Origin of the sequence: Nostoc sp. 'Peltigera membranacea cyanobiont' 213 (assembly GCF_002245975.1) — a bacterium.
Lineage (GTDB): Bacteria > Cyanobacteriota > Cyanobacteriia > Cyanobacteriales > Nostocaceae > Nostoc.
This window is the reverse complement of the sequence record NZ_NOLI01000002.1, coordinates 1-113,852: the sequence shown is the minus strand read 5'-3', so window position 1 is coordinate 113,852 and position 113,852 is coordinate 1. Positions and strand designations below refer to the sequence as shown.

Here is a 113,852-nt window from a genome sequence, read left to right as displayed (position 1 = left end):
TTAGAGCGATTTTGACTCGGACTGGTGATATTCAATGCTTACAGAAAGTCTATCGAGGCTGGGGAATTCTACCTGCTGCACTTCAGGTTTTGGAAAGAGAACTAATCCTTAAAAACGGATGGGATTGGTTTAACTACAAAGTTGCAGGTAAAATTTTAGAGCAAAGTTTAGACAATAATACTATTCTGGGTGAGCTAAGTTTTGAACAACCTTCTGGTTCTCTCTACACTTACCAAGCTAAACTTGTGAAAGATGAAACAAGAACTCAACAATTGAAGAGTTCATGCAATGCTACAAAAGAATTGGTAGTTACTAAATATGCTGTAGGTAGTCTTTGGCTTACCTCTAATAAGGTAATGACTTATAGTACATAAAAGGCTGGGGTATACATCTATCTAATTGGTCAATCCCTGCATCCACGAAAACTATCAAATTTCTTTTTTCTTCCCCTACTTCCCCAGGCTTGTTTTTCCCTCAGTGTCGAATTAATAAGTCCAGTTTTGCTTAGTCTGTAAGCTATAGGTTCCATCTTGCACATTCACTCGCTCAGGAATCAGATTTAGATCCCTAAACACATTTGCTTGATGCTGTAGAGCAGTGAGTGATTGATCGTCAATGGGGATGATGGCACGTTCGGCACTACGTTGCTGTAAAGTTTCTACAATGGATGGATCGATTTCATGGTTTTGTGCCATTCGTTGAACCGCTTCCAATTCCTGTCTCTTAGCCCAAGCTCCAGCTTCGTTTACCTCTTCTAAAATTACCTTGAGCAGGTCGGGATAGTCGCGTACTATCTCTGGAATCGCGTAGTAATAAGTCGGAACTTCTATGGAAGCTTTGTCACCAAATATGCTCTCCAGATCGGCAATCGATCGCCCTGGGTAAGAGCTTCGGGTCTGAGTTGCTGTGTAGGGAACCCAAATCACCCAAGCATCAACCTCACCACGGCGGAATCGGGGTAGCGCCTCCGGCTGTGTGAGATAAACTGGCTCAATGTCACTAAAATCTAGACCTACTTTCGCCAGCGATCGCACAAGCACATAATGGGCGCTTGAACCTTTGTCAAAAGCTATCTTTTTACCCTTCAAGTCTGCTAGTGTCTGAATCGGCGAATCTTCCGGTACTAAAATCGCTTGACCTTTAGGAGCGGTATATTTTTCTTTTGCTACCCGCACAAATACATGATCTGCTGCTTGAGAAAAGATGCTGGCCGTGCCGCCACCGCCGCAGAAGTCAATTGTCCCGTTACTGAGTGCTTCTATTAAAGAAGAGGCTGATAAAAAGCTTGCCCAAGTGACACTCAGCCCATAAGGTTGCAAACGCGTTTCGAGCAAGCCTTGAGTCCTGAGAACTTCTAGATTTGTCATCCCCTCTGGATACCCAATTTTGAGTTGCTTGAGCCGCCGCGCTTGTTCAGCTAAGGGTGTGTTGCTAGATCCAACAGAACGGCTAGAAAACCAGCGATCCAAAGCTATACAAAAAATTATGCCTCCCACAAATAGCCCTACGGTTTCTAGTAACCGAGTTGTCGAATTTTTGGGTATTTGGAACTGATTTAGTAGAGAGGAGAGTGTATTAGTAGATTCAGAAGCGACAGCAGCATGACCGTCAAAAGCCAGAGTCAAGACCAAACTGGCAGCAAGACCGATGCAAAATAAGACTGCAAACCTGTATCTCCGAATGGCTGCTCTGAGCGACTGTAAGATGTTTTGACCTGTGCTTCTAGGCAGAAGGTTAATGAAACGGCTAATCATTATGAGTCCTTGGCTGAAATAACCATCTATTTGGTTAGGCGGATGATTTGAAGGGTTTGGGCTGAAACCCCTCTAGTAATTGATCCTGGTAATGAATGGCGCATTACATCCGAGAATGCAGCCAGAGTGTTATACTTTTTTGGGTCGTTTATCGAATCGCTGTAATACCCCTGCCTCAACGTCTCGTAGTTCGTTCGTGGATGTAAAGCGGTTAAAAACTTACCACTATGCAGACTCATATTGAGCGTCAGCGAAATGAAGTCTGTATAATAGCGAAGTTTTTAACAATCATAGTATACTATTTATGTCGATTTAGATTATATAAATGATAGTATTTGAGGCGAAACTTGAAGGACAAAACGAGCAGTATCGAGCGCTTGATGAAGCGATTAGAACTGCTCGTTTTGTGCGTAATAGTTGCCTGAGATACTGGATGGATAGCAAGGGTATTGGACGCTATGACCTGAATAAATTCTGCGCTGTGCTTGCTGCTAATATTGAGTTTCTTTGGGTATCAAAGCTCAACTCAATGGCAAGACAAGCCAGTGCTGAAAGAGCCTGGTCTGCCATTGCTCGATTTTTTGATAACTGCAATAAATCTTCACCGGGGAAAAAGGGATTTCCAAAGTTTAAGAAAGAGCAAACGCACGGTTCTGTTGAGTACAAAACCTGTGGGTGGAGACTTGACGATGACCGGAAATACATCACTTTCACCGACGGATTCAAGGCGGGAACCTTTAAACTTTGGGGAACCCGTGACCTGCATTTTTACCAACTTAAGCAGTTTAAAAGAGTGCGGGTTGTGCGTCGTGCAGACGGGTATTATGCCCAGTTTTGCATTGACCAAGAACGAGTAGAAAGGCATGAACCAACGGGTAAAACTATTGGCATTGATGTTGGCTTGAATCACTTTTACACCGATACTAATGGTGAAACTGTCGCCAATCCTAGACATCTCCGTAAAAGTGAAAAGTCTTTAAAACGGCTGCAACGTCGTTTGTCCAAGACTAAAAAGGGTTCTCAAAACAGAGTTAAGTTTAGAAATAAACTTGCGCGTCTTCACCTCAAAGTAAGTCGCCAGCGTAAAGACTTTGCTGTAAAAACAGCAAGGTGCGTGGTGAGGTCTAACGACCTCGTGGCATACGAGGATTTGCTCATTGCGAATATGGTCAAGAATCATCGCTTGGCTAAATCAATTAGTGATGCGTCGTGGTCGCTGTTCCGTGAATGGGTTGAGTATTTTGGTAAAGTGTTTGGCGTGGTGACAGTTGCTGTGCCGCCTCACTATACTTCGCAAAATTGCTCTAATTGTGGGCAAATTGTCAAGAAATCTCTGAGTACTAGAACCCATTCTTGTCCTCATTGTGGACATACCCAAGATAGAGATTGGAATGCAGCACGTAACATATTAGAAAAAGGTCTGAGTACGGTGGGTCACACCGGAACTAAGGCCTCTGGAGAGACCGATCAATACTTGAGTGAGGCAACTCATAAAAGCAAATCAACTCGTGGAAAGAGGAAACCCAAAGAGCGATCTTTGGAATCCCCACCCTCTACGGAGTAGGGTGGGGAGGATGTCAAATATTATTACTGAGGCTTACCCCATTTTTTTTTGAAGTTAGAGAAATTGGTAAATAACTTAGGTTTTTGGATGATGGCAGTGGAACCAACATCCAAGATTAATTCCCTCTGTTGGCGATCGCCTCCGGTAGAGTGTGACTTATGGAAATCTGAGATAAACAAACCCTATTTATCGATATCGTGGGGCTGATTGCTCAGGTTGAGCAATTGGTAATTTCGGTCATCAAACAGGTGTTGAGCGAGTGATGGTGATGGATTGGTTAATTGCAACAATTAAGATTGGGCTAGCTGCTGCTATAGCAACAACCTTTGACGACAATATTTATCTGACTGCTTTTTTTAGCTCAGTTAATCGGACTTTTCGGCCTCAGCACGTTGTAGTTGGTGAGCTTCTAGGGTTCACGGGATTAGTGATAGTAAGTTTGATTGGTTTCTTAGTGGGCCTAGCAATTCCGTCAACTTGGATTGGTCTATTAGGGATTCTGCCGATACTCATTGGTTTGAACAATTTACGCAACCTTAATCAGGATGACTCAAATGAAGATAAGTCAGCCAATCTGAAAATAAACTCTAAATATCGAGGATTTGATTCCAGAAAGCGATCGCTCTGGGACGTAATCCGCGATCCACAAACCTATCGTGTCTCTGCCGTCACGCTTGCCAACGGTGGTAACAATTTGGGGATCTATATTCCCCTATTTGCCACTAGCTCAATCCAAAATTTGTCCGTAATCATACCAGTTTGCTATGTCATTGTTTTATGCTGGCTATTGATGTCCTATAACCTAACTCGCCTACCTGGTATTGCTTTAGTCCTCAGTCGCTATGCTAGTAAGATATTTCCCTTTGTACTAATGTGGCTGGGCTATAGAATTTTGATGGATAGCGAATCTTATCGGCTTTTTCTACCGAAGAGTTGACAGTAAAGGGGACTGGGGAGAAATAATTGCTAACTCCTCACTTAGAACCCAAATTCTAAATCCAAAATCAAGATTGACCAACATTCAGCACTTTTCGTAACAGTATTTGGTCTTCTAATTTGGCTTTTAAACGACCATTTTCGATATCTCGAATCCAGCTTTGGCTTTTACCTGTGAGTTTTGCCAATTCTCTTTGGGAGAGATTCAAATTTTTTCGCGCTTGCAAAATCTGTTCGCCCAGTAAATCGTTTGTAGCTTTGGGTTTTCTTTTGGCTTTAGCAGTTCGCCGTTGCTTTTTTTCTGATTCGGAAATTTGCTGTTCCCATTCTGGTGGGAGTTCAAAAGCTAAAATCCGCGCATTCATGAGCAGATTCCACTTTCCACGGGGGCCTGTGTCTGTGAGGCGAGTTTCAGCACCACCGTCGTTTGTCCAAAATTCTAATGCTTCATCTGGATCTTCTGGAAGATCGATTAACTTCGCCCACAAAGGTTGAATTTCTGGTGGGTAAGTAATTGGATCGAAAAGTGGCTTCATTCCATAATGATTGAGAATTTCCAAATCGCTTTCAAAGGTTCGCAACAGACGTTTGCGTTCTTCGCGTTGTCTGGATGCAAGGGCAACTTTTTCTTCACCGTAGGCAATACGCAGCAAGGTAGGAATGGTAATGCGTTGTTCTTTGCCCATTTTGGTTTTAAACAGCAACCACAGCATTAATCGGACTGCGCCTTCGTGTTGCTGCCAAATGCTCATAACTGTGGTTAGTAGTGTTTTAGGGAGACTACCGTATTGATAGAATGCGGTTCGCTCTTTACACGCTTGTTTATTTAAGAAATATTGCGCCCATGCACCTGCTTTGACTTTAAAAGTTAGCCCAATAAGATATTTGCATCCAAGATTGTCTTCTTGAAAGTGGTGCTGAATATCTACTAAGTGCCATAAGCGGCAGTTTTTAACAGAGAATCCGTTAATTCGACCTTGTTGCGGCCAGTCAATGGAGATAATTAGGGAGCAAGCTTGCTGAACGAGATTTTTCATTAAAGCTAGCTTGGCAGCTTTGCTTAAATCTTTGCGTTTCTCCATCCCCAAATATTTCTCGATTTGCCGCTCATCGATCGCAAATTCTTGTTCCCAAGGTTGATCTAAGGCTGTAGCGTAAGCTGCAAAAATTAGATGTATGCAAGCGGCTCTAATGTCAAGCCCTTCAATTGCTGCTATATCTGTAGCCTTGTCGTTAACTTTCAATGGATCTTGGATGTGAAATGCGATCGCACCCTTACCTTGATTAACTTGTCGGCTGTAACTGATGTAGCCGTCTTCATCGGTTTCCCAATGTAGGGATGTGCGTTGTGCTAGTACATTACAAGCTTCCCAAATTGCGATCGCAGAAGCAAATGGATTATTCTTGCCGTTAGAAAACAAGTCTAAACTGCTAGCATCTCTCGGTTCAACTTTGCATCTCCCTTTTTTCGCCTGCCAAGGAATGGGAGACTTAGTTGGACAAGCTATTACACATTGTGGTTCTGAATAATAGCCTTCACAATTATTACAAAGACCAGGATCAACCCAATATTCATTGTCCTCTATTCTGATTGCACCCGTAGGACATTGGGGGCGGCAGTTGTCACATCCAACGCAACTGTTGTTAGGAATTGTATAAGGCATTTGGCTCTTTTCCCACTCTAATCGTTGAGATGTCTGTCTCAGTTCTCCCCTGGATGAGTCCTGTCTATTCATGACTCGCTACCACATAATCTTTCTGGCGAGAATAATTTTTCTCGCCCATTAACTCCCCACATCCATATTTTGACTTGGCATCCAATCGGAAGCTATTTAAGGCTTTTAAACCGAGCCGGACAAAACTTATTTATTAACTATACATTTCATGAAATAAATGATTAATTTGTTCGTACCAAGCTTAGGAAAATATCTTAATCTTCATTTAATTACGTATTTAATGAACATTTGGTATTTAACTATAAAGTGTTTCGAGAACATATTTAACCCTGACAGGATTGGACTTCCTCTGATTTATTAATAATTTTAATATTTAAGGCACGTTCAGATTCTGCCATAAAAATCACAGTTGCTTTATAAATTGATTATGTTTCCTTCATAAATTCATTATATTGATTTAAATGGAAAACCAATATTTATTTTGTCATCATTTATATAAATAGTTGAATCAGATCGAGTTGCAAATTGTTGCTTTGCAAAATACATATTGCATATATCAAAATGTAATTAACGAACATTTATTTTTGTATATATGTATACTGTTTATCTAGATTTATCTGTCTAAAACTAAAAGTATTTGAAAAACAATATCATCACTTTTATCGATATACTTGCGTTTACATCAGGCTTTACCGACGAGGGTAGGTTTCAAACCTGTAATTTATGCGTCTCTTTTTTCTATACTTTGCATGGAAATAGCTGATTAGCGGCTGCTGCCTCCAGTCAGAGATTGAGTCAGAGAGTCAATGAATGCGTTCTATAGGAACGAGGTAAACTTAAGCATTCATAATTACTATTGGCAATAATTTGCATTTATTTTTGATTTAAAAAATGATTTATCATTGTGTTCAAAGTTATCGATTTTTTATAAGGCAAAAGTGAGTTTTGAATACAACAAAAGAAAAGATTAGGATAATATGATGATTAATGCACAAACAGATTGATAGGCAAAATTGCCAAGGGATTATTAATGGCACAACTAACAGGTTTGACATTTGGCGGTAAAACTTGGACACCAAAATTCGCTCAAGAAATTGACAAAGATAAATGTATCGGCTGTGGCAGATGTGTTAAAGTCTGCGGGTACAATGTGCTAGGTTTGAAGGCACTCAATGAAGAAGGCGAATTTGTAGAAGACGAAGATGATGAAGAAGTTGAACGGAAAGTAATGGCAGTTACTTCTCCAGAAAACTGTATTGGTTGTGAAGCGTGTTCGCGGATTTGTCCGAAAAATTGCTACACCCATGTTGCAGGAAATAATTAGAGTTTTTAGAGTTAGTCCAAATTGTTGTTAATTCAAGGAGGCACTGTTTGTAAAAAGCGCAAATGCGCTAGGCAAGGTAACTTGAGGGGAATACTAAGTATTTACTGCAACTAAGAAATAGTTCACAGTAAACAAATGCGTAAATCGCAAAATGTCAGCTATTAACAAACTTAAACTTGCTGCTAATATAGCCTAATCAATATTAGGCCAACAGTGCCCTCTTGGAACAACGAGCTTTTTTGAAAGCGGGGGGCTAACTTTTTCATAGGAGTTGAAATATAATTTGTAATTTTCTGGGGGAAAGATATGGAAAAAATCTGGAATTTTCCCCCTTTTTTTATGGCTGCACGTTAGAAAGTTAATAAGTGAAAAGTGAAAAGGGAGTGGGGAGTGGGGACTGGGGACTGGGGACTAGGGACTGGGAAGACAAGGAATAGTTTTTCTAATACCTAATACCTAATCTCCAGTACCCAATACCCAATACCCGTGGGGACTAGGGACTGGGGACTAGGGACTGGGAAGACAAGGAATAGTTTTTCTAATACCTAATACCTAATCCCCAGTACCCAGTACCCAATACCCAGTACCTATAAAAGACTGTTTACAAAGCAGGTAGCATGTATGCAACAAGTTCCTGTTTCACTATGGACTCTGGTTGCTGGGATAGCAGTTACAGCAATCAGCATTTGGATCGGTCAAAACCACACTCTTATGCCGGTGCAGGCATCGCTACAAGCGCCTTTGGTAGACGGTTTTTTCAACGTCATGTTTACCATTGCGATCGCATTCTTCTTAGTAGTACAAGGAACTATTGTACTTTTTTTGATTCAGTTTCGTCGCCGCAAGGGTGACGATACCGATGGCGCACGAGTGGAAGGTAACGTTCCCTTAGAAATCTTTTGGACAGCAATTCCAACAGTGATTGTCCTCTGTTTGGGCATCTACAGTGTAGATGTTTTTAACCGAATGGGCGGTTTTGAGCCTGCGGGTCATCCTCATTCAGCCGCTCATGTTGCTCATAAGTCAGGAACCGCGATGCCTACGGCGGGCTACGCCTACGCTGCTACACTTAGCGATACCTCTGAAGCTACAGTTGCTCCAACAATCGGTATTGGCGCATCTCCTCAAACTCTAGGGAAACCAGCCGACTTAGTTGTTGATGTCAAAGGCATACAGTATGCCTGGATATTTAATTACCCTGATAGTGGCATTACCTCTGGGGAATTGCACATACCCGTCGGTGCTGATGTTCAACTCAACCTTTCAGCACAAGATGTAATTCATTCATTTTGGGTTCCAAACTTCCGCTTGAAACAAGATGCACTTCCCGGTATCCCTACCGAACTACGATTTGTCGCCACCAAACCAGGTACATATCCCGTAGTTTGTGCTGAATTGTGCGGTGGTTATCACGGTTCAATGCGGACACAGGTAATTGTCCACACACCGGAAGAATATAATAGCTGGCGGACAGAAAACCAGATTGCTCAACAGCAAAACCCCAATCAAGTTGTTGCAGTTAATCCAGCCGACTTATCAACATCAGAGTTTCTCGCGCCTCACACCCATGATATGGGAATCAGTGCAGCAACTCTAGAGTCAGTAGTTATTGGTCATTAGTCATTAGTCATTAGTCATTGGTCATTAGTCATTGGTCATTAGTTATTGGTAACTGACAAATGACAACGGACAAATGATAAAGGACAAACGATAAAAGGCAAATGACAAATGACAAACGACAAAGGACAAAAATATGACGCAGGTAGAATTTCCACGGAATAATCCACCAGAAGGAAATAAACCGGAAATGGTGGCTGGCCACGCTTCCCATCCAAAGGCGTGGAAATGGCAAGATTATTTTACTTTTAATGTTGACCACAAGGTTATTGGTATTCAATACCTGGTGACGGCGTTTGTCTTCTATCTCATCGGCGGACTGATGGCGATCGCGCTGCGGGTGGAATTAGCAACACCAGAATCAGACGTACTCGACCCCAATCTGTATAACGCTTTCATGACCAATCACGGGACGATTATGATCTTCCTGTGGATTGTTCCTAGCGCTATTGGCGGATTTGGTAACTATTTAGTGCCGTTGATGGTCGGTGCTAGGGATATGGCTTTCCCGAAGCTGAACGCGATCGCCTTTTGGTTAAATCCACCAGCCGGTGCGCTTATATTAGGTAGTTTCATTTTTGGCGGTTCGCAATCTGGCTGGACAGCTTATCCACCTTTGAGTTTGGTGACAGCGCCAATCGCTCAAACTATGTGGATACTTGCGATCGTTTTGGTGGGAACTTCCTCAATTTTGGGTTCGCTGAACTTCGTAATCACCATTTTGATGATGAAGGTTCCGAGCATGAAATGGGATCAAGTGCCCTTGTTTTGCTGGGCAATCTTGGCTACCTCACTGCTAGCACTTTTCTCCACACCTGTATTAGCAGCCGGTTTAGTTCTGCTGTTATTTGACCTCAACTTTGGTACATCCTTCTTTAAACCAGATGCGGGCGGTAATGTTGTAATTTATCAACACTTATTCTGGTTTTATTCTCACCCGGCAGTATATTTAATGATTCTGCCCATCTTCGGCATCATGTCGGAGGTAATTCCAGTTCACTCCCGCAAGCCAATTTTTGGTTATAAAGCGATCGCTTATTCTAGTGTAGCCATCTGCGTTGTGGGTTTGTTCGTTTGGGTACACCACATGTTTACCAGTGGTACACCCGGCTGGATGCGGATGTTCTTCACCATCTCCACTCTTATCGTTGCAGTTCCCACGGGCGTGAAGATTTTTGCCTGGGTTGCTACCCTTTGGGGTGGTAAAATCCGCTTCACAGGTGCGATGCTTTTCGCCATTGGCTTGTTGTCCATGTTTGTCATGGGCGGCTTAAGTGGTGTGACGATGGGAACAGCACCTTTTGATGTTCACGTCCACGACACATATTATGTTGTCGGACACTTCCATTACGTTCTGTTTGGCGGTTCTGTGTTTGGCATTTATGCCGGCATTTATCACTGGTTCCCCAAAATGACCGGACGAATGTTGAATGAAAACTTGGCACGCATTCACTTTGCCCTCACCTTCATCGGCACAAATCTCACTTTTTTACCGATGCACGAGTTGGGTTTGAAAGGAATGCCGCGAAGAGTGGCAATGTATGACCCCCAATTTATCGACCTCAATCAAATTTGCACCTTCGGTTCAATTGTTTTGGGGATATCGGTAATTCCTTTCACCATCAACATGATTTACAGTTGGTTGAAAGGGCCTTTGGCTGGTGATAATCCTTGGCAAGCTTTGACTTTAGAGTGGACAACTAGCTCACCACCTGCAATTGAAAACTGGGAAGTGTTGCCGGTTGTGACTCATGGCCCTTATGACTACGGTCACGATCGTAGTACTGAAATACAGCCATCTGCAACGCCGGAAGTTAGTGCTTAGTTGGTATATTCAGTATTGCGATCGCACTCAAAGCCACTGAAACTTCTAGTCATTAAATTTGAGAACTTGAAACTCCAAGCTTGGAACTCAAACTTTCAAGCTTGGAACATGAAAGGCCGAGTTCAGAACACAAACGACCGAGTTCCGAACACAAACGACCGAGTTCCGAACACAAACGATCGAGTTCCGAACACAAACGACCGAGTTCCGAACATGAACGACCGAGTTCCGAACACGAACGGTCGAGTTCAGAACACAAACGGCCGAGTTCAGAACACAAACGGCCGAGTTCAGAACACAAACGGCCGAGTTCAGAACACGAAACTCGGAATTTTTAAAATTCCTGAACAAGTCAAGAGTTTGGCTAAACAAGGATTTTGGATAAAGAATGGAAATTTTGCTGATTCAGACTTCATTCTTTATTTAAGCTTCCACAACAGACAGAGTAGATCGTATTGTCAAAAAATCTATGACTATAGCTACAACCACAAGCGAAGAACACAGTGCAGGACACGAAGAACATCCAGATTTAAGAGTTTGGGGATTGTTGACATTCCTTGCTTCTGAATCTCTGATGTTTGGGGGATTTTTTGCTACTTACTTGTTTTTTAGAGGTATTACACCCGTTTGGCCTCCAGAAGGGAGTGAAGTAGAACTACTTGTACCGACAATTAACACCATTATTCTGGTGTCTAGTAGTTTTGTGATTCACTTCGGTGATACGGCGATTAAAAAGAATAACGTCAAGGGAATGCAACTGTGGTATGCAATTACTGCAATCATGGGGGCAATTTTCTTGGCTGGTCAGGTTTATGAGTACTCAACATTGGGGTATGGTTTGACCACCAACGTCTTCGCCAACTGCTTTTATATCATGACAGGGTTCCACGGTTTGCACGTTTTTATTGGACTGTTATTGATATTACGTGCATTGTGGCGATCGCGTCTCCCTGGTGAATATTCTGCAACCAATCATACTTTCATCGAAATGACAGAGATTTACTGGCACTTCGTAGATATTATTTGGATTGTTTTATTCACCTTGGTGTACGTTCTTACTTTGTTTTAAATTGGGCATTGGGCAAAGCAAAGACGCGATAAATCGCCGTCTCTACAATAATCAATCTTTCGTCTTGATGGCGATTTATCATCTCTCTTGCTTTAACCGAACCGTATTGTCTCATATCTCCGGTCCTCTTTATCTCTATTCAGGAGTTAATTATGCAAGTCGATACAAATAAATTCTCCTGGTTTGAGGTTCCAGATGATATCAAAAACCTATTAATTCTCGCTGCACAAAACTGGGAGAATACATCAGAATCCGAAAAATATATTCAACAAGCTTTAGACCAGACTAGTGATAATACAGATGTCTTGGTAGCAGCATATAGATTTTTCTATTATAAAAATAATTATTCTCTTGCACTACAAACAACAGTCAAATTATTAGATAAAATTAAAGAACTAGAACAATTTCCTGATGACTGGGAGCAACTTCAGCCGATATTAGTCAATCGCAAAGAAGACCCACAAATTCGATTGTACTTAAATGCTTATGCTGCTTCTGGATTAGTGCTAGCAAAGTTAGGAGAAATTGAGCAAGCCAAAGAAATCAGCACCAGAGTCAAACAGATAGACGAAAAGAATGATTTTGGTTCTGGTATTCTGCTGGATATTTTGACACGTCCAGCAGAAGAAGACGATTAATTAGTCAGGAATGAAAAGTCAAGGTGAAATCATGAACAATTGGTTATCTACCAAATCCTATTCCCTATTAGGAGCAAGTACTGATAGTAACTCTATCATCCCTCCTATTAACATACCTACTAAACTTCCTGTAGGTAACATTCCTAATGTCTCACCGATCATTGTGTTCCAATCTTCTCCACTATCAATTTAAAAGTTATGAAAGGTAGGGATTGGCTGCTAACAGGGGACGGTCAGCATCAAGACTGTAAATCTGTAAGAGCATGGGATTTATTGAGAGAAAACTACCGCCTTTATCGGTTTTTAACTGAGGTGGAAGATGTTCTCAATAGCAGCGACAATGAAACCAATTGTCTGCCAGAAATTCGGATGCTCGTAAGGCGCTTGATGGTAAATTCCTACTGGGTGCAAAGTCAAAATTTAGAACCTTCACCCAAAACGGGAAGCTCTGTTTTACTCCTATATGATGAATTGGGTTTTCCGTTAACAGTGCAAACAGTAACATTTGCACCAGGAACCCGTTCAAACATTCATAATCATGGGACATGGGGAATCGTGGCGGTGCTAAGAGGCCAGGAAAAAAATACTTTTTGGCGACGCACCAATAGCCCAGAATTTCAGGACAAAATTGAAGCAACGGGAGAGATAACTCTCTTCCCAGGAGACATTATTAGCTTTACTCCCGATGCAATTCACAGTGTAGAAGCAGTGGGTGATGAACCAACTGTGACTTTTAATATTTATGGCGAAACCGATCCAAATCAGAGGTTTGAGTTTGACTCAGTTAGCCATAAAGCTAGGAATTTTTAAGAGGTTGTTTGAAAAATATTTTGTTGTGACTTTAGGCTTTTAGATCCCCCCTAACCCCCCCTTCAAAAGTGGGAAACCGGAATCAAAGTCTCCTTTTTTAAGGGAGATTTAGAGGGATCTAAAACTTTTGATACTGACAAGAGAACTTTTCAAACATCCTCTAATTTCATCGGTTCGTAGTTAGCGCTTTAGCGCGAAAGAGTAATTAGGAGATAGTTCAATGGCAAAGGTAATTTTCTATAGCAAACCAGGCTGTAAAGGTGGAGTTAAGCAAAAAGTTTTGCTAACAGCTGCCGGTCATGAGGTGATACCACAGAATTTGCTAAAAGAAGCTTGGACAGCTGAACGGTTGCGTTCATTTTTTGGCGATCGCCCCGTAGTCGAATGGTTTAATCTTTCCGCCCCCAAGGTAAAATCTGGTGAGGTGGTTCCTGAAAAGGTCGATGAACAAACCGCTTTGGCGCTGATGCTGAAAGAACCACTGTTAATTCGCCGTCCTTTGTTAGAAGTAGGCGATCGCCGCGAAGTAGGATTTGATGTCCAAAAGATTGATACTTGGATTGGCTTACAAGCTGTGGATGAATCCTTGCAAGAAATCAGCGACAAGCTTCTGAAGCAAGATTTGCAAAACTGTTCCCACGGTAAAGATCATAATCACGGTCAAGATTCTCAACAACACCAAAAGCAAGGCAACTGTAAACATTAGTACCGAACTTATGTAGCAAAGCAAAGACGCGATTTATCGCCGTCTCTACAAAAGATTGATTATTGTAGAGACGGCGATTTATCGCGTCTCTTGCTCTCAAGTATTAAAACTATGTATCATTTTGTCTCAGATGTTACACAGTTAATCTTGCATGGGCATATTAAGAATGCCAATTTTGCAAGAAAAAACAATGACAGCTACTTTATCCGGCTATCAACTCCTCGAAACTCTCCACTCCGGTAGTAAAACCGTCATTTATCGTGGACGGCGAGAAACCGATAACGTTGCTGTCATTGTCAAAACTCTCCTGTGCGAACATGCACCCCTAGAAGACATTGCCCGACTGCGCCACGAATATCAAATCATTGAGTCTTTGCAAATTCCTGGCATTGTTAAAGCCTACGAGTTAAAGAATTATCAGCATGGACTGGCTTTGGTTTTAGAAGACATTCCGGGTTGCTTGCTCCAAGAGGTGATTGCAACTCAAACAACCAGCTTGATTACTTTCCTCAAAGTGGGAATTAATCTGGCACAAATTTTAGGAGAACTGCACGCCCAACAAATTATTCATAAAGATATTAAACCGCACAATATTTTAATTGACCCTGATTCTGGTGAAGCCAAACTGATTGACTTCAGTATCTCCTCACGGCTTGATAAAGAAAATCCCACTTTGAGCAATCCAAATTTGCTCGAAGGTACGCTTGCTTATATGTCGCCTGAACAGACGGGTAGAATGAATCGGGCGGTTGACTATCGCACCGATTTTTACTCATTGGGTGTCACTTTATATGAAATGCTGACGGGTATTTTGCCCTTTCAAGCTGTTGATGCGATGGAGTTAATCCACTGTCACATTGCCAAAACACCAGCCGCACCCTGTAGCGAAACCGTGTGCCGTATCCTGGGAGATGTGCCAGAGGCGATTAGTGCAGTTATTTTAAAATTATTAGCGAAAACAGCAGAAGAGCGGTATCAAAGCGCCTGGGGATTGAAAGCTGATTTAGAGGAATGTTTGTTTCAACTGCAAACGACTGGAAAAATTGAAAACTTTGTACCGGGAAGACAAGATAAATCCGGGCATTTTTTGATTCCGCAAACACTATACGGACGCAAGGAAGAAGTAGCAAAATTGATGGCTGCATTTAAGCGTGTGGCGAGTGGTAGCAGCGAAATGATGCTCGTCTCTGGTTATTCGGGGATTGGAAAAACAAGTGTTGTCAATGAAGTTCATAAACCGATTGTAGGAGCAAGGGGTTATTTCATTGCAGGCAAGTTTGACCAGTTCAAGCGCAATATTCCCTATGCATCGTTGATTCAAGCGTTCCAATCGTTAATTCAGCAATTACTCACCGAAAACGAAGCCCAAATTCAAGTTTGGAAAGAGAAACTTCTAACTGCTTTGGGGGAGAATGGGCAAGTCATTATTAATGTTATTCCAGAAGTCGAACTAATTATTGGAACTCAGTCATCTGTGACACAACTGGGTGCGGCTGAATCTCAAAATCGTTTCAATCGCGTTTTTGGGCAATTTATTGGCGTATTCACAACCCAAGACCATCCTCTGGTTGTTTTCTTGGATGATTTGCAGTGGGCAGATTCGGCATCGCTGAACTTAATTGAGCTATTGATGACGGATAGCGATGCCTACGGCGGCAAGCCACGCAAATATCTATTTTTAATTGGAGCATATCGCGATAATGAAGTGTCGCCCACCCACTCGCTCATGCTCAGTTTAGACAAGATTCAATCCTCTGGTGCGGTGGTAGATAACATCGTCTTAGCACCGTTACAGCTAACGGATGTGGAAGCGTTAATTAGCGACACATTGAAGAATCATAGAGAATATAGCAACCCGTTGACAGAATTACTATTACACAAAACTGGTGGCAATCCGTTCTTCTTAACGCAACTGCTCAAAACCCTTTACCAAGAAGACTTGTTAACATACGAGTTCCATTCCGGCAAGTGGGAATGGAATATCCAACATATTCAAGCGATCGGCATCACTGACCTGAATGTGGTTGAACTGACGGCGAGAAATATTCGTAAACTGTCACCAGAAACGCAAAAAGTCCTCAAACTCGCTGCTTGTATTGGCAGCACGTTTAACTTAGAAGTATTGGCGATCGTTAATGAAGCATCTTCTTTAACAACTGCGGCGCAATTGTGGTCAGCCCTGCAAGCTGGGTTAATTCTGCCGTTAAATCAGGATTACAAAATTCCTTTAGTGTTTAGTCAGGAAGATTCAGGCGACGTTACCTTAACTGATGTCAAAGTTGACTACAAGTTTTTACACGATCGAGTACAGCAAGCGGCGTATTCTCTGATTCCCGATGAGCAGAAGAAAGCAACGCATCTGAAAATTGGTCAATTACTGCTGCAAAATATTACACCAGAAGAACGCAAAGAAAATATATTTGCTTTAGTTAATCAACTCAATTACGGTACTGATTTACTCATATCTGAAACAGAAAAATATCAACTTGCAGAACTCAATCTGATCGCAGGTCAGAGAGCCAAAGCCGCCACAGCGAATGATTCCGCGATCAAATATTTGCAAGTTGGTTTGGGATTATTAGTGGAAGAAAGCTGGAAATGTGAATATGAATTAACATTAGCATTGCACTCAGAAGCAGCAGAGGCAGCTTTTTTGAGCGGTGATTTTGCCGGAATGCAGAGATTTGTTGAGATAGTACAAAACTGCGCTAAAACGCTGCTCGACAAAATTAAAGTTTATGAAGTCCAGATTCAAGCTTACGTATCCCAGACCAAGCTATTAGAAGCAGTTAATACAGCGTTAGAAGTTTTAAAGCTGTTAGGGGTAGAGTTTCCCCAAGAGCCTAACCCGTCAGATATTAGGCAAGCATTAGGGGAAACTGCGGCAATTTTCAACGAGAAGCGAATTGAGGATTTAATTGAACTGCCTCAAATGAGCGATCCTTATAAATTAGCAGCTATCAGACTTTTATCAAGTATCTTTGCTGCTGTATATCTTGCGGTTCCACAACTATTGCCCTTGACGGTGTGCAAACAAGTACAATTATCCGTCCAATATGGTAATGCCTCGGTATCTCCCTTTGGTTATGCCAATTATGGTCTTCTGCTTTGTGGAGTTGTGGGAGATATTGATTCAGGTCATCAGCTTGGTCAATTAGCTTTAAATCTAGTGTCAAAGTTGAATGCTCAAGAAATCAAAGCCAAGACAGTTGTCATCGTAAATATATTTACCCGACATTGGAAAGAGCATCTCAAAGAAACATTAGAGCCTTTCATGTCAGCTTACGCTAGCGGAATGGAGACGGGAGATTTAGAATGGGCTGCTTTTGGTCTAATAGTATACTCATATTGCGCTTACTTTAGCGGCCAAGAATTGACTGGACTGGAAACAGAGATGGCAACTTACAGAGATGCTATTTATAAAATTAAGCAAGAAACAGCACTGAATTTTCAAGAAATTTATTTGCAGGCTGTCTTAAATTTACTCGGAAGAAGTGAAGATCCCTGTCGTCTCCAGGGTGAAGTCTACGACGAGGAAATCAGGTTGCCCCTGCACCTGCAAGCAAATGATAATTCGGGAATTTTCTACTCATATTTGAACAAACTTTTACTTTGTTATTTGTTTGAAAACTACTCTCAAGCAATTGAGCATACTGCTATAGCAGAGAAGTATTTAGGTGCAATGGTAGGATTGCCTGTTATTCCTATCTTCCATTTCTACGATTCTTTGGTGTGGTTAGCAGTATATTCTGATACTCCACAATCAGAGCAGCAGGGCATTCTTGACCGAATACAAGCTAATCAAGAAAAAATGCAAAAATGGGCGCATCATGCCCCAATGAATCATTTACACAAATTCTATTTAGTAGAAGCAGAACGGCATCGGGTTTTAGGCGAAAAAATTGAAGCGATCGAGATGTACGACAAAGCGATCGCACTTGCTAAAGAAAACGAGTATATCAACGAAGAAGCGATCGCTCACGAACTCGCGGCTAAATTCTATTTGTCGTGGGGTAAAAAAGCCATTGCCCAAACATACATGACCAATGCTTACTATGCTTATGGCCATTGGGGTGCTAAAGCTAAAGTCAAAGATTTAGAAGCACGCTATCCGCAATTAATTGTGCAATCAAACACAAAAAAACCAGAAACGAATTACCTGCCAACTATTCAAACAAGCTCCACGACTAGCGGAGGCGCTCAAATTCTCGACATGATGGCGGTGATGAAAGCTTCGCAAGTCTTGTCAGAAGAGATGGTGTTAAGTCGCTTGCTCGAAAGATTGATGAAAAATGTCATTGAAAATGCTGGCGCTCAACAAGGTTACTTTATTGTCAAGCACGAGGATCAATGGATGCGAGAAGCGGCGGGAATAGTTGAAGGTAAGAACGTTAATGTTGTTGTTAACGGGCAGGATGAGACTAATTCACCTTTACTCCCGATTGCCTTATTTAATTATGTGGAAAGAACCAGAGAGAACCTGGTTTTAAACGATGCTGTTAAAGACTCCCGTTTTGCGACTGATACTTATATCATCACTCACCAATCCAAATCGATTTTGTGTCTCCCACTGATTCACTCTGGCAAGTTTACTGGTCTTATTTACCTGGAAAATAATCTCATTCCTGGCGCTTTTATTTCAGAACGGGTGAATGTGCTGAGTCTATTGACAGCACAAATTTCGATTGCGATCGAGAACGCTCGTCTTTACACCAACCTACAAGTTTACTCGCAACAATTGGAAGCTAATAATGAAGCTTTGCAAGCATCTGAAATGCGAGAGCGAGAAAAAGCCGAACAACTCGAAAAATCTCTGTACAAATTGCAACAAACCCAAGCTCAACTTGTGCAGACCGAGAAAATGTCAAGCTTAGGGCAACTGGTAGCTGGTGTTGCTCACGAAATCAACAATCCAGTCAATTTTATCTTTGCCAACCTGACTCATGCCAACGCCTACACCCAAGAGGTGCTAAAGTTGCTGGAACTTTACCAAAAACATTACCCATCTCCCCATCCAGAAATTCAGTCAGAAGCTATAGCAATCGATCTGGAATTCCTGCTGTCAGACCTGCCTAAACTACTGTCTTCTATGCGGGTTGGAGCAGACCGAATTCGGCAAATTGTCGCTTCGCTACGAAGCTTCTCACGCATGGACGAAGCGGAAATTAAAGCCGTTGATATTCATGAGGGCATTGATAGTACCATAATGATTCTGCAACATCGCTTCACAGAAAAGTCAGATCGTGTAGGTATTGAGCTTGTTAAACACTACGGCAAGCTACCCCAAGTGGAATGCTATGCAGGGCAACTCAATCAAGTGTTTATAAATGTGTTGAGTAATGCGATCGATGCTTTGGAAGAGTCATTAGCGAAGAATCAAGGACAAATAACAACTCCAACCATTACTATTTACACTGAACAAATTAATGCTCATCAAGTCGAAATTCGGATTGCAGACAATGGTCTAGGTATGCCAGAATCTGTTCGGCAACGTCTGTTCGATCCTTTCTTTACCACAAAACCTGTAGGCAAAGGGACAGGTATGGGTTTATCGATTAGCTACCAAATTGTCGCTGAAAAACATGGTGGTTCGCTCTCTTGCACCTCAGAATTAGGCAAGGGAACGGAGTTTAAAATCAGCATTCCAATTTCCCAGGAAGTCATTAAGAAGGTTGCTGTTAGTGTGTAGAAGCTGAAATACCACTCTTTGGATGAATCAAAAATCCCACAGCTTAAGCCGTGGGATTTTTAATTTGTTTCCTTTTCTACTCTCTTTAACGGACACCAGCAGTTTCTAAGGACAAATCTTGAAACATCGGGGTGCTGAGGTAACGTTCGCCGAAGGAAGGCTGAATCATCACGATTAAACGTCCGGCATTTTCTGGGCGTTTACCGACTTGAATTGCAGCACACAAAGCTGCACCAGAGGATATCCCAGATAATAAGCCTTCTTCTTTTGCCAAACGTCGCCCATAAGCGATCGCTTGTTCGTCGCTGACTCTAATTACTTCATCAACTAATTCTAGGCGGAGAACGTCTGGGATAAATCCGGCACCAATGCCTTGAATCTTATGTGGCCCGGCTTCACCACCGGAGAGGACAGGGCTATTGCTGGGTTCAACTGCGATCGCTTTAAAAGTCTGCTTGCGACTCTTAAGTACCTCTGCAATGCCAGTAATCGTCCCACCAGTACCTACCCCAGCAATAACGATATCCACTTCTCCGTCTGTATCTGCCCAAATTTCCTCGGCGGTAGTTTCCTGGTGAACCTTGGGATTGGCTGGGTTACGGAACTGTTGCAGCATAAAAGCATTAGGAGTATTAGCCACAATCTCTTCGGCTTTGCGAATAGCTCCCCGCATTCCTTCTGCGCCTGGTGTCAACTCCAAAGCTGCGCCATAAGCTCTGAGCATAGCGCGTCGTTCTTGGCTCATCGTCTCTGGCATTGTCAAAATCAAACGGTAGCCACGCGCCGCAGCTACCATCGCTAGAGCAATTCCTGTGTTGCCCGAAGTAGGTTCAACTAAAATAGTCTTTCCAGGGGTAATTGAGCCAGCCGCTTCTGCTGAAAGTACCATACTTAACCCAATGCGGTCTTTAACCGAAGCTGCTGGGTTCATCCCTTCTAATTTGACAACTATCCTTGCTACTACTCCCTCAGCTTGAGGAATCTTGTTTAGTTGAACTAAAGGAGTTCGTCCAATTAATTCTGTTATGTCTTGAGCAATCCGCATTATTTAACTCCTATAATTCTAAATCTTAGTACAAAGTATTTACTTGTAACAATAAGCTCGTGTGTATTTAATTTACAGTTTAATGTCAATGAGTGCATATACTTTGTATTCTAACCAAACTACCAAATATGAAAGTTTAGGAAGAACTTTTATCAGACGCTCTCATTCTTATATTTTACCATTTGGAATTGCTGACTGTTGTCTCTCAGGCTAAGATTAATTTTTATAATTCTGTATATATGAATAATTTTTATTGTTATTTTCCATTTGTTATGGAAATACAATTTAATTTCAAAACATTTAATTGATTTTCTCAATTTATTAGTTTATCTTTATCAAGAGACATTCATATTTCCTTTTGAGTGCAGCTTTTGTTTAGCAAAACTAACATCAAAAACAGTTCTAAAGTATTGCCTACATTGCTTTTAGGTTGAGTACAAAAACACCAGAACCCCACTTCAAAAACACTAGCACCCTGTCTCAAAAACACTAGCACCCATACCCCAATAAATTTTTATAATGCTTATCAGATGAAGATTACAGGCTTTGAGTACTATTCTAATGAATTTAATAATCTTAACGGGGCTGGGGTAGACTGTTTTGTGGAGAGGGGCTGATATAAATCGTATAGGATTTACGCAGAGATTCCCCTCTACCCCCCAACATTCCTGAGCGAAAGCTGAGTGAACTAGGGGGGACTTCTTAATCTCCCTTTTGAGAGTAAGATGAAATGAGATTCCCGATCTAAGTGCGTTCTTTCTGATTGAATAATCCTACGTTTTGCGAAAAATTTGGTAACTTTTTATTGGTAAGTAGTCAGTGGTAATTAGAAAAAAAGCTGACAACTTATGATTGTGAAAATTACCGTTTACACATATTTTAATATCAAAACTGTTTGAGATAAACAGCAAAGGATATTTTCTTACTGGGTGCAGACTACCTAGCAAGGGAGAGCCAAGATGAAAGCAAAAGTTTTAAATGTCCTTACGGTTTGTGTAGTTACCTTAGTAATGCTTTCTCCAGGCGTAGTAGTATTTGGCATAATTTGGGAGCGACATCTGGACTTAGTAAAATCCCAGAATTTAGCTTACGAAGTTAACAAGACTACTAAAAATGCTCCCGCTTTGGCTCCCCAGACAGAGGTTACACATTCCCCTCAGACTAGCATCAAATCCTCTGATCGTAATGTGATTCATCAAATGCTGACTGTTGCTGAAAAATATAAATTTGCCGCTATTTTGCAATGGTTCTTCTTGTTAACCCCTATTTGTGTTGGGTTAGGCATTCTCTTTTATGACAGATATCTTGTACATCGTGCGGCTGTTTTAAAAGAACAAGTTGAAATGTTGGAAAGACTGTGGCGGCAAAGTATCGAACAGTAACCAATTCACTATTTACTTACTAAAATCAACAGAAAAACCATGTCAGAACAACGCCAACAATTGTATTTTAACCTGATTGATGAATTGCTCAAATGTCCTAATGGTCAAGAACCACAAGTTTTAGAATCTAAGCCAGAGTTGATTGATTCCGGTTTCGTACAAGCAATGTTACAAGTAGCAACTATGTTTGCCCATGAAGGCAATCAAGACGGTGCCAAGTTTTTATTTTTTGTGGCGCGTGAGCTAGCTAAAGAACTGGGTTTATACCCGGAAGTTCCGAATACCGATGTTGAAAATACTGAAGTCGCAAATAAGGAGTAAAAATGTTGTTGACTTCAACAGATGCGGGACAAATTGCTTTAGAACTGCTAATGGCAGATTGGAATATTTCAGAAGAGAATCGGGAGTGGTTCACAATCTTTAGCTCTCATTTGATTGGCGAGAGTTGGTACACTGTAGAATTAGGTGTAGAAGGATTTCCCGATAGGTGGTTTCTTCAAGTTTATGACAATGGAGTGTGCGATCCTAACTATACATTTATATCACCAATCCGTGGTGATGAAGGATTTGCAGACTTTGGAAATGTGCCGGATATCATCGCGGAGGTATTAGTTTGTGAGCGCAATGCTCGATAATAATTAAAAATTTAATATTTATAATTCAAATAAAATGTACTAATAAAATACATTTTATTTGAATTCATGATTTTGATATCAAATTTTTGTCAGCAAGGCTACTTTGATATCTGATTCAATATAAAGATGCTTTACGCAAATCGGAGGTGATACTAAATAAGGTACACCTCTTTTTTCTGTAATATTTAATATTTTATTTAAACCTAATAAGGCATTTTGTCATATTTAATTGATAAAATTATGTTATATTAAATAGCGTGATGGACGCTACAGAAATATCAGTTCCAATGATTGCTGAAGATATCTTAGCCAAAGAATTCACAAGAGTCCTCAACCACTACTACCCAAAAGTTGGGGAATTACTAGATGGGTGTCATGTGCAAGTCATCACCTGTTTTTGGGGGCGACCTGCTAGACGCTTGCAATATATAGGAATTTATTGCTCTGCCGAAATGATTTCCTGTGTGCAAGCCCACAAAGAAATACTCAGAGAAGTAGCATACAACATGGGTCTAGTGCAGGTAGTCTGCATGAATGCCAAGCGATTATTGCGCGATCCGATGTCGAAGCTCAAAGAAAACAATCCACGCTTATGGTTGGAGTTGCAGTGGGTTGCAACTTAGTCATTCAGCGCATTAATCGAGAGGGGGAATTTAAGCACTAAAGTGCTTAGTACGAACTTATCGACCACTCGAATAGCTAGCACAAAGTATCAACGCAAGTAATGAAAACTGGAATTTTCTGCAATTACGATAATCACCACCAAGATGCTCATCGTGCCATCTTTGAGCAAGTGACACTGATAAAACAGGCAGAAAGCTTAGGTTTTGAGTCAGCCTGGGTGAGTGAGCATCATTTTAGTGAATCCAATCTCAGCCCGTCTATGTTGCTGTTAATGGCACATTTGGCGGGACTGACTTCAACTATCCAATTGGCTACTGCGGCGGTGTTACTGCCATTCCACAACCCAATTCGGGTAGCGGAGGATATCGCCACTCTGGATAACCTGTGCAATGGAAGATTATTATTTGGAGTTGCCAAAGGCGGCCCCTTTCCGCAACAAAATAAGCATTTTGCGACACTCCCAAGTGAATCCCGTCCCAAGATGCTAGAGGCGATCGCACTGGTTCAAAAGCTTTTATATGAAACTGATGTATCATTTAATGGCAAGTATTATCAATGCGATCGCTTAACCATTTACCCAAAACCATTGCAGAGTCAAGTACCAGTGTATGTTGCCACTGGCGGCGATGATGGGATTGAGTTTGCTGCTAAACATTCCTTCAGCTTAATGGGCGGGCCGCCATTCTCCCTACCAAGATTGAAGGATACTGTTGCTAAATATCGAGCCTTAAATTCTAGTGGTGCAGAAAACTTCGTGCTGGCACGCTTTTTTTATGTTGGCAAAACATTTGATGAAGCAGTGAGTGAGGCATTGCCTTTCATCCGCCAATTTAGTCAGAAAATGAAGGCTAATACGGCTCAAGTATTGCAAAATAGTGCGAATTCCAACCAAAAACCATTCGATCGTACAAACATTTGTTTCGACGAAGATTATTTGATTGAAAATTCAATTATCGGTGATGTGGAGACTTGTCGAGACAAAATCAAGAAATTTCAAGACGAATTAAATTTAGGTACGCTAGCCCTCAAACCCTCGTCTTCGGATATGCAAAAAAACTTGGAGAGTTTGACGCGCTACAACCAAGAGGTGCGAAATTATGTCTTCTAAACTTTACCTGCTTCCTCCCGATGATTTACCTCCAACTGAGGTAACGAAACAGGATGCAATGCTGCAAATGGAGCTAGAACAGTCTACTGGCAGATGCTTTTTTCTAGCTTGCGATCGCATTACGCGAGTTTTGTTGTCTAATTGTCAGTGGTATCTCACAACAAATGCTAGCATCCTAACATTAATTATTGATTGCCCTGACTTAGTATCTTACTGGCATATAGTCAGCAATATTGCCCAGTTGGGTAATAGGTTAGAACGGTTTACTAGCAATGGCAAAATCCGCGTTTATCCGCCATTTGGTAAGGGGATGCCGTTTGAAATCAGCGTAAATGAAATATCTGCTTATCGAGATTGGCTGTGAGGTAAATAGGCACACTGGGAATCACAAAAAATATAGCTGATTCATCCTTATTACACCCTGTACTTCTAAAGTTTGGACAAAAAAGGCTTGTTCGCGTATATTTACGCGAACAAGTCTTTTGAAGAAGAATTCAGCTATAGCAGTCTTAAATGAGTCGTGAAAAATATAGATAATGAAACGAACCGCAAAGGACGCAAAGTACGCAAAGGTAAGAAAAAAGAAAGAGATATGTAATTTTCACCAATGATTTAGGATTGGTATATAGGAATCATATTTTATTTATGAAAAAACTAGAAGTAGGGCAGAGTAACTTCATCAGGAGTTGATTTTTGCTATGAATTAATCAAGGTCAAGAAAGTCTCTGGGAGTAATGATCTGGTTTTGATATTCGGCTAGGATATTGAGTGATAAAAGGTCTTGATCTCCTGTGAGCAGAAACTCGGCGTTGGAATCTTTAGCAAGTTCTAAAAATTTGTTGTCGTCTGCATCTCTACAGGTGTTGACTTGAGATTCTATTTCTATAAATTTACTGTATTTTTTGACTACATCTAAAAAATCTTGCCGTTCTTCATCTGAGATATATTTATCGAACTTAGGTTTGTAAATTCGTGTCTTTAATTCTTGATAAGTTTCATCGCTTTGAGCAATAAAGAATTCTTTATAGACTTTATCTAGGGCTTTCCGGGCTGTTCCATCAGGACTCAGGGCAGCACTAATTAAAACATTTGTGTCAATGACAATTAGTTTATGATTCATCGGTGAGTAATTCTTCTAGCATTTCTTCGGTTAGTCCTTTGGCTTGAGCATTTCTGCCGATTCTTTCAAAAACACTAAGTAAATCTTCATCTTTATTTTTTGGAGAATTTTTCTTTATTTCTTGAATGAGTTCTTCTTGTTCTTGTGCTGGTAATTGTAGGACAAGATTAAGAATTTGCTCGAAGGTTAGAGGAAGCTGATAGATTTTTTGATTCATGGTGGGTTCTGGGGTTAGTGCATAGGGACTTGGCGCACATCTATTTTACCTGTGACGAACTTCGGGAAATACTAGATGCTTATTCCTCTGCCAAAGACTTTTTATTTCCTGGTCGCTGGGGACGCGGACATATCCACCACGATTCTGCCGACAAGATTTTACGTTGATGAGCTTGATATCGAAGGTGCCAGCACCCATTCGTTTCGGCGAACGTGCCTCACCAAAATGCATTTATCAAACGTATGCACCAAAGTAATAAAAAAAATATCGGGACATAAAACGCTGGTAGCATTAGATAGGTATCTGGAAGTCACGGACGAGGATTTGGAGAATGGTGTTAATAAATTGATCTTTCGCTAAGTTGATTTTTTAAGGGTCGCTACATCACATCTTGACCCTCTGGTTACAATATTTAAAGTTGTTATTAGAAGTTAATTAGTAATGGTGCTAACGAAAGGTCAAGCGTTTCTAGTCCTCAGTACTTACAAGAATTTTTGTAAAGTTTTTCAGAGGGATGGAAATATAACAGATAAAAATTTTAATCGTATTTTGCAAATAAATAGTTACCTTAATGGGAAAAAAGATGATTATCGAGCAGGAATGGGCAACCTTTTTGATGAAATATATGCTCTTTTGGAAACACCTGAAATAAAGTTAAGACTTGAAAAAAAGAAGAAAATAGCTAAGATTATTGAAGTTAATAAAAAGCATAAGAAACAAAAATGTTCCTCCAAGCCAGCATCAAATGAAATTATATACATAATCAGTCAAGGATTGATTAAAAATGTTAATCCTGGTGGTATTCCAGTACCAGCAATAAAACCACATAAATATAAGGAACCTACAACTCGTGATTGGGTCATGAATGAACGAAAAGCAGAAGGACAAGGTTATGGCGGTGCAAAGTAGTCAAAAAATTTTTATAAAAATTTAGAAACGAGATATTTACTCATTCTTGGGGCAAAGCTTCTGGTAAAAGTTTATAAATTTAAACTAGGTTTTTACCCAAAACTTTGCCCAAATACTAATGTTTACTTACGCCAAAATCGCCATTCCTGAAGGAGGCAAATCAATTCGGACAGTTGCGCGACGGTCGTTATGATGTTGCACAGTTACAGTTTGATTTTGCCGTGAATCGCGTAAATCAGCATCTCTCCAATCACTTTTGTATAAAAAAGTCATGGTCGAGTCTTGAGGATGCATATAAGTATCTACTGTTACTTCTGCACCTCGATTTTCTAAGCCGTTGGTATTCAATACCATCAACACTTCTGTGTCAAATAGTACTTGTGACCAAGCAACTAATTCACCTTGTCCGGGAATCGAGAAGGGGTAGTTATAAAAGGATGTTTCGCGCAGGTAGTGATGTCCCTGACGCAATGCTTTACCAATTTTATCGTGACTGTTGCGGATACGCGCGATCGCAGCTATTCGCAAATAGGTAGGATGGTCAATATCAAAAAAATGACAGTCGGCTGTTTGAAATGCGCCAAAAGCACCGCCAAACATCGCTTCTTTGATATATCTATCTTCGGCAAACCTGCCACCTTCTATGCTGTAATCGTGATAATCTTCATTTCCATCAAAAGCCTGTTCTGTCCCATAATAAATAGCAGGGATTCCTGGGATGGTTAATTGCACGCCGACAGCATGAGCAACTTGCTCATAAAGATGAGATACATTACTGTATGCGGCAAATCTTTGCTTATTAGTATCGTCATCCAAGATGGAGACATGATATGTCCCAATTTGGCGATATTCTCCAGCGAGATGGTTTTCGCTATACAAATCGAAAAATTGTTTGGGATGTACTAACCCTTTTGCGAATGCAGCTAATTCATTCGGAGTTTGTACGTTGTCTAATACAGCACTAAGGTTCCGAGCAATAATGTCTATATAAGCACCAGCCATACTACCGGAGGTTATTTCCCCAGTTAGTAAAAAGTTGTCTTTACCGATAGATTCGGCGTATTCACGAATAGCTGTGCAAAATTTGCGGGAATCTTCTGGAGAAACGTGTTTGAGGCTATCTATTCGCAAACCATCGCAGTCAGAAAGAGCAATCCAATATTGATAAACTCTGGCTAAGGCTGCAATTACATCATTTCTGTTGAACCAGTTATCAGAATTCTGGTCGTATATTACATCTAGGATTACATACATCCTGCGATCGTGGGCAGCATCAATTAAATCTCTTAAATCTTGACGGGTTCCAAAGTGGGGGTCAATATTTAAGAAGTCTTGAGTGCGATCGCTATGGTAAGCTTCTAACTCAGAACATTGTCGCCAAGGTGGATTAATCCACAGCGTTGTTACTCCCAATCGCTGCAAGTAGTCTAATTTACTCTTAATTCCTTTAAGAGTACCACCTACAAACTTTGTCCCTGCTGCCATCCAGTCGGCTTTGTCTTTAACCTGGAATTTTGCAGGATTGGTGTGGTCAAAAAGTTCTCTTTGATTTTCATTATCATCACTGAATCTATCTACTATCAATTGGTACAAAAACTGGTCGCGCCAACTGATAGGACTCGGATAAACTCTCCCTCGTGGTTTCAGGTTTGTTTCAGAGAGTTGCTGGGGTGTCAATTCTTCAACTTTAGCCATGAGGATTTACACACTGATAGAAAAATGGAAGTATGCATTTTATATGTTATAAAAAATACTTCCATTTTTCATGAACCCACAGAGGGATTCAGTAAATCAATGACTTATCTTTTTGATGATAGGGTTTAAAATTACCTATCTCTTCCTTTGCGTCCTTTGCGTCCTTCGCGGTTCGTAAAAAAAAATAAAATATTCCTCAAGCGTAAAGAAATTAGCGTTGACAAATTTTTAAGTTTTCAATTAGCCACGCATACCACTTCTCCAACCCAGTACCAGTAGTTGCAGAAACTTGAAAAATCTGAATTTGAGGATTGATTTGCCTAGCATAATCTATGCACTTTTGAACATCAAAATCTACATAAGGCAGCAAATCAATTTTCGTGATAATCATGATGTTACTGGCACGGAACATGTGGGGATATTTTATCGGCTTATCTTCTCCCTCTGTAACCGAGAGAATCACTACTTTTGCATTTTCTCCCAAATCAAATAAGGCTGGACAAACCAAATTTCCCACATTTTCAATCATCACAACCGAGTTCAGAGGCGGATTCAGTTGTTGTAAACCCCTCTCTATCATTGATGCATCTAAATGACAGCCTGTTCCAGTATTTATTTGGATAACTTTAGAACCAGTTTCTTTAATTTTTTTGGCATCATTAGCAGTTTCTTGGTCGCCTTCAATGACACTGATAGATAATTGATTTTTTAAATCATTAATGGTTTTTGTCAACAGAGTTGTTTTGCCAGCGCCGGGAGAACTCATTAAATTTAAAGCGAGAATATTTCGACCTTTAAACCATCCCCGGTTTTGGGCAGCTAGCAGATTATTTTTCGCTAAAATCTCCTGTTCTAAAGATATTGTTGTGTTATGTATTTTGGCATGAATTTGAGGCGCTTCTATATGAGTATCATGGCTGTGGGAATGAGTTATAACAGTACCATCTGATAAAGTGTGAGTATGATGATGTTCAGCTTCATCTGTTTCTAAATTGATAATTTTAGTTTCGCCATCATCAGAACAACCGCAGGTTACACACATAATTCCTCTATTTCTATTTCTTTAATTTTCAGTTCTTCACCAGCAATCAAATCTAATTGCACGCTACCACAGCTACAAATACCAAATGGTTTATCTAAATAAATTTCTGCACCGCATTGGCGACATCGCCCTAAGCCTGGGATTTCCACAATTTCTAATGTCGCCCCTTCTAAAACTGTGCCTTGAGTACAAATATCAAAACAAAATCGGATAGCATCGGGCATAATGGCTGAAAGTTTACCGATTTCTAATAAAACTCGCTGTACTTTTGCACCTTTGGCGTGTTCAGTTACAATTGCCACAATATTTTGAGTAATTCCAAATTCGTGCATACTATAAAATCTATTAAAAATTAACAAATTCGTGGTAATTGGTCGCCTACCAAGATATCCACAATCCTTTCAGCACCAAAAACGGTTTTTAACAATACGATACCTGGAGGTGAAGAAATAACTTCGCCAATAATACAAGCATCTTTGCCTGCTGGGTGAGATTTCATAGCGGATAAAACATTTTCAGCATTCTCTTTTGGAACCACCACAACTAACTTCCCTTCATTAGCTAAATACAATGGGTCTAAACCGAGAATTTCGCAAACTCCGTTGACTTCTTCACGCACTGGGATAGATTCTTCAAAAATACGAATTCCCACATTGGAAGTGAGGGCAAATTCATTTAATACTGTAGCTAAACCACCGCGTGTAGCATCTCGCATAGCATGAACTTGTGGGCATACATGGAGAATAGTTTCTACTAAACTATGTAACGGCTGACAATCACTTTCAATATTAGTTTCTAAAGCTAATTCCCCACGGGCAATTAAAATTGCTGTTCCATGATTGCCTATTTCACCATTAATTATTATTACATCTCCAGGTTTAATGTTGTGGGCAGAAATATTAACTCCTCGTGGGATGATACCAATGCCAGCAGTATTAATAAAGAGTTTATCGGCAGCACCACGATGTACAACTTTTGTGTCACCAGTAACAATTTGAACACCAGCTTTTTCTGCGGCTGCTTTCATACTGTTTGCGACACGGCGTAAGGTTTCTACAGGTAATCCTTCTTCTAAAATTACGCTACAAGTTAGATATAAAGGTTTAGCACCACTGACAGCTAAATCATTAACTGTGCCGTTGACGGCTAATTCTCCTATATCACTACCTGGGAAAAATAAAGGGTCTACAACATAAGAATCTGTTGTAAATGCGAGTCTATCTCCTTGTTGGAGGAGAGGGGTTAGGTTGAAGCTGGCTTGGTCTTCTAATTGTGAGAGAATTGGGTTATCAAAATTGCTGATAAAGATATCATCTATTAAATCGCGCATGGCTTTACCACCGCTACCATGTGCGAGAGTTATATGACTATCTTGCACTTTCCTTTGGCGGCGGCGGGTTTGTTCTATTTTTTGGAATAGGGGATTTTTTATTGAGTTTGGGGGGGGAATATTCATACTTAAAGGATTTTTTTAACCGCAAATGTACGCAGAGTATTTGTGAGATGTATTAGTCTGAGGAGAAGCCGCAAGCAGGGAGAGGTTCTTGAGTTATGGTTACTTTTGGTATTGTTCTTTTGGCAATTGTGGAGAGTCGTCCGTATTTGTAATAGGCTGCACAAGCACCTTCGGAAGATACCATGCAAGTACCGATTGGTGTTTCTGGTGTGCAAGCTGTACCGAATACTTTGCACTCCCAAGGTTTTAAGACTCCTTTGAGAATTTCTCCACATTTACAAGCTTTATGGTCGGCTACTTTGAGATTAGGAATGGTAAATTTAAGTTCGGCATCAAATTGAGCATATTCAGGTTGAATTTTTAATCCTGAATAAGGGATATCTCCCAAGCCGCGCCAATCAAAACTATCTCGGATGGCGAAAACTTTATTTATGGCTTGTAGGGCTACTGTATTTCCAGATTTTTGGACAATTCGGTTATATTGATTTTCAACTTCGCAACGATTTTCTACTAATTGTTGCAATAGCATCCAAATGGATTGGAGAATATCTAAGGGTTCAAATCCTGAGACGACAATCGGCTTATTATATTGTTGGGAAATAAATTGGTATGGGTCACTGCCTATTACCATACTGACATGACCTGGCCCAACAAATCCATCTAGTTGCAAGTCGGGATTATCTAATAGTGCTTTGAGGGCGGGAATCACAAGGACGTGATTGGAAAACATACTAAAGTTATGAATTTCTTCGGCTGCTGCTTGCAGAATCGTGAAGGCGGTGCTGGGGGCTGTGGTTTCAAAGCCTAATGCGAAGAAAACTACTTCTTTGTCGGGGTTATCTCTGGCAATTTGCAGGCTATCTAGGGGAGAGTACACCATACGGATGTCTGCACCTTGCGCCCTGGCTTGCAGTAAAGTGGTTTTGGAACCGGGAACTCGCATGGCATCGCCAAAGGTGGCAAAAATGACGTTATGATTTTGAGAGATTGCGATCGCATCATCTAATCTCCCTTTTGGCATAACGCATACTGGACAACCAGGCCCATGAATTAGTTCGATGGTTTGGGGTAATATTTCTTCGATACCATATTTAAAAATGGAATGGGTATGTCCGCCGCATACTTCCATTATTTTGATGGGTTTTTCTAGCTGGCGGGATAATTTGGCGATTTCGCGGCGTAAGGCTTCTGCTTTTTCCGGTTCGCGGAATTCGTCAACATATTTCATAGGAAATCATCAGTTAATTTTGGTTTTGTGGTAAGAATTTTTTTAACGAACCGCAAAGGACGCAAAGGGCGCGAAGGAAGAAAGAAAAAGAAAGAAATGAGTTTTAAACTTTTCCTTTACGTGGTCTATTATTTAAGTACTAATCCCTGCTTGTGCTGCTGCTAATTCTTGAAAGAGTTGTAATGTTTCTGCCGCTTCTTGTTCGTTAATTCGATTCATGGCAAAGCCAACATGGACTAATACCCAATCACCAATACAAGCTTCGGGGGGATGTTGTTCATCTACGATACAAGCAATATTTACTTCGCGCTTAACACCACCAATGTTAACTAGGGCTAATTTATGCTTAACGTTGGTAATTTCGATAATTTGTCCGGGGATTCCTAAGCACATTTTTTTATTTTTAAGATAAACGAACCGCAGAGGCGCAGAGAGAATTATTTAGGAGAAAATTTTTTTCATCAGCACTCATGTATTAATTGTGCGGCTGCAATCACTGCTTGTCCTAAAGATAAGCCGCCGTCATTAGCTGGAACTAAGTTGTGAGTGAGTACTTTTATTCCTAATGCTTGTAATTGTTTGGTAACTTGCTCTAACAATATACAATTTTGAAACACTCCTCCCGTTAGGACAACCTGATTAATCAGATTTTTTTTAGAAAGATGCTGAACCATTTCCACAATTGCATTTGCTAAACCTTTGTGAAATTTTGCAGCGATAACTGGTTGGGGAATCTGCTGCTGTAAGTCATCAAGCAAAGCTTGCCACATTGGGCGCGGGTCTATACAATAAATACTATCTGAAAAGCTAAAACTAAAAGGATATATTAGCGTTTCTTTATCATTATTTAAGCTATTAACATCTACTATAGCTTCAAGTGCGATCGCAGCTTGTCCTTCATAGCTACATTCATCTCTATAAATACCGATAGCTGCCGCCACTGCATCGAACAACCGCCCCACTGAAGAAGCTGGAGGAGAATTAATTTTTTTCTCTATAAGTTGATTGAGTAGCTTTAGCGGTTTTTTATTCAGAAATTTTACGATGTCTAAATCAGCATACTGTTCTTGGCAATCATCCCAAAGTTTAGCAGCTATTAATTGGGCGTAGGTATTACGCCAAGGCTGATAAATGGCCTGTTCACCACCAACCATTGCTACTGGTTTAAATGTTGCTAGTCGCTGAAACTTCCGATAATCTGCTAAAAGAAATTCTCCACCCCAGAGTGTACCATCATCCCCGTAACCTAAACCATCTAAAGCGATACCTAATACTGGAGGTGAATCTAAAGGAATTCCATTTTCTGCCATACAAGCAGCAATATGGGCATGATGATGTTGGATTTGATGAATTGGAATTTGATTTGTATCCGCTAGTTCTTTACCAAGTTTACTTGAGAGATATTCAGGATGTTTATCAATGGCAATTATTTCTGGTTGATGCTCAAATAAATTTAAGTATAAATTTAAATTTTCTTGGTAAGTATTAAAAGTAGCAGCATTTTCTAAATCTCCCAGATGTTGAGAGAGAATTGCTTTTCCTTCACGCAATAGGCAAAAGGTATTTTTTAACTCGCTACCCATTGCTAAAATTTGCGGTATTTTGTTAAATCCTGGTGGTAAACTAATTGATGCTGGTGCATATCCTCTGGCACGGCGAATCGTTTGAACTTTATTACTAAGAACACGCACAACCGAATCATCCACCCGATTAATAATCTCTCGATTGTGAAATAGAAAATAATCAGCAATTGTTCCTAATTTTTCTCTCGCCTCGTCATTATCAATACATTGTGGTTCATCAGCAAGATTGCCACTTGTTAAAACAATTGGGCGATTCATCCGCCGCAGAATTAAATGATGCAGAGGCGTATAAGGAAGCATGAAACCAAGGGTACTTTGCCCTGATGCAACTGATGATGCTAATTGTTTTTTATCTGAAGCTTGTAATAAAACAATTGGTGCAGCAGAACTGGTTAATAATTCTTTTTCTTTGGCGTTGACAATACAATATTGTTCAATTATTTCAATATCCCGCGCCATTAAAGCAAAGGGTTTATGATAGCGCTTTTTACGCTGACGCAGTTTTTGTACAACGTTTTCCTGTGTTGCATCGCAAGCTAGATGAATACCACCTAAGCCTTTAATTGCCACAATCTCACCTTTTTGCAACAATGTACAAACGGCATCAACATCATCCAACATGGAGAACATGGAAGCAGTAACCGATTTCCCATCAGCGCGTTCTAACCAAGCAGTGGGGCCGCAAACATGGCAAGCTACAGGTTGGGCGTGAAAACGGCGATTTTCAACATCGTGATATTCCTTTGCACATTCGGGACACATGACAAACGCAGACATACTGGTATTGCATCTGTCATAAGGAATGGCACGAATAATACTCAGGCGGGGGCCGCAATGAGTGCAGTTAGTAAATGGATAGCGAAAAAAGCGGCTAAAAGGGTCGAATATTTCTTTTTGACACTGGGGACAAGTGGCTGCATCAGGGGTAATTTCTGTTTTAATGGCATTACTGATACTAGTAGAAATCACAAAATTATCAAATTTAAATTCACCTTTATAAATAACTCTTGTTAGTTGATTAATTATTGCCAACGGCGGACATTCTGTTTGCAATCTGGCAACAAATTCTGTTAATGCTTCTTCACTACCAGATACCCGAATTAATACACCTTCACCATCATTACAAACATCCCCACTCAAACCGCAAGCTTTAGCCAGACGATATACAGTAGGGCGAAATCCTACCCCCTGAACAGTACCGCGAACTCTAATTTCTTCAGCCGCCATATAAATCTGACTTTCCAAAATTACGAATTACGAATTACGAATTATTAAACTGCCACAGCAATATTCGGTTATTTCCAGAATCAGCTATTACTGCTGTATTGCCACAAATTTTTATCCCATAACACCAATTTAAACTATCTCGTTTAGGCAATCCAAAATTACGATTTTCACCTTTACTTTGAAAATTAATTTGTCCTGCTAACCCATCTGCTATTACACCTTGCAGTGATAAAATTGATTCTGGCTTTCTCCACCCTAATAAACGAGAATTAGCAGTATCTGCAACTACTAACCAATCTCCAGCCACCGCCACACCATAAGGCATACTCAAACTACTAGCGCTAGGATGATAAACTCCTTGATTCATTTCCACAAAATCAAAGCTTTTTTGTCCTAAAACAACCCCACAAGGGGTATTATTTTCTGTTGGTATTCCCTGCCAAATCATCACTCGATGATTACCTGCATCGCTGACAACCAAATTCTCTCCCCAAAAAGCAATGTCGTGACACCAACGCATACTCGCTGCGGTTGGAGAATCACCGCCGTTTTCATTGCGAGATATCATATCCGGTTGTCCCAGAACTAAATCAGCAGGTTGACCATTTTCTGTTGGTAACTGATGCCAAATTAATAGTCTTCGATTACCAGTGTCAGCAATAAATAGCCGTCCTTGATGATAGTAAACACCATAAGGCCAGTGCATTGTACTAGCAGATGCTTGTTGATTTCCTCGATTTGGTTCATTATCGGTAAAATTAACTTGCCCTAATACAAAATCTGCTGGAACATTGTTATCTTCTGGTAAACTTTTCCAAATCAAAACTCGATGATTCCAAGCATCGGCTACAGCTAAACCTTCGCCGCAAGCACAAATCCCTGTTGGTACACTTAAGGTTGCCCTTCCCGGTGTATTTTTAGCATTTTGTCCTTCATGATAAAAATCAGGTTGTCCAATTACCCAATCAGCCGGTTGACTATCTCTTGTGGGTAAATTTTGCCAACCTAATAATCGATGATGTCCGGTATCTGATACCCATAATGGGCCAGTTTCTGATAATAAACAAGCACTACGAGGCCCAAACATATTTGTAGCATTAGGCGCTACAGGTATGACTAATTGTTCGGGTTCAATAATGTTACCTAAAATTACCTCTGCACCTTGAGGTGATAAAGGTAATTGTTGAAAAATTTCTGTTGCTTCTAGCGGTAATTGTGATATGGGATTAATTATGATTGGGATATCCATGAACCACAGATAGACGCTGATAATTATTTAAAAACATTAATCTTGATTAGCGTGTAACAACAGTAACGGTTTTGCATTATACTTTTGTAAATTCAGTTAAAACCTTTATCAACTTCGATATTAATCAAGCTAAAAAAAATCAAGATAGCCTTTAGAGGATGTTTGAAAAGTCCTATTCTCTGTATTAAATAGTTTTAGTAACTTTTATTACATGGCGAATCTTTGGCATGAGTGCGCGATATACTTAAATTAGAAGGCAAACTGGGGTTTGAATAAGTAAAAGCTTCTTTTACTTGCGGAAAACACTAAAATGAGTAAGTAAAACCTACTTTTGCTTGCGGAAAACACCAAAATGAGTAAGCAAACTGGAGTTTGAATAAGTAAAACCTACTTTTGCTTGCGGAAAACACTAAAATGAGTAAGCAAACCGGGGTTTGAATAAGTCAAATGACCTTTTGAGAAAGTAATATGCCTTTTTACTTTCTCAAAACACTAAAATCGATACCTGAATTACATAAATAAGAATGAATTCAGAGATATTGAGAAAGCATTCAGGCATTTTGCTTTTACAAAATACTAAAACGAATGCGCGAACTACTCAAATGAAAAAGCAAATTACCTGTGATTGACTAATTGTCAAGTATATTTGCTGAAATGTTACCTTTGCATCATCATTTTTGCAGTTTTACAAAAACCTTATCGCCTTTAATCTTGACTGGATACGACTGAAGCGAAATATCAGGTGCAGTTAAACATTCACCTGTCTCTAATTTGTACTGGAATCCGTGGGAAGGACAGGTAATAATACCATTTTCAATTTTACCCTGTTCTAAAGGAGATCCTAGATGACTGCAAGCATTTCGGTAGCATTTTACTGTAGTACCTTGACGATGTAAAATTAGTGAAGTACCAGCAAGTTGTACTGCCACTACACTAAATTCAGGAACTTCATCAAGAGTCGCTACTTTCATCCAAGTACAAGTTATTTTTGCAGAGAATGGACTGATTAAACTAGAATTAGCGTTGTTCACAGTAGAACTGTTATTAACTGCCACTACTTTGGTAATTTCAGGGCAATGATTTTTTATTGCCTGTTCTACTCCCTGAGATAAAGTTAAAGTAGAAGTTGGACAAGTACTGCAAGTTCCAATTAATCTAACTTCTACTGTATCTGGTGACTTAATTGCTACTAATTCTACATCACCATTATGGCTTTTTAAACCTGGGCGAACTTCTTCAAGGGCTGTCTGAATGCGTTGTGAAAGCGGAGGTTTTGGTGGTTTGACGAGTTCGTGATACAGTAGCACTGCATACACTAATTCATCTGCAACAGCATGACGTAAAGCTGGCATTGATTCTTCTTTCAGGCTTTTAATCAAATTAGTCAATGCAGCTTTATGCAAAGCTTCAATTGCTCTTTTTAAACCAACTGCTACACACCGTTGGCTTTCATCCCACTCGGATATAATTGCCTCAAAACGGTTAATTTCCTGAATTAATTCTTCAAGATTTGTCATTTGTCATTGGTCATTGGGCATTGGGCATTGGTTGTTTATCAATGACAATTCACTTCGTTTTAAAATCTTTGAAGAGAAACGGCATAATCATGCCTGTCACTAAGCTAGATAATATGATTGGTAAGTAGAAGGGAATGGGGGCTTGTGCAAGTAACACTAACAGTAAGAAACCTACGGCAATACCAATAGTAGTTTGCTTGACAAAAAATATTGGATTGCGTATTAGCTTTCCTTTAAAAAATAACTTGGCAGATAACCATCCTAGCTCTAACATATTTTCTCCTAATAATTTGTCAAGAAATTTAAAGCAACAAGTCCTAAGAAGATGGCAGGAATTACACCCGCAGGGGCAAATAATGCACCAAGCATTGCTGAAAGTTGATATCCTATATCTTTACCAGCTAATATCATTCCACCAATTGCACCGCCAACCATGGCCAAGACTGTTGCTATGATTAACCACACTAATTCTGTTGCTATGTTCAAATCGCCATCTGCTAAACTTGTGAGAAAATTTATCAGATTTGGCGTTGTTAAAATGTCTCTCATGCTGTTTTTCCTCATTGTTTAAGTAAAGAGTTAAGAGTCAATTTAGATCCATAACCAATACGCTTGGGTTTTTGAGACGCGATAAATCGCCGTCTCTACAAGGGTTTTGGTCTTATCTGAACTGTATTGAACCCATAACCTAACCCTTCATTTCTGCTTCTACATCTTGTAATGCTTGAACTACTACTTCTGCTTGTGCAATTTGTTGGTGTTCCGTAAATATTTCTAATGCAGCTTGATAGTAAACACGCGCTTGCAAAAGATTTTGGGGATTACCAGCTTCTGGTTTTTCGTGGTCGTCTGGTAAGTTAAATAGGGCGTTGGCTTTGTTTGAAATTGTGTTAGCGTACTCTAGGGGTGTATCTTTGGCATTACGCACTTTTAACGCTTCGTCATAAGCTGCGATCGCACGTAAGTTATTCTCGACAGGATGGGAACTCACTAAATATTGCAAAGCGTTACCCAAGTTGTTTTGCAACATGGCATATTCTCTGGGATGGTCAATCAGATTAATATGCTTGAGTGCGACCTCAAATGATTGCACAGCTAAACCTTGACGCAAGTATTCCCGTTCCGACGCTAGGGGCATAGAAAGATATGCGATCGCAATATTGTTATACAAAATGGCGTATTCTTGAGGATAATCTTCCCAAGTAAAGACCCGCAAAGCCTCATGATAAGCCTGGATGCTGTCTGTTATCCGCGCCAAATTAAATGGCACTAGCGACTGCAACACCAGCCCAAAATTCATCTGTGTCTCTGCCACTTCCTCTGGCGTTGCTAATTGTTGTAAAATCGGTAATGCCTCTTCATAACCGACTTTAGCTTGCATCAACAGTTGGTAATCAGCATCCGGTATTGCCTGTAATGTCCCCGCCATGCCGACTTTGGCCCTAGCTTTCAATAGGGGATACTCCTCACCACACATCTCATAGGCCCGGTAATATAAACCAACTGCATTCCGCAAGTCTTGGGCAGCTTTGGGCTTTTTTTGAAAACCCTGTGCGATCTCAATCAGCATTTGGATTTTTTCTTCTGCTGAAGCTGACTCCGATGCAACAGCTGCGATCGCAGCCTTCACTGCTGAATCTGTAATGCTGGGGGTCATAACTCTGCCGTACTCTAGCCAATTGGGAATTGAATCTGTCAACGCCCACGAATGATTGAGATACGTAAACGCATCTAATCACGGGCCATACTGATTTACGCAGGCTTCGAGTCCTTTAGGCGGAATTCCCCTTTTTATTTGAGCTAGGATTAAAGACTAGAAACTAGGGAAAAAACTTAATCCCCTATAGCCAATGTCTTATGCCATGCTCAATACAATACTATAAAACACCCTATTTCTAAAATTCTAGGGGGAAATTGCTAATATTAATGTCAGTTTTAAACACCTAATATTTTTTAAATACTTTTTGTATCATCGTCTTATACAATTTAAATATTTTTTATTGAATTGCTGACATACATAATATTTATTGTACTCAAAATAGTCACCACGGGTTAGTCGTTGTGTAAAATATATTCATCAACTGTAAAACAAGCTCCCTTGAAAACAGACAGTATCTTTTATCGGATCTTTCAGAGTATCCCCAGTACTTTCTTTGAACTGATTAACCAACCACCCCAACTAGCTAGTGCTTACCAATTTTCTTCAGTAGAAGTTAAACAACTGGCATTTAGAATCGATGGTGTCTTTCTCCCAAATACGCCAGACTTACCGATTTATTTTGCCGAAGTACAATTTCAACCAGACAAAAAATTCTACTCTCGTTTATTTACTGAAATCTTTAACTATCTCGACAAAACCGAATTAACCAACAATTGGCGGGGTGTTGTCATCTTCCGCAACCGCAGCGTTGATACTGGAGATACCGAAAGATATACAGAATTACTCAACTCCCAACGAGTAACTCGCGTCTATCTCGACGAATTAAGCTCAATTGAGGCATCATCAATCGGTATAGAGACAGTTAAACTCATCATCGAACCAGAATCAACTGCGACAATAAAAGCTGTAGAGATAGTCAACATTGCCCGACAGCAAATTCCAGATGTCACTACTATTAGGGAAATTATACAATTAATAGAGACGATATTAGTATACAAGTTACCGCTATTGAGCCAGCAGGAGATAGGAAAAATGTTTGGATCAAATGAATTAAAGCAAACTAGATTTTACCAAGATGTTTTTGCAGAAGGTAGGCAAGAAGGGAAACAAGAAGGTATACAAGAAGGTAGACAAGAAGGTATACAAGAAGGTAGACAAGAAGGGAAACAAGAAGGTATACAAGAAACTAAGTTACAAACTATACCTCGATTATTAGGATTGGGTTTAAGTATTGAGCAGATAGCTCAAGCATTAGGTTTGGACGAACAAGCTGTTAGGCAAGCTATACAACCAAAATCCTAAAACAATAGGGTGCGCGAAGGATTAACAGTGCGTTTAATAGAGACGATATTAATCTACAAGTTGCCGCGATTGAGCCAGGAGGAGATAGGAAAATGTTTGAATTAAATGACTTGAGGCAAACTAGATTTTTCCAAGATGTTTTTGAAGAAGGGAAAAAAGAAGGTAAGCAAGAAGCTAAGTTAGAAGTAATACCGCACTTATTAGCGTTTGGTTGCAGTATTGAGCAGATAGCTCAAGCGTTAGACTTCGACGAACAAGTTGTTAGGCAAGCTGCACAACCAAAATCCTAAAACAACTGATATATAGTTGACGGGGCGCAAAATTTAGTGCCCCTATTTTTGGCTCATTTATTACATAAAAATCTGAGGATTGAAAATACTCATTACCTTATGCAAATTAACAGTTGACAGTAATTACTAATAATTCCAGGGTTTTGACAACGATAAATTAAGCATATTGAGTTTGTTGAACATCAAGGCTTAAAAACAAGATGCAGTGTTTATTTTTACTATTTTGCATTTAGAAAATGTGTTGTATATAACAGACAGAGCTATTGGAAATAATATTGAGATAATTTAATTTATTGTTAATGATTAATTCTTTTTTAATGAAAGTGAATTAGATAAAAAAATATCTTACTATTGAAAAACAAATATTGATAAACAGGTGAGACTTTACAAGCATTATCACCTACATCATGCATGGGAAACAATAGAAAAATACCTAGCCGATGACTAACGTACTATGGCTACAAGGTGGTGCTTGTTCCGGCAACACCATGTCATTTCTCAACGCTGAAGAACCGACAGTTTGCGATTTAATTGCCGACTTTGGTATCAATATACTTTGGCATCCTTCCTTGGGATTGGAATTAGGCAACGATTTGCAAACACTGCTACGAAATTGCATTTCTGGCAAAATTCCTTTAGATATTTTGGTATTTGAAGGCAGTGTTGTTAACGCCCCCAACGGTACTGGCGAATGGAATCGGTTTGCCGATCGCGCCATGAAAGATTGGTTATTAGACCTCGCCAAAGTTGCTCAATTTATCGTCGCTGTGGGAGACTGTGCAACCTGGGGAGGAATTCCCGCCATGTCACCTAACCCCAGCGAATCGGAAGGTTTGCAATTTCTCAAACGTCAAGAAGGCGGCTTTTTAGGGAAAGATTTCGTATCACAAGCTGGATTACCTGTAATTAATATACCTGGATGTCCCGCACATCCCGACTGGATTACGCAGATATTAGTTGCGATCGCTACTGGACGCATAGCAGACATTGCTTTCGATGAACTAAATCGTCCCCAAACCTTCTTTAACACCTATACCCAAACAGGTTGTACCCGCAACATCCACTTTGCCTACAAAGCCTCAACCGCCGAATTTGGTCAGCGCAAAGGCTGCTTATTCTACGACTTGGGTTGTCGTGGTCCCATGACTCATTCTTCCTGCAACCGCATCTTATGGAACCGCGTCTCATCTAAAACTCGCGCCGGAATGCCTTGTTTAGGTTGCACAGAACCAGAATTTCCCTTCTTTGACCTCAAACCGGGAACCGTATTTAAAACCCAAACAGTAATGGGAGTTCCCAAGGAATTACCGCCAGGGGTGAACAAAAAAGACTACGCCTTACTCACAATGGTGGCTAAAGACGCTGCACCACCTTGGGCAGAAGAAGACTTTTTTACTGTTTAGTCATTAGTCATTAGTCCTTTGTCATTTGTGAAAAAGCAATGACTAATGACCAATGACCAATGACAAATAACCAATGACAAAGGACAAATAAAAAATGGGAATTCAATCATTAGATATTTCGCCCGTTGGTAGAGTTGAGGGCGATTTGGATGTCCGAGTTGATATTGAGAATGGGCGGGTAGTTAACGCCTGGACACACGCCGAATTATTTCGTGGATTTGAAGTGATCCTACGCGGCAAAGATCCCCAAGCTGGATTAATTGTCACGCCTCGTATTTGCGGAATTTGCGGCGGTTCTCACTTAACTTGTGCATCTTGGGCATTAGATACAGCTTGGGAAACAGAAGTTCCTCGCAATGCAATTTTAGCGAGAAATCTTGGTCAAATTGTTGAGACAATTCAAAGTATCCCCCGCTATTTTTATGGACTCTTTGCCATTGATTTAACTAATAAAAAATACCGCCATAGTCGTTTTTATGACGAAGCTGTGAGACGCTTTGCTGCTTTCACTGGCAAATCTTATGAACTAGGCATAACAATTTCTGCTAAACCTGTAGAAATTTATGCACTATTGGGCGGACAATGGCCTCATTCCAGCTACATGGTTCCCGGCGGCGTGATGTGCGCTCCAACCTTAACAGACATTACCCGCGCTTGGGCAATTCTCGAATACTTCCGCACCAATTGGTTAGAACCAGTGTGGTTAGGTTGTTCTTTAGAACGCTACGAACAAATCCAAACTTATGATGACTTTAGAGATTGGTTAGATGAAGACCGCAATCATCGAGATTCCGACTTAGGTTTTTATTGGCGCATGGGTTTAGATATCGGTCTAGATAGATATGGTGCTGGTGTTGGTAAATATGTCACTTGGGGATATTTAGCCCATGAAGATAAATACCAAAAGCCGACTATCGAAGGACGAAATGCGGCGATGATTATGAAAAGTGGTGTGTACGATAGCTTCGCAGACACTCACGTTTTAATGGATCAGTCATTTACCCGCGAGAATACAACTCACTCCTGGTACGATGAAGGGACAGCAGATATTCACCCTAGCGATCGCACCACTAAACCCACTGCAATCAATACCAAAGACTTCGATAACGCCTACTCTTGGTCTAGTGCAGTCCTTCACAAAGACTTCGGACGCTTAGAAACTGGCCCCTTAGCGCGTCAATTAGTTGCTGGTGGTAAACATGGCGAATCTTGGCAACATTACGACCCCTTCATCCTCGATGTCTTCAAAAACATGGGTGGTGCTAGTATTCATGTGCGTCAGCTAGCACGAGTTCACGAACTTGTCAAGTTATATCGTCAAGCTGAACACTGTTTACGCGAATTCAAATTAAACGACCCTTGGTATATCAAACCCACAGAAAAAGATGGCAAGGGTTGGGGTGCAACAGAAGCCGCGCGGGGTTCCTTGTCTCACTGGGTGGAAATAGAGGGCGGTAAGATTAAGAACTACCAAGTGATTGCCCCTGGTACTTGGAATATCGGCCCTCGTGACGGTGAAGGTATTCGCGGCCCTATTGAAGAAGCTTTAATTGGCACACCCATTTACGATTCTAGCGATCCGGTGGAAGTTGGTCATGTGGCGCGATCGTTTGATTCTTGTTTAGTGTGTACAGTTCACGCCCATGATGCTAAGACGGGTGAAGAACTAGCGCGTTTTCGGACTGCTTAAAAGATGCTAATAGCTAATGATTTTTTAGTTAATCATTAGCTCATTATTATTAGATTTGCTGACATTAACTTTCCTATTACGCTGTGACTATATATACTGTTGAGCAAATCGATAAGCAGAATCTTGTGTAAATTACACTTATTTACTATACTTGCTAATACGCAGGAATTTGAAATTCATCCTTCTCATTTATTGTGATTAAATCACGAGCTTTATTGAACAAACTAGCTCCTATATTTGTTTCAGTATTATTGGCTAAATGAACAATATCTTCTTTATGAGAGTGTCGTAGAATTATCTTAACATCTCCTTTTTGCGAGATTGAACTCTCTGAAAGCCTTATCTCTAAAGGTTCAGTTACTAAATTCGTATTAAGACTATGTTTACTCAGGGCTTGAGAAAAAAGTGGTAACATAACTTTTTTGTAAAGAAGATCATACTTAATGAATCCAAATGAATTATTTTTTTCGATCCATATATTTGGCATTAGATCGCGCTCAGGATATACAAATCGGAATGCCTCAAAAATCTCTAATGCAATAATTGAAGCTTGAACAACGTCTACCTGATTAGCTAGATAAGGTATAGAAGAAAAACTTGTCTTGTCAAATTGAACTTCTGAATTAAAGAATCTATCGTGAAAAAGCTCATTTCTAAAAGTTTCAAATTCTTGCAATTTTTGGAATATTCCTGAGCGATAAAAAACTTGACTCTCAATTTCCAGTAGTTCAAAAACTGCTGTGAGACGACCGTTGATTTGTTTTCCTTTAAAGTTTTTGAAATCCTTATCTTTAAGAAAACAAGCAATTTTTAGCAATGTGCTTATAAACGCTTCAATAGCAAGAAACCAAAAACCAACTGCACTTATGGAAACATTTCCCTGATTGATTATGCCTTTTGATTGCTCCAGTTGCTCAAGATTCTGACATGAAAAGTAGAAAGCTTTAATTGAATAGTAAGGATAAGTGATTAGAAGCATAGAAGATTCATCATTTCCCTTTTTAGGGAACCAAGCATAAATCTGACCGATATTATCTTTTCTGAGGTCTTCCAGTTTCATATTAGTGATGGGCTTCCAAAGCCTAGTAATTGATAATTGAGCGTAGACGCGTAGGGCTGTGGCTAGATGCACTTACAGCTTACTGGATCGGTCATTCACCTGAGCGTAAGCCCAGATCCTCATCCTCTAAAAGCATCTCAATCACTTCATGCAAATTTTCCTGCAATTCATCCAAGGTTTCACCTTGAGAATGCGCTCTAGGAAAACCAGGGACATAGCCAACATAGAACTTAGTATCAGGATCTCTTTCAACGATCGCAGTAAAAGTTTTCATACTCATAATCATAGACAAGGCACACTTTACAGCTTACTAGATTGGTCATCAACCTGAGCGTAGGCGTAGCCCCTCGTAGACATCGCTCTTAATTTAGTCAGACCTAATCTTCCTGTTTCAAGGCTTGCATGAGAATTTCACCTGCACCAAACGAATTGTACGGTGTAGGCAAATCATAGGTTTTAAATGGTTCGAGAGGTAAAATATCTTTGTTGGTATCCAATTCTTCCGCCAAAATGCGGATTAGCTTAATTTTTTCTGATATATAGCGTTTTCTGACAGCAGGAAGTAGCTCATTGAGTGTCATGTTTCGCGCTCCATTTCTCCAACTAGGGTTATTTACAGCTTACTGGATTAACCATCTACCTAAGCGATTGCCCAAAAGATAAATTTGGGGAAAATCAAAGAAAAATAACCTATTCCCAATGCCCTATTCCCAATGTCTTATATTCAAAACTCGTAGCGTAACACACTAAAACTTATAGAAATAGTGGGTTAGGCTTGCGTTAATGCATTTGCATAAACAGCAATTTACACGGTAAGCTTGTGTCTGATTTAGCGCTACATAATTATCTCCCTCGCGTTCCCGATGCAGCATTGCAAGAATACATAGAATGGTGTGTTTTAGAGCAAGCTCAAGCCGCAGAATGTAACTTTACTCCTGATAGAAGTAAGTTAGATAATTTGCCACCAGAAGACTACGTTCCTAAACTTGTCGAGCAGTTCATGAAAGTAAAACCAGACCCAATTAAAGCCGGTTTGGTAGCTGCGATCGCTGGCAAAGAAGCTGACAAACACGCTTTATCTGGTTTAGCGATCGCAGCTGATTTTGTATCTCTTTATGTCAAGTATTTAATTCCTAAAGAGGGAACTACTAAAGAACAGGCTGAAGAGATATTAACTCAAGCATCACAACATCAGTATGATAAACTGACTGAAGTTGCCAAGAAACATGGTGTAGAGTTCTAATTTACTGCTGATGAATTATTTTCAGAGGCTTTGTCTATATTATTAGTCAAAGCCTCTGTTTTAGTCACTACTTATTTGCCTGAATTACAAACTTTACTTACCGTTAATTGTTGAATTATAATTGCTTTATCCTCCAAGCGATGCCTACGGCGGTAAACTACGCGCTTTGACTAAATTTGCAACCGCTTAAACAATTAAATCTTATTCTATGCTAACTATTATTGGTTGCGGCAATCTCAATCGCAATGACGACGCAGTAGGCGTAATCATTGCCCAACGCTTACAAAAATATCTAGCCGAAAACCCTCATCCTCATGTGCGAGTATATGACTGTGGAACCGCAGGGATGGAAGTAATGTTTCAAGCTAGAGGTAGTAAACAATTAATAATTATTGATGCAAGTTCAACTGGTTCAGAACCGGGTGCTGTGTTTAAAGTTCCAGGAAAAGAACTGGAAGCAATGCCCGAACCTAGTTATAACTTGCACGATTTTCGTTGGGATAATGCTTTAGCCGCCGGACGGAAAATCTTTCAAAATGACTTTCCCGAAGATATAACAGTTTATTTAATTGAGGCGGCAAATCTTAGTTTGGGACTAGAGTTAAGTCCTGTTGTCAAACATTCTGCTGATTTGGTTTTTGAAGAGGTAGCTGCACTTATCAGCCAGAATATCAACTTTTAATTAACAATCCAAAATCCCAAATCTAAAATCCAAAATCGAATCACGCCCAATCTCGATAAACAGAAAGTTCATCTACCCTCATTTCAAAAGGTATACCTTGACTTTCTGGCGGACAAACCCGGATTTTAGCACTGTTAACAATTCCATATAGCAATGTCCCCATTGGCACAATTTTTTGTAAAACACGCCAATTAATAACTTGATCGGGACATTCAATTACTAATGTCAGAGCATTGGCGTGAGTTGTGACATACCACCGACAATCAGACAGAAGATTTTGAATGGTGCGATCGCACGCTTCATAAAAGTATCTGCTAATAGAATCCTCTAGCTGTTGCCGCAGTATAATATCCGCAGATGTCGGTTGTATAGGATGTGAGTCATCACCATTAAAGTAATACATATTTCTAGCCATCTCTCTTTAGCTTCCTGCTTATATTCCAATCACCATTCCATAAAGTACATCTTTATTTGTTTCTAATAATTCTTGGGTTTCGTCATCATAATAAGCACCAATTCCACTACACTGAATTCCCAAATAATTACTAGTTAAATAAAGTCTTTGTCCGAGAAAACCAGCTATTTGCATAGCCGTTTGATAATTTAAATAATCTGACACAAAAAATAAAGTTACAGCGCCATCTCTAGCAATAGCCTGATTAATACATAAGTAACCTGTCTTTTCACTAAAATTACCCGTTTTAACCAGATGTGTACCTCTATATAACCCAGGTGTCATTCCCCCTACTCGATGCACCACTGAGTAAATTTCTATTTCCTCATAGTTTTCTGTCGGTATTGACTGTTGAAGTTGTTGCACTACATATAAATAATCTTCTTGAGAAATAGCCTCTTTCCGGAAACGTCTAATAGAACGTCTATCCCAAACAGTTTGATAAAATTTATCCCGATCGAAATCAAATTGAGGATACTCTAATTTCTGCTGACGACTCTTTTGTTGAGTAGTTGCTTGATAGGCATCTTCAATAAATTGATTGGATTCAAAATAATCAGTACCAGAGACAAAAGGAATTTTCAGCCTTAAGTGTCTGATTTTCTTGTCTTGTATTTCTCCTGACACCGCACAAGCAGTAATAAACTCTTTATTCTCAAATCCCAAATCAGAATTGAGCGTAAGTTTATCAAAGTCAAAAATTAGTTGTATATCTCGGTTGTAGACATAAGCTGAAGCTGCGATCGCACCTAAATGGTGTCCGCTATCTAATAGGCAATATCTCATGCTTCTATTTTGATATTTCCAGCTAGACCTATAATAAACACAACTAATTAAAAAGATGAATCCGTTGATACTTTTACCCGGTATAATATAATTCTCTAAGCCATCATCAATTAATTCATAGATGAGAGTTAGACAATTATTCTCAACTTCTAAATGATATATACCATCGATTATTCCCTCAACACCGCGAACCTGTACGTAAACTTCCGTAGGATACAGAGCGCCTGCTGATGGATTCACCCGCAGTTTATAAGGGCCATCTTTATATACTTTTTCCAGTGTTATCGCACTGGTTAAGGAGATAAAAGAATGAACAGGATTATTGAGATTTAATTTCACTCTCCGATAAAACTTAGGATAAACTTTAAATGAAGATGGCTGTGTTGAAGCATCTACATAATTTGGATCGAGTTGTACCGATAAGTAAGAATGCTTGGTAGCGTCATGATAGGCTTTGCCCGATATCTGACTTGATGGCATTTTTAATTATCCTTAAGACTTCTACGTTGCTAGCAAAATCTATGGCTTTATAATCGTCTAAGTTCTTTAAATATAAATTAGGATGATGTTGTAAAAGTAACTTGACGACTTCTGTCTTTCCGGCTGATGCTGCGTACATTAAAACAGTTGCACCATTATCATTTTGGTTGTTAATGTCAATGTTGTCAGCCAAGAGTAAATTAATTAAATCGTAGTGATTACCAAAACAAGCAAACCACAAAGCATTGTTGCGATCGCTATTTTGAGCATTGATATCCGCACCAGCATCAATTAGTTCTTTGACGACTGTATAAACTCCTTCTCTTGTCGCTTTCATTAAAGCTGTATCACCATTTTCACCTGGCTGATTTAAATCGCTAGGATTATAGCTTTTTGCTATTAGCCATTGGGTTGTTACTTCACTCAATTTTTGACTGTTGGTTCGATTCATAACTACTCCTCAGTTAACTTTTTTACTAATATAAATTTGCTTGGCAAATAGAATGGTGAGCAATGCTCACCAGTTTTGCAAAAATGTTATTTAAATCCTTTTAACTTACATATATGCTATCAACTTTATAAGTTGAAATTATGAATCATTTATAAAGAACAGCAAACATTCATCTTAAAAAAGCTTGAAAAATAATGGAAAAGCAGTAATTTTTACAGTTTTCTTACATAAGATAGATTAATAGCAGATATGGGTGGATTTAGATCCCCAACTTCTTCAAGAAGTCGGGGATCTGCACTTGGACAGTAAGTGCGTATATTTTCAAATTTACTGACAATGATAAGAATATAAAATATTATCTACATCTTCGATGGTAAGACTTTGGTTATCAGCTAAAGCTTTCAATCTATGGGTAATATCTTTAAGCTGGGATAAATTAAAGGAAAGTCCTAATTCATTAGCTCGGTGATTAACCGCCTGTTTTCCAGCCAATTTATGATTAATTAAAATTGAGCGCGTTACACCAAAACTCCGGGGATTAATAGCTTCATAAGTCTCAGAGTTATTGAGCATAGCCTTAGTATGAATGCCAGCTTTATGACTAAAAGCACTCTCACCAAAAACACAGTGATTAAAAGGAATAGAAATCCCAACTTTTCTCGCAACTAATTCATGCAAGGAACCAAGTTCATCCAAGCGATATTTAGACTTAATCTGCTCTGGATTTGTAGCATATAATCTCGCAATGAATGCAGCTAGTGAAGTAATACCATTTCGCTCACCAATTCCCAAAACACAAGTGTCAATATGAGTTGCTCCCGCTTCCAGTGCTGTATAACTGTTAGCATTTGCACATTCTGTATCATTATGACCGTGAAACTCAATATCTAAATTAGTGAACTGGCGCAAAGTCTTCACTAATTCAAATACTTGCATTGGCGTAATAATTCCTACTGTATCGGCAATTCCTATGCGTTTGACAACTCCTAACTTTTCAATCTCAGAATAAATTGCAATTAAATCTTCTATGGGAGTGCGTGACGAATCCTCAGCCGAAAACCGTAACTCAATATCGGGGGCTTGTTGATGAATAAAAGTTAAAACTTCAGATGCTAAATCAATAATTTGATTAATATTTTTACCATGACTGAACTGGCGCATCAAAGAAGAACTACCAATAGTTAAATTAATCCCAGCGACACCTGTGGCTAAAGCGACTTTAGCATCTTCTAAGTGACAGCGAATGTGAGTTAATATTTTGGATGGCAAGCCTAAGCGAGACAATCTTTCACAGTCTTGTCTAGACTGAGGTGAAGCGATTGGTGACGTTAACTCTATATATTCCACTCCAAATGCAGCAAGGGCCTCAGCGATTTCGACTTTATCATCTGAAGAGAAATTGGCTTTGACGAATTGTTCACCTTCACGGAGAGTACTTTCTACAATTGCAAATTCAGATAGCGACATTGAGCAATCCCTATACTAATTCTTACTAAGGAGATTCACTTATTAGTTTTTATATTAACAGATTTGCATAATTGAGAAATAATTACTTTGGCTGATTCTTGGGGACTAGTTATAGTATCAATTATAAGAGAGCGATCGCTTGTATCCATCGCTTCTAAAATATGTTTTGTCGGAACCGAATCATAGTTTTGACTCTCTTCCACAAATATTTTTAGTTTTTCTCGCAATTCTACACCTGTAACAACTTGTTTGCTTACAAGTTCTAAGATTTGTTGTTCTTCTTTAGGAGTAAAATAAGCAGAAGCCTCTGGTACGCCCAAACTAGCAAAATTGCTCAGTACTTCTGGGATAATTTGCATACGATCGTCTAATTCTTGATCGGCAATTCGATCAAAAGAATCATGACGTTTTAGAAGCCTTTCTAAACGCACCGTATTTGGTGCGGTCAACATTACAAATTTAGCATTTTTTAAAGCTGTAGCTGCATAGCGAACCTCATTTTCACCACGCAAACTATCGAAAACTAACATAGAGTTGACTTCTTGTGGATTGATGTGTAGAGAAGCTAAAATGTGACCCATTCCACCAGGAAAGTATTCTCGATAAAGGCGAGTATAAGTTAAACGTTTAATCCGGCAATGTGGTTGCACGAGTTTCTCTTGCATTTTTAACATTGGTGCAATTATCACGCGTTCGGTTAAAACACGACGATTAGGTAAAAGTGTAAAATCCAAGCCTTCTTCAGCCAAAGCTTTTGTGATTGTGCTTTTTCCCACTCCAGTCATACCTACTAGAATAAGTAAGGGAAAACTTGTTATTGGCAACCAGTCTTTAGGAATAGGAAATCCTACACCTATAACTGGACTTAAATGTTCAAAAAATAGATTTGACCTTGTTGTATTAACTTGATGCTGCACAATATAAACCTCTTTTTAGTCTAGTTATTATAAATATAGAACTATTAAAAATCTCAGTACTTATACATAATTAAAATAACTGTGTTAAATTGATGATAATATCCATCAATAGTTAGTTTTTTTTATTTTTTATCTTACTTTTTGCAGCAAATGACTGCCCCAACCATTTTTGTAATTCTTGTCAAGCAGAGATACTACTGTTAAGTAAATGAGGATTATTTCAAAATTATTAAGATATCTTAAAGAAAGCTAGTTTTAAAATCAAAACTTGCTAACTTACTAAAGTATAAATAGTTTAAATTAGCGAAGTAAAACATGGAAATTAGCGCTCGTAATTCTCTTAAGGGTACTGTCAAAAAAGTTGTGCATGGTTCAGTTAATACCGAGATAACTTTAGAACTAGCGCCAGGAGTAGAGCTAGTGTCAATAATCACAAAATCATCAGCAGAAAAGCTAGGACTTGCAGAAGGTAAGCAGGCTTATGCCGTGATTAAATCATCAGATGTGATAGTTGCTGTTGATTAAAAAATAGAGTTGGCTTCTTTTGCAAGCCACTCTATTTTTCAGATCAAATTGCATTTATATAATTTAGTGACCAAAAGAATGCAATAGCTTAGTTTAGTGTAATTACAGCAATCATATTAGATTTTTAATAATTGAAAATCATAGATCCCTGACTTATTTAAAAAGTCGGGGATTTTATTTCTCATAAATAATTAAGTAAGGCTATACATAAATGCTAATTAATGGAATTATCAATAACGCGAACATAAATCGCTCGGACACTTTCTAAATCTAGTACAAAATCTTTGTTATTGATATTGAGGATAAAAGAGGGAAAATCTTGCTTGAAAATGATATGAGTTCCTGTTATTATTCCCATTGATATAAGTTTTTTCAAGATTGTTTCATCCTGAGTTTTGCAGAAAATTACGATTCCTCGCTCTCCTGTTCTCAATAACTCTAATGAACAGCCAGTAACACTAAAGCTGGTAAACATTTTAATTATAAATTAGGAATTGTGAAAGGAAGAAGGAAGTATATTTTCATCCTTCATCCTTCATGTTTTATTTGGTCGCTAAAGGCAGCAACCAAAGTAGTAACTTAGACCAGATATGCTTCTTGATGAGTCTTAATTGTGCAATTAGAACGAGGATAAGTTACACAAAGTAGAGCGTATCCTTTAGAAACCTGATCGTCATCTAAAAAGTTTTGATCGTCTTGATTCACTTCACCTTCGACAACTTTACCAACACAGCTAGAGCAGGAACCTGCATGACATGAAAAGGGCAACTCAATACCATTTTCTTCTGCTGCTTCTAAGATGGTGGTCTCTTCGTCAACTTCAATTGTGGTGTCGATGTCTTCTTTTTTGTTGATTAATCTAACTTGGTAGGAAGCCATTTTCCGATTCTCCTCAAACGTTATACAGTTGGTCTAATTTCTGAAGTTTTTGAGCAACCTATCCTACTTTTTGCTTCCCTTCTTCTTACAGAGATGCTAAGTTTAGTCAGCTTCTCTATAGGGGTAAGGGATGCAACACGAACTAGAATCTACCTCAAGGGCATTGAAATTCTGCGGAGTGCTTCTAAAATTGACTTAGCGCTAACGGAATGATGTTAGCTGCAAGGTACACCAGTAGGCGTACCGTCGTCTGTTTTGAAGGACTTTCCACAACCGCAGGTATCAGTTGCATTGGGGTTGATGAATTTGAAACCGCTTTCCATCACTCCCTCAACGAAGTCAACGATAACTCCGTCTAATAACGGCGCACTTTTGGCATCGACGTAAACTAGTACTTTGCCTTGCTGACTTACTAGATCATCTGGTTGGGGCTTGCTGGTGATATCAATTGCATATTCATAGCCACTGCAACCACCATCTTTTACCGAGATGCGAACACCTTTAGTTGCGCCATTAGCATCGGGTGCGGAACCTTTGAGGAATGCCCGCAGATGAAATTCTGCTTTTTCTGATAAAATAACGGCCATCAGTTCTCCTGATTTGTAGCGATTGGTTGTTCTGATTTCAGGTGTGGGTTGTCAGTTGTCCTTCGTCATTTGTCCTTTGTCCTTTGTTATTCACTAATGACCAATGACTAATGACCAATGACAAAATTAAGTATTTTGTGCAATCCCTGTAGGTTCCATAGAATTGGATTGCGCGTGTCTCCAAGGCGCACTATTGCCGCATACTGGACAAGAGCGATCGCGGTGAGAACGGCGTTTAGCAAATTCCATCCGATTGAGGTCGATTGTCAGCAATTGCGATAATAGAGGCTGACTAAACCCGGTGATCAACTTGATAGCTTCCAGTGCTGTTAAACAAGCTAGTGTTCCAGAAACAGCGCCTAGAACTGAAAAGCCACGCTGATCCCAATCAGGCTTTTCTGGAAACAGACAAGATAAACAAGGAGTCACACCAGGAATAATCGTCGTTAGGTAAGCCTCCATGCCATTCATTGCGGCTTCTACCATTGGCTTACGCGATCGCACACAGGCTTCATTTAACAAATTGCGCTCTGTAAAATTGTGGGCGCAATCAAGAGCCATATCAGCAGATTGCACTAACGAATCTACATTTTCCGGGGTGATGTAATCATGAACAGCTTCCACTTGGACATCAGGATTAATCGCATCCAGAGTTTCTTTAGCTTTGAATACCCTTGGCTTACCTACCCAATCATCAGTCATGAGAACCTGACGATTCATATCATCTTGCCGCAAGTCACCACCCCGGACTAGGATTAGCCGCCCAACGCCCGCTACTGCTAAGTAAAGCGCCGCCGTACCGCCTAATCCCCCCACACCTGTAACCAAAACTGTCGCTGACTTCAAGCGTTTCTGTGCTGCTTCGCCAAAATTCGGAAGCATCATTTGGCGACGATAGCGTTCTAATTCGGTAGGCGTTAGGTTAACCAATTTATACCTCCTAATCAGAAGTGATTTCTGTCAGTGTGACTACATTTTTCGGCTTGTCGTTAAACACTTTGAACAGCTTTTGTTCGTGAGGTGTTGATTCGATAAATACCTGATAAGCTTTTTGCAAAGCTAAAGAATATTGATTGAGTTTCTCTTCTTGGCTCAAGTCAGGAGAATTATTATCAATTTCCTGTATGTATTGAGAAAACTTTTTCAGAATATGTAGACGATTGACATTCACAACTTCTACATCGTAGGACATATTAAAGAATTGAAAAAATTCTTCTGCATCTACGAGCTTCTTTAATTCATCAATTGTTCCAGTCATTTCGCATTCTCCAATTGTTTCAGATGTTGCTTAAGTTCATCTAACTGGCGATAGATTTCATAAGTTGCAGCGGCAACATCCATAAGTTGTGTGTAATCTGTTGGCAGTCCTTCGGCTAAATCATGCAGATCCATTTTCATTTGACCTGCTTTGCTGTTGAGCCGTCTGATTTTTCCTTGTATTTCCTCAATACTCGTTTCTTCTGCTTGCACAATCAGCCACTCCACATTGGATTTTAGATTTTAGATTTTAAATTTTGGATTGGATAATATTGTTTTAATCAAATGGTGATGAAACTAGTGATTAAGACTTAAATCCAAAATCCAAAATCTAAAATTGTTACAGGTTGCCAACTTCAGGAAAGCGTTTCGCTAAATCAAGACCTTTTTTGACGTAGTTTTCTCCCTCTTCTGCTAATTTCTCTACTGAGTCAAAGCCAAAGCGTTGAGCATCTCGCAAAGTTTTTACAGCTAGCAAGAGACGACCAGAAAAAACTAGCGCCCAGCCAAATCCTTCATGGCTTAAATCAACCACAACCTGGGATATTAAACCTGTTTCTTGTTCAATCCCAGCCGCTACAGCTCGAAAAAATGCCATAATTCGTGCTTGTGTGATCGGATCGACTTCACCCTCAACGGAGATTTCCCGTTTCTTTTGTTTGGTGACAATAAAGGGTTTGAGAATCAATTCATCCGACCAAGTACGATAAACTCCATAACTGTCTTGACCACGGATTTGTTTGATTAATACCTTCAGGAAAGGTGAGTTCAAGACTTCTGTTGTAGCAGTTCCGTTAACACTATTATTTGTGGTCATACTTTTGCTTCGTCTTCAATTTCATCAGCAAAGTTTGTGGTTTTTGGCTGTAAAGCTTTACGCAACCAAGGTGGAGGATTACCTTTGAGGGTTTTCACTAGCTTATTTAGCACTTCACTAATTTCTTCTTCTTCCGATCGCGCCTTGACTGGGGTGACACCTTTTTTGATTAACCGAGCGGCGGCGCTACCACCAATTGCTGTTACATAAATAATCGTACAGTCGCCTATTGCCTCAAGTTTTGGGTTGATTTTGTCTTCATTCCCATCTTCTTTGAGTTCGCCTTCAAAGTTGAGGGTTTCTACGAAGTGATATCCCTCATCGGAAATTTCGTAAACATCAATCATTTTTGCCCATCCGAAGTGGGCGTTAATATGAACTCGGTCACTTGTGGTGAAGGCAATTTTCATCGTAATTCTCCTAAGTTTTGAATTTTGAAGCAATCCGGTTCAGTTAGTAATATTTAGCCTCGGAAGATCCCCCCAACCCCCCTTAAAAAGGGGGGCTTAAGATTGGCTTCATTCCCTCTTTTTGAGGAGGGTTAGGGAGGATCGACTTTTAACTGAACTGTTTTGAATTTCAAGTGTGAATTCAAAACTCAGCGCTCACAATTCCGAACTCTTGGAATTGTTTAACTCTCGCTTCTTCTGCCTCTAAAAATAGGTTGCCGATGCCAAATAAAAGCTCCATCGTGCCTCGATAACCAACTTTGGTAAATTGTCCATTACCTAAGCGGTCATAAATGGGCAATCCTAGACGATAAAGAGGAATTGAGAGCTGTTTAGCGATCGCACCCACATTCGAGTTACCAATCAGCAAATCAGAACCGCCCGCTAAACTCTCAAAGTCTTCCAAGTCGCCGATGGTAATGCTTTTAACCGGGAGTTTTTCTAAGAGGTGCGATCGCGTGGTTGTCACCACTGCATGAATTTGCGCTCCCATCGATTGCAGGAAATGCACGGTTGACCACAGCAAATCTGGTTCCAGTGCTAAGGAAACTCTTTTTGCACCGAAGTAAAAGTGGGTGTCCAGCATTGCATCTTGCAACTGACGACGTTGGCGGCGGTATTTTTCGGGTACGCTGTTACCGCTCAGAATCGCCAATGCTTGGATAAATTCATCTACTGGTTCTAATCCAGTCAGTTCGCTAAACACTTCGTAAGGCGTGCCAAAGCGTTCTTCCAGAATCTTCGCAGCCCCCCGCATACTTTCACCCAATGCCAGGGTAAAGGCAGAACTACCGACTTCTCGTAGCTGTTTTAAGGTAGTCCCACTGACTGTAACCGCACTGTAACTATCCTCTAAATGTCCATCTAGAGAAGCGCCAAGGTCAGGTACAAAGATCGGCACTAGTCCAAAAGACGTGACCATCTCTTTGATTTCCTGTACATCCCCAGGTGTGAAAGCAGAACCCGCCAAAATCGTGACTTGTTCAGTCCTGAGTCCACCCGCGCGAGGAATTTCCTTAACTATGCTTTCGACAGCGACAGCAAAGCCATCTTGTAACGCACCTTTAAAATCTGGGGTGGGGGCAAAAACGATCGCTAAATCATTCAATTCGGGATGGCGATCGCGGATTTCCTTAAGAAAACCTTCAATATCATCGCCTCTAGTTTCCGTTAACCCAGTACTACATAAACCAATAATTTCTGGGTTAGCCTTTTCCACCAGAGTCAGAATTGCTTGCTCCACATTCTCTTCACCACCCAAGATAGTAGTGACTTCCGTCATCGCCGTCGTAGCTAGGGGAATCGCTTCCCGGAAATGCCGCACTAGGACAACTTTAGCGAAAGCAGTACAACCTTGAGAACCGTGGAATAAGGGCATTGTCCCTTTCAATCCCAAAAAGGCTAAGGTTGCGCCCAAAGCTTGACTTTGCTTGAGGGGATTAACTGTCAGTGCTTTGTTAGAAGTGGTAACGATCGCCATTAAACTTCTTCCTCTTCTTCCCAAGGAGCGGGTTTGCGTATTTGTTCCCAAATCGGGCTATACAGAGCTTCGTACAATTCCCGCGCCATCTCAATCATTCCCACATAACCTGCATAAGGATGGTGACGTTCTTGGTTGATGTCAAGGAAAGGAATTCGAGCTTTCAAAGCGGTGTATTGGTTACGTCCACCAGCAATCAGCATATCTGCGCGAGTGTTTTTAACCACTTGTAGCAATTCTTGAGCGTTGCCCTTCTCCAACATGATGCCATCGTTGCCGAGCAACTTCTTGATTTTGGCTTTATCTTCTTCAGTACTTTTCCGAGTACTAGTAGCAACAACTTCAATGCCTAAGTCTCTAGCAGCCGAGATAATCGACCAACTCTTAACACCACCTGTATACAACACAACCCGCTTACCTTTGAGTCGAGCGCGATAAGGAGCCAGTGCCAAATCTAAAGCAGCCGTTTCTTCTGCAATAAGCTTTTCTGTCCGCTCCTGTAAATCAGCGTCACCTAATTTAGCAGCGATATTTCGCAGACAGCGATTCATATCATCGATGCCGTAGAAAGACTCTTCAATGTAAGGGATGTTGTAACGCTCCTCCATCTTTCTCGCCATATTCAGCAGCGCTCGCGAGCAGATCATGACGTTGAGCTTGGCGCGGTGGGCGTAGCGAATTTCATCGTAGCGAGCATCGCCCGTAATTTTAGACAGAATACGGATGCCTAACTTTTCTAACAGTGGTGTTACTCCCCACATTTCACCGGCGATGTTGTATTCACCGATTAAGTTAATATCATAGGGCGTTGTATGTTCCGGTTCTGCTGTTCCGACAACATATTCTAACAAAGCTTCACCGCCAAAACGGTTGCCCAGATTTTTACTGCCAATGAATCCTGGGGCAATGACGGGAACAACAGGAATACCAATTTTCTCAGCCGCAGCTTTGCAGACAGCATCCATATCATCGCCAATTAAGGCTGTAACGCAAGTGGCATAGACAAATACTGCTGCGGGTTGGTAGCGCTCTTTGAGTTCCAGAATCGCTTTGTAGAGTTTCTTTTCGCCGCCAAAGATGACATCATTTTCACCCAAGTCAGTCGTAAAGCCCATTTTGTAGAGTAGAGGGCCAGACGAGAGACTACCACGACTGCCCCAGGAATTACCAGCACAGGCGATCGGCCCGTGGACTAGATGCGCTGCATCTGCGATCGGTACTAGAGAAATCATTGCACCATCAAAGGCACAGCCCCCTTGAGCCGCGCCTGGTTGTGCCTGTTGGGCGCATGATTTATTTTTCTTTTCCGCTTGTTTGTGCTGATTATGCTCGCATCCTGTCTCAGTCAGCAGTTCGTTGATTTTACCTTGGGTGCTTTTCATCTCTCTTCTCTTAATTGTTAATTGTCCTTTGTCATTTGTCATTTGTCCTTTGAATAACTAACAACTAATGACCAATAACTAATGACCAATGACTAATGACCAATGACCAATGACTAACAAATGTATTTAGTGACATCCTCTCCACATACATCGGCAAGGTAAGATAGAGCGCGGAAACGCAATCCTACAAATTCGTCATATAAAGGATTGAGTTTACATAGTGGTGGGATATCAATAGACTTCCCAAATAATTTAATTTGTCGCTCAAAGGGACAACAACAAGGAATTGTTTGGCAAATTAGATGAGCGATGCGATTATTTTTAACCTGAATTCCATCCACTACACGCCGCAACGGATTAAGAAGATTGTGGAACCACCCTGGTTTTTTCTGATTAGGTGGATGGTAATTAGGATGAGGATGAGTGTGAGTGTGTTCGTGAGTGTGATTGATGGTTTCCATGTATAAATCCCTTGGGTAAATGCTATCAAGAAAAAGGGGAGTTGGGGATTGGGAATTAGGTCTTGGGCAGGGGTATTGGGTATTGGGCGTTTTCCCAATCCCCAGTCCCCAGTCCCCAGTCCCCAATCCCTATTCCCCTTCTTTACCCTTTAATTAACACGTTGTGTTTCTACGCAATTTCTAACGAATCAAGTCGTAGGAAATATCTGTCTTAGAAGGAATATTGGTGTTGCGATCGATTTCTTCAAACAGGGTATTTACAACCCAGTTAAGGAGGTTGATTATACCTTGATAACCGATGGTGGTGTAGCGGTGTAAGTGGTGACGATCTATGATAGGATAGCCAATTCTCACTAAGGGAGTCTTGGTGTCGCGCCACAGGTACTTACCGTAGCTGTTACCGATGAGCAAGTCTACGGGTTCGGTGAACATCAAAGAACGCATGTGCCACAGGTCTTTACCAGGCCAAACAGTTGCATTGCTACCAAAGGGGCTAGAAGCAAGCAGTTCTTTCATTTCTGCTTCAAATACTTCGTTGCTGTTGTGAACCAAGATATGCACAGGTTCAGCACCCATTTCTAGCATAAAGCCAACTACGCAGTATACTAAATCTGGTTCGCCGTAGATAGCGAAGCGCTTGCCGTGAAGCCATGAGTGGGAGTCAGTCATGGCATCAACTGCCTGACCGCGTTCAATTTCCAATTGTTCGGGAATTGGGATACCACTCAATTCGCTGAGTTTCATCAAGAACTCATCAGTACCCTTAATGCCCCAAGGACGGGAAACTGAGGTTGGTTGCTTCCACTCTTTTTCGATATACTCGCGGGTTTTGAGGGTGGAGTGTGCTTGCAGAGCGATCGTAGTTTTCGCATTGATTGAATCTGCTGCATCTTCTAGCTTTGTACCACCTGGGTACATATTGAATTCACCTGTGTTTGGTGAATCGAGGTAGTCGCTGTTGTCGGCTAGAATTGTGTAGTCAAAGCCGAACAAAGAAGCAATCCGCTTGATTTCGCGGTTGTTACCTACGTAGGTGTCAAAACCTGGAATGAAGTTGATTTTACCATTGCTGGTTTCTTTCTTATGACCTGCGGTCAAGTTAGAAAGAATTCCCTTCATCATGTTGTCGTAACCAGTGATGTGGGAGCCGACAAAGCTAGGAGTGTGAGCGTAAGGTACTGGGAAATCTTGAGGAACTGAACCAGCTTCCTTAGCGTTGTTGATGAAAGACTGTAAGTCATCACCAATTACTTCTGCCATACAGGTGGTGCAGACAGCGATCATCTTAGGCTTGTAGAGAGTGTAAGAGTTCGCCAAGCCGTCAATCATGTTTTGCAGACCACCAAACACGGCTGCATCTTCAGTCATTGAAGAAGATACACCAGAGAATGGCTCTTTGTAGTGACGGGTTAAGTGGGTGCGGAAGTAAGCAACGCAACCTTGAGAACCTTGAACGAAAGGTAGAGTACCTTCAAAACCAACAGCAGCAAAGATTGCTCCCAATGGTTGACAACCTTTAGCAGGGTTAACGGTTAAAGCTTCACGAGCGAAGTTCTTTTCACGATAATCCCAACCCTTTGTCCACTCTGCAACCCGTTGGACTTCTTCGGCTTCGTGACCGTTTTCAAACTGCTTTTTGTTTTCAAATAGCTCTTGGTACTCTGGTTGGTGGAATAACTCGACGTGATCTTGAATTTTTTCTGGATTCTGAGGCATTTCTGGATCTCCAAGGTTACTGAATTCTTTACTGATTGAGGAATGAAGATTTAAGGCGGGAGTGGGAATATGATTCAAAATTCAAAATGCAAAAATCAAAACGAATTTTTAATCTTTCAATTTTGAAATTTGGATTCCCAACTCCCCCCTGGGGTTTTAGCCCCAGGTTATCCTTACTTATCTCACTCTCCCATTTCCCTAAACGGCAGCCTTAGCCTTAGCTTCAGCCTTCTTAGCGTTAGCTTTTTCATTCCAAGGAGCGCCAATTAATCCCCAGGTTGGGCTGTTGAGTGCCAAGTCCATGTCACGTGCGAAGATGGCGAAGCCGTCATAACCGTGATAAGGGCCGGAGTAATCCTTTTGGTGGTTTAATTATTTTCAACAGCCTAATGTTTGCAGTAAGCAATGTGAGCGATAAACATTGTTCGCTAATAGCACATTTATTTTTAGACTAAATATAGGCTAAAAACACAGCATAATTAGGTTCAGGACTCATATCATGTCCGCTAAATTACCCATAATAAAAGAACCCCTCCCCGCTTGCGGGGAACTCGGGGCCCCCTCTGGGGATTAGGGGCAGGGAGGCAAAGATAGGCTTTGGCAGGGTGGGCTTCTTCGGGTTTAATAAGCAATGAAGCGGACATGATATCACGCATCATCTAAATGTTGTCCTGAGCCAAGGTGATTAAAAAATCGCCCGTTTTTTTGCTCATCTCTGCAAGCACAGCAGCAAAAAGAACACATGAGAACGAAAGTAGTACTAGAATTAGAGAAAGTTAATCTGCGTTTGAAGTCTGCAAAGGCAAAGGTGACAATTAGAGAATCGAATGGAAGTCTGCAATTACGGGCGACGTTACCAATTAAGCCGGGAGATAAAGATAGCAATGGTACTGGTAGAAAGCAATACAATATCAGTTTAAATATTCCCTCTAACTTGGATGGACTGAAAACGGCTGAGGAAGAAGCTTATGAATTAGGGAAGTTAATCGCTCGTAAAACTTTTGAGTGGAATGATAAATATTTAGGTAATGAGGCAATTAAAAAAGAATTTAAGACTATAGGAGAATTACTCGAAGAATTTGAAGCCGAGTATTTTAAGACTCATAAAAGAACTACTAAAAGCGAACATACTTTTTTTTATTACTTTTCCCGAACTAAACGATTTACGAATCCTAAAGATTTAGCGATCGCAGAAAATTTGATAAGCTCAATTGAGCACATCGATAAGGAATGGGCTAAGTATAATGCAGCTAGAGCTATATCGGCATTTTGCATGACATTTAAAATCGAAATCGATTTATCTAAATATTCCAAAATGCCTGAGAATAACTCCCGCACTATCCCTACAGATGCGGAAATAGCTGATGGAATTATCAAATTTGAAGATTATTTGAATAATAGAGGTAATCAAGTAAATCAAAATGTTCAAGATAGCTGGCAACTTTGGCGCTGGACGTATGGAATGTTAGCAGTTTTTGGTTTACGTCCACGAGAACTTTTTATTAATCCTAATATCGATTGGTGGTTGAGTAAAGAAAATACAGATTTAACCTGGAAAGTTCATAAAGATTGTAAGACTGGGGAAAGAGAAGCATTACCATTATATAGACAATGGATTGATGACTTTGATTTGAGAAATCCTAAATTTTTGGAGATGTTGGGGAGTGCGATCGCTAAAAAAGATAACACTAATCATGCAGATATAACGGCGTTAACACAGCGAGTTAGCTGGTGGTTCCGCAAAATAGGATTGGATTTTAAACCCTATGATTTACGCCACGCTTGGGCAATTCGGGCGCATATTTTGGGAATACCAATTAAAGCGGCGGCTGATAATTTGGGACATAGTGTGCAAGTTCATACGCAAACTTATCAGCGTTGGTTTTCTCTAGATATGCGAAAGTTGGCGATTAATCAGGCTTTGAGTAAGAGAAATGAAGTTGAGTTGATTAGAGAAGAGAATGCTAAGTTGAGGATGGAGAATGACAAGTTGAGATTGGAGATTGAGAAGTTGAAAATGGAAATGGTTTATAAACAAAGTTAAACTTGCCCAAATATTGATAATATAATAAGCTAGGAGGTCAGTTATGGAAAGCATTAAGATTAGAACATATATTGGTGATGATGGAATTCTGCAAATCCAGCTTCCACCGGAAATTACCAACCAAGAATTAGATGTAGTGATTGTCTTTCAACCTGTTATACCAAAATCTTCACAGTCTCCAACCAAAACGCCGGAAGAACTAGGATACTCTCGTAAATTTGTTGAAGAAGTAATAGGTAGTTGGGAAGGCGATCCGCTTGAACGTCCAGAACAACTTCCCTTTGAGGAACGGGAGGAGATTCAATGGCCTACCTCCTAGATACAAATGCGTGTATCCAAATTCTGAATTCACCAAATTCACCTGTCGCCCAAAAAACTTTATTAATTCCTTCTAGAGAAATTTACATTTGTACAGTTGTTTATAGCGAATTGTATTACGGAGCCTACAAAAGCGCAAACGTTGATAGAAACCTCACTCATCTAGAAAATTTATTTGCTGAGTTTGCTGATTTATCACTGGATCGTCAAGCTGCAAAAATAGCTGGAAATATTCGCGCTCGTCTTAATGCTTTGGGAACTCCAATTGGAGCAAATGATTTATTAATTGCTGCGATCGCCTTAGCAAATGATCTCACACTTGTCACCCACAACACCCGCGAATTCAGCCGTATTGATGGTTTGAAGTACGAAGACTGGGAATGCCAATGAATTCAGCATTTGCTAAAGCCTTACGGCAAGCTATTGCTGCCGCTATTCGGTAAGAAATTTGTCTGGAATCAACCTCGTGATGACTTCCATTGTACACGATAATTTTCATAGATGTTAGGGCAATATTTGTCTTATGAAAATATTCAATTATGGCATCGATAATTCCTTCAAAAATTACCGGAATATAATCAACTGGAATAATTTTTTCATCGTTAATCTGCCAGATAATTTGAATAGTCTAGTCTTCAATTTTCGGCTCAATATGGAATACTACATGGCCATAATGTGCTGGACTGGAAGTAGTGCGAATAAATTTACCTTCTGCTATTAATGGTTTGGCGATAGAATAAAGTTTAGGTTCAACTTCTTTCCATAAATTTAATTCGATCATTCCCTCAAAATCATCCCAGATATTTGCGACCCAATGCCACTCTTCAACATATTTACAAATGTCATCCCAATCGTAATTACGCACACCTTTGTAAAATTTAAGTAAATTGTATAATTCGCTTATATCTTTTGATATTGGTTTTTCTATCTCCATTAATTTAATTAACTTTTTTCCTACTCCTATCGTCTCATTTGTAAATAGCTCTCCTGCTTCTTCTGATTCATATTTTCCCCGTTCCGGGTGTTGATGCAACAACTCAATAGTACGATGTAACCATCGCATATCTTTTCTTGCCTCGTAAGTATAATATTGGGCATAGCCTAGTTTTTTGTCATTCATATAGATTAATCCGAACTTCTCTCTTAAGCTTAATACAATGAATATGTTTTGCTGAAAGTGCGTAGGCACTATGCACTTTTCCCTTAGATCCCATTCCCCAATGTAGGGTGCGTTGTCGCAAAGCGCAACGCACGCTATCTCAAAGCCGCTTAATTCCCACGCAGCCTGATAAAATTTGTGTAAAGATAGAAATTTTGATTCATCTCCAGCATGACAATTATGAACGCCGTAGAGCTATTTCCTACCCTGCGAAATTTAACTCGTGCAGACAAACTGAAAGTGATGCAGTTTCTAGTTTCAGAATTATCTAGGGATGAGGAGCCATCATTAGAGCAAGGAGCAACTTACCCTATTTGGTCGCCACTTAATTCTCACGCAGCTGCACATCAACTTGCTCAACTGCTAGAGTCAGACGAGTAAATGCACAACTGGTATTTTATGAAAAGTCTGTTTGCGGGTAACGATCGCAAACAGGCTTGACTTTTTCTATACTTCTAATTAAGCTTGCTCCCAAAGCTGACGGACATAATCAGGTAGCCAGCTAGCAATTTCCTGAATCCGCTCTTGGGAAAGTTCGTCTTTTGTGGCAGAAAACACTGCTTTAACCGCTTGCTCTCGTTCGACCGATCGCGGCATTCCACTTTCATTAGCAACTCGGAACAGGAAGCGATCGGAATCGATATTGAAGATACCTGGCCCTTTCCAAGGTGGACGAACCCGGCTTAAAAATCCCACAATTGGATTGGTGTCTTTCCAGAGATCGGACACTTCAAACTGGAGCGCTTTCTCATCTGTAGGCACTGCCTCTGTATGCAGTTCTGCTGCGACGCGATCGCTAGCTTCTGTTGTCATTAAGTCGCGCATGACGCGAAACACAACTTCGGTAAAGTCTCTTGCATCATAGGGATCTGCAAATCCGGCTTTAACCTGGACTTTTTCTAAAAATGAGCGATGTTCGTCAGCGATCGCAGTTCGATTATCTTCAATCTCTGTTGGGTCAATTTCGGGAATATTTGTTCTAAAACTTTGATCTGGCATTGTTTTTCTTGTGGTTATTAATTTTGAGTCTTTCTGCTTGCTCTATGTAAGGTCGCACAAATCAAAAACCCTTAGTATCATCCAGAAGTTTGAGATGCCATTTATTCAAAAGTTAGAAATTCATCTGATTTGCATAGATATGGGTAATAGAACTACCTCTCTAAAAAGGTTCTGGCTAACACATACTTAAATTTCTGGAAATATCATATCTATTGAGTAGAGCAATACCCTTGGTGTTTTTGCTCGTTGTAGACATCACCCATTGGTATCAAAAAACAGTCAAAATAGATGAGTTAGTATAAAAGCAGCCGAAACAAAGATGGTAGAAACAACAAACATCGAAATTCACACTTCTTATGTCAAAGTACCTAACAATGGCTTAGAAATCGATGCTTACTTAGCTCAACCAGCACAAAATGGAACCTTTGGCGCAGTTATAGTTTTTCCAGAAATTTTTGGAATCAATCGTAATATTCGAGATATTACCGAATTAATCGCTAAACAAGGTTATGTAGCGATCGCTCCGGCGATGTATCAACGTACTGCTCCCGGTTTTGAGGCTGACTTTAGCCCAAAAGATGCTGGCTATAGCCCAGAAGCATATCGGCTAGGCTTGGAATATTATCAACAAGTTAAGTATCAAGAGATTTTCAGCGATATTCAAGCTGCGATCGCTTACCTCAAAACTTTATCTAATGTCAAAGATGATGCGATCGGTGTGATTGGTTTCTGTTTTGGCGGTCATGTTGCTTATATGGCTGCAACTTTACCCGATATCAAAGCAACAGCTTCTTTCTATGGTGGTGGGATTACTACTTCTAGTTATGGCGAAGAGATTCCAACTATTAATCGCACCTCGGAAATTCAAGGTACTATTTATGCTTTTTTTGGTACAAGAGATGCATTAGTTTCGCAAGAAGAAAACGAGCAAATTGAGGCAGAATTAAAGAAACATCAAATCAATCATCGTGTATTCCGATACAATGCTGGACATGGATTCTTTGCCGGATTTTTTAAAGACCAATATCCATTCATCACCCAGAACCCAATTTATAATCCCGAAGCTGCTCCTGATGCTTGGCAACATGTTCTAGAACTGTTTCAAAATCACTTGTAAAATGTAAGAATTCAGAATTAAAAAGTCATAATCATTATCCAATCAAGGCTGCTATAGCTTCTTAATTATTCAGCTTTAGTCTCAAAATCTTCTTAATTTTGATTTCTGCATTCTGAATTCTTACTGTCAACCTAAATGATGTAGATGGTGGTGTCTTGTTGCCAAGTGCAGCGCACCTTACTATGCTTATTTTTGGATGACAGTCTATTTTATAAAATAAATATTAAGTAAGATGCGCTATGGCTATACAAAAATTTGAGATTTTGAGAAAGTTAGGATTAGCCGTAACGCACCAGAGACTATATTATTGCCTTTAAATTTTTGAATTTTTCAGCAGTAATTGACAACCACACAAAAACGGGTTTGGATTTTCTATCCGATTGTCCGCAAGCACTTCAATGGGAAGCTTGCTGTTGTAAATCAATTCGTCATAATCCATCAATGCATCCCACTTGATTTTGCCAGTGGGGAAGCCTAGCTGTGAAGCTGCATCAGCTATTAACTCTTGCCATTTCTGAATCTCTGGATCTTGGGATTTGCAGTAATCGAGAATGGCAATAAATGCACCAGGTTTGGTAACTCGGAGGATTTCTTTAAGAGCAAGAACTGGATCTTTAACGACACAGAAGGTAAATCCTGACGCTGCTGCATCAAAACTATTATCAGGAAAATCTAGATTGCACATATCCGATACCTTAAAGGTGATGTCTGCGGATACGTTCTTTTGACGTGCTTCATCCATCATTTTATGAGAAAGATCGACACCAACGACATGCACACCTTCAGGATAGGCTGGAAGATTAAGACCTGTTCCTACCGCAGCATCTAGTACGGTTTGTCCTGGCTGAAGCTGCAAAGAAGCAATTAACGGTTCGCGCTCAATGTGCCAATAACGCTTCATAATTGCATCATAATCTACCGCCCCGCGATCGTAGGTTTCTATCAACCGATCAATCTTCATAGGTTTTTTAACAAATAGGACTACTGATTTAAGTATCTGTTCAACTGTATAATATGTTGATGCCCAAACCTTGTAGATTATACTACTACTTAGATAACTTGACAATTCCAAATCAGTATCAAGTTAAACCACTTCATGAAGCTTTAGCTGGAGAGGAATTTGAATGATAAACTCGGTTCCTTTTCCAGGAGTTGAGAAGCACTCTAGTTTGCCGCCATGTTTTTCTGTGATGATTTGGTAGCTGATAGACATACCCATTCCAGTCCCTTTGCCAACGGGTTTGGTGGTGAAAAAAGGATCGAATATGCGTTGCTGAAATTCTTTAGATATACCAACTCCGTTATCAGCGATCGCAATTTCTAACCATTTTGAATCAACTACAGATGTGCGAATCTTAATTTGACTGGGATTTTCCTCGATCTCCTTATAGGTACGCTTAGTATTATTTTCTTCTAACGCATCAATCGCATTAACTAAGATATTCATAAATACCTGGTTGAGTTGTCCGGCATAGCATTCTACAAGGGGTAGAGTGCCATAGTCTTTAATTACCTCAATTTCAGGTTGTTCTGGTTTTGCTTTGAGGCGGTGCTGCAAAATCATCAAGGTACTGTGGATGCCCTCATGGATATCAACGCTTTTAAATTCTGCTTCGTCGATGCGGGAGAAGTTTCGTAGCGACAGTACAATTTGGCAAATGCGCTCAGTGCCTACTTTCATAGAAGACAATATTTTTGGTAAGTCTGACTGCAAAAACTCCAGATCGATATCTTCAGCAAGAGTTTGAATTTCAGCCGTAGGGTTGGGATTATACTGCTGATACAACTGCACAAACGCTAATAAATCCTGGGTATATTGCTGTACATGAACGAGATTGCCATGAATAAAGTTGACTGGATTATTAATTTCGTGTGCGACTCCAGCAACTAGTTGTCCGAGACTAGACATTTTTTCACTTTGAATCACTTGAGATTGAGTGCGCTGCAATTCTTCTAATGCATTTTTGAGTTCGGTGGTGCGTTCTTCTACTCGATCTTCAAGTTCTTCCTTGCTTTTCTCTAAGGCAGTAAACGATTCGTGCAATTGCCCTGCCATCTGGTTGAAGGAGTTAGACAGAGTATTAAGTTCTTGAATAATGCTAGTTTCTACTTGCTGATCTAAATTGCCAGATGCCATTGCCTTACTTGCCCAATTTAGCCGCAGAATCGGGCGGACAATCCAATGAGAGGTAAACACGCTCATCACTGAGGCAATGACTAATGCACCAAAACAAAGTGCGATCGTGGTGCGCGTGTTGGCGTTAATTTGCGCCATAAATGTGTCTTCGGGCACACTCACTACCACCAACCAATCCAAGCCATATTTGTCACGCCAAGGTATGGCATCCACAAAATGCCGTTTTCCTTGCACCTCAAGCTTAAAATCTGTGTCTTGAGTGATGGACTTAAACCCGTTGAAGGTTTGGAGGTGTCTGGCAATGTTTTGTATCATTGGATCGGAACTGTCGATCGCTTTCAATCGCCGGATCTGCTCATTGACAAGAACAAAAGGCTTCTCTGTAACAGAACTGGCGATTAATGTGCCATCTCGTTCCAGCAGAAATACCTTCCCAGACTGACTAATATTCAAACTATGTAAAAAATCGCTGAGTTTCGACAGGTGAATATCCGTAGCAATCATTCCTAGCAAGCGATTTTGCGAATCATAGATAGGACGACTAGCAGAAGCGCTGATGTAGGGGCCCGTTGGAAGATTTGCAGTTACAATCTTTCCCCAAATAGGTTTACCAGCAGCGATGGGTTGGGTATACCAAGATTCACTGAAATTGTTCCAATCCCACCGAGCATTAACCTGAGTTCGATTACCTTGATTATCTGTGGCATAAGTGAAAGTATTATTAGGAGGCTTGGCAGTCCAATCATCAATGACGATCGTCTTGCCATCATAACGAGCGGCTCCCAGCCCTTCACCCGTTATTAGTCCAATACCAATATAAGTCAGGTCATAGACCTGCATCTGATCCCAGAAATACTTGCCAAGGGTTTGGCGATCGCGCACATCTAATATTCCCCTGTGGATGGCATCTGCGTTAATCTGATTAAGGCTTTGCGGAATGGAAAGATAAGACTTTAAGTGTTCATCTACTACCTCAGTGGTGCGATCTATAAACTTTTCTGCTAGGTAGTTAACTGCTCTTTCTCCGTTTTTAAAGGACAAATAACCCACTAAACTGACTGCTGCAAAAATTTGGATAAGGAAGGGAACAACAAGGACAATCTGTAAAGGAAAAGCTTTACCTTTGCTGGGGTAGTGAGTCTTCATAGCTGGAAGCTGGAAGTTGATGCTAACTTGATTTACTTCTATAGTTCCCAATATGTCTAGAGACTCATCTTTGTTTAAATTTTTTTGTCCAGGTGTCAGGTGCATTGTCGCAAAGTGCAATGCACTATCAAATATCCCCAATATCCAATAATATCATGTCCGCTTGATTACTTATCAAACCTGAAGAACCCCACCCCGCCAAAGCTGCGCTTTGTCTCCCCTCCCCGCTTGCGGGGAGGGGATTAAGGGGTGGGGTGCAATGACTGTGGGAATCATAACTAATTATGCGGACATGATATAAAAGCTGAATTTCACCACTACTACCCAATCTTACGGGTAAATATTTTGCTGGATAAGGTCAAATTTGATTAGCGATCGCAGGTTTCGTCCCCGCAAAGCTGCATCTATGCAATTATTTGGGCTTGACAAAATTTAGTGCGATCGCACACATCCTAAGTTGTCGCTACTGGTTTCTTTCCATTCTTGCTCTCCACAGTAGCAACAAATGACGATTGCTCATCAGTGGGACTTGGCGACTCGCCTCGTAATCCCTTACGACGCTGGTTTTTAGGAACTCCTCCCGCCATACCGTACTCTACACTGCTTTTGCCATATCGAGTTGCAACTGCCATGAGCATGTGTTCTGTCATATCTGCCAGCTTGTCTTCTGTTTCCAGCATTTCTCGGTACAATTTATCCAAGGTGGAAAGGGCAGTGTTATAGGCATTTTCTCTACTTCGCATTGTTTCGATTAGAGTTGAGAAGGCAGGTAAGTTTAGTCCATTGTCTAAATCTAAATTCGGATCGATAGAGTTTATGCTAGCCGCACGACGCACTGCTCTTTCTAATATTAAAGAGGTTCTTTTTCTCCGAGCCATAAGCTACACCTGGGAATATAGTACAGTTAATATTCTTTACCTTAAATAATTTCCGTATGAATTAGCCTGAGAGAATTTCAGCAAATCTGCAATAGTTTTTGCTACAAATGCGATCGCTGTCATAAATGCGCGAAATACTGAAATGAGAAAGTCAAAGCTGCTTTTGAGAAAGTCAAAGCTGCTTTTGCTTGCGGAAAACACCAAAATGAGAAAGTCAAAGCTGCTTTTACTTGCGGAAAACACCAAAATGAGAAAGCAAAAGCTGCTTTTGAGAAAGTCAAAGCTTGTTTTACTTGCGGAAAACACCAAAATGAATAAGTCAAAGCTGCTTTTGAATAAGTCAAAGCTGCTTTTGCTAACTAAAGGCGAGCGCTAAGTAAGCGTAAGTCTTTGATGTAGCTTGAGATCGCGATTGAATTACTGCTGCGAAAAACTTCGTAGGGGGTGCAATATGTATGTTATTGGGAATACACTGAAGCTCGGTTCTAAGTGAACCGAGCATTGATTGAGATTTTATTTGATGAGCATCATGGCGCTTAGAGGATGTTTTAAAAGTCCCGAAAGTTATAATTTTGCAGTTCTACACTGGGTTAAGTACAACGCCAAATTAAATTTTGGCTATGGACTAAGATGCAATCCTTTACTAACGATGGGAGCAAAAAAACCTTTTAAAACATCATCTTAGAGAAGGGCGATTTTAAGAAATAAATAAATTTTACTTGCGAGTTAGGTTAAGCAGTTCTTTGGGAGAAGCAAGTAAATCAATAGCCACGAAGTAAATTTGACCTTGAGGATCGAGTAAAAATCGCCAAGCAATGTTCATGCCAACATTACCTCCAAACCAGGGAGTTTCTACCGTACCAGTAATTTTATGCTGTGTATAACCATCTTCTATAGTTTCCGAAACGCCTTTAGTTGGCTTCATCACTAACCCTTGTCCCTCATCTCGGAGATAAGAAGTAATCGCTTCTCGACCAACAATTGGTTTTTGGAAGGGTGGTTGCAGCGCACCATTGGTAGCAAATAAAGCAACAGCCGCTTCCAAGTTATCTGCATTCATAGCTTCAATGTATTTCAGCACCGTTGGTTCTGTAACTCCCTCAATAGTAAATTGGGGACTTAGGGATGAACGTGGGAACTTAAAGTTTATGACTTCTGCCTGTTTTTTATCAGCCAGAGACGGATCAAATCCCATATTTACTACAGTATTGCGTAGTACAGTAATTTGTTGACTCTGATCGATTCTCTGAACAGCTTCTAGCACTGCTTTAACTTGGGTTGACATTTGATAGCCAACTGGCATAGGAGCGACAATACCCTGTTTCATCCACTCTCCTAACTGCCACCAGAATCCCAACTTAGCGTTGACACCAAAGTATGCATAAGAACGGCTGATGGGAGTGTCAGCATTACTCGCTAAATCTCTCATTAATTGCGTTTGTTCTTCATGAGACATCTGCTTAATTTCGTTGAATATACCCTCCATTAATTGCAGATTTGCTTTTCCGGGAGCAGCTGGAGTAATTGTACGACCTAGTTCAGCGTAGGCATACCAGAGAAATGCCAATTGATCGTCAATGTTGAGTTCAGCAAACTTTGCTGTAGTGGCTGGAACAGCATCTGCCACTTGAGTGCTAGAGAAAATATTGCGTGCGGACTCGATAGTATAACTCATGGTTATTCCCTTAAAGATTTACCTATTTAGTAGTTGGTTTCGGCTAAATTTTGCAGCTTGGGTATAAATCTAGGGCATTTTTCCTGGATGACACAATTATCCCTAGATATTCAAATCCGAATTTTTATTCACTACTCTGGCAGTATAACTAGTAAACATTAACAAAAGACTAAGATTTTTAATATTTATCTGATGAATATCATTGAATCAAATGTATATCTACTATTTCTTGTCAACCTATGGTCTAATAAAAGTAACTTCTTAAAAAAAACATCCTTCTCAAGGAATATATTTAACTATATGGTAGATAAATACATCTAAATTTTTAACTTTTTCGGCAATAAAATAAAATTTAGTAATTGCTTAAATTAGTTTTTTTAATTACTGTATGTGTTGCAGTAGATTTATCTTTAGGAGTAGGTTGGGCTAAATAAAGTGAAATCTGTCTAATGCAAGCTGAACATCACCATTTGCCATCTTAATAACCGTAAATTCTCTGTTGATGCATAGCAGAGATTGTATAAAATAGTGCTTACTTGCACTAAGAACGCGCTGCCTTGTCTCTGTGGTTCGTCTATTGGATAATTTATTTCTTGGAAATCCCTTATTCAAAACCCTTGCAATTTGATAAAATTAACAAAAAGGGCAATGTCTACGATGAGCTATTTCGCGTCGCCCTCTCTAGCAGAAAATGCAGAAACACTATGGCAAAGCGTAAAAAAAGCAATCTCCAGTGGATCAAAGAAACCCTTGAATTAAAACCCGATCATCGTTGGGAATCTCCATCAGGTTACAAAATATTTGTAGCAGATCGAGGCGCTGTTCGCTTCAATGTTCCCCAAGATTGGATTCTTGAGCCACAAGAAAAATCTTTCAAGTTCCTCGATAAAAAACCGCCCAACGATGATTGCTGCCTAGAAGTATCTTTTAATCGCCTGCCACCCAACGACTGGAGCCAGTTTCCGCTAAAATCTACATTGAAGAAAATACTGGAAGACGACAGTCGCAACGTCATTGCTAGGGGAGAAATTATTACCATAAAACGCCAAACCGCCAGAATTGTCTGGACAGAGATGAAGTTCATTGATGTTCAAGAAGAACCACGGGAAGCATTTTCACGAACTTGCATTGGTTTGGGGTCAAATGTTCAGTGCTTGATTACATTCGATTATTGGGTAGATCAAGCAGAACAATTAATACCCGTTTGGGATGAAGCGATGCGTAGTCTCACATTAGGATTATATATCCGCGACCCTATGACTGGTCTAGCTTTCCCAGACTAAACCACAAGGTAGCAGGGATAATTGATGTAGGCAATAACAGGTGTAGGCGTACCCCATTGCAGACATTGTATTTGAGGTAATTATTTTTTGCGGAGTTGGAGCAAATTGATAATACTCCTACTTTCAATATAAAGAATGAGTCTAGATCCACTAACACAGCTAATTTCAGAACGAGGTTTTGACCGATTTCAATCAGGATTAAGATCGCGTTTTGCTGCTTATCGACTGGAATATACACTGACTTATTGTGAACTTAGTGATAATTCAGCTATGCGTCTTGACTTTGAGAGTTCATTACATCTCGGTAGAGTGACGGTTTGGGAGTCAGGAGCTTGTGAGATGGATATTCTTGAAATATCAACTGGGAACAATGTCTTTTATGAAAGTCACCAGTTCAACAACGAAAAGCAATTTTATCAAACTTATCCAAGATTGGTGATTTTTATGCGTGATATGTTGCGACTTCAGTCAGATGATATTTAGACGTTGCTTTGTTGGGTTGCGCTTCCCTATGCGAACGCTTAACTCCAACTACGTTTTTAGTTTAAAAACATGCCTTAGCAGGTCGTTGCCCACACCTAAACTGTAAACACCTGCACCGGCAGAGTAAAAAAAATTTGTAGTATATATATAGCATTTCTGCTTTTCTGAGCTTATTTGCTCGCCATCATAGCCATTTTTATCTTCCCTTCAGTAGTACATGGCATTGACAGAATAAGGTTCATTCATGATTCAAAACTGAGAATCCTGACATCAGAGATTACTTAAGTCATAATCCAATTAGTTACTTTTATCACTAGTTCATAGCTGTTTTAACTCTTATGCTTATAAACATGAGATATCAACCAGATTAAAGTTTATTGAACTTTAATCATGCAGTTTACCAAAGGAGACTTAGTGATGAATATCAAACAAATTCTTGCCGGTGTAGCACTTCTTGTACCATTTGCTGTTACTTCTATTCCTTCACAAGCATCAGCATTACAAGTTATTGTGAAGCCCCACGCTATTAATAGACCCGCTCAAATAATAGCAAAAAAACCACCACAAATTAAGCGTTATACACCACCAGTCAAAAAGAAAGTATTGGTTCCTGCACATTGGGAAAAAACAAATCATGGTCGCAAGTGGGTTGCGGCTCATTATATATACAAGTAAAAACGTCTAAAATCCCAAGCAATTGGGATATAAGAAGTTAAATCTTCCGATCATCTCCCTACTAAATGAAGTAGGAAGAGTTCCAAATACAAGGCAAATAAAAACTTTTTACTCAACATTTGAGAGATACTCATGAAATTGGCATCATTGACAAATGTTTTGGTTGCAGGTGGAATTGCCCTCAGCGCGACTGCAACTATCAATCAGCCAAGTCAAGCTGAAAGTAGGCGAGGATTTTATTGTGACACTTCAGGAAACAAACCCGTGACAGTGTACACAAATTCTAGAGGTGTTAGTGAACCTTGGATTCGCTGGACTTCCAATTACTTCAGAGATGCTGGCTACAATAAAGTAACGCGCTGTCAAGACGTAAGCCAACGTTTGGACAATTACCGTCGCAACAGAGACTTGAGATTTATTACTGTCGGCAAAATGAACGGACAAAATGTGATTTGTACCGCCAATCAAGTCAATGGACGCTGTGAAAAGTTGATATTGACTCTCAAACCTAATGAAGATGGCGTTCAAGCGCTAAATAATCTCCTGGCTTGGCGGCAACCTTTAAGTAAAAGTAATAGAGCGCCTTACGTTGATTTGAGGGATCATCTAGGAATTCCCAAAGAATAAATGACAGCTATTTACCTGTGCTAAATTTGAACTGGTATAGTAACAAAGTTACAAAGCTATGGTTTAGGTTCCATAAGCCTAACTGGTGCGCTAATCTCTGATACAAGCGTATACCGCCGAGTAATTTAAACTATATCCTTTGATTAGCTCAGTTGGTAGAGCGATCGACTCTTAATCGATGCGTCACAGGTTCGACTCCTGTATCAAACCCCAGGAAGTTAGCTCACTGGTAGAGCAATCGACTCATAATCGATGTGTTGTAGGTTCGATTCCTATACTTTCACCCAACCCTGTCCGGGTTAAAAGACAATACCCTTCCAAGGTAGCCAATATGGTACGGATCTTAACAGATTCGAGACCCCTCATTTTCTCAACTCTGCGGTGTAAGTGTTCTGCTGTCGGTTCATTGCTCGTAAGGGTGATGTTCGGTAGCCTCAGTCAAGGAGTAAGCGCAACTGCATTTTTCCCTAACTTGAGTATGTCCCTTCGTTTGCTACATCTAGTTTTCCGTCGGGGATTCTAGATTGGTAAATTGAACGGTATATTTGAGCGCGGTTCTTTTTTCTAAATTGCCATTGAGCAGTTTGGGAAAAGGAATAGCAATCTTAATCCAGTTTTGGAGAAGCTTTTGCCCACACCTAAACTGTAAACACTTGCACTGGCAGAGTCAAAAAATCTTTTGTAGTATGCACAGCAAAAATCTAATCACTACCCCGTTAGCGGCTGCAAGTAATCTAGAAAGGTTGGGAACTGATAATTTAGTTCTTTTGCGATCGCATGGTTTAGCTGAATATAATAGTGCTGAAGGAATAGCCTTTGCAATGGGAATAAGTCTAGAGAAACTGCGCTTTTTAACAACTAGTACATCCATAACTAGACATTACCTCCCTTTCAAAATCTCAAAAAAGACAGGTGGAGAAAGAATTATTTCTGCACCAAAGCCCGAACTAAAAGCTGCTCAAAGGTGGATTCTAGAGAATATTTTAGAGAAATTAGAAGTTCACAATGCAGCACATGGCTTTTGTAAAAATCGTTCCATAGTCACCAATGCTAAACCCCATGTTGGTGCAAATGTAATAATTAATCTTGATTTACAGAATTTTTTTCAGTCAATTGATTACAACCGCGTTAAAGAATTATTTTGCGGGTTTGGTTATTCAGAACCTACGGCGACAATTTTCGGGTTGATTTGTACAACTGCTGAAATAGCAATAGATGGAAAAATTAACTATATAGCTTCAGAAAACCGCCACTTACCTCAAGGTTCACCTTCAAGTCCTGCTATTTCTAATCTAATTTGCCGTAATCTCGATAGTCGTCTCGCTACAATCTCTGAAAATCTTGGGTTTTCCTATACGCGGTATGCTGACGATTTAACATTTTCTGCCTCTGGTGACGCATCGCACCAAATATCTAATTTGATTAAAAACGCTAAAATTATCATTACTAATGAAAGTTTTACTGTTAATGATAATAAAACTAAGATTTCCAGTAAATCAGTGCAGCAAGAAGTAACAGGTGTTATTGTAAATACACAATTAAATATATCTAAAAAGACATTAAAAGCCTTTCGTGCCACTCTATATCAAATTGAACAAGAAGGTTTATCAGGAAAAACTTGGGGAAATTCAACTAATTTAATTGCCGCAATTACCGGGTTTGCAAATTATGTAGCAATGATTAACCCGAACAAAGGTGCAGAGTTCAAATCAAGTGTGGAACGCATCAAGCAGAAATATGGCAACTCCCAACCTGATGAAGTACGTTTTTAAAGCTGCTTATTTTCTTGTGCTAGATTTGAACCGGGATAGTAACAAAGTCACAAAGCTGTAGTTTGGGTTCTGTATCCCGACTGGTACGCTAACCTCTGGTAAGAGCGTATACCGCCCAGTACTTTCAACTATTTCACCATGAAAGTTAGCTCATTTGGTAGAGCGGTCGGTGTATCGCCGATTGGTTATAGGTTCGATTCCTATACTTTCAACCAAAACCCTCGCCCTGGGTACGGGCACCTTGTTAGGGACAAGGCAGCCTTATGGCTACACAAATGTATTGGGTGTTCAAAAAACCCCAATCAAAAAAACTTCTTGTTTTTTCTACTCTGTCATGCAGGTATTTATAACAGTAAAAGAGCTAGCGCAACTGTATCTCTCCCTAACTTGAGTATGTCCCTTCCTTTTCCTACATCTGGTTTTCCTTTGGGGATTCTGGATTGGCAAAGCGAACGGCATATTTGAGCGCGGTTCTATTTTTTTAGATTGCCATTGAGCAGTTTGAGAAAAGTAACAGCAATCTTAATCCAGCTTTGGAGAAGCTTTTGCCCGCACCGGAACTGTAAAAACCTGCACTGGCAGAGTAAATAAATCTTTTGTAGTATATAGTAGTACAAAGAGATGAAACCAATCCTTTAGCCTTTGTCTACAGGGTTCTAAAGCCTAAGAGCCTCTAAATGAATTCTGTGTACTCCAGTACTTAAGCTGTGAGACACAGGTGCTATTTGAGTTCAAGTAAGGTTATAAATGTGTTGATCGAATCTTCTTAGCTGGTTGCGATCGCCTAGCTTACTTAAACTATCGCGCAAATTATTTATGCAAATTACTATGTGGCAAACATTTTATATCAAACCTAACGAAATTGGTATCTTATATCACCGTAGTGATTTTAAAAAAATTTTGCAACCCGGCACACATACATATTTTGGTCGGCATTGGCAAGTAAAAATTTGTGACCTCAATCAGCCACTAGCTCAGATTGAAAACCTAGAACTGTTGTTGCGAAATCACGAAGCCGAACTACAAGAACATTTATTGATTATCAGAACCGCATTCAATCAAGTTGCGTTAGTCCGCTACGGTCAGAATTGGGTAAGCGTTGCACCAAATAAATTGATTGCTTTTTGGCGTGGTTTTATTGAAGTAGAGTCTCATATATTCAACTTGGAAGAAAGCTTAGAATTGCCTAGTTCCTTTGTGCAGCAATTGCGCTCAGTTACGTTGAATGGATTGAAGAAATTCCAAATCTCGGAGTCTGAAATTGGTTTACTATATCTGCAAAACAATTTTGTCCGACCTCTAGAAGCAGGAGAGTATGCTTTTTGGTCGGTAGATAGAGATGTAACAGTCCGAATTCTCAGCCGGATTATTCCTAATCCAGATTTTCCCCTCGAAGATGTACTCATTGAAAAACATCCCGACTTTATAGCTGCTTACTGTGAAGTCGTGCAATTACAGACTTCGCAAGTTGCAATTGTGCGATATCGGGGGAAAGTGATTTCTATTTTGCCACCCACCAGCCGCAAACTATTTTGGCAAGGTGTTGCAGTGGAAATTATCGACATCAGCGCTGATGCTCAGTTACAGCTTAACTTAGTGTCTGAGTTGGTTGAGGGTTCAACAGAAGTAAAACTGCTCAGTCGCAACTGTTTGCATATTTGCCAAGTTCCCGCCCAGCATGTGGGACTAGTATACATTAATCAAGAGTTTCAAGGATTGCGATCGCCAGGGGTACATGCTTGGTGGTTATTTGGCCGCTCCTTTCAAACCGAAGCGATCGACCTGCGACTACAAAACATGGAAGTATCCGGTCAAGATATCCTCTCCAAAGATAAAGTACCTCTGCGCTTGAATTTAACTGCTGGCTTCCGCATACTCGACCCATTGAGGGCAAAAAACGGTTTATCAGATATTTCTGGTTATTTGTACAAAGAATTACAGTTTGCTTTACGTGGTGCAGTCGGCGAACGTAACTTAGATGCTTTATTAGAAGATAAAGGTGCAATTGATAGAAGTATCTCTGAATACATCCGCCAGAAAGCCGCAGACTATGGAATTGAAGTAGATTCTGTAGGTGTCAAAGATATTATTTTACCTGGTGAGATTAAGGCTATCTTGAGCAAAGTAGTGGAGGCAGAAAAAACCGCTCAAGCCAACGTAGTCAGACGTAGAGAAGAAACTGCTGCTACTCGCAGTATGTTAAACACTGCCAAAGTTATGGAGGATAACCCCGTTGCATTGCGTCTGAAGGAACTGGAAGTATTAGAGCGGATTGCAGAGAAGATCGATCGCATTCAAGTTAATGGTAGCTTAGATAGTATTTTAACAGACTTGATTCGGATGAATCCGCAGTGATGACATCAATTATGTAGCGACTGTCTTAAAAGTCAAGCGATCGCACCATATACTACTTAGGTATCTATTGAGATTAGAGGATTTATTTCAATGAATAACGTTCAAAAGCAGCACTTCGTACCTCAATGCTATTTAAAAAACTTTGCTAATAAAGATACATTATTTGTGTTGGATAAGATAGAAAAATCTATCTATCAATCTCATGTTAAAAACGTTGCCCAACAGAGATATTTCAATGATTTTCCTGATTCATTTTTACCTGAAGAATTGAGGGATAAAACAAAATCTCAATTCATTGAACATGATCTTGCTAAAGAAGAATCAAGATTTAGAGATTTTCTAAAGCTGGTCATAGATTGTCTTGAAGAAATTGAAAAAAATAACTTATTTGATTCTCTTGGAGTTCTGGATGAAGAAGAAAAGAAAAATTTTTCTGGCTTTTTAGCACTTCAGTTAGTCAGGACATCTATGCTTAGAGGGCAATTTAAAGAAATATTTCAATCTTTAGATGATCTTAAGAAAAGAATGGATCAGGCACTATTCAATAATAAGATAAATATTCAAAAAAATAGCTTTCCTTCTCCAAAACCTTCCAGTAATTCAATTTATTTTGATGATTTATTAAAGGTAAGTATAGAAGAAGACTCAATAGCACAGCATTTATTTTATATCTCTAATATTCTCGATCAAGGTTCTGATTCAGAGATATCAAAAATATTATCAAGTCATATCTGGTTCTTTGGTGTAAACTCAACTTCCATTCCACTATGGACTTCAGATAATCCAATAGCAATCAAACCACATGAGGATTTTGGAACTGGTGTGGCTTCACATGGTGTCCAAGTAGTTTATCCAATTAGTTCTAAACATCTTCTAATTATGTTTGAATCAAACTTTTGGAATAAGCTAAAGAATTATGACGGAATGAGCATTCCCCTGTCAGAAAACGATGTAAAATTGTATAATAAGATACAAGCTAATCAATGTTATAGACAAACTTACTCCAGCGAGAAAAATTTTGAGCTTTTGCTAACCTGAATTCTAGCGATCGCTCCATAATCTCAAATATCCCAAAATTTTAGGTATTTATCAACCATTTTGAAGCATCCAAACTAAAAATCCCAAAATTTGTTCCGCAGGTGGAAGGGGATAATCCATCAAATCAATAGTGACAGTATTATCTTCCAGTTTCAGGAATCGCCATTGCGTACCACTGCTAATCGAACCATATATTACCGGAACTAGACGATTTTTTGTGGCGTTGAATCTTTGTGCTGCAACCATTTCGGCAATACATTGTCCAAACCCAGTTCTTAAATCAGCTTTTTTTGCTTCCACAATTACAATGCATGGCGCTTCAATTTCTAGCACTTCCGGCGAACGACTCAAAAGGAAATCACACATTCCATTAAGTCCAACTGCCTCATCAACTGTAAAATCTTCCCCAGAGAATAAGCTAATTTGCCGATTTAATATCCGTCTAACTTCCAATAATATTGGGTAAATAATTCCTTCTGAACGTGCTTTTTCACTTGCTGAAGAAACAAGTGGTAGACTTTCTTCAAGATATGCCGTCAGTGTGGCAGATGCTTCGATGGGTTCGGTGACAGGAAGAAATCGTCCACCCTCCTGTGTTTTTAACCCGAAAGCTTCTTTAACTTTACTGATATTTGTAAACTGACTATAAGGCATAATTTCTAATTATTTTACAAGTTCATATTCAGTCTAGCGATTAAGGCGATGTCTATGACTGCTTCTTATATATCGCTACAATCATCCTCCCAGAGCATCTGTGTATATTGACACTCAGTCCACATTAAAATATATACTTGATAGATAAACTCTAATTATGCCGACTCAATGGCATGGGGTAACAGCAATGTCAATTGATGAAGTTGAAAACCAGCAAAATAACGATCTAGTTAAAACCGCTACAGACTTAGTAGAAAAGCTAGTAAAGGCAAAAGACAAGAAAAAATCTAAAAAATCCAAACGTATTTTTGATGGTAGCACAGAAGTTTTTGCCAAGAAAATTCCCAAAAAGACTTTTGAAATTGAACTAGAGCAACTCCAGATTGAGCTAGTCAAAATGCAATACTGGATTAAGCACGTCGGCTATCGGGTTGTCGTCATATTTGAAGGGCGCGATGCTGCCGGCAAAGGAGGAGTAATTAAACGCATTGCCGATCCACTCAATCCTCGTGGTTGTCGTGTAGTTGCCCTGGGAACCCCTTCAGATCGCGAGAAAACTCAGTGGTATTTTCAGCGTTACGTGCAACATCTGCCGGCAGCAGGCGAAATTATCCTCTTCGATCGCAGTTGGTACAACCGAGCCGGAGTTGAACGGGTGATGGGCTTTTGTACTGAAGCAGAATATCAAGAATTCATGCAATCTTGCCCGGAATTTGAACGAATGCTGGTGCGATCGGGCATTGTTTTAATTAAGTACTGGTTCTCCGTCAGCGATGAAGAACAAGAGCAACGCTTTCTTTCTCGCAGTCACGATCCAGCAAGGCGCTGGAAACTCAGCCCAATGGATTTAGAATCACGCGATCGCTGGGTAGAATATTCTAAAGCCAAAGATACGATGTTTGCTAACACAAATATTCCAGAAGCCCCCTGGTTTACCATTGAAGCAGATAATAAAAGACGGGCGCGGCTCAACTGCATTCATCATTTGTTGAGTAAAGTTCCTTACGAAGACATGACACCTCCTCCCTTAGAGCTTCCATCTAGACCTGCGGCAGAGGATTATGTTCGCGCTCCCCGCAATGAGCAGTTCTTTGTGCCTCAAGTGTATTAAGCAATATTCCTGAGTCAAAACTATGGCGTACAGCGACTTTACTCTAGAAAAAGTTTCGGCTGTTTTGGGAATCACTACCCAAGAAGCCGATCTATTTCCCAAGCTTGTACCTCTTTCTATTCCTTCGTGGTTAGATGAAACTTTAGGAAAGCGAACCCAATTAGCTCTGATTAGTGAAAAAGCTCGGAGCGAATTTATTATTGTACCAATTTTACTAGCCTGCCGCGATCTCAGCCAAGATAGCTTGGCTATTTTCTCTGGACAAAGACTTGACGTTGATCCTGCACAGGGCTTGATTGGGGAATGTGATTTTATTTTAGCAATCGCTCCACCTTTACCACCGTTGCGTAGCCCAATTATCACTGTTGTGGAAGCGAAGAAAAATGATGTTGAAGCTGGGTTAGGACAGTGCATCGCCCAAATGGTGGCGGCGGATTTATTCAATCGTTCATCTGGACAAGCAGAAATACCTGTGTATGGATGCGTGACAACAGGAGAAGTTTGGCAGTTTCTTCAACTTTCGCAAAAAGTGGCTTTGCTTGATAAGCAAAGATATTACTTGGATAATGTCGGAGCTATTTTGGCAATTGTGCAGACAATTGTTCAGAAATTCAGTAGTTAATTTGTGTAATACTTTGTTCTCGCAAGTGGATGAATCTACTTTGGAGTTGGGGCGTTGGCGTAGCCTGCCATAGGCGATCGCACTATCTCGTAAATTAGTTTTATTAACACGCAATCATCGGGATTTCGGCAAATTACCGGGATTGTTAATAGAGGTAGTAACAGTTTAATGCGTAGGCGCAGCCCGTCGTAGACATCGCCTAGTTTTTTATCGAGCGAGGGCGATCGCAACAACAGTCTACTTTTTTTGCTGCGATGTCTACGACAGGCTATTCGGCGATCACACTATCTTGTAAATTAGTTTTATTAACACGCAATCATCGGGATTTGGGCAAAGTACCCGGATTGTTAGTTGAGGATTGGACGGTTTAATGCGATCGCCTAGTTTATTATCGAGTAAAGGCGATTACTACAACTGTCTACTTCTGATGCATCTCACACACCATCTCTAAATATGCAGTGGCGTATTATGGAGTTGGGACGATCACCCATGAAAGCAATTAAATCACCTTTCTTAGCTTAGTTTGCTACGATATTGCGAATTCCACGATTCATCTTGAAATCTGCGGTTCTTTCACTGCTCACATAAGAAGTTTTCTATGGGCGGAGTAAGGTAGGCTACCTCAACCGTTAACTATCTTAATTTCTACATTTGTATTGTGTATACTTAATGAGTGCTGTTCAATCATTCAAATATGAAGCCATTCTTTAGAGGTATTTCTAAAAAGTTAAAGGTACATATTGAAGATATTTCTAGTAATTTTGGGCATTTTGGAGAGCAAGGAGCTAGTAATGAGCGTATATTTGAACAATTTCTTCGAGATTACCTGCCTGGGCGTTACTCAGTAGGCAGAGGAAAAATTTTAGCTCATAACGATAGCGATACGGATCAAATAGATGTTATCATCTATGACCGAGAGCGTAATTCTTGTCTTTACACAGAAGAAGGGTTTTTAGCTGCTGGTGTTGAGTCTGTTTACGGTGTAGTTGAGGTCAAAACTACTCTCAATAAAGATGAATTATATGATGCTAACAAAAAAGCTCGTTCTGTCCTCACAAAACCTAGATTGCCATCAATAATCGAGCAGCATACTCCCTCTGGCTGGTCTAGACAAACAGGTTTAACCAAACCTCCCATAGCTGCTTGTTTTTCATTTCGATCACAAACATCAATTGAGTCAATTTATAATAATTTAGTGGAATTGGGCCATCTAAATGACAACTTTTTATGTTTGGTTGGCATTTTAGATCAGGGCGTTATTTATTTAACAACCGAGGGATGGATTGTACATAAAGATGAGGATGGTGCATTGCTCCAATTCTTAATTATTCTGATTGAATTTCTAGAGAAGGTTCCCAATAGACAATTCAAACTGTCTCATTATTTATAATGTGTTGTTTGTGATAGTTGTACCAGAATTTCTCAGTTGTGAGAAATTCTGGTACAGCCTACAAGAGGCTACTTCTTATGTATTTTACACAAATTCATGGTAGTAGGTTGGATAGAGCGATCACTTGATTTTCAAGACAGTCGCTACAATTTTTATTAGCTACCTTCATTTCAAGCAAAAGCGATCGCACCATTTAATCTAAAAAATCGCTATTTAAAACAGTCTTTTATTTTACAGTTTTTCTTAAAGCAAAATGCAAGCAAAATCTAAAAAGCAGACTCCATAAGAGTTATACTATCTAAAGCATCAAAACAGATTGTTCCTAAATAACCCTGCAACCTGCATTTAGGCTAGAAATAGGCTCTTTTTTCTCTCACCGCGAAAAAACCTTGCATTATATGATGTTGAGGAGCGATCGCTCTTAACATTATTCCTACAAATCCTCTGGCATAATCACAGAAATTAATTGATTACGATTCTTCCGATAAATTCTAAAATCGCTATCAAATGTTAGCAACTCACTATCAGGATACAGTTGTGTCATTCTCACCAAACACGCATCTGCTAATGACATTGGAACTGATTGATATTGTCGTAGCAATTCTTTAATTACTGCCGCTTCTTCACTCAAACACATCGAAATTAATATCTTTCCCTCGTCCAGTAAAGACATCACCGTATCCTGACCACCGTAGATATTTCGCAATAAAAAACAAGTCTCTACAATCACAGGCTCACAAGTGAGTAAAGGCTGCTCAATTGTAGCTAAGGTATTAATTACCCAAGTATGAAGATGCTCTCTGCGATTAATAAAGGCTACTAATGGCCCGGTATCGATGATGACTCGTTGCTTCATTCAGTTCCTAAACCTTCCAGATATTGTTTGTTAGTCGCCAAATCACCGGGGCCACCATCAACACAACCAGCAAATTTTTGAGATGCTTCCAAAAATGAAATAGGCTCAACTTGTTCAATGCTTGTATTTTTTTGTGCTAGCTGACTTTGCAGAAACTCAATAAAATCTAAGACTTCTTGTTGCTTCTCTGGCGGGAGCGATCGCATTTTTTCAGTAGCAGCTTGTATAATACTCAAGGAAACCTCCAGAAGTTATTGCTCCGTCTTTTTTGCGTCCAATCACTTCAGTCTAGCAGGCTAACACTTTGTGGATCAAATGGATAAAAGCTCCTGGGGTGGATGCAACCTTTATCTGGTGTTGCTCAATTTAGCTGCTACGCTATTTTTAATCTAAAAAATCGTCATTTAGAATAGTCTTTCATTTTACAGTTTTTCTTTAAGCAAAATGCAAGCAAAATCTAAAAACGAGACTCCATAAGAGTTATACTATCTAAAGCATCAAAACAGATTGTTCCTAAATAACCTTGCAACTTGAATTTAGGCTAGAAATAGGCTCTTTTTTCTCCCGCCGCGAAAAAACCTTGCATTATATGATGTTGAGGAGCGATCGCTAGGTTCGGAGTAATCCCAAGAGTGCATTTGACGGAAAGGTAAACCCATCTTTTGGAAGACGTACTTCTCTTTCACACCAGAAGCAACTAGATCAGGCTTCAGCGCTTTGATAAATTCCTCGAATTCGTAAGCGGTAACGTCGTCATAAACGATGGTACCGTTTTCGATGTAGCCAGCGGTACGTTTGTAGTCATCGTTATGAGCGAACTCATAACCTGTACCAATCATCTTCATGCCCAAGTCTAGGAAGGCTGGGACAACGTGGCGAGGACGTAGACCACCAACCATGATGGCAACAGTCTTACCATCCAAACGGGGGCGATACTTAGCAATTACCGCATCCATTGTGGGTTGATACTTGGCGATAACCTTCTCAGCGTTTGCTTGGATTGTTTCGTCAAACTTAGAAGCAATTTCCCGTAAAGATTCAGCAATCTTGGTGGGGCCGAAGAAGTTGTATTCCAACCAGGGTATACCGTAAGCTTCTTCCATGTGACGGCTGATGTAGTTCATCGACCGGTAACAGTGGATGAGGTTCATCTTCACATTGGGGGTCATCAACATTTCGTTGATGGTGCCATCACCTGACCACTGAGCGACTACGCGCAAGCCGATTTCTTCTAACAGGATGCGGCTAGCCCAAGCATCACCACCGATGTTGTAGTCACCGATAACGGCTACATCATAAGGAGTACCTTCAAAATTGAGTGTACCGTCTTTCTTAGCTTGGTCGGATTTGGTGAAAACCCAGTCACGAATCATGTCGTTAGCAATGTGGTGTCCCAAAGATTGGGAAACACCCCGGAAGCCTTCGCAACGCACAGGTACAACTGGCTTGCCAATTTCTTTCGATGTCTTCCGAGCAACAGCTTCGATGTCATCCCCAATTAGACCGATGGGACATTCAGATTGAATGGAAACACCACGGTTGAGTGGGAAAAGTACATCAAGTTCTTGGATGAGCTTGGTAAGTTTCTTGTCTCCACCAAAGACGATATCTCTTTCTTGGAAGTCAGAGGTGAAGTTCATGGTACCAAAGGAGTCAATCCCTGTAGTACCGATGTAGTAGTTACGACGACCAGACCAAGAATAATAACCGCAACCAACAGGCCCGTGGCTGATGTGGATCATGTCCTTAATAGGACCCCAAACCACACCTTTAGAACCGGCGTAAGCACAACCACGAGCGGTCATGACACCAGGAAGGGATTTAACGTTAGACTTAACGCCGCAGTCGGCCTTACCTTCTTCGTATACGCCTAAGTGCTTTTCCCGTTTTTTCTTAGCTTTATCGGGGTAAGCCTCTAGAACTTCTTTAATTAGTTCTTTTCTTTCTTCGATGATGTTTTGATTTTCTGGAGGTGTCATATTTAGCCTCTGTGACTCGTAAGGATCGGGGCATAGGGGGACTAGCAGTCCCCTCTAAGGTTAGGGGGGAGATGCAAGGGAGAGGGGAAAAGGTAAGATATGGAACTCTTCCTTTTCCTGGTGCTAAAGCATTATTTATTAGCAGCGATTTATACTACAGGAGCTTCAGCAGCACTCTTACCAACTAGCATTGCAGTATTTTCGTCGCTTTCGAGGATACCGAATTCAATCAACAATTCTTCTAGTTCTTCCATTTCGATGGGTGTAGGAATAGCTAGATTTTTGTTGTCGATGATCTTGGTAGCCAATGTCCGGTATTCGTTAGCTTGGTTGCTTTCTGGTGCGTACTCGTTAACTGTCATCCGGCGCAATTCTGCGTGTTGAACGATGTTGTCACGGGGTACGAAGTGAATCATTTGGGTGTTCAACCGTTTTGCCAAGGTTTCGATTAGTTCGATTTCCCGGTCTGTGTTACGGCTGTTACAAATCAAACCACCCAAACGCACGCCACCAGTGTGAGCATACTTAAGAACACCACGAGCGATGTTGTTAGCAGCGTACATCGCCATCATTTCACCTGATGTCACGATGTAGATTTCTTGTGCCTTGCCTTCACGGATAGGCATTGCGAAACCACCGCACACAACGTCACCTAATACGTCGTAAGATACGAAGTCTAGGTTTTGGTAAGCACCATTTTCTTCTAAGAAGTTGATGGCGGTGATGATACCACGACCGGCGCAACCTACACCGGGTTCTGGCCCACCAGATTCTACGCAACGAACGTCACGGAAACCGGTTAGCATTACTTCTTCGAGTTCGATATCTTCTACTGCACCACGTTCTGCGGCGAGGTGAAGAACGGTTGTTTGAGCTTTGCTGTGCAGCATCAAACGGGTGGAGTCAGCTTTAGGGTCGCAACCGACGATGAGGATGCGTTGACCCATTTCTGCCATAGCTGCCAAGGTGTTTTGGGAGGTGGTAGATTTACCGATACCGCCTTTACCGTAGAAAGCTATCTGTCTAATCTTTTCGTCTGTCATTGTTCCTGTTTCCCTGCAATTGGTTGGTTGGTGGGTCTGTGCGTTTGTCAGTTGCGTTCACGCCAGTTGAGCGACAGTAGTGAGCGCGTGTAGAGCATCGTTGGTACAGTTGGCATAAATGCCTGCTGGGGGCGATCGCTCCACAGCCATAATGATTGAGAGTAGGTACATATATTTCGTGGTTAAATTGTTTTCTTTTTGTTGTTTGTCCTTTGTCCTTTGTCATTTTGTTGACAAAGAACAAAGAAAAATACGCAATTTACAAATACGTCATAATGTGTTTCAGCTTGCAAGATTCGATAGGACTTGATGTTGTTATTTGTCAACAATCAATGCACAAGTCCTATTACTTGTTCAAAATAGCGCCTTTCATATTTGTGACGCGATCTAGTGCAGCTTTGGTGTCTTCTGCTGACACTCCACGCACAGCCATTGCTTCACCGAGATGCTTGGCGATCGCATCGAAGTGTGGTTGCTGTAGGTTCATTCCAGCGTGGGTTTTGTCCATTGGACGACCGCCGTATTGCTTTGGCCCCTCAAATATTTGACCTAAGAAAGCAACTAGATGATTGCGTTGCTTCGCCATGTCTGTACCAGCAAAAATGGGGCTGAGGAGGCTGTCTGCGGCAATGCGTTTGTGGAGTTCATCTACTACTTGTTCAATAGCTGGTTGTCCGCCAATGTTGTCGTACAATGTGCTCATATCCTGTTCCTTTGAAGCGAGTTGGATGATGAAATTTGCAAGTAGGCGCTTAATCTTTTTGCCTATATGCTGTTAGCCGTCATAATGGTAGGAGTACCAATTCGTAATTCGTAATTCGTAATTCGTAATTAAGAAAGAATTGGTATGAAGCATTGATGTGGAGACAATTATATGTTTCAAATCCTACTTTCTGTTCCTGGCTGAATGCATATTAGAGCGTATTTGTAGATTACGTTGAGTCCTACAGCAATTCCTAAACTGCTTCGACTACAAGGCTCTTGCTGACACGATCTTGTAATCTGGCTTCGATCGCAATTTTCAGAGTTGCTGTACTACTAGAACAGGAACCGCAAGCACCTTGCAGGACAACTTTAACGCGATCGCCTTCGACATCATAGAGTTCTACATCTCCCCCATCTGCAATGAGTACGGGTCTGACTTCTTCATCGAGAACCTTTTGAATTAGAGCAATCTTTTGGACGTTTGTTAGCGATCGCTCTTTAGACGTAACAATTTCTGTGGCAACTTGTACGCCGTAATTGTTGAGAGCAGGTGTGGCGTATTCCTGTTGAACTGATCTTATTATATCATCGATGTTCGCCAGACAGGAACCGCATCCGCCACCAGCTTTTACATAATTTGTTACTTGTTCGGCATCCGTGAGATGATTTTCTAGAATCACGCGACGGATTTTAGATTCGCTGATGCCAAAGCAACTGCAAACTAATGCACCTTCATCATCATCATCGTGGGTAGCTAGAGGTATGCCACGATAATTATAGATAGCGGCTTCTAGGGCTTCTTGTCCCATGACAGAGCAATGCATCTTTGCTTCTGGTAAACCACCCAGGTAATCTGCAATGTCTTTATTGGACACTTTCAAAGCTTCATCTAAGGTCAAACCTTTAACCATTTCGGTTAATGCACTAGAAGATGCGATCGCACTAGTACAACCAAAGGTTTGAAAGCGAGCATCTAGAATCTTATCAGATTCTACTTCCACTTTCAGGTGCAATCTCAGAGCATCACCGCAAGCAATGCTACCGATTTCGCCCGTTGCAACCTTAACTCCAACTTCGCCCGTTTCTTCAATTTCTCCCTGATTTTTGGGATCGTAAAACAGTTCTAATACTTTATCGGTGTAGTCCCACATAATGAATTTTAGATTTTAGATTTTGGATTTTAGATTGGGGGATTGGGTACTGGGTATTGGGTACTGGGTACTGGGTATTGGGTATTGGGTATTGGGAAAATTCTCCCCTAGTCCCCAGTCCCTAATCCCAGTCCCTAGTCCCTACCGATGCGCTAGTGCTTGTTCTTGTCCCTGCAACCAACCTGCTTCATCATTTTTGAAGGGTGAGAGGGCGCGTAAACGTTCTACAATACTGGGCATTACCTCAATCACTCGATCGATTTCGGCTTCGGTGGTGTAGCGACAAAGACTGAAGCGGATAGAACCGTGCAAAGTTGTGTAGGGTAAGCCCATTGCCCGCAGGACGTGGGAAGGTTCCAGAGAACCAGAGGTGCAAGCAGAACCGGATGATGCACAGATACCGTATTTGTTCAATAACAGTAGAATTGCTTCACCTTCGATGTACTTGAAGCCGATATTGGTGGTGTTTGGCAATCTCTGCGTAACGTCACCATTGACTACACAATTGGGAATTGTAGCTAGTAAAGTTTGTTCGAGGCGATCGCGCAGCTTTCTTTCTCTTGTGGTAGCTTCTTCTAAGTGTAACAGTTCTAGTTCCGCAGCTTTGCCCAAGGCGATAATTGCTGGAACATTCTCTGTTCCCGCTCTACGTCCGCGTTCTTGGTGTCCGCCAAGAATAAAGGGACGGAACCGAACCCCACGGCGGATATATAAAGCACCAATTCCTTTCGGCCCGTGCAGCTTGTGACCAGACAGGGTTAACATATCCACGGTGCTAGTCTTCATATTCAACGGGATTTTTCCCACTGCTTGCACCGCATCTACATGGAAGATAGCGCCATACTCTTTTACACGCAACCCAATTTGCTCAATCGGGAAAATCGTTCCGGTTTCATTATTAGCATACATAATTGTCACCAAGGCGGTGTTACCCGTCAAGGAAGCTTCTAGTTCATCTAGATCCAGCTGCCCTTGATGATTTACTGATAGATAGGTAACAGTGTAACCTTGGGTTTCTAATTGTTTGCAGACATTGAGGACTGCTGGATGTTCTACTTGGGTGGTGATGATGTGTCGCTTTTCAGGTTGCGCTAACAGTGCGGCTCGAATCGCGGCGTTATCTCCCTCAGTACCGCAACTTGTGTAGACAATTTCTGATTCATCGGCTCCCAGCATAGCTGCAAGTTGTTCTCTTGCGGTTCTCACTGCTTTACCGACTTGTCCACCAAAGGTATGCATACTGGAGGGATTGCCGTAATAATCCGTCAGGTAAGGTAGCATTACCTCTATAACTTCTGGGTCTACCCTAGTGGTGGCATTATTATCGAGATAGATGCAGTTATTTTGCATTGTTGTCTTCAATTACAAATTAAGAATTACGAATTATTTAAGCTTCTGCACCCATTGTTTGGGGTTGGCGCTTTTGCAACTGTTCAGAGTATTTCTGGGAATAGCAGTTAAACCAACGTTCCCAGTAATCTTGTTTATTTGTTAATTTAGCAACTACGCGGTTGTAATCGGCGAACCAGCCTTCCCAATAATCGCTAGGCTGCTTGACGCAACCGTTGCAGGTGGGACAACCAGCTTTACACTGAGGCATGGTATGAATACTACCAATACAGTTTGTACAAAGTTCAGGGTCAATCCAGTGCTGTCCGTCAACCACTTTGACTGCATTTGTCGGACATACCGTTAGACACAGATTGCAGGAAATACACTGGCTAGTAAGAATTTTGTAAGCCATGATTTATTCTCCTTTTGGGAATGGGTACTGGGGATTGGGTACTGGGTACTGGGTACTGGGTACTGGGTATTGATTGGGAAAATTCTTCCTTAATTCCCAGTCCCTAATCCCCAGTCCCTAATCCCTAATTACCTAATTCCTTAACGTATTGCTCGTAAAACTCTAAAGCAACCTTCTCAATCACGTCGTAAGCTTCAACAGACTGTATTCCAGCTTGTTGCAATTTTTCTTGAGGACTGTTACCAATCTTGGAGACTAAAACTGCTTTGCAATCTGCGATCGCTTTCATAATATGCTCAAAGGAAGCTTCTTCGCCGTATCCACCTTGGCAGTATTGGTCAATTTTGCGATGGCTGACAAAGCGAGCATCGTTTCCATCCACTTCGTAAATTTGGAATTCTTTGGCATGACCGAAGTGTTGGTTAACCAATCCGCCGCCTTTAGTTGCTACTGCAACGAGGATTTTTGGACTGTTGGCAAATTTCTTGCCGGCAAGCGCCTTGTTTTTGGCTACTTTAAGTTCTTCTTTAAACTTCTCAATCCCGTCATGAACTTCTTGACGTTTCTCCATGTCATATTCTGGAGTCATTTCCAAGAATTTCTCTTTGGAAAATTCCTGGCTGCGATCTTCTCCCAACAATCCTACTGCATCGGCGCGGCACTGGCGACAGTGGCGCATCATTTTCATGTTACCAGAGCAGTTGTCTTGAACTTCTTTGAGTTCTTTGGGTGTAGGGCCGCGTTGACCGATTAAACCGAAGTGTGTGCCATGTTCTGGTGCAGAAATCAATGGCATGATGTTGTGCAAGAATGCACCTTTCTCACGAATGACTCGATTCACTTCAACTAAGTGATGGTCATTAATTCCGGGAATCATCACGGAGTTAACTTTGCACAAGATGTCAGCATCTTTCAGGGCTTGCAATCCTTCCATCTGTCTTTCGTGGAGGATTTTTGCACCTTCAAGACCTCTATAACGCTTGCGTCTGTAGTGAACCCAAGGATAAATCAATGCACCGATCTCTGGATCTACCATGTTAATGGTGATCGTCACGTGATCTATATTTAATTGTTTAATGCGATCGATGTAGTCTGGCAGCATTAAACCATTGGTTGATAAGCACAGCTTAATGTCTGGTGCTTGGGCTGCAATCAACTCAAATGTGCGGAAAGTCTTTTCTGGGTTCGCCAGAGGGTCGCCAGGGCCGGCAATTCCCACAACTGTCATTTGGGGAATCTTGCCACCAATGACCAAAGCTTTGTGTGCTGCTTGTTCTGGTGTTAGCAATTCGCTAACTACTCCAGGACGGCTTTCGTTAGCGCAATCATATTTGCGGTTGCAATAGTTGCATTGGATGTTGCAAGCTGGTGCAACTGCAACGTGCAACCGGGCATAGTGGTGATGAGCGTCTTCGCTGTAGCAGGGATGTTTAGCAATGCGTTCTTCGAGCTTTTGATCCCTTTCCACGGTGGCGCTGCTGGGGCTGTCGCAGCCGCAACCACCGGATTTTGCTTGGGTTGTCGATTCCGTAGCGTTGGAGTTGAGGAGTCGTGTAGACGGTGATGTCATTGAGTTTCGCAAAAAGGTCGGTGGACTTGGCTGCCACTGTGGGAGATGCCGTTGCTACTCTTTCATGCCCAGAATTGAAGTCGCGTCTTCCACACTGCCTGCAAACCCTTGGGTGAGGGCGACTTGTTTTCAAGTCAGGCAGACGATAGATATCTGATGTTCGGCTGGTGTGTGTCAACGTTCGGTTCTTGGGTAGAATTTGTGCTTACAGCCGCGACTTCTCTTCACTTCAGGCATGGTGCTATGTCATCCCTCCACTCATCCTTCGCTTCGTTTTGTTTCGGAGCGTTGGGTGATTGGCGATATAAGATTTATAGCAGCCGTCTCCCAGCCAGATGTTGCGTCTCTCTAGGATAGAATTTATTGGATTTATTACTTTTGTACTCAAATACTAAAAACCCTAATTCTTCAAGCATTACAAGAATTAAAAAAGTTTTTTTCAGGTAGGGGTTCTAGTCTTTTTTGGTTGGGGTTCTAGTGTTTATAGATAGGGGTTCAGGATTTCTTTGTACTCAGCTAAAACTCAATCTCAGCAAGGAATTTAATCTAATTCTAACTGGATTTGAGTTATTTAAATGTGTACTCAGATTGCCCTCAGATTCCGTCAAAAGCAAGATATGCCAAGGGTTTGAGGGTGAAAAACTGGAGCAGTTTATATCGTTCTACTCCAGAAACGTGCGAAATTCAATTCTGTATCTAACATATCATTTTTTTCAGGGTAAAAATGCAATTCATATTTATTTAATTTTTGCTTTGACAATGATATTCAATTGGGGTTGTAAGTCTTATCTGGTAAGCCATATAAGCTAGTGGAAATAGATGTGTTACTGCACATAATTTTCAAAAAACTTAACTTTCGACTCCTTTTTTTCATTCCCACAATAAGGTGATGGGTAGAAAATTCTCGAATTTTGTGTTTAAGAGAAACAACAAACTATAATCTAACATGATTGAGCGATCGCAATGAATTTTCTGAATTGCTTATTACAAACCTTAGCAAAAAACCTAACTCCCTAAGCGGCTACAATTAAACTAAGAAATTGTAGGGTGCGTTAAAGAAGCGCGTAACGCACCATATTTTTAGGTGCGTTACGGCTAAATTAGACTTTCTCTAACCCTCAAATTCCTACACAGCCGTAACACAATTCAGTCAAACAGGGTAGCAGGAGGAATTCGATGAAAGCAATGGTTATCCGTCGGTATGGCGCGGCTGAGGTGTTGCAGTATGAAGATGTGGAACAGCCGAAAATTGAGCCAACGCAGTTACTTGTGAAAGTCCGTGCTAGTAGCGTTAATCCCATTGATTGGAAAATTCGCCAAGGGATGTTGAGCTTGATTGTCGGCAACAAATTTCCGAAGATTCTGGGGTTTGATGTGGCGGGAGAAGTCGTAGCCGTTGGCTCTGGTGTCACCCGTTTTAAACCAGGAGATGCTATTTATGGCAGTACTAGCTTCCCTGGAGGAGGTTATGCCGAATTTGCAGCTGTTCCAGAAAGTGTGGTGGTTCTCAAACCAACGAACTTATCTTATGAAGAAGCTGCGGCTGTGCCTTTAGCAGCACTCACGGCTCTGCAAGCACTGCGAGATCAAGGAAATATTCAAACAGGACAAAGTGTCTTGATTAATGGTGCTGCGGGCGGTGTAGGGATTTTTGCGGTGCAAATTGCTAAGGCTTTAGGGGCAGTGGTGACGGGAGTTAGCAGTACCAAAAATTTGGATTTGGTGAAATCTCTAGGAGCAGACCGCGTGATTGATTATACGCAGCAAGATTTTGCCGAAGATACAGCGCAGTATGACATTATCTTTGATGCAGTGGGTAAGCGATCGCTCTCAGAAACCAAAAAAGTCCTCAAACCCAACGGTGTTTACATCACCACCGTACCCAGCCCTCAAGTCTTTTTAGAGAGCGTTTTAACAGCGTTGCTTCCCGGTCAAAAAGCGAAATTTCTCTTTGAGAAGCCTAACGCCAAAGACTTGCTTTTTCTCAAAGAATTGATTGAAGGGGGTAAAATTCGTGCAGTAATCGATCGCACATATCCCTTACAAGAACTAGCGGCGGCTCATAGTTATAGCGAAACTGGGCGGGCAGTGGGGAAAATTGCGATCGCAGTTTCTAGTTGATTGGAGGACAATGGGGGAAACCCTTATCTACGAGAGGGTTTGCCAACGCAGAGCATCTCGTAGATAAGGCGCTAGCTTCTTTCTTGGGGAGAAGACCAGCTAGCTGCTTCACTAAAATCAAAAATTTAAAATCTAAAATTCAGCGAGTGGTGCTACTTCACCTCTATAAACGAGATGATGTTATCCACGTCTCCCAGGGATTGATAATCACCAGCACCGAACTCACGGCATCGACCACCAGTTTCATTTTGGCATACACGTACTACCGTACCTGGTGGTACGCTTAATGAGCTAATAGTGTCATTGCCCACAACACTTAAGTCACCTTCATTGGCTTTGTATACTCCTGGAGTTGTCGGAAAAGTCTGGGAAACTCCAGCAAAATTAGGTTCTGTGTAGACCTTAACCCCTGATGACGGATTAACTTCTATCAACGAGATGATGTTATCCACGTCTCCCAGGGATTTATAATCACCAGCACCGAACTCACGGCATAGACCACCAGTTTCATTTTGGCATACACGTACCACTGTACCTGGTGGTACACTTAATGAGCTAATAGTGTCATTCCCCACAACATTTAAGTCACCTTTATTGGCTTTGTATACTCCTGGAGTTGTCGGAAAAGACTGGGAAACTCCAGCAAAATTAGGTTCTGTGTAGACCTTAACTTCTGATGACGGTGTAGAGGGGGCATTGTAAGCGAGCTTGTAGATAGTGCCACTGTAGTCATCTGAAATTAACAAATTACCTTGCCGATCGACTACCATATCCACAGGTCGCCCCCAGACTTCTTGTGTTGCTGGAACTAGCCAACCACTGACTAAATCTATCTCCTCTTCTAGTGTCTTTGTTGTACTGTTCCACGGAAAGTAAGCTATTTTGTAGCCCGTTTTCTTCTCCCGATTCCATGAACCATGCAGCCCCACTACTGCCCCACTTGAGTATAGGCTGGGAAAGTTGGTATTTTGTAAGAATGATAGTCCCAAGGGAGCCGAATGGGCTGGGATACCCTTGTCAATCCTGTCTATTGCATTGCAATTAACATCTCCATTAGCATTGAACTGATAGTCGCGGTCAAAGGGCATGTTGTTGAAGCCATTTAATGTATCAGGATTGGGGTTACAGAATGGCCAACCGTAGTTACCGCCATCTCGGACTCTTGTGAACTCCTCTGGTGGGTGGTTGTCTACGTAGGAAGGGATAACTTTCCCGTAATTACCAGTGCTATCGTTGAAGGGATAGGCGATGTTATCTCGATTATTAACAACTACCCAAAGGTCATTTGTGCCGGGTAAGAATGCTAACCCTTCGGCGTTACGTAAACCTTGGGCAAAAAGTCGCTGATTGGTTCCATTAGCGTCGTACTGGTAAATTGCACCACGTTTTGGGTTACTGACAGTATCTTCCTTGCAGGCATTGCATGTGGAAGCGATGGACACATACAGTTTGTGATTGCCATCAAGGGCAATATTTTTCAGTTCGTGACCATAAGCGCCTTTGAGTTCTGATGTGCTGCTATCTGGTAAGCCAGTTATAATGATTTGACGATTTTTTGCGGTTAAGTCTCCAGAGTTGTAGATGAAGCGGTTAATTTGATTAGTCTCGGAGATATAAACGTATGTGGTGTTATCAATCTGATGAAACACAATGTCGTGTGGCCTGCGTAGACCCGTCGCAAAGTCGGAAATAATCGGGTCTTTGCTGCCATTTGGCCGGACAATTAACACTTTACCCGTATTGGGCTGTGACACTAGAAGATCCCCATTGGGAGCAATTGCCATAAAGCGAGCATTCTGAATGCGAGCATAAACAGATATGGAGAAGTTGGGGGGCACTTTTAAGTAACGGTTAGCATTAAAAGGCGAAGAGGTCATTGTACTAGGCACTTTTATCTGGGTGTCAACAGACGCAGCAGGCGGACTGGCAAAGGCTGCGGTGGGAACAAATTCTAAGGACATGAGACTAACTAATGATGCGGATAGTATGCGTCCGAGCATCTGTGTTGGGTTTAAAGCAAACATAATTATTTTCAACTTCCCTCTAGCGTGGCCGTGATGTATATTACACCTAATTCTCGGTTAGCCGATTTTTCCGAGAGCTAGAACAAACCTTACTAAGGGCTGCAAGTTTTTGAGAATACTTCGTTAGATATATTTATATACTCGTATTTTTTTTTCCTCATCAAAAAATGAGTGAACCGAGAGTTACAAATAAAGGCAGAGCGATCGCTCTTTCAAATCAAAACAATCCTCAAACTTAAGGGGGTTATCATACCATACTTAGCCTCAAAACCATTGTATAGATTGGATTAACAGCATTTATTCCTTGTCAAAAAGCTAGGTTGGAGTTTAAAAAAGTGTAAGTGTTAAGACTTGGTTTTTCTCAGGGAATTGATTGAACCCGATAAAATTTTTGTAGTGATTTATTCCACATATCTTTTAGTAGAATTAGCGGTGGCTCATGGTTATAGCGAGAGGGAAGTGAATGTGCAGTGGGGAAAATTGCGATACCTGCGGCGAACTTTCTTACGGAACGGTGCGCGATCGCTAACGCAGTTTCTAGTAGTCTGTCAATAAATAATTGATGGATAAATTTCCTGTAGAGACGGCGATTTATCGCGTCTCTCTAACCGTCAAAATGAATTTGACAGACTACTAGTTGATTGCAAGTCCCAACAACCGCCAGAGAATGAATTCCCCGGTTCATAGCTCAAGTCTTCTTTAGAAGACTGAACAAAGGTTTTAGTCCACTGAGGTGGATAGCCAAAGAATAAATTCTCTGGCGGGATGTGGGGTTAAGTGCGATCGCGCCAGATGTTTCTGCGATCGCCCTGAAATCTGGAAACATTACTCCAGCTAGTGGATATACTCGTAATCAAACTCTCAACAGAAGCGAGTATTATGCTGGAATGGTTAGCTCTTTGGGGTGTAACTCAGGCCGCCGGGTTGATTTTTAAACCAATTCTGGAAGACTTAGCCAAGGATGCTACTAAAGATTGGGCTAAAGATTTATTAAAAGGCATCCCTGGCAAGATTGTCCAGAAACTTAAGAAGGAAGACATAGAAATTGCTGCTGGTAAAGCCTTAAAGGAATTTTTGCAACTCATGCAGCAGCAGTTAAAGGTTCGTTGCAAACTGGCTGAAACCGAGATTAAAGAGTACACCACAGACATCCAGAAATTTATCAGCGATAAGTCGGTTATAGAAATTCTTGGTCAGGCTTTTGATATTAATTGTGAATCTCTAGACGCTAAAACCCAAGAAGATAGTTGGAACAGGCTGCAATTAAAACCTCTGCCATCTAAGTTTAACTGGCAATCAATTACAGAACAGTATTTAACACAAGTCCAAGAAATTCTTTTAGATTCAAAAGATTTACACCATATCCTAGAATTACAAAAATTATCTGATATTGAAATAAATACCAAAGAAATTGCTGGTGTTATTGTAGATTTTAACTTAGTTAAATATCAAGAAGGAATCCGCGAACGCTATGGCAATCTCAAGTTAGATAGCTTAGATACTAGCGGTTATGCCTATAACGAACTTAAATTATGGCAAATTTTTACTGCTCAAAATGTCCGGGAAGCTCATCAAGTTTTACCACAAGTTCACGAACTGCCTAAAGAACATCTGAGACGGCTGCGAGAAACTGAGCAATTAGAAGCAGAAGTTGAATTAGAAGAATTAGAACGCCACAAACGGGTTTATTTTGAACAGCCGATCCGTTCAGTTTTAGATGTTGTCAATAAAAAGCAAGATTATAAATATATTGTGATTTTGGGCGATCCTGGTTCAGGTAAGTCTACATTGTTGCAATTTCTGGCTTTGAATTGGGCTGAGTCTCCACTGGATAATGTTATATCATTACCAATTCCGTTGCTAATTGAATTACGCACTTATATGCGGCGACGGGAAGATAAAGAGTGCAATAATTTTCTAGAATTTTTTCATCAATGTAGTGGTGCTGTTCATCATCTCAATCAGCTTGAACTCGATAAACAATTAAAAGCTGGTAATGCCTTAGTGATGTTTGATGGTTTGGATGAGGTATTTGACCCTGGTAAGCGAGAGGATGTAATTACTGATATTCATCGCTTTACTAATGACTATCCTGATGTGCAGGTAATTGTCACCTCTCGGATTATTGGCTATAAACCGCAACGATTGCTGAATGCTGAGTTTCGCCACTTTATATTACAAGATTTAGACTCGGAACAAATTCAGGATTTTATCAACCGTTGGCATGAGTTAACTTTTACCGATGCAGTAGATAAAGTGAGAAAACGGGAACGGCTACAAAGAGGAATTGCAGCTTCCAAATCTATTGCAGAATTGGCAGGAAATCCTCTGCTGTTGACGATGATGGCAATTCTTAATCGGAATCAAGAGCTACCAAGAGATAGAGCTACACTTTACGATCAAGCATCGCGGGTACTGCTACATCAATGGGATGTGGAACGCGCTTTGATGGAAGATAAGAGGTTAGATCCTAAGACGATTGATTATAAAGATAAGCAAGCGATGTTGCGTCAGGTTGCTTATCTTATGCAAACTGGTGAGAAAGGTTTGGCAGGTAATTTGATTAATGAAAATGATTTAGTCAAAGTTCTGACTGATTATCTGAAAACCATAGAATTTGATAAACCCAGAGAAGTGGCGCGGGTGATAATTAATCAACTGCGGACTCGCAATTTTATGTTATGTTTCCTGGGTGCGGATTATTATGCTTTTATGCATCGGACATTTTTAGAATATTTCTGTGCTTGGGAGTTTGTCTGGCAGTTTAAAGAAACGCAAACTCTGACTATTGAGGAACTTAAGAAGGAAGTTTTTGGCAAACACTGGCAAGATGAAAGTTGGCATGAAGTCTTGCTGCTAATTGCGGGAATGATTGAACCAAGATTTGTTGGGGAGATTCTTGATTATTTAATGGCGCAAGATGGCGAAGAGGAAAAGTTTGTCAATCTTTTTTTAGCAGCTAAGTGTCTTGTAGAGGTGAGAAACCGCTTGGCGATTGTGTTAGCAGCTACTAAATTACTTAACCAATTAAAAGATTTAACTAGATATGACCTCTGCTACTATTACGATATCGTGCGAGATAGAGAAGAAATTAAGCTAGTTAAGGAAATTCGCACTCAAGCTGTAACAGCAATTGCAATGGCCTGGCAAGAATCTCTTGACACCAAAACCTGGCTCAAAGAACGCGCTACCCAGGATGATAACTACGATGTGAGATGTGTAGCAGTTAAAGAATTAGCGAAGAACTTCAAAGATGACGCCGACACTAAAACCTGGCTCAAAGAACGCGCTACCCAGGATGATAACCAGATTGTGCGACATACAGCAATCGAAGAATTAGCGAAGAACTTCAAAGATGACCCCGACACCAAAACTTGGCTCAAGGAACGCGCTATCCAGGATGATTACTACTTTGTGCGAGGTGAAGCAGTTCAAGAATTAGCGAAGAACTTCAAAGATGACCCCGATACGAAAACCTGGCTCAGAGAACGCGCTACCCAGGATGATCATCAGTATGTGTCACGTACAGTAGTTCAAGAATTAGCGAAGAACTTCAAAGATGACCCCGACACTAAATCTATCCTCAAAGAACGCGCTACCCAGGATAATAGCTACTTTGTGCGACGTACAGCAATCGAAGAATTAGTGAAGAATTTCAAAGATGACCCCGACACTAAATTCATCCTCAAAGAACGCGCTACCCAGGATGATGACTCCGATGTGCGACGTGCAGCAGTCGAAGGATTAGCAAACAACTTCAAAGATGACCCCGACACTAAATTCATCCTCAAAGAACGCGCTACCCAGAATGATGACTCCGATGTGCGACGTGCAGCAGTCAAAGGATTAGCAAATAACTTCAAAGATGACTTCGACACCAAATCTATCCTGAAAGAACACGCTACCCAAGATGATAACTTTAATGTACGAAGTGCAGCAGTCCAAGAATTAGCAAACAATTTCAAAGATGACCCTGACACCAAAACTATTCTCAAAGAACGCGCTACCAAAGATGATAACTTTAATGTGCGAGGTGCAGCAGTCCAAGGATTAGCAAACAACTTCAAAGATGACCCAGACACTAAATCTATCCTCAAAGAACACGCTACCCAAGATGATCATGAGTATGTGCGACGTGCAGCAGTCCAAGAATTAGCGAAGAACTTCAAAGATGACCCCGACACAAAATCCATCCTCAAAGAACACGCTACCCAAGACGATCATGAGTATGTGCGACGTGCAGCAGTCCAAGAATTAGCGAAGAACTTCAAAGATGACCCCGACACAAAATCCATCCTCAAAGAACGCGCTACCCAGGATTATCACGAAGATGTGCGACGTATAGCAGTCGAAGAATTAGCAAAGAACTTCAAAGATGACTCCGATACCAAATCCATCCTCAAACAACGCGCTACCCAGGATGATAACTCCGATGTGCGACGTGCAGCAGTCAAAGAATTAGCTAAACACTTTCAATATCAGCTTGAGTTGTTTGAAATATACCACCACTGCGCTGTTAGTGACCTCTTTAAGGATAGCCATGATCCCTTTACTAACCCCAATCCTCGGCGCATTGCACTGGAGATAATTATCAAGCAATTTCCTCAGCATGACCAGACTTTACCACTGTTGCGCGATCGCGCAGAGAATGACCCAGATGAGCAAGTGCGGGAATTTGCTCAGAAGAAGTTAAAGCAGTGGGAAGGGTAAATGTAAGCTGAATATATGCCCAAGAAAATCAGAGAACTCAAAAGCTTGTTGCTGCAAGCAGGATTTACTTATAAACCTGCAAAGGGTAGCCATAGTAAATGGCTGCATCCGCAATTGCCTAAAGCTATCATCATTGCTGGCAAAGATGGTAGCGATGCCAAACCTTATTTAGAAAAGCAAGTCAATGAAGCACTAGAAGAACTAAATAAAATTAAAGAAGACGAGGAGACAAAAGAATGAAATATACAATCGTGATTCAATGGTCAGAAGAAGATCAATGTTATGTGGTTTTGTTACCTGAGTTTACGGATATAATGCAGCCTTGCACTCACGGAGAGACTTATGAAGATGCTCTTAAAAATGCTCAGGAAGTTTTAGAAATGCTGATTGAATCATCTTTGGCTGACGGTGAAACTCTACCAGAGCCTAAGACGCTAGGAAAATCTTTGGAAGTTGCATAGATAAGCAAAGAGAGTAGTGGTAAATCAGGGGAGTGAAAATGTAAACAGAGGCTATGCCCAAGAAAATCAGAGAAATCAAAAGCTTATTGCTGCAAGCAGGGTTTAGTTACCGTACTGGGAAAGGTAGCCACACTAATTGGTATCATCCCCTCCTACCTGGGAGAGTTACTATATCAGGTAAAGACGGAAATGATGCTAAAGCTTACCAAGAGAAAGACGTTAATAATGCACTTCAAAGGTTAGAAGAAATTAAAAATACTCAAGACGAAGAAAAAGAATGAATTCTCACTACACGATAATTATTCAGTGGTCTGATGAAGATGAGTGTTTTGTTGTCAGTCTTCCTGAATGGGGAGAATTTTGTCACACTCACGGAGAGACTTACGATGAAGCTTTGAAAAATGCTCAAGAAGTTTTAGAAATGCTGATTGAATCATCTTTGGCTGACGGTGAACCTCTACCAGAGCCAAAAACATTAGGAAAGTCATTAAAAGTGGCGTTGTAAATTAGTAAAATTAAATAAAAATAGGTAATCTCATGACTACATCTGTAAATACTACCAAAGTCTACGACGAAATTATAGAGTTTATTGCTGCTGGAACCACTCCCCAAAGTGTTATCGATTTCAAACTCTCGGATGCAGCCAAAGACCGTTTAGAGGATCTCGTTTACCGCGCAAAAACTGAAGGTCTTACTGGAAGTGACCAGCGAGAGTTAGATCATTTCCTCACGCTAGAGCATATTATGCTACTAGCAAAAGTAAAAGCTCGTCAATACATCAGCGCGGAGTAAGTGTTTAAAATATCTCGTCCATATATTAATGCAGAATTGCGGCGTTTAGTTGCATCTCGCGCCGAGCATATTTGCGAGTATTGTCTCGTTTCTGAAGTAGATAGATCGTCGGGTTGTCAAGTTGACCATATAATCAGTGTCAAACACGGCGGCGCTACAACAGCAGATAATCTCTGCTATGCCTGTATCTTCTGTAACCTGCAAAAAGGGACGGATTTAGGGTCAATTAATTGGCAAACTGGCGAACTTGTGCGCTTTTTTAACCCACGCAGAGACTTTTGGGGCGAGCATTTTCGGCTAGATGAGGCTGTAATTCAGCATCAAACAGACATTGGTGAAGTCACCGCACGCATTCTAGATTTTAACAGTGGCGATCGCATTATAGAACGACAAGCTTTGATTGCATCTGGTCAGTATCCCTCAGCATCGGCACTAAAACAGATAAATAAATAAGTTATGATGTGCGTAAACGTTCGCGTAGCGTCTCGTAGAGAAGCCCGTTGTAGACATCGCTTGAAGAAATTGTTCGGGATAATCAATTAGCCAGTTGTATTGTGTGCGTTACGCAACGCTTTCACACCCTACTAAACTAAGAATCATAACAAAATGTGCGATCGCACCCACCAATGGGAATTCTATACTTAGCAACTATTGCTACTTCACCATTAGAACTCCCAAGGTAAATATATAATGGCCTATCAAAATATTGCAGCCACCCTTTCGCCACAAGATATCCAAGAAATTAAAGCTGCGTTACAGACAGTCCAAAAAAAGATGCCCTTTCTGATTACTCTCAGCACTGAAGAACGGCGTAAGTTAGTAAAAATGGGCGATAAAAGCCTAGCCTTTGTGAACAATAGCATTACTGCTGCTCAGTCTAACCGCGAAATTCTTCCAGCAACTTTTGACGTTGAGGAACTGGTTCAAGATTATCAATTAGCCGCAGCGCTTACCGAACTTTTAACCTCAATGCAGCAACTCACCGAACAGGTAGATGATACCCTAATGGCTGTCGGTAGTGAAGCCATGACTAGTAGTTTGACGGTTTATGATTACGTGAAGACTGCATCGAAAAAGACTCCCGGCTTAAAAATCGTCGCTGAACAGTTGGGCGAACGTTTTAAAGCTATTGGTAAAGGTAAATCTGCAAAAACTCCCGTCTCTTGATAATTTAATACTCATTCACAAACTGTAGGGGCGTACATTTGTACGCCCCTATTCTGTTTATCCACCTTTTATCTCCGTTAACGAGTCTTTGAACTGGATGAATCCACCTTTTATCTCCGTTAACGAGTCTTTGAACTGGATGAATCCACCTTTTATCTCCGTTAACGAGTCTTTGAACTGGATGAATCCACCTTTTATCTCCGTTAACGAGTCTTTGAACTGGATGAATCCACCTTTTATCTCCGTTAACGAGTCTTTGAACTGGATGAATCCACCTTTTATCTCCGTTAACGAGTCTTTGAACTGGATGAATCCACCTCTGAACTCCATTGACAGGAGTACACGGGTAGGGGCACAACATGTTGTGCCCCTACGATTATCTGTACCTCACCAACTTGCAATCTACTGTAAATTAAACCTAACTAGTGACTTCTTTCTATCATAGAACTTGTGAAATCAATCATTAGGAGGATGCCAACCACTAATTGTCCAACGTCGTCGAGCAACAACTATAACTGGATTATTCATTCGCAAGCAAACAATTGTAGCCCTGCCAATAGTAGTTAAACCTTCAACTCTTGTTCCATCAGAACTCCAATTAAAATGGTCTGACCATCTCTGTGTACGTGGATGAAATAGAGGTGTTATTTCCCCAGTTAAAGGGTCTATAGCTTCGGTTGAATCAGCTTTAAATTCATTGCAAGAACGACAAGCTAAACATAGATTGTCAAACGTAGTTTCCCCACCTTTATAACGGGGTTGAATATGGTCATAACTCATAGGAATGCCGCTATTGGCTTCAGTAGTTAAGCAATAACAGCAACGTCCTTTATCGCTAGCAGATATTTTAGTTTTTAAGCTTTCAGGAATGTATTTAGACACAATAGTTTAAGCAGTTGGCATATAATGTCCTCGCCAACGGAGTAACACAGCAGCTTGGGCTTTACAAAGCATAAAACTATCTGCTTCGTGACGCAGTTTTATGAGTTCCAATTGTTCTGCATCTGTAATGTTACCACTAGAGTTACATTCCAGCAGAAAGTTGTATCGCTCCATTTGCTCTGCTGTTTTACGACTGCGGACAATTTGCCACAAACTATTGTCATCTAATTTATCTAAAGCCGCGAGGTCAGCTTGGAATTCCTCTGGTACATCATCCCATTCTGGAGGACTACCTACTTGCAAAGCATGAACTATAACCTCTTCAATGGGGCGACGTTGCGCGTGGGCAGTGTTAACTAAACGCTGATAGAGTATTTCTGGAATTTGCAGAGTAATTGTTTCTGTTGCCATTGCTCAATTGCCTACCCATACCTTGCTTAAACCGTCTTAATTTTAGCGTAGGTCAAGTTACTCCTAGAACGTAGCTCTCGCAATACTTGTTCGCCAGGAATTTAAGTAACTTCGCCTTGTTCAACAGCCTGAAACTGACAGTAAGTTACCAAACTAAGTTACCAAACAATGGGATATAGCGATCGCTATATCGTGCAGGAGTTTCTAAAATGTAATTCTCTTCAGCACAGATTTGACGTAATTCTGCAAAAGCGTCTGCGAAGGAGGAGACTTTTTGTTGCTGATGCCAAGCAAGGAAGGCTTGAAAAAGTTTAGGTTCTACGATCGCAGCAACTAATTTGTCCTGGTTGAAGATTAATTGAGGTTCTGATGCGATCGCATCAATCACTTCTGGCAGTTTTTGTTGTGCTTCGTCAAGTTTCCAGTTCATTTGTTTTAAATGTTGGATTGCTGATTATAACTTAACGTAACTTTAGACATCGCTTGGCATAAACCCAGATAATCTTGATTAAGCTACTTATTCAGATTCTATTAGTCCAGTAATTTGGCTGACGCTGAAGGTGCATGACTGCAACTATTAAAATTTGCTGCTCTTTGATGGCATAAATTATCCCATAGGGAAAACTGGCTATGCGGCAGCGTCTTGTATTTTTTGATAATTGAGTCCATGCTTCTGGGAACTGTTCAATACGATTGAGAGTGCGTTCAACTTCGGCAATAAATGCGTCTCCCATGTCGCGCCTGATATTGTCATAGTAAGCAACAGCATCATCTAATTGCTATTTGGCATCAGAGGATGTTTGAAAAGTCCTGTTGTTGGTAGCAAAAAGTTTTAGATCCCCCTAAATCCCCCTTAAAAAGGGGGACTTTGACTCCGGCCCCCCCCTTTTAAGGGGGGCTAGGGGGGATCAAGAGGTGCTGAAAATCACAGCTAACCACTTTTCAAACAACCTCTCAGGATGAAAATTATAAGCCATTACTTACTCCTAGAACGTAGCTCTCGCAATACTTGTTCACCAGGAATTAAATTAACTTCGCCTTGTTCAACAGCTTGAAATCTTTTCTCTGCTTCTTCTGCCCAAATAGCATCTATTTCTGCTTGATTTTCAGCATCCAGACTTTTAAATAAATGTTCAGCTAGCATTGCTCTTAACCTTGGAGGTAAAGACAATGCAGTATTGAAAATGTCGTCATAAGTATTAACCATAGTTTTTTCCAGATTTAAGAGCAAGTCATCTTGATTTTAGTTTAAGTTAATTTTTCTCGATGACGAATTGGTATGCAGAAAAATTGCGTAGACGCATAGCGGCTTGTCATTTGATATCGCTTGGCATAGATCGAGATAATCTTGATTAATCACTTGCTAGTACTTCTCAATCGCTCAAAGAGTCTACACAGAGAATAATCAGGATTAATCATGCTGCGTTGTTGGTAAATTTTACTTATTTTCTGTGTCTAGCTCAATATTCAAAACAGCGATCGCAGCACTCACTACTTTACCCCCAGCCCCTTCCCTACAAGGGAAGGGGAGTAAAATTCAAAGCCTCTCTCCTTTTAGGAGAGAGGTTTGGAGAGAGGTCAAAGTGTATTGCATCAAAATGAGAACCGCTATATTTGGTTTTGTTGATTTCTAGCCAGTTGCAGAGCGGGAACTGAACCCTGTTGAGTGCTGTATCAATTATGTAGAGCTTTTCTACAGCACTCATTTGACAACTGGCATAGCTGGGACACCAGAAGCGGAAAGTTTTACCTTATCCCTCGTACAACTTCTTCACTGTCCCGTTGTGTTGATATCTCCATTGAAACAGTAGCTCGAAGTTATGAAATGCCAAATTGCCAAAATTGCTTAGGGCGGTATCTCATCCCCATATTCTTTTCTTGGAACAGCAATCTTCGCCCAAGATTTCCCACCACGCGGTACTCATCACTTCAATAACCTTGTACCATCATTGACTAATGCTGTGATACCTGAAATTACAGAGGTGTCGCAGAAGGCTCTTGCACCCTATCTTTAACAGTTTTTGGTTCTACAAAAGCTTCTCTACCTGTAATCAATCTAGAGCGACGATTACGAGTGATATAATTCCACGCCCACTGAAATACTACTAGTAATTTAGTGTCAAACTCGATTAAGAAGTAGATGTGAACTAATAGCCAAAATGCCCAAGCAATGAAACCTGTGAGTTTCATTAAGCCTAAATCTACAACAGCTAAATTTTGCCCAATCATCGCCAAACTACCCACATCGCTGTAACGAAATTGTGGCAAAGTCTTACCTTGAAGCCGTCGTTGAATTAATTTACCTACATACTCTCCTTGTTGTTTAGCTACAGGTGCAACACCAGGTAAGACTTTACTATCTTGGTGGGAGAAGTTAGCTAAATCTCCAATTACGAAAATGTTGTTATAACCTTCGATAGACAAGTCAGGTTCTACAATCACCCGCCCAGAGAAATCGCACTCTACACCTGTACTTTCTTTTAAGACTTTCCCCATTGGGGAACCTTGAACACCTGCTGCCCACAATATAGTGTCTGAGGCAATTTCTGTAAATTCATTGCCTTGCTTGAAAGTAACGATACCACCTTCAATATTTGTCACTCTGGTGTGAGTGTGGAGTTCTATACCCAACTTTTGCAAAGATACTGCTGCTGATGCCGATAACTCTGGTGCCATGTGTGGGAGGATGCGAGGGCCCCCTTGTAATAGTAAAATTCTCGTTTCTGAAGTGTCGATGCTGCGGAAATCTTCTTTGAGAGTTTTGTATGCCAATTCTGCGATCGCACCTGCTAATTCTACACCAGTCGGGCCACCCCCCACAATCACGAAATTCAAGAAAGCACGCCGTTTTTCAGGATCGGTTTCTTTTTCTGCTGCTTCAAATGCGCCAAATATCCGGCGACGCATTTCTATCGCATCTTCGACAGTCTTCAAACCAGGAGCAACTTTTTCCCAGTGATCTTTACCAAAATAGGAATGGTTAGCACCTGTGGCGACAATTAATGTATCATAAGGTACTATTTCATCGCCCAGAATAACTTGTTGCGCTTTTGGATCGATCTCATTTACTTCTCCCAACAACACTTTTGTATTCTTACTTTTGCTAAATACAGATCGCAATGGTGCGGAAATATCAGAAGGTGATAGCGTACCTGTGGCAACTTGATATAAAAGCGGCTGAAAGAGGTGAAAGTTACGTTTATCAATGAGAGTAACATTTAGATTCGCTGCATTCAGACCCTTTGCTGCATACAGTCCACCAAAACCACCACCAACAATAACAACCTGATGGGGTGCATTATTTTCAAGTGAAACTGCCATAAAAAATATTTCCTTGGGTTAAGAATTTGTAACTATTCTTAACAGATATGTAACAGCATTATGATAGAGGTTGCTGTTTATTTAGAACAATTGAAAAAATAATGAAAGTATTCAAAGTTAGTTTCCAGCCATGTCAAAATATAGGACTCCGATTTGATTTTTGAAATATACGTAGGGTGTGTTATGCCGTAGGCTAACGCACCAAAACCTTCGCATGGTGCGTTACGGAAGCCGTAACACACCCTACAAGACTACTGAGATTTTTTCAGAAATCAAATATGATTCCTATATTTGCACTCATTGAAATGAAATGCTTTCCTTCAACACATCTATATAATAAGATATTCACTACGAGCTATGACTATATTTTGAAACGTATATCTGCATACAGACAGCAAATCCTAAAAGAAAATAAAGAAACCCGTCTTTCGCCCAACCAAATAATAGGATACTAATAGTAGTAGCATATACAAAAATGTATTTATAGCCCGATATAAATCATATTTGAGTGCATCTGAGTACAGCTTAATATATTGCAAAATATCTTGACGAAATCTTAGCAAAGACTTACGGGTAAAGTTTCTTGTAGCGCGAACAAAAATTCTTAACCCCTGCCCTAAAAATACTAGTACCCCTATCGTTAAATACTAGCGCCCCTAACCCCAGACAAATTTTAACTTTATGTTAAGTCGGGGTTTTGGCGTTTGAGTACAACTTTAATCAATCCAATAAATCCAATCAGCATTGGGTTTGGTATCGAGTTATAAGTCACCTGATATAAGCATAAAAATAGCAGATGACTCATCTACCAGATAGACATTACCGATGCAAGAGTCTTTAGACAGTATTAGCGATCCCCCCAGTACCAAAATGCAGGATTCTGCACATAGATCCATGCTGAAAAATTTACTCTCAGGCGTTTTTTTTGAGCCATTATTGAGTGATTTTCGCATTATTTTTGAGCGCGATCCCGCAGCCCGGAATTGGCTAGAGGTGGTGTTTTGCTACCCCGGATTGCACGCACTCTGTTTGCATCGTCTTGCTCACTGGTTACATGGTAGAGGAGTCGGTTTTATCCCCCGTTTAATTTCCCATTTGGGAAGATTTTTGACGGGAATTGAAATTCACCCAGGTGCAGAGATTGGCCAGGGCGTGTTTATCGACCACGGAATGGGTGTTGTCATTGGCGAAACTGCGATCGTCGGCGACTATACACTGATTTACCAGGGTGTCACCCTTGGCGGAACTGGTAAAGAAACTGGTAAGCGTCATCCCACAGTGGGCAAAAATGCAGCGATTGGGGCGGGTGCGAAAGTTTTGGGTAATCTGCAAATTGGCGATCGCGTCCGTATTGGCGCAGGTTCCATTGTCTTGCGGGATATCCCCAGCGATTGCACAGTTGTAGGAGTTCCCGGTCGAATTATTTCCCGAAATGAAAACGCCAGCCTTTCTCCTTTAGAACATGGAAAGCTACCCGATATGGAAGCAACCGTGATTCGTTCTTTGCTCTCGCGCGTTGAAGAACTCGAAAAACAACTACAAGCTTTAAGACAAGAGTCATTAGTCATTGGTCATTTGTCATTAGCAAATGACATAGACACGCCAAAGGCGAACCCACAGGGTAGAACAACTGACAAAGGACAAAGGACAAATGACTAACGATCCTTTAGGCGATCAAGTTTTGCAGATACCTTTGAGCGATCGCTGGCGAATCTATCACCGACTGCAAGAGTTAAAAATTCAGAGCTGCTGTCCCCCCGATGGTTCTTTACGAGTGCAAGTGAACAATTTGGTGGAAGCAATTCTAATTCGCAGTACAGTTATGCAACTTCTTGGTTCTCGTCAGGAATTATTAGAATGGCTAGAGCGTTGCTGGCATTACAGCGATTAATCGCGTCTATTAATCTTGAATTCATGACGAAATCACTGCACTTTATCCTTTTTGTTCATGAATGCACAAAGCTCAAATAGGTTTAGAGTTTGAAGCTACTGTATACTTGCAGAATTTATTGCAGACTGAGATGGATTAGATGGGATTTAGATTTTATTTATTCTAGTAAATCTAAACTTTCCCTGACATATAGCAACAATTAAAAAGGCAAAATCTCCAACTAGAAATTGGAAATTATGATTTTTAATTATTTTCCCAAATTAGAAATTGAAAGTTCAATCATTTATGGCGACTCGGAATAGAGATATAAGACTCCTCACTTTTTTGCAAAACGAACTTGAACTTTCAAATGCTGATATTGCTGTAGCTCTGCGACACCGCGAATTAGAAAATGGGCCACTACCGATGCTCCTTTGGCAGTATGGTTTAGTTGATTTGGAGCAGCTAGGAAAAATTTTTGATTGGCTAGCAGAACACAGTTAACGAATTTGTCCCCTGTACTTCTGAGTCCCATTACCTGCCTAAAGTACACACCAATGCTCTAGAAAATCTGAGGTTACGAAGATGATTACATCCTTAATTGCTGGTTTCTGTGTTTTACTTTGTTCAGGATTTGCTAATAGTTATATTAGTTCATTGCTACTCGAACCCAATTCAACTGACATCGGTAAAAACGATTAGTAAATTATACATTGTTTTAGTTCCCTGTCATACAGATGTGATGCTGCTAATAGGTCAATAATTAAGGATCATGTATCCTACATTATGAATTGTGATATTTTTAGCATTTGCCATCGCTGGGGATTGTAGAGAGAAAGGATATTAAGAATACTTCCAAGAGAGGGATATTTGCAATGAATCAAATCATAATTAATGACACTACACTACGTGATGGCGAACAGGCAGCAGGTGTTGCTTTTACCCTAGAAGAAAAGGTTGCGATCGCTAAGTTTCTTGATTCCATTGGTATTCCCGAATTAGAAGTCGGTATACCAGCAATGGGCAATGAAGAAACACGGGCGATCGCCGCAATTTCTGACTTGGGTTTACAAGCAAAACTCCTCGGCTGGAACCGCGCCGTCATCTCAGATATTAAGGCTTCTATTGCTTGCGGACTGAACCGGGTGCATATTGCCATTCCCGTCTCTGGTATTCAAATCGCCGCTAAATTCCACGGTCAATGGCGAGTCAGTTTGCAAAAACTCAAAGACTGTATCAGCTTCGCCGTCGATCGAGGTCTTTGGGTAGCAGTCGGCGGAGAAGATTCTTCCAGGGCTGATGAAAACTTCCTTTTAGATGTAGCGCTTTATGCCCAAGAATGGGGTGCATCCCGGTTCCGCTTCTGCGACACCGTAGGAGTTCTCGATCCTTTCACCACCTACACCAAGGTTAAACGGCTGGTTTCAGCTTTGATGATTCCCCTAGAAATCCACACCCACAATGATTTTGGGATGGCAACAGCCAACGCCCTTGCGGGTATCAAAGCCGGAGCCTTATCAGTGAATACCACAGTCAACGGATTAGGTGAAAGAGCGGGAAATGCAGCTTTAGAAGAAGTTGTCATGGCGATTAAACGCATCTACGGCGTTGATTTAGGCATCGACACACCCGGTTTGCTGGAACTGTCTCAACTAGTTGCAGCCGCATCAGGAGCTAGCGTACCACCTTGGAAAGCGATCGTTGGCGAAAATACCTTTGCTCACGAATCTGGCATCCATGCTCACGGGGTATTGCAAAATCCCATTACCTACGAACCATTTGCACCTGAAGAGGTGGGTTGGGAGCGGCGTTTAGTATTAGGTAAACATTCTGGACGGCATTTGGTTTCAAACTTGCTAGAACAGCATGGAATTTTCTTAAACTCCCAAGAAACCCAATCTGTTTTAGACGCAGTGCGCCATCAATCGGTACAGAAAAAACGCAGCCTGACGACAGAAGAATTGTTGAATTTGGTCAGAGAACAGAGGTACTCTCATGCAACGCGATGAATTAGAGCTAAACTTGCCACCTGCTTTTGAAATTGGTGAAAAAGTCAGAGTTCGGAAACTGCTCAAGAACGATGGTACTTTCCCTGGTAAAGAAGTCGGGCAAGTTTTAGTGAACAAAGGAGATATCGGCTACATAGCCAGTATAGGAACATATTTGCAGACTTCCTATATATATGCTGTGCATTTCTTGGAAACAGGATTCGTCGTCGGCTGTATGAAAAAAGAACTAGAATCTGTTGAGGAATCTCATGAAAGTAATGCTACGCATGAATGATGCCGGTACTTTAGTAGTCTACGTTGCTAAAAAAGACCTTGAAGAAGAAGTCGTCAAACAAACCGATGGAAATGATGGCAAGATTCTCACCCTAGCAAATGGTTGGGAATTAGAATTTCGTGATTTGCCAGACGCAGCAAATTTACCTCAAACTGTAGAAGCTAAACGCCTCGCGTAAGGGTGCTGGGGATTGGGG

Annotated in this window: 122 protein-coding genes, 2 tRNA genes and 3 pseudogenes (1 of these 127 running past the window's edge); 61 read left to right on the top strand and 66 right to left on the bottom strand. The window is 40.7% G+C overall.

Going from position 1 to position 113,852, the window contains the following annotated elements; genetic code table 11:
* On the top strand, positions 1-374 hold the 3' portion of the coding sequence (locus CDG77_RS01195; protein ID WP_094327474.1) for a sucrase ferredoxin. The gene continues 604 nt to the left of window position 1, outside the view; the window shows 374 of its 978 coding nt (coding positions 605-978); its start codon lies beyond the left edge, outside the window; its stop codon occupies positions 372-374.
* Between the two features lie 111 nt (positions 375-485).
* Here CDG77_RS01195 and CDG77_RS01190 read toward each other — a convergent pair whose 3' ends face one another.
* The gene (locus CDG77_RS01190; protein ID WP_094327473.1) at positions 486-1,754 is read right to left on the bottom strand and encodes an aliphatic sulfonate ABC transporter substrate-binding protein; all 1,269 of its coding nucleotides are present in this window, start codon (positions 1,752-1,754) and stop codon (positions 486-488) included.
* 325 nt (positions 1,755-2,079) lie between these two features.
* Between CDG77_RS01190 and CDG77_RS01185 the strand changes: the two genes are divergently transcribed.
* The 3 genes from CDG77_RS01185 (at position 2,080) to CDG77_RS01180 (ending at position 4,255) form a co-directional block, all read left to right on the top strand.
* Positions 2,080-3,318 (top strand): RNA-guided endonuclease InsQ/TnpB family protein, encoded by a 1,239-nt coding sequence (locus tag CDG77_RS01185; protein WP_094327472.1) that lies wholly within the window; start codon positions 2,080-2,082, stop codon positions 3,316-3,318.
* Positions 3,319-3,381: 63 nt separating this feature from the next.
* The gene (locus CDG77_RS36165) at positions 3,382-3,525 is read left to right on the top strand and encodes a hypothetical protein (protein WP_223269679.1); all 144 of its coding nucleotides are present in this window, start codon (positions 3,382-3,384) and stop codon (positions 3,523-3,525) included.
* 61 nt (positions 3,526-3,586) lie between these two features.
* Positions 3,587-4,255 (top strand): cadmium resistance transporter, encoded by a 669-nt coding sequence (locus CDG77_RS01180; RefSeq protein ID WP_094327493.1) that lies wholly within the window; start codon positions 3,587-3,589, stop codon positions 4,253-4,255.
* 67 nt (positions 4,256-4,322) lie between these two features.
* Here the strand turns inward: CDG77_RS01180 and CDG77_RS01175 are convergent, their stop codons facing one another.
* Entirely contained in the window at positions 4,323-5,918 is a 1,596-nt protein-coding gene (locus CDG77_RS01175) for a helix-turn-helix domain-containing protein (RefSeq protein WP_094327471.1), read from the bottom strand.
* 1,042 nt (positions 5,919-6,960) lie between these two features.
* On the opposite strand from CDG77_RS01175, the gene fdxB reads away from it, so the two are divergent.
* The 5 genes from fdxB to CDG77_RS01155 all read left to right on the top strand — a co-directional run bounded on the left by fdxB (position 6,961) and on the right by CDG77_RS01155 (position 11,765).
* Positions 6,961-7,254, top strand: coding sequence for a ferredoxin III, nif-specific (gene fdxB / locus CDG77_RS01170; RefSeq protein WP_094327470.1), 294 nt, complete (start codon positions 6,961-6,963; stop codon positions 7,252-7,254).
* Positions 7,255-7,875: 621 nt separating this feature from the next.
* Positions 7,876-8,874, top strand: a complete 999-nt coding sequence (locus CDG77_RS01165) for a cytochrome c oxidase subunit II (protein ID WP_094327469.1) — start codon at positions 7,876-7,878, stop codon at positions 8,872-8,874.
* 133 nt (positions 8,875-9,007) lie between these two features.
* Positions 9,008-10,696, top strand: a complete 1,689-nt coding sequence (ctaD, locus tag CDG77_RS01160) for a cytochrome c oxidase subunit I (protein WP_094327468.1) — start codon at positions 9,008-9,010, stop codon at positions 10,694-10,696.
* Positions 10,697-10,776: 80 nt separating this feature from the next.
* A complete protein-coding gene (locus CDG77_RS35120) occupies positions 10,777-11,034 on the top strand; it encodes a hypothetical protein (RefSeq protein WP_143856943.1) in 258 nt (85 codons plus the stop codon).
* A 131-nt stretch (positions 11,035-11,165) separates the two neighbouring features.
* The gene (locus CDG77_RS01155; RefSeq protein WP_094327467.1) at positions 11,166-11,765 is read left to right on the top strand and encodes a cytochrome c oxidase subunit 3; all 600 of its coding nucleotides are present in this window, start codon (positions 11,166-11,168) and stop codon (positions 11,763-11,765) included.
* Here CDG77_RS01155 and CDG77_RS38395 read toward each other — a convergent pair.
* Positions 11,752-11,880: a hypothetical protein gene (locus CDG77_RS38395; RefSeq protein WP_258169661.1), complete on the bottom strand. Its 129-nt coding sequence runs from the start codon at positions 11,878-11,880 to the stop codon at positions 11,752-11,754. The genes CDG77_RS01155 and CDG77_RS38395 overlap by 14 nt on opposite strands.
* A 37-nt stretch (positions 11,881-11,917) precedes the next feature.
* Between CDG77_RS38395 and CDG77_RS01150 the strand changes: the two genes are divergently transcribed.
* From CDG77_RS01150 to CDG77_RS01135, 4 genes are all read left to right on the top strand, one after another.
* On the top strand, positions 11,918-12,403 hold the full coding sequence (locus CDG77_RS01150) for a hypothetical protein (RefSeq protein ID WP_094327466.1): 486 nt from the start codon (positions 11,918-11,920) through the stop codon (positions 12,401-12,403).
* A gap of 198 nt (positions 12,404-12,601) precedes the next feature.
* On the top strand, positions 12,602-13,213 hold the full coding sequence (locus CDG77_RS01145; protein WP_094327465.1) for a cupin: 612 nt from the start codon (positions 12,602-12,604) through the stop codon (positions 13,211-13,213).
* A 220-nt stretch (positions 13,214-13,433) separates the two neighbouring features.
* On the top strand, positions 13,434-13,919 hold the full coding sequence (locus CDG77_RS01140; protein WP_094327464.1) for an ArsC/Spx/MgsR family protein: 486 nt from the start codon (positions 13,434-13,436) through the stop codon (positions 13,917-13,919).
* 190 nt (positions 13,920-14,109) lie between these two features.
* Positions 14,110-19,608, top strand: coding sequence for a trifunctional serine/threonine-protein kinase/ATP-binding protein/sensor histidine kinase (locus CDG77_RS01135; RefSeq protein ID WP_094327492.1), 5,499 nt, complete (start codon positions 14,110-14,112; stop codon positions 19,606-19,608).
* A gap of 85 nt (positions 19,609-19,693) precedes the next feature.
* Here CDG77_RS01135 and cysK read toward each other — a convergent pair whose 3' ends face one another.
* Positions 19,694-20,653 (bottom strand): cysteine synthase A, encoded by a 960-nt coding sequence (gene cysK / locus CDG77_RS01130; protein ID WP_094327463.1) that lies wholly within the window; start codon positions 20,651-20,653, stop codon positions 19,694-19,696.
* 959 nt (positions 20,654-21,612) lie between these two features.
* Here cysK and CDG77_RS01125 point away from each other — a divergent pair.
* The 6 genes from CDG77_RS01125 to CDG77_RS01100 all read left to right on the top strand — a co-directional run bounded on the left by CDG77_RS01125 (position 21,613) and on the right by CDG77_RS01100 (position 24,766).
* Complete coding sequence (locus tag CDG77_RS01125) at positions 21,613-22,035, top strand: hypothetical protein (RefSeq protein ID WP_094327462.1); 423 nt, start codon at positions 21,613-21,615, stop codon at positions 22,033-22,035.
* Positions 22,036-22,074: 39 nt separating this feature from the next.
* Positions 22,075-22,356, top strand: coding sequence for a hypothetical protein (locus tag CDG77_RS01120; RefSeq protein WP_094327461.1), 282 nt, complete (start codon positions 22,075-22,077; stop codon positions 22,354-22,356).
* A gap of 2 nt (positions 22,357-22,358) precedes the next feature.
* Positions 22,359-22,670, top strand: a complete 312-nt coding sequence (locus CDG77_RS01115; protein ID WP_094327460.1) for a hypothetical protein — start codon at positions 22,359-22,361, stop codon at positions 22,668-22,670.
* A gap of 260 nt (positions 22,671-22,930) precedes the next feature.
* Positions 22,931-23,293, top strand: coding sequence for a hypothetical protein (locus tag CDG77_RS01110; protein ID WP_181154323.1), 363 nt, complete (start codon positions 22,931-22,933; stop codon positions 23,291-23,293).
* 101 nt (positions 23,294-23,394) lie between these two features.
* Positions 23,395-24,402 (top strand): LLM class flavin-dependent oxidoreductase, encoded by a 1,008-nt coding sequence (locus CDG77_RS01105; RefSeq protein ID WP_094327459.1) that lies wholly within the window; start codon positions 23,395-23,397, stop codon positions 24,400-24,402.
* Entirely contained in the window at positions 24,392-24,766 is a 375-nt protein-coding gene (locus tag CDG77_RS01100; RefSeq protein ID WP_094327458.1) for a hypothetical protein, read from the top strand. Before CDG77_RS01105 ends, CDG77_RS01100 begins: the two co-directional genes overlap by 11 nt.
* Positions 24,767-25,105: 339 nt before the next feature.
* Here CDG77_RS01100 and CDG77_RS01095 read toward each other — a convergent pair whose 3' ends face one another.
* Genes CDG77_RS01095 through CDG77_RS36160 form a run of 3 tightly spaced genes read right to left on the bottom strand, consistent with a single transcriptional unit; the run spans position 25,106 to position 25,970 of the window.
* On the bottom strand, positions 25,106-25,522 hold the full coding sequence (locus CDG77_RS01095; protein WP_094327457.1) for a putative toxin-antitoxin system toxin component, PIN family: 417 nt from the start codon (positions 25,520-25,522) through the stop codon (positions 25,106-25,108).
* Positions 25,512-25,739, bottom strand: coding sequence for a hypothetical protein (locus CDG77_RS01090; protein WP_094327456.1), 228 nt, complete (start codon positions 25,737-25,739; stop codon positions 25,512-25,514). The genes CDG77_RS01095 and CDG77_RS01090 overlap by 11 nt, the downstream gene beginning before the upstream one ends.
* Positions 25,740-25,784: 45 nt before the next feature.
* On the bottom strand, positions 25,785-25,970 hold the full coding sequence (locus CDG77_RS36160) for a hypothetical protein (RefSeq protein WP_190233882.1): 186 nt from the start codon (positions 25,968-25,970) through the stop codon (positions 25,785-25,787).
* 210 nt (positions 25,971-26,180) lie between these two features.
* Here CDG77_RS36160 and CDG77_RS01080 point away from each other — a divergent pair, with 210 nt between their 5' ends.
* A complete protein-coding gene (locus CDG77_RS01080) occupies positions 26,181-26,648 on the top strand; it encodes a hypothetical protein (RefSeq protein ID WP_094327455.1) in 468 nt (155 codons plus the stop codon).
* A 126-nt stretch (positions 26,649-26,774) separates the two neighbouring features.
* Here CDG77_RS01080 and CDG77_RS01075 read toward each other — a convergent pair whose 3' ends face one another.
* The 12 genes from CDG77_RS01075 to CDG77_RS01020 all read right to left on the bottom strand — a co-directional run bounded on the left by CDG77_RS01075 (position 26,775) and on the right by CDG77_RS01020 (position 39,302).
* Complete coding sequence (locus tag CDG77_RS01075) at positions 26,775-28,343, bottom strand: alpha-amylase family glycosyl hydrolase (protein WP_094327454.1); 1,569 nt, start codon at positions 28,341-28,343, stop codon at positions 26,775-26,777.
* A gap of 211 nt (positions 28,344-28,554) precedes the next feature.
* Complete coding sequence (hypB, locus tag CDG77_RS01070) at positions 28,555-29,385, bottom strand: hydrogenase nickel incorporation protein HypB (protein WP_094327453.1); 831 nt, start codon at positions 29,383-29,385, stop codon at positions 28,555-28,557.
* The gene (gene hypA, locus CDG77_RS01065; protein WP_094327452.1) at positions 29,376-29,717 is read right to left on the bottom strand and encodes a hydrogenase maturation nickel metallochaperone HypA; all 342 of its coding nucleotides are present in this window, start codon (positions 29,715-29,717) and stop codon (positions 29,376-29,378) included. The genes hypB and hypA overlap by 10 nt, the downstream gene beginning before the upstream one ends.
* 20 nt (positions 29,718-29,737) lie before the next feature.
* Positions 29,738-30,841: a hydrogenase expression/formation protein HypE gene (gene hypE, locus CDG77_RS01060; protein ID WP_094327451.1), complete on the bottom strand. Its 1,104-nt coding sequence runs from the start codon at positions 30,839-30,841 to the stop codon at positions 29,738-29,740.
* Positions 30,842-30,893: 52 nt separating this feature from the next.
* Entirely contained in the window at positions 30,894-32,069 is a 1,176-nt protein-coding gene (hypD, locus tag CDG77_RS01055; RefSeq protein ID WP_094327450.1) for a hydrogenase formation protein HypD, read from the bottom strand.
* A 132-nt stretch (positions 32,070-32,201) separates the two neighbouring features.
* Positions 32,202-32,462 (bottom strand): HypC/HybG/HupF family hydrogenase formation chaperone, encoded by a 261-nt coding sequence (locus CDG77_RS01050; protein ID WP_094327449.1) that lies wholly within the window; start codon positions 32,460-32,462, stop codon positions 32,202-32,204.
* Positions 32,463-32,530: 68 nt separating this feature from the next.
* The gene (gene hypF / locus CDG77_RS01045) at positions 32,531-34,879 is read right to left on the bottom strand and encodes a carbamoyltransferase HypF (protein ID WP_094327448.1); all 2,349 of its coding nucleotides are present in this window, start codon (positions 34,877-34,879) and stop codon (positions 32,531-32,533) included.
* Between the two features lie 34 nt (positions 34,880-34,913).
* Entirely contained in the window at positions 34,914-36,128 is a 1,215-nt protein-coding gene (locus CDG77_RS01040; protein ID WP_223269678.1) for a hypothetical protein, read from the bottom strand.
* 671 nt (positions 36,129-36,799) lie between these two features.
* A complete protein-coding gene (locus CDG77_RS01035) occupies positions 36,800-37,645 on the bottom strand; it encodes a NifU family protein (RefSeq protein ID WP_094327447.1) in 846 nt (281 codons plus the stop codon).
* A gap of 49 nt (positions 37,646-37,694) precedes the next feature.
* Complete coding sequence (locus tag CDG77_RS01030; protein WP_094327446.1) at positions 37,695-37,919, bottom strand: hypothetical protein; 225 nt, start codon at positions 37,917-37,919, stop codon at positions 37,695-37,697.
* Positions 37,920-37,927: 8 nt separating this feature from the next.
* The gene (locus CDG77_RS01025; protein WP_094327445.1) at positions 37,928-38,194 is read right to left on the bottom strand and encodes a hypothetical protein; all 267 of its coding nucleotides are present in this window, start codon (positions 38,192-38,194) and stop codon (positions 37,928-37,930) included.
* Between the two features lie 139 nt (positions 38,195-38,333).
* Entirely contained in the window at positions 38,334-39,302 is a 969-nt protein-coding gene (locus CDG77_RS01020) for a hypothetical protein (protein ID WP_094327444.1), read from the bottom strand.
* Between the two features lie 441 nt (positions 39,303-39,743).
* On the opposite strand from CDG77_RS01020, the gene CDG77_RS01015 reads away from it, so the two are divergent.
* The 4 genes from CDG77_RS01015 (at position 39,744) to CDG77_RS01000 (ending at position 43,990) form a co-directional block, all read left to right on the top strand.
* On the top strand, positions 39,744-40,607 hold the full coding sequence (locus CDG77_RS01015) for an Rpn family recombination-promoting nuclease/putative transposase (RefSeq protein ID WP_094327443.1): 864 nt from the start codon (positions 39,744-39,746) through the stop codon (positions 40,605-40,607).
* A gap of 92 nt (positions 40,608-40,699) precedes the next feature.
* Positions 40,700-40,897: a hypothetical protein gene (locus tag CDG77_RS01010; protein ID WP_094327442.1), complete on the top strand. Its 198-nt coding sequence runs from the start codon at positions 40,700-40,702 to the stop codon at positions 40,895-40,897.
* 440 nt (positions 40,898-41,337) lie between these two features.
* Positions 41,338-42,300, top strand: a complete 963-nt coding sequence (locus CDG77_RS01005) for a hydrogenase small subunit (RefSeq protein WP_094327441.1) — start codon at positions 41,338-41,340, stop codon at positions 42,298-42,300.
* A gap of 94 nt (positions 42,301-42,394) precedes the next feature.
* Positions 42,395-43,990 (top strand): nickel-dependent hydrogenase large subunit, encoded by a 1,596-nt coding sequence (locus tag CDG77_RS01000; protein WP_094327440.1) that lies wholly within the window; start codon positions 42,395-42,397, stop codon positions 43,988-43,990.
* A 154-nt stretch (positions 43,991-44,144) separates the two neighbouring features.
* Here the strand turns inward: CDG77_RS01000 and CDG77_RS00995 are convergent, their stop codons facing one another.
* The 3 genes from CDG77_RS00995 to CDG77_RS00985 form a co-directional block, all read right to left on the bottom strand.
* On the bottom strand, positions 44,145-45,050 hold the full coding sequence (locus CDG77_RS00995; RefSeq protein ID WP_094327439.1) for a hypothetical protein: 906 nt from the start codon (positions 45,048-45,050) through the stop codon (positions 44,145-44,147).
* 91 nt (positions 45,051-45,141) lie between these two features.
* Positions 45,142-45,330: a type II toxin-antitoxin system HicB family antitoxin gene (locus tag CDG77_RS00990; protein WP_442946408.1), complete on the bottom strand. Its 189-nt coding sequence runs from the start codon at positions 45,328-45,330 to the stop codon at positions 45,142-45,144.
* Positions 45,331-45,427: 97 nt separating this feature from the next.
* Positions 45,428-45,631 carry a hypothetical protein gene (locus CDG77_RS00985; protein ID WP_094327437.1) on the bottom strand — a complete coding sequence of 68 codons (204 nt, stop codon included), beginning with the start codon at positions 45,629-45,631 and terminating at the stop codon, positions 45,428-45,430.
* A 239-nt stretch (positions 45,632-45,870) separates the two neighbouring features.
* Between CDG77_RS00985 and CDG77_RS00980 the strand changes: the two genes are divergently transcribed.
* Positions 45,871-46,293, top strand: coding sequence for a hypothetical protein (locus CDG77_RS00980; protein ID WP_094327436.1), 423 nt, complete (start codon positions 45,871-45,873; stop codon positions 46,291-46,293).
* Positions 46,294-46,501: 208 nt separating this feature from the next.
* The gene (locus tag CDG77_RS00975) at positions 46,502-46,975 is read left to right on the top strand and encodes a hydrogenase maturation protease (RefSeq protein WP_094327435.1); all 474 of its coding nucleotides are present in this window, start codon (positions 46,502-46,504) and stop codon (positions 46,973-46,975) included.
* A gap of 40 nt (positions 46,976-47,015) precedes the next feature.
* Here CDG77_RS00975 and CDG77_RS00970 read toward each other — a convergent pair whose 3' ends face one another.
* The 5 genes from CDG77_RS00970 to CDG77_RS00950 all read right to left on the bottom strand — a co-directional run bounded on the left by CDG77_RS00970 (position 47,016) and on the right by CDG77_RS00950 (position 51,530).
* Positions 47,016-47,390, bottom strand: a complete 375-nt coding sequence (locus CDG77_RS00970; RefSeq protein WP_094327434.1) for a hypothetical protein — start codon at positions 47,388-47,390, stop codon at positions 47,016-47,018.
* 18 nt (positions 47,391-47,408) lie between these two features.
* The gene (locus CDG77_RS00965; RefSeq protein ID WP_094327433.1) at positions 47,409-48,695 is read right to left on the bottom strand and encodes a SagB/ThcOx family dehydrogenase; all 1,287 of its coding nucleotides are present in this window, start codon (positions 48,693-48,695) and stop codon (positions 47,409-47,411) included.
* Positions 48,658-49,146, bottom strand: a complete 489-nt coding sequence (locus tag CDG77_RS00960) for an ankyrin repeat domain-containing protein (RefSeq protein ID WP_094327432.1) — start codon at positions 49,144-49,146, stop codon at positions 48,658-48,660. Before CDG77_RS00960 ends, CDG77_RS00965 begins: the two co-directional genes overlap by 38 nt.
* Positions 49,147-49,473: 327 nt before the next feature.
* Positions 49,474-50,613 (bottom strand): homocitrate synthase, encoded by a 1,140-nt coding sequence (gene lysS / locus CDG77_RS00955; protein WP_094327431.1) that lies wholly within the window; start codon positions 50,611-50,613, stop codon positions 49,474-49,476.
* Between the two features lie 35 nt (positions 50,614-50,648).
* Complete coding sequence (locus tag CDG77_RS00950) at positions 50,649-51,530, bottom strand: AAA family ATPase (RefSeq protein WP_094327430.1); 882 nt, start codon at positions 51,528-51,530, stop codon at positions 50,649-50,651.
* Between the two features lie 315 nt (positions 51,531-51,845).
* Here CDG77_RS00950 and CDG77_RS00945 point away from each other — a divergent pair, with 315 nt between their 5' ends.
* Entirely contained in the window at positions 51,846-52,055 is a 210-nt protein-coding gene (locus CDG77_RS00945; protein ID WP_094327429.1) for a TOBE domain-containing protein, read from the top strand.
* Positions 52,056-52,269: 214 nt separating this feature from the next.
* On the opposite strand, the gene CDG77_RS00940 is transcribed toward CDG77_RS00945, so the two are convergent.
* The 13 genes and pseudogenes from CDG77_RS00940 to CDG77_RS39015 all read right to left on the bottom strand — a co-directional run.
* Entirely contained in the window at positions 52,270-52,530 is a 261-nt protein-coding gene (locus CDG77_RS00940) for a FeoA family protein (protein WP_094327428.1), read from the bottom strand.
* 104 nt (positions 52,531-52,634) lie between these two features.
* Positions 52,635-52,934, bottom strand: coding sequence for a 2Fe-2S iron-sulfur cluster-binding protein (locus tag CDG77_RS00935; RefSeq protein WP_069069799.1), 300 nt, complete (start codon positions 52,932-52,934; stop codon positions 52,635-52,637).
* Between the two features lie 215 nt (positions 52,935-53,149).
* On the bottom strand, positions 53,150-53,521 hold the full coding sequence (locus CDG77_RS00930; protein ID WP_094327427.1) for a HesB/IscA family protein: 372 nt from the start codon (positions 53,519-53,521) through the stop codon (positions 53,150-53,152).
* 126 nt (positions 53,522-53,647) lie between these two features.
* The gene (locus CDG77_RS00925) at positions 53,648-54,451 is read right to left on the bottom strand and encodes a HesA/MoeB/ThiF family protein (protein ID WP_094327426.1); all 804 of its coding nucleotides are present in this window, start codon (positions 54,449-54,451) and stop codon (positions 53,648-53,650) included.
* A 10-nt stretch (positions 54,452-54,461) separates the two neighbouring features.
* Entirely contained in the window at positions 54,462-54,779 is a 318-nt protein-coding gene (gene nifW, locus CDG77_RS00920) for a nitrogenase-stabilizing/protective protein NifW (protein WP_094327425.1), read from the bottom strand.
* Positions 54,776-54,991: a CCE_0567 family metalloprotein gene (locus CDG77_RS00915; protein ID WP_094327488.1), complete on the bottom strand. Its 216-nt coding sequence runs from the start codon at positions 54,989-54,991 to the stop codon at positions 54,776-54,778. Before CDG77_RS00915 ends, nifW begins: the two co-directional genes overlap by 4 nt.
* Before the next feature lie 127 nt (positions 54,992-55,118).
* Positions 55,119-55,595, bottom strand: coding sequence for a NifX-associated nitrogen fixation protein (locus CDG77_RS00910; protein ID WP_094327424.1), 477 nt, complete (start codon positions 55,593-55,595; stop codon positions 55,119-55,121).
* Positions 55,592-56,005 carry a nitrogen fixation protein NifX gene (gene nifX, locus CDG77_RS00905; RefSeq protein ID WP_094327423.1) on the bottom strand — a complete coding sequence of 138 codons (414 nt, stop codon included), beginning with the start codon at positions 56,003-56,005 and terminating at the stop codon, positions 55,592-55,594. The genes CDG77_RS00910 and nifX overlap by 4 nt, the downstream gene beginning before the upstream one ends.
* Positions 56,006-56,186: 181 nt before the next feature.
* Entirely contained in the window at positions 56,187-57,524 is a 1,338-nt protein-coding gene (gene nifN / locus CDG77_RS00900) for a nitrogenase iron-molybdenum cofactor biosynthesis protein NifN (RefSeq protein ID WP_094327422.1), read from the bottom strand.
* The gene (nifE, locus tag CDG77_RS00895; RefSeq protein WP_094327487.1) at positions 57,524-58,906 is read right to left on the bottom strand and encodes a nitrogenase iron-molybdenum cofactor biosynthesis protein NifE; all 1,383 of its coding nucleotides are present in this window, start codon (positions 58,904-58,906) and stop codon (positions 57,524-57,526) included. Before nifE ends, nifN begins: the two co-directional genes overlap by 1 nt.
* Positions 58,907-59,019: 113 nt before the next feature.
* Positions 59,020-59,367, bottom strand: a complete 348-nt coding sequence (locus CDG77_RS00890) for a Mo-dependent nitrogenase C-terminal domain-containing protein (RefSeq protein WP_094327421.1) — start codon at positions 59,365-59,367, stop codon at positions 59,020-59,022.
* A 180-nt stretch (positions 59,368-59,547) separates the two neighbouring features.
* On the bottom strand, positions 59,548-61,083 hold the full coding sequence (gene nifK / locus CDG77_RS00885) for a nitrogenase molybdenum-iron protein subunit beta (protein ID WP_094327420.1): 1,536 nt from the start codon (positions 61,081-61,083) through the stop codon (positions 59,548-59,550).
* A 198-nt stretch (positions 61,084-61,281) separates the two neighbouring features.
* Positions 61,282-61,449 (bottom strand): annotated as a pseudogene (locus CDG77_RS39015) (nitrogenase molybdenum-iron protein alpha chain); the annotation flags it as partial.
* A gap of 334 nt (positions 61,450-61,783) precedes the next feature.
* On the opposite strand from CDG77_RS39015, the pseudogene CDG77_RS00875 reads away from it, so the two are divergent.
* The 3 genes and pseudogenes from CDG77_RS00875 to CDG77_RS00865 all read left to right on the top strand — a co-directional run.
* Positions 61,784-63,127, top strand: a pseudogene (locus tag CDG77_RS00875) (site-specific integrase); the annotation flags it as partial.
* Between the two features lie 43 nt (positions 63,128-63,170).
* Complete coding sequence (locus CDG77_RS00870) at positions 63,171-63,446, top strand: hypothetical protein (RefSeq protein WP_094327417.1); 276 nt, start codon at positions 63,171-63,173, stop codon at positions 63,444-63,446.
* Positions 63,431-63,835 (top strand): type II toxin-antitoxin system VapC family toxin, encoded by a 405-nt coding sequence (locus CDG77_RS00865; protein ID WP_094327416.1) that lies wholly within the window; start codon positions 63,431-63,433, stop codon positions 63,833-63,835. The genes CDG77_RS00870 and CDG77_RS00865 overlap by 16 nt, the downstream gene beginning before the upstream one ends.
* Here CDG77_RS00865 and CDG77_RS39010 read toward each other — a convergent pair.
* Both CDG77_RS39010 and CDG77_RS00860 read right to left on the bottom strand, forming a co-directional pair.
* Positions 63,789-64,010 carry a hypothetical protein gene (locus CDG77_RS39010; RefSeq protein ID WP_223269681.1) on the bottom strand — a complete coding sequence of 74 codons (222 nt, stop codon included), beginning with the start codon at positions 64,008-64,010 and terminating at the stop codon, positions 63,789-63,791. The two genes, CDG77_RS00865 and CDG77_RS39010, sit on opposite strands and share 47 nt — an antisense overlap.
* A 63-nt stretch (positions 64,011-64,073) precedes the next feature.
* On the bottom strand, positions 64,074-64,565 hold the full coding sequence (locus CDG77_RS00860) for a hypothetical protein (RefSeq protein ID WP_143856942.1): 492 nt from the start codon (positions 64,563-64,565) through the stop codon (positions 64,074-64,076).
* Between the two features lie 219 nt (positions 64,566-64,784).
* Here CDG77_RS00860 and CDG77_RS00855 point away from each other — a divergent pair, with 219 nt between their 5' ends.
* A complete protein-coding gene (locus CDG77_RS00855; protein WP_094327414.1) occupies positions 64,785-64,985 on the top strand; it encodes a hypothetical protein in 201 nt (66 codons plus the stop codon).
* Positions 64,986-65,063: 78 nt separating this feature from the next.
* On the opposite strand, the gene CDG77_RS00850 is transcribed toward CDG77_RS00855, so the two are convergent.
* Positions 65,064-65,603 carry a DUF2267 domain-containing protein gene (locus tag CDG77_RS00850; protein ID WP_094327413.1) on the bottom strand — a complete coding sequence of 180 codons (540 nt, stop codon included), beginning with the start codon at positions 65,601-65,603 and terminating at the stop codon, positions 65,064-65,066.
* Positions 65,604-65,922: 319 nt separating this feature from the next.
* Here CDG77_RS00850 and CDG77_RS00845 point away from each other — a divergent pair, with 319 nt between their 5' ends.
* The gene (locus tag CDG77_RS00845; protein WP_094327412.1) at positions 65,923-66,720 is read left to right on the top strand and encodes a dienelactone hydrolase family protein; all 798 of its coding nucleotides are present in this window, start codon (positions 65,923-65,925) and stop codon (positions 66,718-66,720) included.
* 313 nt (positions 66,721-67,033) lie between these two features.
* Here the strand turns inward: CDG77_RS00845 and CDG77_RS00840 are convergent, their stop codons facing one another.
* The 4 genes from CDG77_RS00840 to CDG77_RS00820 form a co-directional block, all read right to left on the bottom strand.
* The gene (locus CDG77_RS00840; RefSeq protein WP_094327411.1) at positions 67,034-67,681 is read right to left on the bottom strand and encodes a class I SAM-dependent methyltransferase; all 648 of its coding nucleotides are present in this window, start codon (positions 67,679-67,681) and stop codon (positions 67,034-67,036) included.
* 123 nt (positions 67,682-67,804) lie between these two features.
* Complete coding sequence (locus CDG77_RS00835) at positions 67,805-70,003, bottom strand: sensor histidine kinase (protein ID WP_094327486.1); 2,199 nt, start codon at positions 70,001-70,003, stop codon at positions 67,805-67,807.
* 452 nt (positions 70,004-70,455) lie between these two features.
* Positions 70,456-70,881, bottom strand: coding sequence for a hypothetical protein (locus tag CDG77_RS00830; protein WP_094327410.1), 426 nt, complete (start codon positions 70,879-70,881; stop codon positions 70,456-70,458).
* A 715-nt stretch (positions 70,882-71,596) separates the two neighbouring features.
* Entirely contained in the window at positions 71,597-72,556 is a 960-nt protein-coding gene (locus CDG77_RS00820; RefSeq protein ID WP_094327408.1) for an orange carotenoid protein N-terminal domain-containing protein, read from the bottom strand.
* Between the two features lie 704 nt (positions 72,557-73,260).
* On the opposite strand from CDG77_RS00820, the gene CDG77_RS00815 reads away from it, so the two are divergent.
* The 9 genes from CDG77_RS00815 (at position 73,261) to CDG77_RS00770 (ending at position 80,789) form a co-directional block, all read left to right on the top strand.
* Positions 73,261-73,839: a hypothetical protein gene (locus CDG77_RS00815; protein WP_094327407.1), complete on the top strand. Its 579-nt coding sequence runs from the start codon at positions 73,261-73,263 to the stop codon at positions 73,837-73,839.
* Between the two features lie 135 nt (positions 73,840-73,974).
* The gene (locus CDG77_RS00810; RefSeq protein WP_094327406.1) at positions 73,975-74,322 is read left to right on the top strand and encodes an immunity protein TriTu family protein; all 348 of its coding nucleotides are present in this window, start codon (positions 73,975-73,977) and stop codon (positions 74,320-74,322) included.
* Between the two features lie 417 nt (positions 74,323-74,739).
* Positions 74,740-74,997, top strand: coding sequence for a hypothetical protein (locus CDG77_RS00805; protein WP_143856941.1), 258 nt, complete (start codon positions 74,740-74,742; stop codon positions 74,995-74,997).
* A gap of 132 nt (positions 74,998-75,129) precedes the next feature.
* Positions 75,130-75,624: a COP23 domain-containing protein gene (locus CDG77_RS00800; protein WP_094327404.1), complete on the top strand. Its 495-nt coding sequence runs from the start codon at positions 75,130-75,132 to the stop codon at positions 75,622-75,624.
* A 212-nt stretch (positions 75,625-75,836) separates the two neighbouring features.
* A tRNA-Met gene (locus CDG77_RS00790) sits at positions 75,837-75,911 on the top strand.
* A gap of 399 nt (positions 75,912-76,310) precedes the next feature.
* Positions 76,311-77,396: a reverse transcriptase family protein gene (locus tag CDG77_RS00785; RefSeq protein ID WP_094327403.1), complete on the top strand. Its 1,086-nt coding sequence runs from the start codon at positions 76,311-76,313 to the stop codon at positions 77,394-77,396.
* Positions 77,397-77,535: 139 nt separating this feature from the next.
* Positions 77,536-77,611: transfer RNA gene (locus CDG77_RS00780), tRNA-Ile, on the top strand.
* A 613-nt stretch (positions 77,612-78,224) separates the two neighbouring features.
* Positions 78,225-79,751 carry a slipin family protein gene (locus CDG77_RS00775; protein WP_190233884.1) on the top strand — a complete coding sequence of 509 codons (1,527 nt, stop codon included), beginning with the start codon at positions 78,225-78,227 and terminating at the stop codon, positions 79,749-79,751.
* A 90-nt stretch (positions 79,752-79,841) separates the two neighbouring features.
* Complete coding sequence (locus CDG77_RS00770) at positions 79,842-80,789, top strand: DUF4238 domain-containing protein (protein ID WP_094327401.1); 948 nt, start codon at positions 79,842-79,844, stop codon at positions 80,787-80,789.
* A 51-nt stretch (positions 80,790-80,840) separates the two neighbouring features.
* Here CDG77_RS00770 and CDG77_RS00765 read toward each other — a convergent pair whose 3' ends face one another.
* On the bottom strand, positions 80,841-81,443 hold the full coding sequence (locus CDG77_RS00765) for a hypothetical protein (RefSeq protein ID WP_094327400.1): 603 nt from the start codon (positions 81,441-81,443) through the stop codon (positions 80,841-80,843).
* A 157-nt stretch (positions 81,444-81,600) separates the two neighbouring features.
* Between CDG77_RS00765 and ppk2 the strand changes: the two genes are divergently transcribed.
* Together ppk2 and CDG77_RS00755 are read left to right on the top strand one after the other, a co-directional pair.
* Positions 81,601-82,554: a polyphosphate kinase 2 gene (ppk2, locus tag CDG77_RS00760; protein WP_223269677.1), complete on the top strand. Its 954-nt coding sequence runs from the start codon at positions 81,601-81,603 to the stop codon at positions 82,552-82,554.
* 22 nt (positions 82,555-82,576) lie between these two features.
* Entirely contained in the window at positions 82,577-83,176 is a 600-nt protein-coding gene (locus tag CDG77_RS00755; RefSeq protein ID WP_094327399.1) for a hypothetical protein, read from the top strand.
* Between the two features lie 35 nt (positions 83,177-83,211).
* Here CDG77_RS00755 and CDG77_RS36155 read toward each other — a convergent pair whose 3' ends face one another.
* A complete protein-coding gene (locus CDG77_RS36155) occupies positions 83,212-83,409 on the bottom strand; it encodes a hypothetical protein (RefSeq protein WP_190233881.1) in 198 nt (65 codons plus the stop codon).
* Between the two features lie 461 nt (positions 83,410-83,870).
* Between CDG77_RS36155 and CDG77_RS00750 the strand changes: the two genes are divergently transcribed.
* A complete protein-coding gene (locus CDG77_RS00750) occupies positions 83,871-84,566 on the top strand; it encodes a DUF6602 domain-containing protein (protein ID WP_094327398.1) in 696 nt (231 codons plus the stop codon).
* A gap of 433 nt (positions 84,567-84,999) precedes the next feature.
* On the opposite strand, the gene CDG77_RS00745 is transcribed toward CDG77_RS00750, so the two are convergent.
* The 9 genes from CDG77_RS00745 to nifB form a co-directional block, all read right to left on the bottom strand.
* A complete protein-coding gene (locus tag CDG77_RS00745; protein ID WP_094327397.1) occupies positions 85,000-85,422 on the bottom strand; it encodes a type II toxin-antitoxin system VapC family toxin in 423 nt (140 codons plus the stop codon).
* The gene (locus CDG77_RS00740; RefSeq protein ID WP_094327396.1) at positions 85,419-85,658 is read right to left on the bottom strand and encodes a DUF2281 domain-containing protein; all 240 of its coding nucleotides are present in this window, start codon (positions 85,656-85,658) and stop codon (positions 85,419-85,421) included. Before CDG77_RS00740 ends, CDG77_RS00745 begins: the two co-directional genes overlap by 4 nt.
* 300 nt (positions 85,659-85,958) lie before the next feature.
* Positions 85,959-87,401, bottom strand: coding sequence for a nitrogenase molybdenum-iron protein alpha chain (nifD, locus tag CDG77_RS00735; RefSeq protein ID WP_094327395.1), 1,443 nt, complete (start codon positions 87,399-87,401; stop codon positions 85,959-85,961).
* A gap of 149 nt (positions 87,402-87,550) precedes the next feature.
* Positions 87,551-88,444 (bottom strand): nitrogenase iron protein, encoded by an 894-nt coding sequence (gene nifH / locus CDG77_RS00730; RefSeq protein ID WP_094327394.1) that lies wholly within the window; start codon positions 88,442-88,444, stop codon positions 87,551-87,553.
* Between the two features lie 346 nt (positions 88,445-88,790).
* Positions 88,791-89,147 carry a globin domain-containing protein gene (locus CDG77_RS00725; protein ID WP_094327393.1) on the bottom strand — a complete coding sequence of 119 codons (357 nt, stop codon included), beginning with the start codon at positions 89,145-89,147 and terminating at the stop codon, positions 88,791-88,793.
* A gap of 253 nt (positions 89,148-89,400) precedes the next feature.
* A complete protein-coding gene (gene nifU, locus CDG77_RS00720; RefSeq protein ID WP_094327392.1) occupies positions 89,401-90,300 on the bottom strand; it encodes a Fe-S cluster assembly protein NifU in 900 nt (299 codons plus the stop codon).
* A 141-nt stretch (positions 90,301-90,441) separates the two neighbouring features.
* Positions 90,442-91,650 carry a cysteine desulfurase NifS gene (gene nifS / locus CDG77_RS00715; RefSeq protein WP_094327391.1) on the bottom strand — a complete coding sequence of 403 codons (1,209 nt, stop codon included), beginning with the start codon at positions 91,648-91,650 and terminating at the stop codon, positions 90,442-90,444.
* 37 nt (positions 91,651-91,687) lie between these two features.
* On the bottom strand, positions 91,688-92,044 hold the full coding sequence (locus tag CDG77_RS00710; RefSeq protein WP_094327390.1) for a 4Fe-4S binding protein: 357 nt from the start codon (positions 92,042-92,044) through the stop codon (positions 91,688-91,690).
* 124 nt (positions 92,045-92,168) lie between these two features.
* The gene (gene nifB, locus CDG77_RS00705; protein WP_094327389.1) at positions 92,169-93,614 is read right to left on the bottom strand and encodes a nitrogenase cofactor biosynthesis protein NifB; all 1,446 of its coding nucleotides are present in this window, start codon (positions 93,612-93,614) and stop codon (positions 92,169-92,171) included.
* Positions 93,615-94,790: 1,176 nt separating this feature from the next.
* Between nifB and CDG77_RS00700 the strand changes: the two genes are divergently transcribed.
* Entirely contained in the window at positions 94,791-95,735 is a 945-nt protein-coding gene (locus tag CDG77_RS00700) for an NAD(P)-dependent alcohol dehydrogenase (protein ID WP_094327388.1), read from the top strand.
* A gap of 152 nt (positions 95,736-95,887) precedes the next feature.
* Here the strand turns inward: CDG77_RS00700 and CDG77_RS00695 are convergent, their stop codons facing one another.
* The gene (locus tag CDG77_RS00695) at positions 95,888-97,759 is read right to left on the bottom strand and encodes a PQQ-dependent sugar dehydrogenase (protein WP_223269676.1); all 1,872 of its coding nucleotides are present in this window, start codon (positions 97,757-97,759) and stop codon (positions 95,888-95,890) included.
* A gap of 351 nt (positions 97,760-98,110) precedes the next feature.
* Between CDG77_RS00695 and CDG77_RS35090 the strand changes: the two genes are divergently transcribed.
* On the top strand, positions 98,111-98,314 hold the full coding sequence (locus CDG77_RS35090; protein ID WP_143856939.1) for a hypothetical protein: 204 nt from the start codon (positions 98,111-98,113) through the stop codon (positions 98,312-98,314).
* 133 nt (positions 98,315-98,447) lie between these two features.
* On the opposite strand, the gene CDG77_RS36150 is transcribed toward CDG77_RS35090, so the two are convergent.
* Positions 98,448-98,585, bottom strand: a complete 138-nt coding sequence (locus CDG77_RS36150) for a hypothetical protein (protein WP_190233880.1) — start codon at positions 98,583-98,585, stop codon at positions 98,448-98,450.
* Positions 98,586-98,638: 53 nt separating this feature from the next.
* Here CDG77_RS36150 and CDG77_RS00690 point away from each other — a divergent pair, with 53 nt between their 5' ends.
* The 9 genes from CDG77_RS00690 (at position 98,639) to CDG77_RS36145 (ending at position 105,334) form a co-directional block, all read left to right on the top strand.
* On the top strand, positions 98,639-102,469 hold the full coding sequence (locus CDG77_RS00690; RefSeq protein WP_094327387.1) for a HEAT repeat domain-containing protein: 3,831 nt from the start codon (positions 98,639-98,641) through the stop codon (positions 102,467-102,469).
* A gap of 15 nt (positions 102,470-102,484) precedes the next feature.
* Positions 102,485-102,709, top strand: coding sequence for a type II toxin-antitoxin system HicA family toxin (locus CDG77_RS00685; protein ID WP_094327386.1), 225 nt, complete (start codon positions 102,485-102,487; stop codon positions 102,707-102,709).
* The gene (locus CDG77_RS00680) at positions 102,706-102,930 is read left to right on the top strand and encodes a type II toxin-antitoxin system HicB family antitoxin (protein ID WP_094327385.1); all 225 of its coding nucleotides are present in this window, start codon (positions 102,706-102,708) and stop codon (positions 102,928-102,930) included. The genes CDG77_RS00685 and CDG77_RS00680 overlap by 4 nt, the downstream gene beginning before the upstream one ends.
* Before the next feature lie 53 nt (positions 102,931-102,983).
* Positions 102,984-103,211 carry a type II toxin-antitoxin system HicA family toxin gene (locus CDG77_RS00675; RefSeq protein ID WP_094327384.1) on the top strand — a complete coding sequence of 76 codons (228 nt, stop codon included), beginning with the start codon at positions 102,984-102,986 and terminating at the stop codon, positions 103,209-103,211.
* Positions 103,208-103,435: a type II toxin-antitoxin system HicB family antitoxin gene (locus CDG77_RS00670; RefSeq protein ID WP_094327383.1), complete on the top strand. Its 228-nt coding sequence runs from the start codon at positions 103,208-103,210 to the stop codon at positions 103,433-103,435. The genes CDG77_RS00675 and CDG77_RS00670 overlap by 4 nt, the downstream gene beginning before the upstream one ends.
* 32 nt (positions 103,436-103,467) lie before the next feature.
* Positions 103,468-103,722, top strand: coding sequence for a hypothetical protein (locus tag CDG77_RS00665; RefSeq protein ID WP_094327382.1), 255 nt, complete (start codon positions 103,468-103,470; stop codon positions 103,720-103,722).
* Between the two features lie 9 nt (positions 103,723-103,731).
* Positions 103,732-104,175 (top strand): HNH endonuclease, encoded by a 444-nt coding sequence (locus CDG77_RS00660; protein WP_094327484.1) that lies wholly within the window; start codon positions 103,732-103,734, stop codon positions 104,173-104,175.
* Positions 104,176-104,412: 237 nt separating this feature from the next.
* Positions 104,413-104,889, top strand: a complete 477-nt coding sequence (locus CDG77_RS00655; RefSeq protein WP_094327381.1) for a hypothetical protein — start codon at positions 104,413-104,415, stop codon at positions 104,887-104,889.
* A gap of 97 nt (positions 104,890-104,986) precedes the next feature.
* Positions 104,987-105,334 carry a hypothetical protein gene (locus CDG77_RS36145; RefSeq protein ID WP_190233879.1) on the top strand — a complete coding sequence of 116 codons (348 nt, stop codon included), beginning with the start codon at positions 104,987-104,989 and terminating at the stop codon, positions 105,332-105,334.
* A gap of 11 nt (positions 105,335-105,345) precedes the next feature.
* Here the strand turns inward: CDG77_RS36145 and CDG77_RS00645 are convergent, their stop codons facing one another.
* From CDG77_RS00645 to CDG77_RS00620, 6 genes and pseudogenes are all read right to left on the bottom strand, one after another.
* A complete protein-coding gene (locus CDG77_RS00645; RefSeq protein WP_094327380.1) occupies positions 105,346-105,771 on the bottom strand; it encodes an HNH endonuclease in 426 nt (141 codons plus the stop codon).
* Positions 105,772-105,777: 6 nt separating this feature from the next.
* Positions 105,778-106,182: a hypothetical protein gene (locus CDG77_RS00640; protein ID WP_069073100.1), complete on the bottom strand. Its 405-nt coding sequence runs from the start codon at positions 106,180-106,182 to the stop codon at positions 105,778-105,780.
* A 145-nt stretch (positions 106,183-106,327) separates the two neighbouring features.
* A complete protein-coding gene (locus tag CDG77_RS00635) occupies positions 106,328-106,612 on the bottom strand; it encodes a prevent-host-death protein (RefSeq protein ID WP_094327379.1) in 285 nt (94 codons plus the stop codon).
* Positions 106,613-106,703: 91 nt separating this feature from the next.
* Positions 106,704-106,937: pseudogene (locus CDG77_RS00630) on the bottom strand (type II toxin-antitoxin system RelE/ParE family toxin); the annotation flags it as partial.
* 221 nt (positions 106,938-107,158) lie between these two features.
* Positions 107,159-107,389, bottom strand: coding sequence for an addiction module protein (locus tag CDG77_RS00625; RefSeq protein WP_094327377.1), 231 nt, complete (start codon positions 107,387-107,389; stop codon positions 107,159-107,161).
* A 767-nt stretch (positions 107,390-108,156) separates the two neighbouring features.
* On the bottom strand, positions 108,157-109,503 hold the full coding sequence (locus tag CDG77_RS00620; protein WP_094327376.1) for an NAD(P)/FAD-dependent oxidoreductase: 1,347 nt from the start codon (positions 109,501-109,503) through the stop codon (positions 108,157-108,159).
* Between the two features lie 825 nt (positions 109,504-110,328).
* On the opposite strand from CDG77_RS00620, the gene cysE reads away from it, so the two are divergent.
* The 6 genes from cysE (at position 110,329) to nifT (ending at position 113,834) form a co-directional block, all read left to right on the top strand.
* Entirely contained in the window at positions 110,329-111,162 is an 834-nt protein-coding gene (gene cysE, locus CDG77_RS00615; RefSeq protein WP_223269675.1) for a serine O-acetyltransferase, read from the top strand.
* Entirely contained in the window at positions 111,155-111,394 is a 240-nt protein-coding gene (locus CDG77_RS00610; RefSeq protein WP_094327375.1) for an Asr1405/Asl0597 family protein, read from the top strand. Before cysE ends, CDG77_RS00610 begins: the two co-directional genes overlap by 8 nt.
* 285 nt (positions 111,395-111,679) lie before the next feature.
* On the top strand, positions 111,680-111,877 hold the full coding sequence (locus tag CDG77_RS00605; protein ID WP_094327374.1) for a DUF2949 domain-containing protein: 198 nt from the start codon (positions 111,680-111,682) through the stop codon (positions 111,875-111,877).
* 371 nt (positions 111,878-112,248) lie between these two features.
* Positions 112,249-113,382 carry a homocitrate synthase gene (gene nifV / locus CDG77_RS00600; RefSeq protein WP_094327373.1) on the top strand — a complete coding sequence of 378 codons (1,134 nt, stop codon included), beginning with the start codon at positions 112,249-112,251 and terminating at the stop codon, positions 113,380-113,382.
* Positions 113,369-113,656 carry a nitrogen fixation protein NifZ gene (locus tag CDG77_RS00595; RefSeq protein WP_094327372.1) on the top strand — a complete coding sequence of 96 codons (288 nt, stop codon included), beginning with the start codon at positions 113,369-113,371 and terminating at the stop codon, positions 113,654-113,656. The genes nifV and CDG77_RS00595 overlap by 14 nt, the downstream gene beginning before the upstream one ends.
* A complete protein-coding gene (nifT, locus tag CDG77_RS00590) occupies positions 113,631-113,834 on the top strand; it encodes a putative nitrogen fixation protein NifT (RefSeq protein ID WP_094327371.1) in 204 nt (67 codons plus the stop codon). The genes CDG77_RS00595 and nifT overlap by 26 nt, the downstream gene beginning before the upstream one ends.
* The last annotated feature ends 18 nt before the right edge of the window (positions 113,835-113,852 follow it).

What these genes read in the sequence shown, in the direction of transcription:
- CDG77_RS01030 (WP_094327446.1), bottom strand. Translation starts at nt 37,919, where the DNA reads ATGTTAGAGCTAGGATGGTTATCTGCCAAGTTATTTTTTAAAGGAAAG.
- nifE (WP_094327487.1), bottom strand. Translation starts at nt 58,906, where the DNA reads ATGAAAAGCACCCAAGGTAAAATCAACGAACTGCTGACTGAGACAGGA.
- CDG77_RS01000 (WP_094327440.1), top strand. Translation starts at nt 42,395, where the DNA reads ATGGGAATTCAATCATTAGATATTTCGCCCGTTGGTAGAGTTGAGGGC.
- CDG77_RS00640 (WP_069073100.1), bottom strand. Translation starts at nt 106,182, where the DNA reads ATGGCAACAGAAACAATTACTCTGCAAATTCCAGAAATACTCTATCAG.
- CDG77_RS01140 (WP_094327464.1), top strand. Translation starts at nt 13,434, where the DNA reads ATGGCAAAGGTAATTTTCTATAGCAAACCAGGCTGTAAAGGTGGAGTT.
- CDG77_RS00625 (WP_094327377.1), bottom strand. Translation starts at nt 107,389, where the DNA reads ATGGTTAATACTTATGACGACATTTTCAATACTGCATTGTCTTTACCT.
- CDG77_RS01155 (WP_094327467.1), top strand. Translation starts at nt 11,166, where the DNA reads ATGACTATAGCTACAACCACAAGCGAAGAACACAGTGCAGGACACGAA.
- CDG77_RS36145 (WP_190233879.1), top strand. Translation starts at nt 104,987, where the DNA reads ATGAATCCACCTTTTATCTCCGTTAACGAGTCTTTGAACTGGATGAAT.
- CDG77_RS00835 (WP_094327486.1), bottom strand. Translation starts at nt 70,003, where the DNA reads ATGAAGACTCACTACCCCAGCAAAGGTAAAGCTTTTCCTTTACAGATT.
- CDG77_RS00975 (WP_094327435.1), top strand. Translation starts at nt 46,502, where the DNA reads ATGCTAACTATTATTGGTTGCGGCAATCTCAATCGCAATGACGACGCA.
- CDG77_RS00830 (WP_094327410.1), bottom strand. Translation starts at nt 70,881, where the DNA reads ATGGCTCGGAGAAAAAGAACCTCTTTAATATTAGAAAGAGCAGTGCGT.
- CDG77_RS00945 (WP_094327429.1), top strand. Translation starts at nt 51,846, where the DNA reads ATGGAAATTAGCGCTCGTAATTCTCTTAAGGGTACTGTCAAAAAAGTT.
- CDG77_RS01105 (WP_094327459.1), top strand. Translation starts at nt 23,395, where the DNA reads ATGAAAACTGGAATTTTCTGCAATTACGATAATCACCACCAAGATGCT.
- hypB (WP_094327453.1), bottom strand. Translation starts at nt 29,385, where the DNA reads ATGTGTGTAACCTGCGGTTGTTCTGATGATGGCGAAACTAAAATTATC.
- CDG77_RS00710 (WP_094327390.1), bottom strand. Translation starts at nt 92,044, where the DNA reads ATGGCTTACAAAATTCTTACTAGCCAGTGTATTTCCTGCAATCTGTGT.
- CDG77_RS38395 (WP_258169661.1), bottom strand. Translation starts at nt 11,880, where the DNA reads ATGAGACAATACGGTTCGGTTAAAGCAAGAGAGATGATAAATCGCCAT.
- CDG77_RS00865 (WP_094327416.1), top strand. Translation starts at nt 63,431, where the DNA reads ATGGCCTACCTCCTAGATACAAATGCGTGTATCCAAATTCTGAATTCA.
- cysK (WP_094327463.1), bottom strand. Translation starts at nt 20,653, where the DNA reads ATGCGGATTGCTCAAGACATAACAGAATTAATTGGACGAACTCCTTTA.
- CDG77_RS00940 (WP_094327428.1), bottom strand. Translation starts at nt 52,530, where the DNA reads ATGTTTACCAGCTTTAGTGTTACTGGCTGTTCATTAGAGTTATTGAGA.
- CDG77_RS00765 (WP_094327400.1), bottom strand. Translation starts at nt 81,443, where the DNA reads ATGCCTTATAGTCAGTTTACAAATATCAGTAAAGTTAAAGAAGCTTTC.
- lysS (WP_094327431.1), bottom strand. Translation starts at nt 50,613, where the DNA reads ATGTCGCTATCTGAATTTGCAATTGTAGAAAGTACTCTCCGTGAAGGT.
- CDG77_RS00800 (WP_094327404.1), top strand. Translation starts at nt 75,130, where the DNA reads ATGAAATTGGCATCATTGACAAATGTTTTGGTTGCAGGTGGAATTGCC.
- CDG77_RS00910 (WP_094327424.1), bottom strand. Translation starts at nt 55,595, where the DNA reads ATGACCACAAATAATAGTGTTAACGGAACTGCTACAACAGAAGTCTTG.
- nifB (WP_094327389.1), bottom strand. Translation starts at nt 93,614, where the DNA reads ATGACATCACCGTCTACACGACTCCTCAACTCCAACGCTACGGAATCG.
- nifS (WP_094327391.1), bottom strand. Translation starts at nt 91,650, where the DNA reads ATGCAAAATAACTGCATCTATCTCGATAATAATGCCACCACTAGGGTA.
- CDG77_RS00810 (WP_094327406.1), top strand. Translation starts at nt 73,975, where the DNA reads ATGAGTCTAGATCCACTAACACAGCTAATTTCAGAACGAGGTTTTGAC.
- CDG77_RS01095 (WP_094327457.1), bottom strand. Translation starts at nt 25,522, where the DNA reads ATGAATCATAAACTAATTGTCATTGACACAAATGTTTTAATTAGTGCT.
- CDG77_RS00655 (WP_094327381.1), top strand. Translation starts at nt 104,413, where the DNA reads ATGGCCTATCAAAATATTGCAGCCACCCTTTCGCCACAAGATATCCAA.
- CDG77_RS00755 (WP_094327399.1), top strand. Translation starts at nt 82,577, where the DNA reads ATGGCGTACAGCGACTTTACTCTAGAAAAAGTTTCGGCTGTTTTGGGA.
- CDG77_RS01115 (WP_094327460.1), top strand. Translation starts at nt 22,359, where the DNA reads ATGTTGTTGACTTCAACAGATGCGGGACAAATTGCTTTAGAACTGCTA.
- CDG77_RS00850 (WP_094327413.1), bottom strand. Translation starts at nt 65,603, where the DNA reads ATGCCAGATCAAAGTTTTAGAACAAATATTCCCGAAATTGACCCAACA.
- CDG77_RS00985 (WP_094327437.1), bottom strand. Translation starts at nt 45,631, where the DNA reads ATGACACTCAATGAGCTACTTCCTGCTGTCAGAAAACGCTATATATCA.
- nifT (WP_094327371.1), top strand. Translation starts at nt 113,631, where the DNA reads ATGAAAGTAATGCTACGCATGAATGATGCCGGTACTTTAGTAGTCTAC.
- CDG77_RS00610 (WP_094327375.1), top strand. Translation starts at nt 111,155, where the DNA reads ATGACTAACGATCCTTTAGGCGATCAAGTTTTGCAGATACCTTTGAGC.
- CDG77_RS01185 (WP_094327472.1), top strand. Translation starts at nt 2,080, where the DNA reads ATGATAGTATTTGAGGCGAAACTTGAAGGACAAAACGAGCAGTATCGA.
- hypD (WP_094327450.1), bottom strand. Translation starts at nt 32,069, where the DNA reads ATGAAATATGTTGACGAATTCCGCGAACCGGAAAAAGCAGAAGCCTTA.
- CDG77_RS01165 (WP_094327469.1), top strand. Translation starts at nt 7,876, where the DNA reads ATGCAACAAGTTCCTGTTTCACTATGGACTCTGGTTGCTGGGATAGCA.
- nifH (WP_094327394.1), bottom strand. Translation starts at nt 88,444, where the DNA reads ATGACAGACGAAAAGATTAGACAGATAGCTTTCTACGGTAAAGGCGGT.
- CDG77_RS01120 (WP_094327461.1), top strand. Translation starts at nt 22,075, where the DNA reads ATGTCAGAACAACGCCAACAATTGTATTTTAACCTGATTGATGAATTG.
- CDG77_RS00620 (WP_094327376.1), bottom strand. Translation starts at nt 109,503, where the DNA reads ATGGCAGTTTCACTTGAAAATAATGCACCCCATCAGGTTGTTATTGTT.
- CDG77_RS00605 (WP_094327374.1), top strand. Translation starts at nt 111,680, where the DNA reads ATGGCGACTCGGAATAGAGATATAAGACTCCTCACTTTTTTGCAAAAC.
- hypF (WP_094327448.1), bottom strand. Translation starts at nt 34,879, where the DNA reads ATGGCGGCTGAAGAAATTAGAGTTCGCGGTACTGTTCAGGGGGTAGGA.
- CDG77_RS00635 (WP_094327379.1), bottom strand. Translation starts at nt 106,612, where the DNA reads ATGAACTGGAAACTTGACGAAGCACAACAAAAACTGCCAGAAGTGATT.
- CDG77_RS00995 (WP_094327439.1), bottom strand. Translation starts at nt 45,050, where the DNA reads ATGAAACTGGAAGACCTCAGAAAAGATAATATCGGTCAGATTTATGCT.
- CDG77_RS01025 (WP_094327445.1), bottom strand. Translation starts at nt 38,194, where the DNA reads ATGAGAGACATTTTAACAACGCCAAATCTGATAAATTTTCTCACAAGT.
- nifV (WP_094327373.1), top strand. Translation starts at nt 112,249, where the DNA reads ATGAATCAAATCATAATTAATGACACTACACTACGTGATGGCGAACAG.
- hypE (WP_094327451.1), bottom strand. Translation starts at nt 30,841, where the DNA reads ATGAATATTCCCCCCCCAAACTCAATAAAAAATCCCCTATTCCAAAAA.
- fdxB (WP_094327470.1), top strand. Translation starts at nt 6,961, where the DNA reads ATGGCACAACTAACAGGTTTGACATTTGGCGGTAAAACTTGGACACCA.
- CDG77_RS36150 (WP_190233880.1), bottom strand. Translation starts at nt 98,585, where the DNA reads ATGTTTCCAGATTTCAGGGCGATCGCAGAAACATCTGGCGCGATCGCA.
- CDG77_RS00935 (WP_069069799.1), bottom strand. Translation starts at nt 52,934, where the DNA reads ATGGCTTCCTACCAAGTTAGATTAATCAACAAAAAAGAAGACATCGAC.
- CDG77_RS01005 (WP_094327441.1), top strand. Translation starts at nt 41,338, where the DNA reads ATGACTAACGTACTATGGCTACAAGGTGGTGCTTGTTCCGGCAACACC.
- CDG77_RS00775 (WP_190233884.1), top strand. Translation starts at nt 78,225, where the DNA reads ATGTGGCAAACATTTTATATCAAACCTAACGAAATTGGTATCTTATAT.
- CDG77_RS01075 (WP_094327454.1), bottom strand. Translation starts at nt 28,343, where the DNA reads ATGGCTAAAGTTGAAGAATTGACACCCCAGCAACTCTCTGAAACAAAC.
- nifK (WP_094327420.1), bottom strand. Translation starts at nt 61,083, where the DNA reads ATGCCTCAGAATCCAGAAAAAATTCAAGATCACGTCGAGTTATTCCAC.
- CDG77_RS01080 (WP_094327455.1), top strand. Translation starts at nt 26,181, where the DNA reads ATGGTGCTAACGAAAGGTCAAGCGTTTCTAGTCCTCAGTACTTACAAG.
- ctaD (WP_094327468.1), top strand. Translation starts at nt 9,008, where the DNA reads ATGACGCAGGTAGAATTTCCACGGAATAATCCACCAGAAGGAAATAAA.
- CDG77_RS01035 (WP_094327447.1), bottom strand. Translation starts at nt 37,645, where the DNA reads ATGACAAATCTTGAAGAATTAATTCAGGAAATTAACCGTTTTGAGGCA.
- CDG77_RS00670 (WP_094327383.1), top strand. Translation starts at nt 103,208, where the DNA reads ATGAATTCTCACTACACGATAATTATTCAGTGGTCTGATGAAGATGAG.
- CDG77_RS00970 (WP_094327434.1), bottom strand. Translation starts at nt 47,390, where the DNA reads ATGGCTAGAAATATGTATTACTTTAATGGTGATGACTCACATCCTATA.
- CDG77_RS00930 (WP_094327427.1), bottom strand. Translation starts at nt 53,521, where the DNA reads ATGGCCGTTATTTTATCAGAAAAAGCAGAATTTCATCTGCGGGCATTC.
- CDG77_RS00685 (WP_094327386.1), top strand. Translation starts at nt 102,485, where the DNA reads ATGCCCAAGAAAATCAGAGAACTCAAAAGCTTGTTGCTGCAAGCAGGA.
- CDG77_RS00680 (WP_094327385.1), top strand. Translation starts at nt 102,706, where the DNA reads ATGAAATATACAATCGTGATTCAATGGTCAGAAGAAGATCAATGTTAT.
- CDG77_RS00960 (WP_094327432.1), bottom strand. Translation starts at nt 49,146, where the DNA reads ATGAATCGAACCAACAGTCAAAAATTGAGTGAAGTAACAACCCAATGG.
- CDG77_RS00695 (WP_223269676.1), bottom strand. Translation starts at nt 97,759, where the DNA reads ATGTTTGCTTTAAACCCAACACAGATGCTCGGACGCATACTATCCGCA.
- CDG77_RS00815 (WP_094327407.1), top strand. Translation starts at nt 73,261, where the DNA reads ATGGCAAAGCGTAAAAAAAGCAATCTCCAGTGGATCAAAGAAACCCTT.
- CDG77_RS00750 (WP_094327398.1), top strand. Translation starts at nt 83,871, where the DNA reads ATGAAGCCATTCTTTAGAGGTATTTCTAAAAAGTTAAAGGTACATATT.
- CDG77_RS00890 (WP_094327421.1), bottom strand. Translation starts at nt 59,367, where the DNA reads ATGGAAACCATCAATCACACTCACGAACACACTCACACTCATCCTCAT.
- CDG77_RS00840 (WP_094327411.1), bottom strand. Translation starts at nt 67,681, where the DNA reads ATGAAGATTGATCGGTTGATAGAAACCTACGATCGCGGGGCGGTAGAT.
- nifX (WP_094327423.1), bottom strand. Translation starts at nt 56,005, where the DNA reads ATGAAAATTGCCTTCACCACAAGTGACCGAGTTCATATTAACGCCCAC.
- CDG77_RS00665 (WP_094327382.1), top strand. Translation starts at nt 103,468, where the DNA reads ATGACTACATCTGTAAATACTACCAAAGTCTACGACGAAATTATAGAG.
- CDG77_RS00870 (WP_094327417.1), top strand. Translation starts at nt 63,171, where the DNA reads ATGGAAAGCATTAAGATTAGAACATATATTGGTGATGATGGAATTCTG.
- nifD (WP_094327395.1), bottom strand. Translation starts at nt 87,401, where the DNA reads ATGACACCTCCAGAAAATCAAAACATCATCGAAGAAAGAAAAGAACTA.
- CDG77_RS01010 (WP_094327442.1), top strand. Translation starts at nt 40,700, where the DNA reads ATGTTTGAATTAAATGACTTGAGGCAAACTAGATTTTTCCAAGATGTT.
- CDG77_RS01125 (WP_094327462.1), top strand. Translation starts at nt 21,613, where the DNA reads ATGAAAGCAAAAGTTTTAAATGTCCTTACGGTTTGTGTAGTTACCTTA.
- CDG77_RS36160 (WP_190233882.1), bottom strand. Translation starts at nt 25,970, where the DNA reads ATGCATTTTGGTGAGGCACGTTCGCCGAAACGAATGGGTGCTGGCACC.
- CDG77_RS01100 (WP_094327458.1), top strand. Translation starts at nt 24,392, where the DNA reads ATGTCTTCTAAACTTTACCTGCTTCCTCCCGATGATTTACCTCCAACT.
- CDG77_RS00805 (WP_143856941.1), top strand. Translation starts at nt 74,740, where the DNA reads ATGAATATCAAACAAATTCTTGCCGGTGTAGCACTTCTTGTACCATTT.
- hypA (WP_094327452.1), bottom strand. Translation starts at nt 29,717, where the DNA reads ATGCACGAATTTGGAATTACTCAAAATATTGTGGCAATTGTAACTGAA.
- CDG77_RS01190 (WP_094327473.1), bottom strand. Translation starts at nt 1,754, where the DNA reads ATGATTAGCCGTTTCATTAACCTTCTGCCTAGAAGCACAGGTCAAAAC.
- CDG77_RS00990 (WP_442946408.1), bottom strand. Translation starts at nt 45,330, where the DNA reads ATGAGTATGAAAACTTTTACTGCGATCGTTGAAAGAGATCCTGATACT.
- nifW (WP_094327425.1), bottom strand. Translation starts at nt 54,779, where the DNA reads ATGACTGGAACAATTGATGAATTAAAGAAGCTCGTAGATGCAGAAGAA.
- CDG77_RS00845 (WP_094327412.1), top strand. Translation starts at nt 65,923, where the DNA reads ATGGTAGAAACAACAAACATCGAAATTCACACTTCTTATGTCAAAGTA.
- nifU (WP_094327392.1), bottom strand. Translation starts at nt 90,300, where the DNA reads ATGTGGGACTACACCGATAAAGTATTAGAACTGTTTTACGATCCCAAA.
- CDG77_RS00675 (WP_094327384.1), top strand. Translation starts at nt 102,984, where the DNA reads ATGCCCAAGAAAATCAGAGAAATCAAAAGCTTATTGCTGCAAGCAGGG.
- CDG77_RS01175 (WP_094327471.1), bottom strand. Translation starts at nt 5,918, where the DNA reads ATGCCTTATACAATTCCTAACAACAGTTGCGTTGGATGTGACAACTGC.
- CDG77_RS01020 (WP_094327444.1), bottom strand. Translation starts at nt 39,302, where the DNA reads ATGACCCCCAGCATTACAGATTCAGCAGTGAAGGCTGCGATCGCAGCT.
- CDG77_RS01135 (WP_094327492.1), top strand. Translation starts at nt 14,110, where the DNA reads ATGACAGCTACTTTATCCGGCTATCAACTCCTCGAAACTCTCCACTCC.
- CDG77_RS00745 (WP_094327397.1), bottom strand. Translation starts at nt 85,422, where the DNA reads ATGAAGCAACGAGTCATCATCGATACCGGGCCATTAGTAGCCTTTATT.
- CDG77_RS01110 (WP_181154323.1), top strand. Translation starts at nt 22,931, where the DNA reads ATGGACGCTACAGAAATATCAGTTCCAATGATTGCTGAAGATATCTTA.
- CDG77_RS00770 (WP_094327401.1), top strand. Translation starts at nt 79,842, where the DNA reads ATGAATAACGTTCAAAAGCAGCACTTCGTACCTCAATGCTATTTAAAA.
- nifN (WP_094327422.1), bottom strand. Translation starts at nt 57,524, where the DNA reads ATGGCGATCGTTACCACTTCTAACAAAGCACTGACAGTTAATCCCCTC.
- CDG77_RS01180 (WP_094327493.1), top strand. Translation starts at nt 3,587, where the DNA reads ATGGATTGGTTAATTGCAACAATTAAGATTGGGCTAGCTGCTGCTATA.
- CDG77_RS00595 (WP_094327372.1), top strand. Translation starts at nt 113,369, where the DNA reads ATGCAACGCGATGAATTAGAGCTAAACTTGCCACCTGCTTTTGAAATT.
- CDG77_RS00700 (WP_094327388.1), top strand. Translation starts at nt 94,791, where the DNA reads ATGAAAGCAATGGTTATCCGTCGGTATGGCGCGGCTGAGGTGTTGCAG.
- CDG77_RS01150 (WP_094327466.1), top strand. Translation starts at nt 11,918, where the DNA reads ATGCAAGTCGATACAAATAAATTCTCCTGGTTTGAGGTTCCAGATGAT.
- CDG77_RS00855 (WP_094327414.1), top strand. Translation starts at nt 64,785, where the DNA reads ATGAACGCCGTAGAGCTATTTCCTACCCTGCGAAATTTAACTCGTGCA.
- ppk2 (WP_223269677.1), top strand. Translation starts at nt 81,601, where the DNA reads ATGCCGACTCAATGGCATGGGGTAACAGCAATGTCAATTGATGAAGTT.
- CDG77_RS01090 (WP_094327456.1), bottom strand. Translation starts at nt 25,739, where the DNA reads ATGAATCAAAAAATCTATCAGCTTCCTCTAACCTTCGAGCAAATTCTT.
- CDG77_RS01040 (WP_223269678.1), bottom strand. Translation starts at nt 36,128, where the DNA reads ATGGATATCCCAATCATAATTAATCCCATATCACAATTACCGCTAGAA.
- cysE (WP_223269675.1), top strand. Translation starts at nt 110,329, where the DNA reads ATGCAAGAGTCTTTAGACAGTATTAGCGATCCCCCCAGTACCAAAATG.
- CDG77_RS00690 (WP_094327387.1), top strand. Translation starts at nt 98,639, where the DNA reads ATGCTGGAATGGTTAGCTCTTTGGGGTGTAACTCAGGCCGCCGGGTTG.
- CDG77_RS00725 (WP_094327393.1), bottom strand. Translation starts at nt 89,147, where the DNA reads ATGAGCACATTGTACGACAACATTGGCGGACAACCAGCTATTGAACAA.
- CDG77_RS01145 (WP_094327465.1), top strand. Translation starts at nt 12,602, where the DNA reads ATGAAAGGTAGGGATTGGCTGCTAACAGGGGACGGTCAGCATCAAGAC.
- CDG77_RS00965 (WP_094327433.1), bottom strand. Translation starts at nt 48,695, where the DNA reads ATGCCATCAAGTCAGATATCGGGCAAAGCCTATCATGACGCTACCAAG.
- CDG77_RS00820 (WP_094327408.1), bottom strand. Translation starts at nt 72,556, where the DNA reads ATGAGTTATACTATCGAGTCCGCACGCAATATTTTCTCTAGCACTCAA.
- CDG77_RS01050 (WP_094327449.1), bottom strand. Translation starts at nt 32,462, where the DNA reads ATGTGCTTAGGAATCCCCGGACAAATTATCGAAATTACCAACGTTAAG.
- CDG77_RS00860 (WP_143856942.1), bottom strand. Translation starts at nt 64,565, where the DNA reads ATGAATGACAAAAAACTAGGCTATGCCCAATATTATACTTACGAGGCA.
- CDG77_RS00785 (WP_094327403.1), top strand. Translation starts at nt 76,311, where the DNA reads ATGCACAGCAAAAATCTAATCACTACCCCGTTAGCGGCTGCAAGTAAT.